Annotated in this window: 108 protein-coding genes and 1 pseudogene (2 of these 109 running past the window's edge); 62 read left to right on the top strand and 47 right to left on the bottom strand. The window is 60.5% G+C overall.

All coding sequences use genetic code 11. The features are described from left to right. The 15 genes from rpsH to bfr form a co-directional block, all read left to right on the top strand. A protein-coding gene (rpsH, locus tag K5R88_RS17745) for a 30S ribosomal protein S8 (RefSeq protein ID WP_003186040.1) crosses the window boundary here: on the top strand, positions 1 to 267 show its 3' portion. It extends 126 nt beyond the left edge of the window; only the last 267 of its 393 coding nucleotides appear in the window; its start codon lies off the left edge, out of view; its stop codon occupies positions 265 to 267. 12 nt (positions 268 to 279) lie between these two features. Beyond that, complete coding sequence (rplF, locus tag K5R88_RS17740) at positions 280 to 813, top strand: 50S ribosomal protein L6 (protein ID WP_003176412.1); 534 nt, start codon at positions 280 to 282, stop codon at positions 811 to 813. Positions 814 to 823: 10 nt separating this feature from the next. Continuing rightward, the gene (gene rplR / locus K5R88_RS17735) at positions 824 to 1,174 is read left to right on the top strand and encodes a 50S ribosomal protein L18 (protein WP_003186037.1); all 351 of its coding nucleotides are present in this window, start codon (positions 824 to 826) and stop codon (positions 1,172 to 1,174) included. A gap of 3 nt (positions 1,175 to 1,177) precedes the next feature. Continuing rightward, positions 1,178 to 1,678: a 30S ribosomal protein S5 gene (gene rpsE / locus K5R88_RS17730; protein ID WP_007943782.1), complete on the top strand. Its 501-nt coding sequence runs from the start codon at positions 1,178 to 1,180 to the stop codon at positions 1,676 to 1,678. Between the two features lie 2 nt (positions 1,679 to 1,680). Then, entirely contained in the window at positions 1,681 to 1,857 is a 177-nt protein-coding gene (gene rpmD / locus K5R88_RS17725) for a 50S ribosomal protein L30 (protein WP_003186033.1), read from the top strand. Between the two features lie 3 nt (positions 1,858 to 1,860). Continuing rightward, positions 1,861 to 2,298 carry a 50S ribosomal protein L15 gene (rplO, locus tag K5R88_RS17720; protein ID WP_007896782.1) on the top strand — a complete coding sequence of 146 codons (438 nt, stop codon included), beginning with the start codon at positions 1,861 to 1,863 and terminating at the stop codon, positions 2,296 to 2,298. Continuing rightward, complete coding sequence (gene secY / locus K5R88_RS17715) at positions 2,299 to 3,627, top strand: preprotein translocase subunit SecY (RefSeq protein WP_003228718.1); 1,329 nt, start codon at positions 2,299 to 2,301, stop codon at positions 3,625 to 3,627. A 27-nt stretch (positions 3,628 to 3,654) separates the two neighbouring features. Then, positions 3,655 to 3,771 carry a 50S ribosomal protein L36 gene (gene rpmJ / locus K5R88_RS17710; protein ID WP_002555468.1) on the top strand — a complete coding sequence of 39 codons (117 nt, stop codon included), beginning with the start codon at positions 3,655 to 3,657 and terminating at the stop codon, positions 3,769 to 3,771. A 130-nt stretch (positions 3,772 to 3,901) separates the two neighbouring features. Next, positions 3,902 to 4,258, top strand: coding sequence for a 30S ribosomal protein S13 (gene rpsM / locus K5R88_RS17705; RefSeq protein ID WP_003186020.1), 357 nt, complete (start codon positions 3,902 to 3,904; stop codon positions 4,256 to 4,258). A gap of 30 nt (positions 4,259 to 4,288) precedes the next feature. Then, on the top strand, positions 4,289 to 4,678 hold the full coding sequence (gene rpsK / locus K5R88_RS17700; RefSeq protein ID WP_002555466.1) for a 30S ribosomal protein S11: 390 nt from the start codon (positions 4,289 to 4,291) through the stop codon (positions 4,676 to 4,678). 18 nt (positions 4,679 to 4,696) lie between these two features. Beyond that, on the top strand, positions 4,697 to 5,317 hold the full coding sequence (rpsD, locus tag K5R88_RS17695; protein ID WP_003210056.1) for a 30S ribosomal protein S4: 621 nt from the start codon (positions 4,697 to 4,699) through the stop codon (positions 5,315 to 5,317). 22 nt (positions 5,318 to 5,339) lie between these two features. Beyond that, entirely contained in the window at positions 5,340 to 6,341 is a 1,002-nt protein-coding gene (locus K5R88_RS17690) for a DNA-directed RNA polymerase subunit alpha (protein ID WP_003186012.1), read from the top strand. 42 nt (positions 6,342 to 6,383) lie between these two features. Then, positions 6,384 to 6,770: a 50S ribosomal protein L17 gene (gene rplQ / locus K5R88_RS17685; protein WP_007943777.1), complete on the top strand. Its 387-nt coding sequence runs from the start codon at positions 6,384 to 6,386 to the stop codon at positions 6,768 to 6,770. Between the two features lie 189 nt (positions 6,771 to 6,959). Continuing rightward, a complete protein-coding gene (locus K5R88_RS17680) occupies positions 6,960 to 8,414 on the top strand; it encodes a catalase (RefSeq protein WP_192420659.1) in 1,455 nt (484 codons plus the stop codon). Between the two features lie 149 nt (positions 8,415 to 8,563). Continuing rightward, positions 8,564 to 9,028, top strand: a complete 465-nt coding sequence (gene bfr, locus K5R88_RS17675) for a bacterioferritin (RefSeq protein ID WP_008030905.1) — start codon at positions 8,564 to 8,566, stop codon at positions 9,026 to 9,028. A 136-nt stretch (positions 9,029 to 9,164) separates the two neighbouring features. Here bfr and uvrA read toward each other — a convergent pair whose 3' ends face one another. Beyond that, positions 9,165 to 11,999 (bottom strand): excinuclease ABC subunit UvrA, encoded by a 2,835-nt coding sequence (uvrA, locus tag K5R88_RS17670; RefSeq protein WP_008041305.1) that lies wholly within the window; start codon positions 11,997 to 11,999, stop codon positions 9,165 to 9,167. A gap of 191 nt (positions 12,000 to 12,190) precedes the next feature. Between uvrA and K5R88_RS17665 the strand changes: the two genes are divergently transcribed. Both K5R88_RS17665 and K5R88_RS17660 read left to right on the top strand, forming a co-directional pair. Next, the gene (locus tag K5R88_RS17665; protein WP_008030907.1) at positions 12,191 to 13,588 is read left to right on the top strand and encodes an MFS transporter; all 1,398 of its coding nucleotides are present in this window, start codon (positions 12,191 to 12,193) and stop codon (positions 13,586 to 13,588) included. Positions 13,589 to 13,597: 9 nt separating this feature from the next. Next, positions 13,598 to 14,122, top strand: coding sequence for a single-stranded DNA-binding protein (locus tag K5R88_RS17660; protein WP_008041307.1), 525 nt, complete (start codon positions 13,598 to 13,600; stop codon positions 14,120 to 14,122). Between the two features lie 186 nt (positions 14,123 to 14,308). On the opposite strand, the gene K5R88_RS17655 is transcribed toward K5R88_RS17660, so the two are convergent. From K5R88_RS17655 to K5R88_RS17610, 10 genes are all read right to left on the bottom strand, one after another. Then, positions 14,309 to 16,513, bottom strand: a complete 2,205-nt coding sequence (locus K5R88_RS17655) for an OsmC domain/YcaO domain-containing protein (RefSeq protein ID WP_226298133.1) — start codon at positions 16,511 to 16,513, stop codon at positions 14,309 to 14,311. 156 nt (positions 16,514 to 16,669) lie between these two features. After that, positions 16,670 to 17,827 carry a glutathionylspermidine synthase family protein gene (locus K5R88_RS17650; RefSeq protein WP_226298132.1) on the bottom strand — a complete coding sequence of 386 codons (1,158 nt, stop codon included), beginning with the start codon at positions 17,825 to 17,827 and terminating at the stop codon, positions 16,670 to 16,672. A 12-nt stretch (positions 17,828 to 17,839) separates the two neighbouring features. Continuing rightward, positions 17,840 to 18,553, bottom strand: a complete 714-nt coding sequence (locus K5R88_RS17645; protein ID WP_192228087.1) for a DUF1190 domain-containing protein — start codon at positions 18,551 to 18,553, stop codon at positions 17,840 to 17,842. An 18-nt stretch (positions 18,554 to 18,571) separates the two neighbouring features. Next, on the bottom strand, positions 18,572 to 19,000 hold the full coding sequence (locus K5R88_RS17640; protein ID WP_008030949.1) for a DUF350 domain-containing protein: 429 nt from the start codon (positions 18,998 to 19,000) through the stop codon (positions 18,572 to 18,574). Positions 19,001 to 19,015: 15 nt separating this feature from the next. Beyond that, complete coding sequence (locus tag K5R88_RS17635) at positions 19,016 to 19,690, bottom strand: DUF2491 family protein (protein ID WP_226298131.1); 675 nt, start codon at positions 19,688 to 19,690, stop codon at positions 19,016 to 19,018. Continuing rightward, a complete protein-coding gene (locus K5R88_RS17630; RefSeq protein ID WP_226298130.1) occupies positions 19,677 to 20,711 on the bottom strand; it encodes an ion channel in 1,035 nt (344 codons plus the stop codon). Before K5R88_RS17630 ends, K5R88_RS17635 begins: the two co-directional genes overlap by 14 nt. Positions 20,712 to 20,782: 71 nt before the next feature. Beyond that, complete coding sequence (locus K5R88_RS17625; RefSeq protein ID WP_226298129.1) at positions 20,783 to 21,346, bottom strand: rhomboid family intramembrane serine protease; 564 nt, start codon at positions 21,344 to 21,346, stop codon at positions 20,783 to 20,785. 156 nt (positions 21,347 to 21,502) lie between these two features. Next, positions 21,503 to 22,201 (bottom strand): PspA/IM30 family protein, encoded by a 699-nt coding sequence (locus tag K5R88_RS17620; protein WP_008041320.1) that lies wholly within the window; start codon positions 22,199 to 22,201, stop codon positions 21,503 to 21,505. 25 nt (positions 22,202 to 22,226) lie between these two features. Beyond that, positions 22,227 to 22,808, bottom strand: a complete 582-nt coding sequence (locus tag K5R88_RS17615; protein WP_085988408.1) for a YjfI family protein — start codon at positions 22,806 to 22,808, stop codon at positions 22,227 to 22,229. Positions 22,809 to 23,967: 1,159 nt separating this feature from the next. Next, a complete protein-coding gene (locus tag K5R88_RS17610) occupies positions 23,968 to 24,516 on the bottom strand; it encodes a cysteine hydrolase family protein (RefSeq protein WP_008044039.1) in 549 nt (182 codons plus the stop codon). A gap of 99 nt (positions 24,517 to 24,615) precedes the next feature. Here K5R88_RS17610 and K5R88_RS17605 point away from each other — a divergent pair, with 99 nt between their 5' ends. The 3 genes from K5R88_RS17605 (at position 24,616) to K5R88_RS17595 (ending at position 27,769) form a co-directional block, all read left to right on the top strand. Next, positions 24,616 to 25,608 carry a GlxA family transcriptional regulator gene (locus K5R88_RS17605; RefSeq protein ID WP_226298128.1) on the top strand — a complete coding sequence of 331 codons (993 nt, stop codon included), beginning with the start codon at positions 24,616 to 24,618 and terminating at the stop codon, positions 25,606 to 25,608. A 303-nt stretch (positions 25,609 to 25,911) separates the two neighbouring features. Continuing rightward, positions 25,912 to 27,021, top strand: a complete 1,110-nt coding sequence (locus K5R88_RS17600) for a DUF3182 family protein (protein ID WP_226298127.1) — start codon at positions 25,912 to 25,914, stop codon at positions 27,019 to 27,021. Next, positions 27,011 to 27,769 carry an alpha/beta hydrolase family protein gene (locus K5R88_RS17595; protein ID WP_008044043.1) on the top strand — a complete coding sequence of 253 codons (759 nt, stop codon included), beginning with the start codon at positions 27,011 to 27,013 and terminating at the stop codon, positions 27,767 to 27,769. Before K5R88_RS17600 ends, K5R88_RS17595 begins: the two co-directional genes overlap by 11 nt. 103 nt (positions 27,770 to 27,872) lie before the next feature. On the opposite strand, the gene K5R88_RS17590 is transcribed toward K5R88_RS17595, so the two are convergent. The 5 genes from K5R88_RS17590 to K5R88_RS17570 form a co-directional block, all read right to left on the bottom strand. Further along, positions 27,873 to 28,859, bottom strand: a complete 987-nt coding sequence (locus K5R88_RS17590; protein ID WP_226298126.1) for a lysylphosphatidylglycerol synthase domain-containing protein — start codon at positions 28,857 to 28,859, stop codon at positions 27,873 to 27,875. Then, on the bottom strand, positions 28,846 to 30,141 hold the full coding sequence (gene clsB / locus K5R88_RS17585) for a cardiolipin synthase ClsB (RefSeq protein ID WP_226298125.1): 1,296 nt from the start codon (positions 30,139 to 30,141) through the stop codon (positions 28,846 to 28,848). The genes K5R88_RS17590 and clsB overlap by 14 nt, the downstream gene beginning before the upstream one ends. After that, positions 30,138 to 30,935 carry an endonuclease/exonuclease/phosphatase family protein gene (locus K5R88_RS17580; protein ID WP_207286592.1) on the bottom strand — a complete coding sequence of 266 codons (798 nt, stop codon included), beginning with the start codon at positions 30,933 to 30,935 and terminating at the stop codon, positions 30,138 to 30,140. Before K5R88_RS17580 ends, clsB begins: the two co-directional genes overlap by 4 nt. A 287-nt stretch (positions 30,936 to 31,222) precedes the next feature. Further along, positions 31,223 to 32,425, bottom strand: a complete 1,203-nt coding sequence (locus K5R88_RS17575; protein ID WP_008034454.1) for an MFS transporter — start codon at positions 32,423 to 32,425, stop codon at positions 31,223 to 31,225. A 214-nt stretch (positions 32,426 to 32,639) separates the two neighbouring features. Next, positions 32,640 to 36,947: a DEAD/DEAH box helicase gene (locus tag K5R88_RS17570; protein WP_226298124.1), complete on the bottom strand. Its 4,308-nt coding sequence runs from the start codon at positions 36,945 to 36,947 to the stop codon at positions 32,640 to 32,642. A 301-nt stretch (positions 36,948 to 37,248) separates the two neighbouring features. Between K5R88_RS17570 and K5R88_RS17565 the strand changes: the two genes are divergently transcribed. Next, positions 37,249 to 38,133, top strand: a complete 885-nt coding sequence (locus tag K5R88_RS17565) for a sugar nucleotide-binding protein (RefSeq protein ID WP_032829110.1) — start codon at positions 37,249 to 37,251, stop codon at positions 38,131 to 38,133. After that, entirely contained in the window at positions 38,126 to 39,055 is a 930-nt protein-coding gene (locus K5R88_RS17560) for an NAD-dependent epimerase/dehydratase family protein (RefSeq protein WP_226298123.1), read from the top strand. Before K5R88_RS17565 ends, K5R88_RS17560 begins: the two co-directional genes overlap by 8 nt. A gap of 74 nt (positions 39,056 to 39,129) precedes the next feature. On the opposite strand, the gene K5R88_RS17555 is transcribed toward K5R88_RS17560, so the two are convergent. The 5 genes from K5R88_RS17555 to K5R88_RS17535 all read right to left on the bottom strand — a co-directional run bounded on the left by K5R88_RS17555 (position 39,130) and on the right by K5R88_RS17535 (position 43,275). Further along, a complete protein-coding gene (locus K5R88_RS17555; RefSeq protein WP_008042936.1) occupies positions 39,130 to 39,828 on the bottom strand; it encodes an OmpW/AlkL family protein in 699 nt (232 codons plus the stop codon). Between the two features lie 222 nt (positions 39,829 to 40,050). Further along, positions 40,051 to 40,569: a DUF3299 domain-containing protein gene (locus tag K5R88_RS17550; RefSeq protein ID WP_032829112.1), complete on the bottom strand. Its 519-nt coding sequence runs from the start codon at positions 40,567 to 40,569 to the stop codon at positions 40,051 to 40,053. An 11-nt stretch (positions 40,570 to 40,580) separates the two neighbouring features. Further along, complete coding sequence (locus K5R88_RS17545; protein WP_008033758.1) at positions 40,581 to 41,846, bottom strand: ABC transporter permease; 1,266 nt, start codon at positions 41,844 to 41,846, stop codon at positions 40,581 to 40,583. A gap of 1 nt (position 41,847) precedes the next feature. Continuing rightward, positions 41,848 to 42,558, bottom strand: coding sequence for an ABC transporter ATP-binding protein (locus tag K5R88_RS17540; RefSeq protein WP_223453249.1), 711 nt, complete (start codon positions 42,556 to 42,558; stop codon positions 41,848 to 41,850). A 132-nt stretch (positions 42,559 to 42,690) separates the two neighbouring features. Beyond that, complete coding sequence (locus K5R88_RS17535) at positions 42,691 to 43,275, bottom strand: DUF2796 domain-containing protein (RefSeq protein WP_226298122.1); 585 nt, start codon at positions 43,273 to 43,275, stop codon at positions 42,691 to 42,693. Between the two features lie 135 nt (positions 43,276 to 43,410). Between K5R88_RS17535 and K5R88_RS17530 the strand changes: the two genes are divergently transcribed. Then, positions 43,411 to 43,749 carry a hypothetical protein gene (locus K5R88_RS17530; RefSeq protein WP_192228076.1) on the top strand — a complete coding sequence of 113 codons (339 nt, stop codon included), beginning with the start codon at positions 43,411 to 43,413 and terminating at the stop codon, positions 43,747 to 43,749. 128 nt (positions 43,750 to 43,877) lie between these two features. Here the strand turns inward: K5R88_RS17530 and trxA are convergent, their stop codons facing one another. From trxA to K5R88_RS17515, 3 genes are all read right to left on the bottom strand, one after another. Beyond that, positions 43,878 to 44,750, bottom strand: coding sequence for a thioredoxin (gene trxA, locus K5R88_RS17525; RefSeq protein WP_192228075.1), 873 nt, complete (start codon positions 44,748 to 44,750; stop codon positions 43,878 to 43,880). A gap of 171 nt (positions 44,751 to 44,921) precedes the next feature. Continuing rightward, entirely contained in the window at positions 44,922 to 45,578 is a 657-nt protein-coding gene (locus tag K5R88_RS17520; RefSeq protein ID WP_226298121.1) for a class I SAM-dependent methyltransferase, read from the bottom strand. Beyond that, positions 45,575 to 46,039 carry a YbaY family lipoprotein gene (locus K5R88_RS17515; protein ID WP_032832770.1) on the bottom strand — a complete coding sequence of 155 codons (465 nt, stop codon included), beginning with the start codon at positions 46,037 to 46,039 and terminating at the stop codon, positions 45,575 to 45,577. Before K5R88_RS17515 ends, K5R88_RS17520 begins: the two co-directional genes overlap by 4 nt. Positions 46,040 to 46,167: 128 nt before the next feature. Between K5R88_RS17515 and nrdR the strand changes: the two genes are divergently transcribed. The 12 genes from nrdR (at position 46,168) to K5R88_RS17455 (ending at position 54,973) form a co-directional block, all read left to right on the top strand. Further along, positions 46,168 to 46,632, top strand: a complete 465-nt coding sequence (gene nrdR, locus K5R88_RS17510; RefSeq protein ID WP_003228656.1) for a transcriptional regulator NrdR — start codon at positions 46,168 to 46,170, stop codon at positions 46,630 to 46,632. After that, complete coding sequence (ribD, locus tag K5R88_RS17505) at positions 46,629 to 47,762, top strand: bifunctional diaminohydroxyphosphoribosylaminopyrimidine deaminase/5-amino-6-(5-phosphoribosylamino)uracil reductase RibD (RefSeq protein WP_008033747.1); 1,134 nt, start codon at positions 46,629 to 46,631, stop codon at positions 47,760 to 47,762. Before nrdR ends, ribD begins: the two co-directional genes overlap by 4 nt. A 46-nt stretch (positions 47,763 to 47,808) precedes the next feature. Continuing rightward, on the top strand, positions 47,809 to 48,471 hold the full coding sequence (locus K5R88_RS17500) for a riboflavin synthase (RefSeq protein ID WP_008033746.1): 663 nt from the start codon (positions 47,809 to 47,811) through the stop codon (positions 48,469 to 48,471). A gap of 16 nt (positions 48,472 to 48,487) precedes the next feature. Next, complete coding sequence (gene ribBA / locus K5R88_RS17495) at positions 48,488 to 49,579, top strand: bifunctional 3,4-dihydroxy-2-butanone-4-phosphate synthase/GTP cyclohydrolase II (RefSeq protein ID WP_008033745.1); 1,092 nt, start codon at positions 48,488 to 48,490, stop codon at positions 49,577 to 49,579. Positions 49,580 to 49,670: 91 nt separating this feature from the next. Beyond that, positions 49,671 to 50,147 (top strand): 6,7-dimethyl-8-ribityllumazine synthase, encoded by a 477-nt coding sequence (ribH, locus tag K5R88_RS17490; protein ID WP_003228649.1) that lies wholly within the window; start codon positions 49,671 to 49,673, stop codon positions 50,145 to 50,147. Continuing rightward, positions 50,144 to 50,644 carry a transcription antitermination factor NusB gene (gene nusB, locus K5R88_RS17485; RefSeq protein WP_008042952.1) on the top strand — a complete coding sequence of 167 codons (501 nt, stop codon included), beginning with the start codon at positions 50,144 to 50,146 and terminating at the stop codon, positions 50,642 to 50,644. Before ribH ends, nusB begins: the two co-directional genes overlap by 4 nt. An 18-nt stretch (positions 50,645 to 50,662) precedes the next feature. Continuing rightward, entirely contained in the window at positions 50,663 to 51,628 is a 966-nt protein-coding gene (thiL, locus tag K5R88_RS17480) for a thiamine-phosphate kinase (protein ID WP_226298120.1), read from the top strand. After that, on the top strand, positions 51,625 to 52,128 hold the full coding sequence (locus K5R88_RS17475) for a phosphatidylglycerophosphatase A family protein (protein WP_207286587.1): 504 nt from the start codon (positions 51,625 to 51,627) through the stop codon (positions 52,126 to 52,128). Before thiL ends, K5R88_RS17475 begins: the two co-directional genes overlap by 4 nt. Positions 52,129 to 52,149: 21 nt before the next feature. Then, the gene (locus K5R88_RS17470; RefSeq protein WP_226298119.1) at positions 52,150 to 52,887 is read left to right on the top strand and encodes a substrate-binding periplasmic protein; all 738 of its coding nucleotides are present in this window, start codon (positions 52,150 to 52,152) and stop codon (positions 52,885 to 52,887) included. 252 nt (positions 52,888 to 53,139) lie between these two features. After that, positions 53,140 to 53,757, top strand: coding sequence for a GTP cyclohydrolase II (ribA, locus tag K5R88_RS17465; protein WP_008033730.1), 618 nt, complete (start codon positions 53,140 to 53,142; stop codon positions 53,755 to 53,757). Further along, complete coding sequence (locus tag K5R88_RS17460; RefSeq protein ID WP_226298118.1) at positions 53,754 to 54,173, top strand: MFS transporter; 420 nt, start codon at positions 53,754 to 53,756, stop codon at positions 54,171 to 54,173. Before ribA ends, K5R88_RS17460 begins: the two co-directional genes overlap by 4 nt. Then, positions 54,173 to 54,973, top strand: a complete 801-nt coding sequence (locus K5R88_RS17455; RefSeq protein WP_226298117.1) for a cobalamin-binding protein — start codon at positions 54,173 to 54,175, stop codon at positions 54,971 to 54,973. Before K5R88_RS17460 ends, K5R88_RS17455 begins: the two co-directional genes overlap by 1 nt. A gap of 110 nt (positions 54,974 to 55,083) precedes the next feature. Here K5R88_RS17455 and K5R88_RS17450 read toward each other — a convergent pair whose 3' ends face one another. The 4 genes from K5R88_RS17450 to K5R88_RS17435 all read right to left on the bottom strand — a co-directional run bounded on the left by K5R88_RS17450 (position 55,084) and on the right by K5R88_RS17435 (position 60,212). Further along, entirely contained in the window at positions 55,084 to 56,967 is a 1,884-nt protein-coding gene (locus K5R88_RS17450) for a TonB-dependent receptor domain-containing protein (protein ID WP_226298116.1), read from the bottom strand. Between the two features lie 128 nt (positions 56,968 to 57,095). Beyond that, the gene (gene dxs, locus K5R88_RS17445; RefSeq protein ID WP_226298115.1) at positions 57,096 to 58,994 is read right to left on the bottom strand and encodes a 1-deoxy-D-xylulose-5-phosphate synthase; all 1,899 of its coding nucleotides are present in this window, start codon (positions 58,992 to 58,994) and stop codon (positions 57,096 to 57,098) included. 91 nt (positions 58,995 to 59,085) lie between these two features. After that, on the bottom strand, positions 59,086 to 59,973 hold the full coding sequence (gene ispA, locus K5R88_RS17440) for a (2E,6E)-farnesyl diphosphate synthase (RefSeq protein ID WP_192228067.1): 888 nt from the start codon (positions 59,971 to 59,973) through the stop codon (positions 59,086 to 59,088). Continuing rightward, on the bottom strand, positions 59,970 to 60,212 hold the full coding sequence (locus tag K5R88_RS17435; RefSeq protein ID WP_007894317.1) for an exodeoxyribonuclease VII small subunit: 243 nt from the start codon (positions 60,210 to 60,212) through the stop codon (positions 59,970 to 59,972). Before K5R88_RS17435 ends, ispA begins: the two co-directional genes overlap by 4 nt. A 1,273-nt stretch (positions 60,213 to 61,485) precedes the next feature. Here K5R88_RS17435 and K5R88_RS17430 point away from each other — a divergent pair. Genes K5R88_RS17430 through K5R88_RS17405 form a run of 6 tightly spaced genes read left to right on the top strand, consistent with a single transcriptional unit; the run spans position 61,486 to position 71,663 of the window. Beyond that, complete coding sequence (locus tag K5R88_RS17430; RefSeq protein WP_008042997.1) at positions 61,486 to 62,277, top strand: YfaP family protein; 792 nt, start codon at positions 61,486 to 61,488, stop codon at positions 62,275 to 62,277. Between the two features lie 36 nt (positions 62,278 to 62,313). Next, positions 62,314 to 64,026: a DUF2138 domain-containing protein gene (locus K5R88_RS17425; RefSeq protein WP_223453257.1), complete on the top strand. Its 1,713-nt coding sequence runs from the start codon at positions 62,314 to 62,316 to the stop codon at positions 64,024 to 64,026. After that, positions 64,011 to 64,661 carry a DUF1175 domain-containing protein gene (locus K5R88_RS17420; RefSeq protein WP_008035794.1) on the top strand — a complete coding sequence of 217 codons (651 nt, stop codon included), beginning with the start codon at positions 64,011 to 64,013 and terminating at the stop codon, positions 64,659 to 64,661. Before K5R88_RS17425 ends, K5R88_RS17420 begins: the two co-directional genes overlap by 16 nt. Continuing rightward, a complete protein-coding gene (locus K5R88_RS17415) occupies positions 64,658 to 69,223 on the top strand; it encodes an alpha-2-macroglobulin family protein (protein ID WP_226298114.1) in 4,566 nt (1,521 codons plus the stop codon). Before K5R88_RS17420 ends, K5R88_RS17415 begins: the two co-directional genes overlap by 4 nt. 1 nt (position 69,224) lies before the next feature. After that, the gene (locus K5R88_RS17410) at positions 69,225 to 70,844 is read left to right on the top strand and encodes a DUF2300 domain-containing protein (protein WP_226298113.1); all 1,620 of its coding nucleotides are present in this window, start codon (positions 69,225 to 69,227) and stop codon (positions 70,842 to 70,844) included. A gap of 3 nt (positions 70,845 to 70,847) precedes the next feature. Next, positions 70,848 to 71,663, top strand: a complete 816-nt coding sequence (locus K5R88_RS17405; RefSeq protein WP_226298112.1) for a YfaP family protein — start codon at positions 70,848 to 70,850, stop codon at positions 71,661 to 71,663. 33 nt (positions 71,664 to 71,696) lie between these two features. Here K5R88_RS17405 and K5R88_RS17400 read toward each other — a convergent pair whose 3' ends face one another. From K5R88_RS17400 to exaC, 10 genes are all read right to left on the bottom strand, one after another. Continuing rightward, the gene (locus K5R88_RS17400) at positions 71,697 to 72,758 is read right to left on the bottom strand and encodes a PDDEXK nuclease domain-containing protein (protein ID WP_226298111.1); all 1,062 of its coding nucleotides are present in this window, start codon (positions 72,756 to 72,758) and stop codon (positions 71,697 to 71,699) included. Between the two features lie 618 nt (positions 72,759 to 73,376). After that, a complete protein-coding gene (locus tag K5R88_RS17395; protein WP_226298110.1) occupies positions 73,377 to 73,982 on the bottom strand; it encodes a S24 family peptidase in 606 nt (201 codons plus the stop codon). Positions 73,983 to 74,351: 369 nt separating this feature from the next. Next, positions 74,352 to 74,879 carry an inorganic diphosphatase gene (gene ppa / locus K5R88_RS17390; protein ID WP_007990564.1) on the bottom strand — a complete coding sequence of 176 codons (528 nt, stop codon included), beginning with the start codon at positions 74,877 to 74,879 and terminating at the stop codon, positions 74,352 to 74,354. A 113-nt stretch (positions 74,880 to 74,992) separates the two neighbouring features. Then, on the bottom strand, positions 74,993 to 75,805 hold the full coding sequence (locus K5R88_RS17385; protein ID WP_223453268.1) for a zinc-dependent peptidase: 813 nt from the start codon (positions 75,803 to 75,805) through the stop codon (positions 74,993 to 74,995). A 3-nt stretch (positions 75,806 to 75,808) separates the two neighbouring features. Then, a complete protein-coding gene (locus K5R88_RS17380) occupies positions 75,809 to 76,465 on the bottom strand; it encodes a DedA family protein (protein ID WP_008042985.1) in 657 nt (218 codons plus the stop codon). Between the two features lie 305 nt (positions 76,466 to 76,770). After that, positions 76,771 to 77,232 (bottom strand): GNAT family N-acetyltransferase, encoded by a 462-nt coding sequence (locus K5R88_RS17375; protein WP_008042983.1) that lies wholly within the window; start codon positions 77,230 to 77,232, stop codon positions 76,771 to 76,773. Between the two features lie 120 nt (positions 77,233 to 77,352). Further along, positions 77,353 to 78,177 (bottom strand): ethanolamine ammonia-lyase subunit EutC, encoded by an 825-nt coding sequence (gene eutC / locus K5R88_RS17370; protein ID WP_177318901.1) that lies wholly within the window; start codon positions 78,175 to 78,177, stop codon positions 77,353 to 77,355. A gap of 8 nt (positions 78,178 to 78,185) precedes the next feature. Further along, positions 78,186 to 79,580: an ethanolamine ammonia-lyase subunit EutB gene (locus tag K5R88_RS17365; RefSeq protein WP_226298109.1), complete on the bottom strand. Its 1,395-nt coding sequence runs from the start codon at positions 79,578 to 79,580 to the stop codon at positions 78,186 to 78,188. A gap of 198 nt (positions 79,581 to 79,778) precedes the next feature. Then, positions 79,779 to 81,149, bottom strand: a complete 1,371-nt coding sequence (gene eat, locus K5R88_RS17360; protein ID WP_008035770.1) for an ethanolamine permease — start codon at positions 81,147 to 81,149, stop codon at positions 79,779 to 79,781. A gap of 218 nt (positions 81,150 to 81,367) precedes the next feature. Next, positions 81,368 to 82,888, bottom strand: coding sequence for an acetaldehyde dehydrogenase ExaC (exaC, locus tag K5R88_RS17355; protein ID WP_008035766.1), 1,521 nt, complete (start codon positions 82,886 to 82,888; stop codon positions 81,368 to 81,370). A 386-nt stretch (positions 82,889 to 83,274) separates the two neighbouring features. Here exaC and K5R88_RS17350 point away from each other — a divergent pair, with 386 nt between their 5' ends. The 4 genes from K5R88_RS17350 (at position 83,275) to K5R88_RS17335 (ending at position 87,598) form a co-directional block, all read left to right on the top strand. After that, a complete protein-coding gene (locus K5R88_RS17350; RefSeq protein ID WP_226298108.1) occupies positions 83,275 to 85,188 on the top strand; it encodes a sigma-54-dependent Fis family transcriptional regulator in 1,914 nt (637 codons plus the stop codon). 154 nt (positions 85,189 to 85,342) lie between these two features. Then, the gene (gene mpl, locus K5R88_RS17345; RefSeq protein WP_226298107.1) at positions 85,343 to 86,692 is read left to right on the top strand and encodes a UDP-N-acetylmuramate:L-alanyl-gamma-D-glutamyl-meso-diaminopimelate ligase; all 1,350 of its coding nucleotides are present in this window, start codon (positions 85,343 to 85,345) and stop codon (positions 86,690 to 86,692) included. Further along, the gene (gene ubiX / locus K5R88_RS17340) at positions 86,689 to 87,321 is read left to right on the top strand and encodes a flavin prenyltransferase UbiX (RefSeq protein ID WP_008035761.1); all 633 of its coding nucleotides are present in this window, start codon (positions 86,689 to 86,691) and stop codon (positions 87,319 to 87,321) included. The genes mpl and ubiX overlap by 4 nt, the downstream gene beginning before the upstream one ends. Further along, the gene (locus tag K5R88_RS17335; RefSeq protein ID WP_008035760.1) at positions 87,314 to 87,598 is read left to right on the top strand and encodes a YceK/YidQ family lipoprotein; all 285 of its coding nucleotides are present in this window, start codon (positions 87,314 to 87,316) and stop codon (positions 87,596 to 87,598) included. Before ubiX ends, K5R88_RS17335 begins: the two co-directional genes overlap by 8 nt. A gap of 134 nt (positions 87,599 to 87,732) precedes the next feature. Here K5R88_RS17335 and K5R88_RS17330 read toward each other — a convergent pair whose 3' ends face one another. From K5R88_RS17330 to K5R88_RS17320, 3 genes are all read right to left on the bottom strand, one after another. Further along, entirely contained in the window at positions 87,733 to 88,374 is a 642-nt protein-coding gene (locus tag K5R88_RS17330) for an oxidoreductase (RefSeq protein WP_008042977.1), read from the bottom strand. Between the two features lie 27 nt (positions 88,375 to 88,401). Further along, positions 88,402 to 90,120 carry a C13 family peptidase gene (locus tag K5R88_RS17325; protein WP_226298106.1) on the bottom strand — a complete coding sequence of 573 codons (1,719 nt, stop codon included), beginning with the start codon at positions 90,118 to 90,120 and terminating at the stop codon, positions 88,402 to 88,404. A gap of 103 nt (positions 90,121 to 90,223) precedes the next feature. Further along, a complete protein-coding gene (locus K5R88_RS17320; protein WP_017341009.1) occupies positions 90,224 to 90,679 on the bottom strand; it encodes a MaoC family dehydratase in 456 nt (151 codons plus the stop codon). Between the two features lie 183 nt (positions 90,680 to 90,862). Between K5R88_RS17320 and K5R88_RS17315 the strand changes: the two genes are divergently transcribed. From K5R88_RS17315 to K5R88_RS17300, 4 genes are all read left to right on the top strand, one after another. After that, complete coding sequence (locus K5R88_RS17315; protein ID WP_008044533.1) at positions 90,863 to 91,225, top strand: CidA/LrgA family protein; 363 nt, start codon at positions 90,863 to 90,865, stop codon at positions 91,223 to 91,225. Beyond that, positions 91,222 to 91,938, top strand: a complete 717-nt coding sequence (locus K5R88_RS17310; RefSeq protein WP_226298105.1) for an LrgB family protein — start codon at positions 91,222 to 91,224, stop codon at positions 91,936 to 91,938. The genes K5R88_RS17315 and K5R88_RS17310 overlap by 4 nt, the downstream gene beginning before the upstream one ends. Positions 91,939 to 91,948: 10 nt before the next feature. Next, positions 91,949 to 92,539 (top strand): LON peptidase substrate-binding domain-containing protein, encoded by a 591-nt coding sequence (locus K5R88_RS17305; protein ID WP_008035081.1) that lies wholly within the window; start codon positions 91,949 to 91,951, stop codon positions 92,537 to 92,539. 129 nt (positions 92,540 to 92,668) lie between these two features. After that, the gene (locus K5R88_RS17300; protein ID WP_008035083.1) at positions 92,669 to 92,836 is read left to right on the top strand and encodes a hypothetical protein; all 168 of its coding nucleotides are present in this window, start codon (positions 92,669 to 92,671) and stop codon (positions 92,834 to 92,836) included. Positions 92,837 to 92,893: 57 nt separating this feature from the next. Here the strand turns inward: K5R88_RS17300 and K5R88_RS17295 are convergent, their stop codons facing one another. Further along, on the bottom strand, positions 92,894 to 94,210 hold the full coding sequence (locus tag K5R88_RS17295) for a bifunctional DedA family/phosphatase PAP2 family protein (protein WP_226298104.1): 1,317 nt from the start codon (positions 94,208 to 94,210) through the stop codon (positions 92,894 to 92,896). Positions 94,211 to 94,385: 175 nt separating this feature from the next. Beyond that, positions 94,386 to 95,084: a DNA-3-methyladenine glycosylase gene (locus K5R88_RS17290; RefSeq protein ID WP_226298103.1), complete on the bottom strand. Its 699-nt coding sequence runs from the start codon at positions 95,082 to 95,084 to the stop codon at positions 94,386 to 94,388. 177 nt (positions 95,085 to 95,261) lie between these two features. Here K5R88_RS17290 and K5R88_RS17285 point away from each other — a divergent pair, with 177 nt between their 5' ends. From K5R88_RS17285 to K5R88_RS17225, 13 genes and pseudogenes are all read left to right on the top strand, one after another. Beyond that, entirely contained in the window at positions 95,262 to 96,533 is a 1,272-nt protein-coding gene (locus tag K5R88_RS17285) for a glutamate-5-semialdehyde dehydrogenase (protein WP_008044543.1), read from the top strand. A 64-nt stretch (positions 96,534 to 96,597) separates the two neighbouring features. Beyond that, positions 96,598 to 97,224, top strand: a complete 627-nt coding sequence (gene nadD, locus K5R88_RS17280; RefSeq protein WP_008044544.1) for a nicotinate-nucleotide adenylyltransferase — start codon at positions 96,598 to 96,600, stop codon at positions 97,222 to 97,224. Positions 97,225 to 97,296: 72 nt separating this feature from the next. Next, positions 97,297 to 97,791, top strand: coding sequence for a ribosome silencing factor (gene rsfS, locus K5R88_RS17275; protein WP_008035092.1), 495 nt, complete (start codon positions 97,297 to 97,299; stop codon positions 97,789 to 97,791). 9 nt (positions 97,792 to 97,800) lie between these two features. Continuing rightward, positions 97,801 to 98,268, top strand: coding sequence for a 23S rRNA (pseudouridine(1915)-N(3))-methyltransferase RlmH (rlmH, locus tag K5R88_RS17270; RefSeq protein WP_007937439.1), 468 nt, complete (start codon positions 97,801 to 97,803; stop codon positions 98,266 to 98,268). Positions 98,269 to 98,277: 9 nt separating this feature from the next. Then, positions 98,278 to 100,173, top strand: coding sequence for a penicillin-binding protein 2 (gene mrdA, locus K5R88_RS17265; RefSeq protein ID WP_008035095.1), 1,896 nt, complete (start codon positions 98,278 to 98,280; stop codon positions 100,171 to 100,173). 31 nt (positions 100,174 to 100,204) lie between these two features. Continuing rightward, positions 100,205 to 101,308 carry a rod shape-determining protein RodA gene (rodA, locus tag K5R88_RS17260; RefSeq protein ID WP_050550375.1) on the top strand — a complete coding sequence of 368 codons (1,104 nt, stop codon included), beginning with the start codon at positions 100,205 to 100,207 and terminating at the stop codon, positions 101,306 to 101,308. Between the two features lie 17 nt (positions 101,309 to 101,325). Then, complete coding sequence (gene mltB / locus K5R88_RS17255) at positions 101,326 to 102,336, top strand: lytic murein transglycosylase B (protein ID WP_008035098.1); 1,011 nt, start codon at positions 101,326 to 101,328, stop codon at positions 102,334 to 102,336. Then, a pseudogene (locus K5R88_RS17250) lies at positions 102,336 to 103,344 on the top strand (septal ring lytic transglycosylase RlpA family protein). The gene mltB and the pseudogene K5R88_RS17250 overlap by 1 nt, the downstream one beginning before the upstream one ends. Before the next feature lie 182 nt (positions 103,345 to 103,526). Next, positions 103,527 to 104,684, top strand: a complete 1,158-nt coding sequence (locus K5R88_RS17245; RefSeq protein WP_008035100.1) for a D-alanyl-D-alanine carboxypeptidase family protein — start codon at positions 103,527 to 103,529, stop codon at positions 104,682 to 104,684. Between the two features lie 86 nt (positions 104,685 to 104,770). Continuing rightward, the gene (locus tag K5R88_RS17240; RefSeq protein WP_008022933.1) at positions 104,771 to 105,046 is read left to right on the top strand and encodes a DUF493 domain-containing protein; all 276 of its coding nucleotides are present in this window, start codon (positions 104,771 to 104,773) and stop codon (positions 105,044 to 105,046) included. Further along, on the top strand, positions 105,046 to 105,693 hold the full coding sequence (lipB, locus tag K5R88_RS17235; protein ID WP_008044547.1) for a lipoyl(octanoyl) transferase LipB: 648 nt from the start codon (positions 105,046 to 105,048) through the stop codon (positions 105,691 to 105,693). Before K5R88_RS17240 ends, lipB begins: the two co-directional genes overlap by 1 nt. A gap of 1 nt (position 105,694) precedes the next feature. After that, positions 105,695 to 106,720 carry a lipoyl synthase gene (gene lipA, locus K5R88_RS17230; protein ID WP_008035102.1) on the top strand — a complete coding sequence of 342 codons (1,026 nt, stop codon included), beginning with the start codon at positions 105,695 to 105,697 and terminating at the stop codon, positions 106,718 to 106,720. A gap of 161 nt (positions 106,721 to 106,881) precedes the next feature. Continuing rightward, entirely contained in the window at positions 106,882 to 107,832 is a 951-nt protein-coding gene (locus K5R88_RS17225) for a S66 peptidase family protein (protein WP_226298102.1), read from the top strand. Positions 107,833 to 107,926: 94 nt separating this feature from the next. Here the strand turns inward: K5R88_RS17225 and K5R88_RS17220 are convergent, their stop codons facing one another. The 4 genes from K5R88_RS17220 to K5R88_RS17205 form a co-directional block, all read right to left on the bottom strand. Then, entirely contained in the window at positions 107,927 to 109,249 is a 1,323-nt protein-coding gene (locus K5R88_RS17220) for a lytic murein transglycosylase (RefSeq protein WP_223453276.1), read from the bottom strand. A gap of 62 nt (positions 109,250 to 109,311) precedes the next feature. Further along, positions 109,312 to 109,476: an alternative ribosome rescue factor ArfA gene (gene arfA, locus K5R88_RS17215; protein WP_008035105.1), complete on the bottom strand. Its 165-nt coding sequence runs from the start codon at positions 109,474 to 109,476 to the stop codon at positions 109,312 to 109,314. A 195-nt stretch (positions 109,477 to 109,671) separates the two neighbouring features. After that, positions 109,672 to 110,709, bottom strand: a complete 1,038-nt coding sequence (gene holA, locus K5R88_RS17210) for a DNA polymerase III subunit delta (RefSeq protein WP_226298101.1) — start codon at positions 110,707 to 110,709, stop codon at positions 109,672 to 109,674. A 39-nt stretch (positions 110,710 to 110,748) separates the two neighbouring features. Further along, positions 110,749 to 111,300, bottom strand: partial view of an LPS-assembly lipoprotein LptE gene (locus K5R88_RS17205; protein WP_223453277.1) — the 3' portion only. 54 nt of this gene lie beyond the right edge of the window; 552 of the gene's 606 nt are visible here — the last part of the coding sequence; the start codon falls outside the window, past its right edge — the gene reads right to left on this strand; the stop codon is at positions 110,749 to 110,751.

The raw sequence follows: 111,300 nt of genomic DNA, 5'->3' as shown, positions 1-111,300 counted from the left end.
GAAGGTTACATTGCGGGTTATCAGATCAGCAGCGAAATCAAGCCACTGCTGTCCATCGAGCTGAAGTACTTCGAAGGCCGTCCGGTCATCGAGGAAGTGAAGCGCGTTAGCCGTCCAGGCCTGCGTCAGTACAAGTCCGTCGATGATCTGCCAAAAGTTCGTGGCGGTCTCGGTGTGTCTATCGTCTCCACCAACAAAGGTGTGATGACGGATCGTGCTGCGCGCGCTGCCGGTGTCGGCGGCGAAGTTCTTTGCACTGTGTTCTAAGGGGGGATAAGCATGTCACGCGTCGCTAAGAACCCCGTTAAGCTGCCAGCCGGCGTCGAAGTCAAATTCGCAGGCCAACAGCTTTCGGTGAAGGGTGCCAAGGGCACTCTCGAACTGAACATCCATTCGTCCGTTGAGATCGTTGAAGAAGCTGGTGAGCTGCGTTTCGCTGCTCGCAATGGCGATCAACAAACTCGCGCAATGGCTGGTACCACTCGTGCGTTGGTAAACAACATGGTCCAAGGCGTAAGCCAAGGCTTCGAGCGTAAGCTCCAGCTGGTCGGTGTTGGTTACAAAGCGCAAGCAAAAGGCACAGTGCTGAACCTGGCTCTTGGCTTCTCGCACCCAGTGGATTATGAACTGCCGGAAGGCATCACCGCTGAGACTCCTAGCCAGACCGATATCCTGATCAAGGGCATCGATAAGCAGCTGGTAGGTCAAGTGGCCGCCGAGATCCGCGACTTCCGTCCACCAGAGCCGTACAAAGGCAAAGGTGTGCGCTACGCGGACGAAGTCGTCCGTCGTAAAGAAGCCAAGAAGAAGTAGGGCATAGCAAATGACCGACAAAAAAGTTACTCGACTGCGTCGCGCTCGCAAAGCACGCCTGAAAATGCACGAACTCGAAGTCGTGCGTCTCTGCGTGTTCCGCTCGTCGCAGCACATCTACGCCCAGGTCATTTCGGCCGACGGCAACAAAGTCCTGGCATCTGCCTCGACTTTGGATAAAGAACTGCGTGATGGCGCCACTGGCAACATCGACGCGGCCACTAAGGTTGGCCAGCTGGTCGCTACGCGTGCTAAAGCCGCTGGCGTCTCGCAGGTGGCTTTCGACCGCTCTGGCTTCAAGTACCACGGCCGCGTCAAGGCGCTGGCTGATGCTGCTCGTGAAGCTGGGCTGGAGTTCTAAGTTATGTCAAATAACGACCAAAAGCGCGACGAAGGCTACATCGAGAAGCTGGTTCAAGTTAACCGCGTAGCCAAAACCGTTAAAGGCGGCCGTATCTTCACTTTCACCGCGTTGACCGTGGTTGGTGATGGTAAAGGGCGTGTTGGCTTCGGCCGTGGCAAGTCACGTGAAGTGCCTGCTGCGATCCAGAAGGCAATGGAAGCTGCTCGCCGCAACATGATCCAAGTTGACCTGAACGGCACCACTCTGCAGTACGCAATGAAGTCCGGTCACGGCGCTTCGAAGGTGTACATGCAGCCTGCTTCTGAAGGTACCGGTATCATCGCTGGCGGCGCTATGCGTGCTGTCCTCGAAGTTGCTGGCGTTCAGAACGTTCTGGCCAAGTGCTACGGCTCGACTAACCCGGTAAACGTGGTTCACGCCACTTTCAAAGGTTTGAAAGCTATGCAGTCTCCTGAATCCATTGCCGCCAAGCGTGGCAAAAGCGTCAAGGAGATCTTCTGATCATGGCTACCGTTAAAGTTACGCTGATCAAAAGCATGACCGGCCGCATCCCTAACCACAAACTGTGCGTTAAGGGTCTGGGTCTGCGTCGCATCGGTCACACTGTAGAAGTACTTGATACTCCCGAGAATCGCGGGATGATCAACAAGGCTTACTACATGCTGCGTGTCGAGGGTTAATCGATGAAACTCAATGATCTGAGTCCAGCGCCGGGTTCCCGTCGCGAAAAGCATCGTCCGGGCCGTGGTATCGGTAGTGGTTTGGGTAAGACCGGTGGCCGTGGCCACAAAGGTCAGTCCTCCCGCTCCGGTGGCACCATTGCTCCAGGCTTTGAAGGCGGTCAACAGCCGCTGCATCGTCGCCTGCCGAAGTTCGGTTTCGTTTCCCTGAAAGCCATGGATCGCGCAGAAGTGCGTTTGTCCGAGCTGGCTAAAGTGGAAGGCGACATCGTCACCGTGCAGTCCTTGAAAGATGCCAACGTGATCAACGTCAACGTACAGCGTGTGAAAATCATGCTGTCCGGTGAAGTGACTCGCGCTGTTACCATCGGAAAGGGAATCGGCGCCACCAAAGGTGCGCGTGCGGCTATCGAAGCAGCTGGCGGCAAGTTCGAGGAATAAATGGCTAAGCAAGGTGCTCTCTCTGCGCTCGGCAAAGGCGGTATGTCTGAACTCTGGGCTCGTCTGCGTTTTCTGTTCCTGGCGATTATCGTCTACCGAATAGGCGCACACATCCCGGTTCCAGGTATCAACCCGGACCGACTCGCGGACCTGTTTCGACAGAATGAGGGGACCATTCTTAGCTTGTTCAACATGTTTTCCGGCGGCGCGCTGGAACGGATGAGCATCTTTGCATTGGGGATCATGCCGTACATTTCGGCATCGATCATCATGCAGCTGATGACCGCCGTCAGCCCGCAGCTGGAGCAGTTGAAGAAGGAAGGTGAAGCTGGCCGTCGCAAGATCAGCCAGTACACCCGCTACGGCACTGTCGTCCTCGCTCTTGTTCAGGCAATTGGCATGTCCATTGGTCTGGCAGGGCAGGGCGTTGCGTTCACTGGTGACTTTGGCTTCCATTTCGTCGCGGTATCCACATTTGTGGCTGGTGCGATGTTCATGATGTGGCTGGGTGAGCAGATTACTGAGCGTGGTGTTGGCAACGGTATCTCGATGTTGATTTTTTCGGGTATCGTCGCCGGTCTTCCGAGAGCGATCGGGCAGTCTTTCGAGTCTGCACGTCAGGGTGATATCAACATCTTCGCCCTGGTTGCCATCGGTTTGCTGGCAGTAGCGATTATCGGTTTCGTGGTGTTCATTGAGCGTGGTCAGCGTCGTATTGCTGTTCACTACGCCAAGCGTCAGCAGGGCCGTAAGGTCTTCGCTGCGCAGACTAGCCACTTGCCGCTGAAGGTGAACATGGCCGGTGTTATTCCGGCCATTTTCGCGAGCAGCATTTTGCTGTTCCCGGCTTCGTTGGGTGCCTGGTTCGGCCAGTCTGAAGGTATGGGCTGGTTGCAGGACATCTCGCAGTCGATCGCTCCTGGTCAGCCGTTGAATATTCTGCTGTTTAGTGCAGGGATTATTTTCTTCTGCTTCTTCTATACGGCGTTGATGTTCAATCCGAAAGACGTAGCGGAAAACCTGAAGAAGTCCGGTGCCTTTATTCCGGGCATCCGTCCAGGTGAGCAGTCTGCGCGCTACATTGATGGCGTTCTGACTCGCTTGACCATGTTCGGTGCTCTTTACATGACGGCCGTGTGTCTGCTTCCCCAGTTCCTGGTGGTTGCGGCAAACGTACCGTTCTACCTTGGCGGGACCTCGTTGCTGATCGTCGTCGTGGTTGTGATGGACTTCATGTCCCAAGTACAATCGCACCTCGTTTCGCACCAGTACGAATCCCTGATGAAGAAAGCCAACCTGAAGGGTTACGGCAGCGGCATGTTGCGCTGAGTACCCATAAGGTTCGAGGAGTTGGTGATGAAAGTTCGTGCATCGGTGAAAAAGCTGTGCCGTAACTGCAAGATTATTCGCCGCGAAGGTGTTGTTCGAGTAATTTGCAGCGCGGAACCGCGTCACAAACAGCGCCAAGGCTGAGTGTGATTGTGCTTCAAGCCCGGTAGCTAGTGCGCTACCGGGTTGATTATTTGTTATTACAGCGATATTATCTCGCGCCCTATTTCTTGGCTTCCGGGGCGTAGGTAGCTGTCAATTGGAGTCCCACTGAATGGCCCGTATTGCAGGCGTTAACATTCCAGATAACAAGCATACTGTTATCTCGCTGACCTACATCTATGGTGTTGGTCGCACTACTGCACAGAAGATCTGTGCAGTGACTGGGGTAAACCCAGCCGCAAAGATCAAGGATCTGAGCGACGAGCAGATTGAACAGCTGCGTGGCGAAGTGGCGAAGTTCACCACTGAAGGTGACCTGCGTCGCGAAATCAACATGAAAATCAAGCGTTTGATGGACCTCGGTTGCTATCGCGGTCTGCGTCATCGTCGTGGTCTTCCAGTACGCGGTCAGCGTACCAAGACTAACGCGCGTACCCGTAAAGGTCCGCGTAAGCCGATCCGCAAGTAATCGCCCCAGCGAATCGACAGGAAATTAATCATGGCTAAACCTGCTGCTCGTCCTCGTAAAAAAGTTAAAAAGACAGTGGTTGATGGCATCGCCCACATCCATGCTTCTTTTAACAACACAATCGTGACCATCACCGACCGTCAAGGCAACGCTCTTTCCTGGGCTACCTCCGGTGGTTCGGGTTTCCGCGGTTCCCGCAAGTCCACCCCGTTTGCTGCTCAAGTAGCTGCTGAACGTGCTGGTCAAGCTGCGCTGGAATACGGTCTGAAAAACCTCGACGTTAACGTCAAAGGTCCAGGCCCAGGTCGTGAATCTGCAGTCCGCGCTTTGAACGGCTGTGGCTACAAGATCGCCAGCATCACCGACGTGACGCCAATCCCGCACAACGGGTGCCGTCCGCCGAAGAAGCGCCGCGTGTAATCCAGGAGATTGTAAAGAATGGCTCGTTACATTGGTCCAAAATGCAAACTCGCTCGTCGCGAAGGCACCGATCTCTTTCTGAAGAGCGGCGTGCGCGCGATCGAATCGAAGTGCAACATTGAAGCAGCACCTGGTATCCACGGCCAACGCCGCGGTCGCCAGTCCGATTACGGCACCCAACTGCGTGAAAAGCAGAAGGTCCGTCGTATCTACGGCGTTCTCGAGCGTCAATTCAGCGGCTACTACAAAGAAGCTGCTGGCAAGAAAGGTGCAACCGGTGAAAACCTGCTGCAACTGCTCGAATGCCGTCTGGACAACGTTGTATACCGTATGGGTTTTGGCTCTACTCGTGCCGAATCCCGTCAGCTGGTATCGCACAAATCCGTCAGCGTTAACGGCCAGACCGTAAACGTACCGTCTTACCAGGTTCGTGCTGGTGACGTGGTCGCGATTCGCGAGAAAGCAAAGAACCAACTTCGCATTGTCCAAGCTCTCGATCTGTGTGCCCAACGTGGCCGCGTAGAATGGGTAGAAGTAGACACTGAGAAGAAGTCGGGCGTTTTCAAGAACGTTCCAGCTCGCAGTGATCTGTCCGCCGACATCAACGAAAGCCTGATTGTCGAGCTCTACTCCAAGTAAGGGCTAGAAAATAGGTGCATCCATGCAGATTTCGGTAAATGAGTTCCTGACACCCCGCCATATTGATGTGCAGGTTGTCAGTCCAACCCGCGCCAAGATCACTCTCGAGCCTCTCGAGCGTGGTTTCGGCCACACCCTGGGCAACGCGCTGCGCCGCATCCTGTTGTCCTCAATGCCCGGCTGTGCAGTAGTCGAGGCCGAGATTGACGGTGTACTCCATGAGTACAGCGCAATCGAAGGCGTACAGGAAGACGTAATTGAAATCCTGTTGAACCTTAAAGGTCTGGCTATCAAGCTGCACGGTCGTGACGAAGTTACGCTGACCTTGTCGAAGAAGGGTTCGGGGGTGGTTACCGCTGCCGATATTCAGCTGGATCATGATGTCGAGATCGTTAACCCCGATCACGTAATCGCTAACCTGGCGTCTAACGGCGCCCTGAACATGAAGCTCACCGTAGCTCGTGGTCGTGGTTATGAACCGGCAGACTCGCGTCAGAGCGATGAAGACGAAAGCCGCAGCATCGGTCGCTTGCAGCTTGACTCTTCGTTCAGCCCGGTTCGCCGTATCGCATACGTGGTGGAAAACGCCCGTGTCGAGCAGCGTACTAACCTGGACAAGCTGGTTATTGATCTGGAAACCAACGGTACTCTGGATCCTGAAGAGGCTATCCGTCGCGCTGCAACCATTCTGCAACAGCAGTTGGCTGCGTTCGTCGACCTCAAAGGTGACAGTGAGCCAGTGGTTGTCGAGCAGGAAGACGAGATCGATCCGATCCTGCTTCGCCCGGTTGACGATCTGGAACTGACTGTACGTTCGGCTAACTGCCTTAAGGCGGAAAACATCTACTACATCGGTGACCTGATTCAGCGTACCGAAGTAGAGCTGTTGAAGACTCCGAACCTTGGCAAGAAATCCTTGACTGAAATCAAGGACGTTCTGGCCTCCCGCGGTCTGTCCCTCGGCATGCGCCTCGACAACTGGCCGCCTGCAAGTCTTAAGAAGGACGACAAGGCGACTGCCTGATCGTCGTAATCACCGAACGTCGTGTTTGGTAAGGAATGAACCATGCGTCATCGTAAAAGTGGTCGTCACCTGAGCCGCACTAGCTCGCACCGCAAGGCCATGTTTCAAAACATGGCAGTGTCGCTGTTCGAGCACGAGCTGATCAAAACTACACTGCCGAAAGCTAAAGAACTGCGTCGCGTTGCTGAGCCGCTGATCACTTTGGCCAAGACAGACAGCCTGGCTAACCGCCGTCTGGCTTTCGACCGTACTCGTTCGAAAGCTATCGTTGGTAAGCTCTTCAACGACCTGGGCAAGCGTTACGCTACCCGTGAGGGTGGCTACCTGCGCATCCTCAAGTGCGGCTTCCGCACTGGCGACAACGCGCCTATGGCGTACGTCGAGTTGGTTGATCGTGCTACCGGCGGTGAAGCTGTATCCGCTGAGTAAGACGTCAGTCTGAAACGAAGAACCGGGCCTAGTGCCCGGTTTTTTGTGGGCGTCTGAAAAGTAGGCTCTTCGTTAGTAATTTTCTATCGACACTTACAAGTTAATGAATTTGTAGGTGTAACGTTGGTGATCAATACTTCCTCTCAGCCGATTAGCCGGCAGTTCTAGACTGACAGAGGAAGAGATCGCATGAGCCAAAATAAAATACTTACCACCGCCAGTGGCGCTCCTGTCGCCGACAACCAGAATTCCCGCTCTGCCGGCCCTCGTGGCCCATTGCTGCTCGACGATTTCCACCTGATCGAGAAGCTTGCCCACTTCAACCGTGAAAACATTCCTGAGCGCCGCGTACACGCCAAGGGCTCGGGTGCTTACGGTACGTTCACCGTGACGCGCGACATCACTGAGTACACCAGCGCCAAGCTGTTCGAATCCGTCGGTAAGCAGACCCCAACCTTTCTGCGGTTTTCCACCGTGGGCGGTGAGCGCGGCTCGGCTGACACGGAGCGCGACCCACGTGGTTTTGCCCTGAAGTTCTATACCGAAGAAGGTAACTGGGACATCGTTGGCAACAACACGCCAGTGTTCTTCATTCGCGATCCGCTCAAGTTTCCGGACTTTATCCACACCCAAAAACGCCTGCCGCAAAGCAACCTGAAAAGTGCGCAGATGATGTGGGACTTCTGGTCGCACTCGCCTGAGGCGCTGCACCAGGTCACCATCCTGTTTTCGGACCGTGGCATCCCTGACGGCTACCGTCACATGCACGGCTTCGGCAGCCACACTTACAGCCTGATCAGTGCCAGCGGCGAGCGTCACTGGGTGAAGTGGCATTACAAGACCCAGCAAGGGATCAAGAACCTGGCGCCGGCAGAAGCTGCTCGCCTGGCGGGCACCGATCCGGATTACGCACAGCGCGACTTGTTCGAAGCGATTGAGCGCGGCGACTTCCCCAAATGGCGTGTGTGCATTCAGATCATGACCGAGGCCCAGGCTGCGGCGCATTACGAGAACCCTTTCGACGTGACCAAGACCTGGTCGCAGAAAGAGTTTCCACTGATCGAAGTGGGTGAGCTCGAGCTCAACCGCAATCCGCAGAACTACTTCGCGGAAGTTGAACAAGCGGCGTTCGGTCCGAGCAACATGGTTCCAGGTGTTGGCCTGTCGCCAGACCGCATGCTGCAAGGGCGAGTGTTCGCTTACGCCGATGCGCACCGCTACCGTGTTGGTACCAACCATCAGCAACTGCCGGTGAATGCGCCGCGCAGCCCGGTCAACAGCTACCAGCGTGATGGCTCCATGGCATTTGGCAGCAATGGCGGTGCAGCGCCGAACTACGAGCCGAACAGTTACGTAGAGTCGCCAAAACAGGCGCCTCGTTATGCTGAGCCTGCTTTGGCATTGAGCGGTGCGGCTGATCGTTACGATCATCGCGAAGACACGGACTACTACAGCCACGCAGGTGCGTTGTTCCGTTTGATGAGTGATGAGCAGAAAAACCTGCTGACCAACAATATTGCGGGCGCGATGGCAGGGGTCTCCGCTGATGTAGTGGATCGCCAATTGCAGCATTTCTTCAAGGCCGACCCGGCTTATGGAGACGCAATCGCAAAGGCGCTCAACGTACAGATTAACGAAGTCTAAACGAGAAGCAGAACCGCCCTCATTAGGGCGGTTTTTGCGCTATTTAAACTACTTTTCTCAGAATATCTTCGCTTTTATCGCGCAAACCAAGTGACCAAACAGTCGCTGTGGTTCAAACTACAGACTTTCAAGCAGGGAGATGTAGGGCGATGCAAGGCCACCCAGACGTAATCGATTACCTCAACACGTTGCTGACCGGCGAACTGGCCGCGCGTGATCAATATTTCGTTCACTCGCGGATGTATGAGGACTGGGGATTCACCAAGCTCTACGAACGAATCAACCACGAGATGGAAGAGGAAGCGGGGCACGCCGATGCGCTGATGCGCCGAATCCTGATGCTCGAAGGCACGCCACGCATGCGTCCGGACGATCTTGATGTCGGCACCACGGTTCCTGACATGCTCGCTGCCGACCTGCGACTGGAATACAAAGTCCGCGCCGCACTCTGCAAGGGCATCGAACTCTGCGAGCAGCACAAAGACTACGTCAGCCGCGAGATGCTGCGTATTCAACTGAACGATACCGAAGAAGACCACACCTACTGGCTCGAGAAGCAGTTGGGGCTGATCAAGTTGATCGGTCTGGAAAATTACCTGCAATCTCACACCTGACATTGAACCGTAGGAGCACAGCTTGCTGGCGAAGGCTTCCTTGATATCGCCATCGCCAGCAAGCTGTGCTCCTACAGTGTCAACGAAAAAGCCCCTGTCACCGACAAAGTGACAGGGGCTTTTTCATGGGCCTGATTCAGTCCCTGTCGCGAGCCAGCAACGGTTTGAGATAGAAACCGGTGTGAGACTGCTTCATCTCGGAGACTTCTTCCGGCGTACCGACGGCAATGATCTGCCCGCCTTTGGAACCACCTTCCGGCCCCAGATCCACCAACCAGTCAGCAGTCTTGATCACGTCCAGGTTGTGCTCGATCACCACCACGGTGTTGCCGTGGTCGCGCAGTCGATGCAGCACGTCGAGCAGTTGCTGAATATCCGCGAAGTGCAAACCAGTGGTTGGCTCATCGAGGATGTACAGCGTCTTGCCGGTATCGCGCTTGGACAGCTCGCGGGACAGCTTCACCCGCTGCGCTTCACCACCAGACAGGGTGGTCGCCGATTGCCCCAGCTTGATGTACGACAGGCCGACATCCATCAGCGTCTGAAGCTTGCGTGCCAGTGCCGGCACCGCGTCGAAGAACACCCGGGCTTCCTCGATGGTCATCTCGAGGGTTTCGTGGATGCTCTTGCCCTTGTACTTGATCTCCAGCGTTTCGCGGTTGTAGCGCTTGCTCTTGCAGACGTCGCACGGAACATAGATGTCCGGCAGGAAGTGCATTTCAACCTTGATCAGGCCGTCGCCCTGGCAGGCTTCGCAGCGTCCGCCCTTCACGTTGAAGGAGAAACGCCCCGGCCCGTAACCGCGGGAACGGGATTCCGGCACGCCGGCGAACAGTTCGCGAATCGGCGTGAACAGCCCGGTGTACGTCGCCGGGTTGGAGCGTGGCGTGCGGCCGATCGGGCTCTGGTCGATGTCGACGACCTTGTCCAGGTGCTCCAGCCCTTTGATGCTGTCGTGAGCCGCAGCCTCAAGCGTCGTCGCACCGTTGAGTGCCGTCGCGCTCAAAGGAAACAGCGTGTTGTTGATCAGCGTCGACTTGCCCGAACCGGACACGCCGGTAACGCAGGTCAGCAGGCCAATCGGAATCTCCAGATCGACGTTGCGCAAGTTGTTGCCGCGAGCGCCTTTGAGGGACAGCGACAATTTCTTGTTGCGCGGCGTGCGTTTGGCTGGAACGGCAATCTTCACCCGGCCAGACAAATACTTGCCGGTCAGCGAGTCAGGGTGAGCCATCACCTCCGCTGGCGTACCTTCGGCGACGATATGCCCCCCGTGCACGCCGGCACCCGGGCCGATATCCACGACATAGTCAGCCAGGCGAATGGCATCTTCATCGTGTTCGACCACGATCACCGTGTTGCCGATGTCGCGCAGGTGCTTGAGCGTGCCGAGCAAACGGTCGTTGTCGCGTTGGTGCAGACCAATCGACGGTTCATCGAGGATGTATAGAACGCCCACCAGGCCGGCACCAATCTGACTGGCCAGACGAATCCGCTGGGCCTCGCCACCGGACAGCGTGTCGGCACTGCGATCCAGCGACAGATAGTCGAGGCCGACGTTGACCAGGAACTGCAGGCGCTCGCGGATTTCCTTGAGGATCTTGTCGGCAATTTCACCGCGACGCCCGGTCAGCTTCAGCACGCCGAAGTATTCGCATGCATCGCCAATCGGCAGATTGGTTACCGCAGGCAGCGTCTTCTCTCCGACCCAGACATGCCGCGCCTCGCGACGCAGGCGGGTGCCACGGCAATCCGGGCAATGCTGGGTGCTGAGGAACTTGGCCAGCTCTTCACGCACCGAAGCCGACTCGGTTTCGCGGTAGCGACGCTCCAGGTTTGGCACGATGCCTTCGAACGGGTGCGAACGTTTAACGATGTCGCCACGGTCATTCAGGTATTTGAAATCGACGTTCTGGGAGCCGCTGCCGTGCAGGATGAATTTCTGCTGCTCGGCCGGCAGTTCGTTGAACGGCACTTCGAGGCTGAACTTGTAGTGCGCCGCCAGCGACCCGAGCATCTGGAAGTAATAGACGTTACGCCTGTCCCAGCCGCGAATCGCACCTTCGGCCAGGGTCAGTTCGCCATTGACCAGTCGCTTGATGTCGAAGAATTGCTTCACGCCCAGACCATCGCACGTCGGGCAGGCACCGGCCGGGTTGTTGAAGGAGAACAGCTTGGGTTCCAGCTCGCTGATCGCGTGACCGCAGATCGGGCAGGCGAAGCGCGCTGAGAAGATCATCTCTTCGCCGGGTTCGTCGTCCATCGGTGCGACCAGGGCAATGCCGTCCGCCAGTTTCAGCGCGGTTTCGAAGGATTCGGCCAGACGCTGTTGCAGATCGGCGCGGACCTTGAAGCGGTCGACGATGACGTCAATCGAATGCTTCTTCTGCTTGTCCAGCTTCGGCAGTTCGTCCAGTTCGCAGATCCTGCCGTTGACCCGGGCCCGGACAAAGCCCTGGGCGCGCAGTTCTTCGAAGACCGAAAGGTGTTCGCCTTTGCGCTCGCGGATCACCGGCGCCAGCAGCATCAGTTTGCTGCCCTCCGGTTGGGCGAGGACCAGGTCGACCATCTGGCTGACGGTCTGCGCTTCCAGCGGAATGTCGTGATCCGGGCAGCGCGGAATACCGACGCGAGCATAGAGCAGGCGCAGGTAGTCGTAGATTTCGGTGATGGTGCCGACCGTCGAACGCGGGTTGTGCGAGGTCGACTTCTGCTCAATGGAAATGGCTGGCGACAAACCTTCAATGGTGTCGACGTCAGGCTTTTCCATCATCGACAAAAACTGCCGGGCATAGGCCGACAGCGACTCGACATAGCGGCGCTGGCCTTCGGCGTACAGCGTGTCGAACGCCAGGGACGATTTGCCGGATCCGGACAAGCCGGTGATGACGATCAGTTTGTCCCGTGGCAGGGTCAGGTCGATGTTCTTCAGGTTGTGGGTTCGGGCCCCACGAATCAGGATCTTGTCCAAAGTGGCCTCGCTCGGCGGGCGTCGAAAACGTAGGAGTATACGGCCAAATACTGGATGGATGCACACTATCAAACGAGTGGTTTACTGTCGTACATGAAGAGTCTGTCAGCGGAACGCGTCAAAGCGTCGCGATATACCCTGTCAATCGATGGGACTGGTAGAATCGCCGCCGGTTCACATGAGGTTTTTCCATGCACGATCCCCACAGCGAACGCATGAGTGGCAGTGAGACCCGCGCAGCAAGCGGTCTGGCCCTCGTGTTCGCGTTCCGTATGCTTGGCATGTTCATGGTGTTGCCGGTACTGGCGACCTATGGGATGGATCTGGCAGGAGCGACCCCGGCCCTCATCGGGCTGGCGATTGGCGCTTACGGCCTGACCCAGGCGATATTTCAGATTCCGTTCGGCTTCATTTCCGACCGCATTGGGCGCCGCCCGGTGATTTACCTGGGGCTGATCGTGTTCGCCCTCGGCAGTGTGCTGGCGGCGAACGCCGATTCGATCTGGGGCGTTATCGCCGGACGAATCCTGCAAGGCGCCGGGGCGATTTCCGCAGCAGTGATGGCGTTGCTGTCAGACCTGACCCGCGAACAGCATCGGACCAAAGCCATGGCCATGATCGGCATGACGATTGGTCTGTCGTTCGCGGTCGCCATGGTGGTAGGGCCTTTGCTGACTCGTGCCTTTGGGCTGTCCGGGTTGTTCCTCGCCACCGGTGGCATGGCGCTGGTGGGTATCGTGATCGTGATGTTCATGGTGCCGCGCTCCACCGGGCCGTTGCAGCACCGTGAATCCGGTGTCGCGCGCCAGGCACTGATGCCGACGCTCAAGCACCCGGACCTGCTGCGTCTGGACCTGGGTATTTTTGTGTTGCACGCGATGTTGATGTCGAGCTTCGTTGCATTGCCGCTGGCCCTGGTCGAAAAAGCCGGGCTGCCCAAAGAGCAGCACTGGTGGGTCTACCTGACCGCGCTGCTGATTTCCTTCTTCGCCATGATCCCGTTCATTATCTACGGCGAGAAGAAACGCAAAATGAAACGAGTTTTATTGGGCGCAGTGCTGACGCTGATGCTCACTGAGCTATTCTTCTGGCAGTTCGGCGATAGCTTGCGGGCTCTGGTGATCGGGACGGTGGTGTTCTTTACCGCGTTCAACTTGCTGGAAGCTTCGTTGCCATCGCTGATCAGCAAGGTTTCACCGGCGGGCGGCAAGGGCACGGCGATGGGGGTTTATTCCACCAGTCAGTTCCTCGGATCGGCACTGGGCGGGATCCTCGGCGGCTGGATGTTCCAGCATGGCGGTCTGTCGGTTGTCTTCCTCGGATGCGCCGGCCTGGCTGCCCTCTGGCTGGCCTTTGCTGTTACCATGCGCGAACCACCTTATGTCACGAGCCTGCGCTTGCCGTTGTCGCCCGAGGCGATCCGCGAAGCGGGTCTGGTTGAGCGCCTGAAGGCCGTCGTAGGGGTAACAGATGCGGTAATCGTTGCTGATGAAGCAGCGATTTACATCAAATTGGACACAGAACTATTGGATCGCACTACCCTCGAGCGTCTGGTGAACAACCCGCCCGAGGCAGCGTGCGTAGCCTAGGAGAACGTTATGGCCCGTGGGGTTAACAAAGTCATATTGGTCGGCACTTGCGGCCAGGATCCCGAAGTTCGCTACTTGCCTAACGGTAACGCCGTGACCAACCTGAGTCTGGCGACCAGCGAACAGTGGACCGACAAGCAGACCGGTCAGAAGGTCGAGAAGACCGAATGGCACCGTGTGTCGATGTTCGGCAAAGTGGCGGAAATCGCCGGCGAATACCTGCGTAAAGGTTCGCAGGTCTACATCGAAGGCAAGCTGCAGACCCGCGAGTGGGAAAAAGACGGTATCAAGCGTTACACCACTGAAATCGTGGTCGACATGCAAGGCACCATGCAACTGCTGGGCGGCCGTCCACAGCAGGGCGACCAACAAGGCGGGGGCAACAACTACCAGCAGTCCGCTCCGGCTCCACGCCAGCAGCAGGCGCCGCGTCCGCAGCAGTCGGCACCGCAACAGTCGCGTCCGGCTCCACAGCAGGCCGCTCCTCAGCCGGCTCCGGATTTCGACAGCTTTGATGACGATATCCCGTTCTAGGATATGGCTTAGGCCTTTGTAAGGTTTAGCCTCGAAACCCCCGATCGGTCCTCTGGACTGGTCGGGGGTTTTCTTTTGCACGCTATTTGTAGGAGCCGGCTTGCTGGCGATGGCGGAGTGTCAGCCAACCAGTGTATTGACTGAATGGACGCCATCGCCAGCAAGCCGGCTCCTACAGATTTGCGCTCAACGGGGGGAAATGATCACGTTGGCCCGCGCCGTGTGCAGTTTTTTGTAGCTGTCGATCAGGCGCAGGTGCCTGTCGAGCCCCTCCAGTTTCATGCTGGTCGGCGTCAAGCCATGGAAGCGTACGGTCCCGTCCACCGAGCCGATTGCTGCGTCCGTCCGCTCGCTGCCAAACATCCGGCGGAAATTGGCCTCGTAGTCTTCCAGTTCCAAGTCTTCGTCCAGTTTCATCTCCAGCACCACATTGACAGCCTGGTAGAACAAGCCGCGCTCAACCGTGTTGTCGTTGTACTGCAGGAACATTTCCACTGCTTCTTTCGCCTCTTCAAATTGTTGCAGGGCGAGGTAAATCAGCAGCTTCAACTCCAGGATCGTCAACTGACCCCAAGCGGTATTGTCGTCAAATTCGATGCCGATCAAGCTGGTGATGTCGGTGTAGTCGTCCAGCTCACTTTCCACCAGGCGCTCGACCAGCGCTCGCAGTTCGTCTTCGTCCAGGCGATGCAGGTTCAGGATGTCTTCGCGGAAGAACAGCGCTTTGTTGGTGTTATCCCAGATCAGATCGTCTACCGGATAAATTTCCGAATAGTCCGGCACCAGGATGCGGCAGGCCGTCGCGCCGATATGCTCGTAGACCGCCATGTACACTTCCTTGCCCATGCCTTCGAGAATGCCGAACAAGGTCGCGGCTTCCTCGGTATTCGAGTTTTCACCCTGGCCGGAGAAGTCCCACTCCACGAATTCGTAATCCGACTTCGAACTGAAGAAGCGCCACGACACAACGCCGCTCGAGTCGATGAAGTGCTCGACGAAGTTGTTCGGCTCGGTCACCGCATGACCTTCAAACGTCGGCTGGGGCAGGTCGTTGAGGCCTTCGAAGCTGCGGCCTTGCAGCAACTCGGTGAGGCTGCGTTCCAGTGCCACTTCAAGGCTTGGGTGCGCGCCGAACGAGGCGAACACACCGCCGGTACGCGGGTTCATCAACGTAACGCACATCACCGGGAATTCACCGCCCAGAGACGCATCCTTCACCAACACCGGGAAACCCTGTTCTTCCAGCGCCTGAATGCCGGCGAGGATCCCAGGGTACTTTGCCAGCACGTGGGCCGGCACATCCGGCAGTGCAAATTCACCTTCGATGATTTCGCGTTTTACCGCGCGCTCGAAGATCTCCGACAGGCACTGCACCTGCGCTTCGGCCAGCGTGTTGCCGGCACTCATGCCGTTGCTCAGGTACAGGTTTTCAATCAGGTTGGACGGGAAATACACCACCTCGCCGTCCGACTGGCGCACGTACGGCAGCGAGCAGATACCGCGCTCTTCATTGCCCGAGTTGGTGTCGATCAGATGGGAACCGCGCAGCTCGCCGTCGCGGTTGTAAATCTTCAGGCAGTACTCGTCGAGAATCTCGGTCGGCAGCGCGTCTTTGCGGCCAGGCTTGAACCAGCGCTCGTCCGGATAATGCACAAATTCCGCGTTGGCGATGTCTTCGCCCCAGAACTGGTCGTTGTAGAAGAAGTTGCAGTTGAGCCGCTCGATAAACTCGCCCAACGCCGACGCCAGTGCGCCTTCCTTGGTCGCACCCTTGCCGTTGGTGAAGCACATCGGTGAGTGCGCATCGCGGATATGCAGCGACCACACATTGGGCACGATATTGCGCCACGAGGCGATTTCAATCTTCATGCCCAGGTCCGCCAGGATGGCCGACATGTTGGCGATGGTTTGTTCCAGCGGCAGATCCTTGCCGGCAATGTAAGTGCTCGCCTCTGAGCTGGAAGCAGGCATCAACAGCGCCTGGGCATCGGCGTCGAGGTTTTCCACTTCTTCGATCACAAACTCAGGCCCGGCCTGCACCACTTTTTTCACGGTGCAACGGTCGATGGAACGCAGGATGCCCTGGCGGTCCTTGTCGGAGATGTCTGCGGGCAACTCGACCTGGATCTTGAAAATCTGGTTGTAGCGGTTTTCCGGGTCAACAATGTTGTTCTGCGACAGGCGGATGTTATCCGTGGGGATATTGCGTGTGCTGCAGTACAACTTCACGAAATACGCCGCACACAACGCCGACGAAGCCAGGAAGTAGTCGAACGGACCGGGTGCCGAGCCATCGCCCTTGTAGCGGATTGGTTGGTCGGCCACCACCGTGAAGTCGTCGAACTTGGCTTCAAGCCGAAGGTTGTCGAGAAAGTTGACCTTGATTTCCATGGGGGGGTACCAGAATAACGGGCTAGACGATTTGGCCGCCATTATCCGGCTTTTCAGCGGTAAGTCTTGTGGTTGTCGGGTTCCTGATCGGGTTTACACCTGTTTCACCCCGACGCCCGATGCATGGCAACGGGCTTTTTCACTGACGGTAATTGTTCAGTCGAGTATCAGGTGCGGCAAGAATCGGCTGGAATCCTTGGTAATCAGGCTGTTGTCCTCGCGCACACCGATGCCCGCCGCTTGATCGCCGATCACCCAGGAACCGATCAGCGTGTAGCTATCGCCAAACTGCGGCAACGGCGCGAACTCCTGAAGGATAAACGGCGCGTCCGTGTAGGGCCCATCCTCTTTCACGATCAGACCGTCCGCTGTTTGCAGCTCGATGTTGGCGCCTTCCCGCGAGAAGAATGGCTTGCGCACCCAGCCCTTGGGCACCGCTTTGTTCGGGTCGGTATCCAGGTGGGCGGCGAGCAGGTTCGGATGGCCTTTGTTGAACTCCCACAGCAGCGGCAGGATGCCTTTGTTGGAGATGATGGATTTCCAGGCCGGTTCGAAAAACTGCGTATCGCTCTGGGCAATCGCTGCACCAAAGGGCTCGTGGAAGATGAACTCCCAGGCGTGCAGTTTGAACAGGTGAGGAATCCAGCGATCTTCAAGATCGACGAAACGTCCGTCACTGGTGAGGCCAATGTCTTCGATGTCGATGTGGCGGGATTCGATGCCGACTTTTTCCGCAACCAGCCGCAGGTAATCGGTGGTGCCCTTGTCCTCGACCGAGTCTTTCATCGAGGCGAAATAGAACGGTTGCGTGATTTGCAGTTGAGCAAAGGCCTGATGCAGCTTGGTGTCGATGCTGTTGAACTGGTCGGCGTTCTTGGGCAACAAACCGCGCTCAATGCACTGCTCCAGCCAGCCCCACTGGAACGCCGCCGCTTCGTAGAGGCTGGTCGGCGTGTCGTAGTTGAGCTCCAGCAGTTTGGCCGGGCCGTTGCCGTTGTAGGAAAAGTCCATGCGCCCGTACAGATGCGGATGACCTTCGAGCCATGACGTGCGAACCAGGTCGTAGAACGGTGCCGGAATGCTCAGGCGTTCCAGCAACTCCTCGCTCTGCACCACGCGAGCCACCAGGTCCATGCACATCTCATGGATCTCGGTGGTCGGGTCTTCGAGATCGTTCTCGATCTGCTTGAGCGTGAACTGGTAGTACGCGCTCTCGTCCCAATAGGGTTCGTCGTCGATGGTGTGGAACAGAAAGCCGAGGTTTTCGGCGGTCTGTTTCCAGTCATGACGCTCTGCGCAGAGGATTTTCTTCATGGCCCTGTTTCCTTAACTGCTCGACCCGCCGCCACCCCAGCCGCTGCGCGCACTGGCTTTGCTGCCGAAGCCGCCACGGGAAGTAGACGAGGCAACGGACACCGGTTTGCTGGCGGAACGAATCGAGTCGGCGTAGTTGCTGCTGCCGTATCGCGCCTGATTGGATTTGGTAAAGGTCGAACCTTTCGAAATCCGCTGGCCGAGTGTCGAAGACGAATAGCTGCCACGGTCATCGCGGTAGCGGTACACCGGCTCGGAATAGTAGCTGTTGCGGTTGTTGCTCAGCATGTTGCCGATCAGCAGGCCGGTCAGCAGGCTGGTGCCGGAGAATCCCGAACCGCCACTGTTCGCTTCCGAGGCAGGCAATTGCGCTTTGGCGGCGTCCACCTGGGATTGCGTCACCTCGCCATTGGCGGTCAGCTCGAAGCCGCCGAGTTTGGGGATGAACTTGCCGGCGGAGTCCTGCTGGCACCAGTCTGCGACGAAGTCGGCTTCGCAATCGGCCTGGTTGTCGTACACCGGTGCAATGCGTCGATGTTCGGCCATGGCGGTCATGAAGGCGTCCGAGCAGACGTCCACCGGAAGCTTCTCATCGGCGCATTGTTGCACGGACTGGAAGTTGTACTTTTTCTGCATCGAGTAGGTTTTTTCCGTCGGCCCGCAGCCCGAAATCGCCATCGCGACCGAGGCTGCCAGCGACAGCTGAACGTACTTGCTTCGTTTCATCGGGAGCTCCGTGCGCGATCAGTTCGAGGAAGGGGTCATGCAGGCGGCGTTCAACATGCCGACGCTGATGGCCACGGCTGCCACGTAGATACCGGCGGCGATTTCACCTTTCTTGATGCGCTCGGAGGTGCCCTTGAGCACCAGGCTGGTCATCAGGAACGCCAACAATTGCACGAACGCGGCGATGACTGCCCAGACCACGAAGTCGAGGAGGCTGACCGAGTAGGCGATCACGTTGCTGGCCGGAATCGCGAAACCGATGACCGCACCGCCCAGGGCGATTGCAGCCGCGACGTTGCCCGAACGGATCAGTTCGAATTCCTTGTGCGGGGTGATGCGGGTGTAGATGAACTGGAACAGCGCGAACAGCACGGCGGCGCCGAGGATGTACGCAACAAACCCAAGCACGGCGGCTTTGTTCAGGGAGACGGAGAGCGCTTCTAGCATGGGGTTTCTTCCTTTTTAAAAAGTGTTCAGGTCGGTGGTGTACAGCGAAATGCCCAGCGAAGTGCTCAAGCTGATCGTACCTTCGGCGTCTTCTTCGACAGAAAACAGCAGGAATTCACGGCGGTCGGTCAGGCCGGTTTCGCGGGCGTACAGCATCGAACGGTGCTCGACGCTGTAGGACTCATCCGGGTTTTTCAGCTGTTCGCTCAACGCCACCAGTTCAGTCTGGCCATTCTCGGTGCCCCATTCACGGGTGTATTCGACGCCGTTGTGGGTGTAGGTCGGCAGCCCGATCAGGCTATTCGGGCCGGCCAGACGGCGCAGCTCCGCTTCGCTGCTGATGGTGATGTAGCTGAGGTAGTTGAACAGGATCACCGACTCGACCTGGCCGGCGATGTCGCCGGTGGTGTGCACTTGCAGCCAGTAGTCTTCGTCGTTCATGTAGTAGCGCGACAGCCAGGTCGACTGCCCGAGGTCAATGGTGCCGTTGCTCCAGATCTGCTGCGAGCCGGGGATGGCCACGGCGGTTTTTTCGTCGAGCAACAATTGCAGCGTGCTGTCGAACATCACGCCTTTGCCCAGTGCCAGACCCAGCGGGCCGGCGGTTGGCTGGGTTTCGCTGGCGGTCCATTTCGAATCTGAATTCGCGTTCGGGGCCTCAAGCCCCAACAACTGTTTAAACCATCCCATTGGAGATTTCCTTGAGGCGAGTGGAGGCGATGTAGAAGAGCTCGCCGCCCTCGACGCGTGTGGCGCCAGGCGGGTTGATCGATGGTTGTCGGGCGCCCTTGGCGCGGTAGCCGATGAGGGTGGCGTTGTGACGTTCTTTCATCTGCGTGTACAGATCGCCGAAGGTCGCGTTAAACGTATCGGGCAGTTTCATCAGGTATTGGGTCGCGCCCTGGCCCACGCACAGCAATTCGTTGATGACCACGGACGAGCCGGGGTCCTGGGACGCGCGCACAAGCATCTCGATGGCCATGCTTGATGTGCATTCCAGGCTGGGGGCGTAGGCGCTGGCGAGCGAGGCGATTTCACTGTCATTGAAGTGGGCGACCACATGCCCGACAGGCTTCAGTTGATTGACCGCCAGCACGGTGGCCAGGGTCAGGTCGTCTGAATGGGTTCGCACCAGAACGCGTTCGGCACCGGGAACGCCGGCGCGCAGTAGCAGCGCCACCGAGGACAGGCTTTCGCCCTTGATGAAGGACGCCTGGCCAGGCATGGGGTTTTCTTCAAGGGTGCAATCGCAAATGACGATCAGGTTGTCGTTGGAGGTTTCATCCTGAAGCAACAACTCAACGACCCGTTCGCTGGATGCACCTTCCCAGCCGATGAGCACCGTATGCCCGACATTGCCGGTGTAGTCACCTTTGCCCTTCATGCTTTTTCTCCATACATCGATAACGCTGCTGGTGGTTTTGCCGATGGCTGCCGTCAGCAGCGCAATGCCGCCGAGCATGACCCAGGTGGCCACGAAAATGCGCCCCGCCGATGTCTGTGGCGCGAGATCGCCATAGCCTACGGTAAGCGTGGTGGTGAGATAGAAGTAGGTAAATGTGGCGGGGGCGGTGAGGTGCTGTTCGCCCAGCAACACCAGGCCCAGATACGCCGTGGTCAGGTGCACGGCCAAGGCGATGACCAGTCCCACCCAACCGAATCGGTGGAAGAGGGACGAGGCATACATGCGCAATAAAAGGAAAATCGACATTTCGTCCCTGACTCCGTGGGTACTCATTCCTGGCGACGTTATCGCCTCGGCGTCTGAATGCTCAAGTGCGGTTAACCGGCGGCATTAAACCTGCTGCGCGGCGCAGAGAAAAGTACCTTGGCTGCAATAAATCCGGCGAGCGCCCCAAAGAGATGTCCTTCGAAGGACACACCCTGACGCGGAAGAAAGCCAAAGACCAGGCCGCCATAGAGCAACGCCACGACACTGGCCGTGATCAGGTTGCCCCAGCTGCGGTGAAACCAGGCGCGGGACAGGAGGTAGGCCCACAGCCCGAATACCCAGCCGCTGGCGCCAATGTGCACGCCGGAAAACCCGAACAGCCAGACCAGTGCGCCGCCCAGCAGAATGATGATCGCGCTGACGGCCAGGAACCGGTTGAGCCCGTCGACAATGACCAGGGTGCCCAGAATCAGGAAGGGAATCAGGTTGGCGCTGAGGTGCGCAAAGGACGCGTGCAAAAAAGGCGAGGTGATGATGCCGACCAGTCCGTGGGCTGTTCTCGGCACCAGGCCGAATGCCACAAGGCTGTAGCCGGTCGCGACGTTGAGCAGTTGCAGCACCACCATGAAAATGGCGAGGCTGGCGATTGTCTTGAAACCCTTCAGGGCATCCATCCTTGACCTCGATTCAACGAAAAACTGAAACGCATATCCATTGTGGGAGCGAGCCTGCTCGCGAAGAGGGAGTGTCAGTCAACATTAATGTCGCCTGACAAACCGTAATCGCTAGCAGGCTAGCTCCCACAGGTTATGCATCTGCGACTGAGTGGGTTACTCAGCCGATTTCTGCTTCAGGCGCTCCAGGATCGCGTTGGCGCTGCCCGCGTCCGGCGTGATGCCGGCTTCGCGCAGTTTGCGCTCCAGGTCGGTGCCGGTCGAGGCATCGGCCAGTTGGTCCTGGGCTTCCAGTTCAGCGGCGCGTTGCTGCTGCTTGGCTTGCAAGCGGTTCAGCGTGCCGACTGCGGTTTCCAGTTTGCCGTTGGCGCCGCCGCTGGCGATGGACGCGCTGACCTGGGCTTTCTGCACGCTTTCACGGGCCTTGGCCATGTCCACTTGCTGGCGCAGGCTCTTGATGCGGCTTTCAGCCTTGGTGATGTCTTTGCGCATGTTGTCCGCATAACCGCCGAATTCGGTGGCCTGCTTCTGCTCGACATCCAGCTCGTTGGTCAGGGTCGAAATGGCTTCGGCCACTTCCAGTGCCAGGTCTTCGCGGTTGGCCTGAATGGCGGCCAGCGCCTTGGATTCCAGGTCCTTGATCTTGGCGTTGTACTCGCTGACGCGATCTGCGGACAGTTTGTGCTTGGCCATGATGGTGACCAGCTCACGCTTGGCGTTGGCCAGCGCGCTGTCGGCATCGCGGATTTCCTGGTCGAGGATGCGCAGGGCCTGTTGGTCGACGATCGATTCGCCGACTTCATTGGCACCGCCACGCAGTGCGGTGAACAATTTGCTCCAGATGGACTGAGTCATTGGATTTTCCCTGATTCCCGAATAATTAATTGAAAAAACGTTCGAAGGCTTCGCTGGCGCGCTGCACGTTGTCGACGAGGGTTTTGACCTCGGTCACGACGTTGGTCAGGCTCGAGTCGGAGCTGAGTGCGCCAAACATGTTGTAAACGACCTGCCCGTTGGGCATGGACTCGATGCCGATCGACGACAGCGGGAACATTTCCCGGCTGCGCAGCACGGCATCATTGAAGGCCGGCACGTCCTTGATCGACTCGACGTCGACCAGCACGGTATCGACGATGATCTGGTCGCCCACTACCGCGATGTAAATCGGCAAGCCACCGAAGTCGTTCATTTCCAGCTTGATGCTGGATTCGGAGCCTTGGACGAGGGAGAGGGTGATGTCGTTCGAGACCACTTCGTCCAGGGCTTGAAGGGCGCTGTAGAGGCGATCGATGTTCCAGTTGTTACCTGCGCTCATGTAATTCTCCGACATGAATGAGCCAGCCAGGATCGGTTGGCGTAGCTGTTTCTCCATCTGCTTGAGCAGGCTTCGGTTTTCGGGAAGCACCCAAGTCTCGTGTTTTACATAACCGGCGGCACCCAGGCCCGCGCGCATCTGCTTCATGTAGAAGCTCGACGGTTTTTTCGCGGACGGTTTCGAGCGCTCTCCCTTGCGGCTTGCTGAATCGTTCACAGACCCGGAAGGCGGATCTGATGGAGAGCTGCTGTTCATGGTGCTGACCTCGTTGTGAAAAAACTCACGCGTGAGAAACACTACAGGCAATTTTCGCTGTGCTCAATAGCTCACGCGTGAGATTTTTTTATGGGGGTGGGGGCGGGGATTGGGGGTATATCCGTTTTTTGGGTGATGGCGGATATTGGTTTCGCCCTTACGGCGAGTCACTTGGAAAAGCCCCAAGTAACCAAGGGCTCTTGCCCCTTTCGTTCGGTGGCTCGCTAAGGCTCGCCATGCCCTCGCTCCGGTCCTGCTCCGTGGGCCCGCCGCCATCGGCCATCCCTGGCCGGGGGCGGCTAACCCGGCATCCATGCCGGGTTGCCCACTGCGCAGAACCTGCGCTCGGCCTCTCGAGGGGGGCGGTGCGTCCAGATCAAAAGCTGAAGGCGAGCTAACGCTCGGCCTGATGAGTGGTGAGAAGCAAAAGCGCACGCAGGCCTCCTGTAGGAGCCGGCTTGCCGGCGATGGCGGTGGGTCAGTCAACGTATGTATTGGCAGGACAGACGCTATCGCCAGCAAGCTGGCTCCTACAGGGGAAATGCGTATGTATTCGGAACGCACACGATCAATTGTAGGAGCCGGCTTGCTGGCGATCGCAGAGGGGCAGCCGGCACATTTATTGACTGGACGGACGCCATCGCCAGCAAGCCGGCTCCTACAGGGGAGTGGTGCACATGTCCGGAATGAGTGAACGCATCAAAGAAGGACAACGCGGACAACTGAAGAGCCAGGTCGGCTTTCAGGCCGCCTCGGCGGCTGTGGCGGTAGTCGCCCCCTCGAGAGGCCGAGTGGCGGTTCTGCGTAGTGGGCAACCCGGCATGGATGCCGGGTTAGCCGCCCCCGGCCATGGATGGCCGATGGCGGCGGGCCCACGGAGCAGGACCGGAGCGAGGGTATGCCGAGCCTTAGCGAGGCACCGAACGAAAGGGGCAGAAGCGCTTTGGTTACTTTCGCGCTTTTCGAAAGTGACTCGCTGTAAGAGCGAAACCAATAGCAGCCGTTACCGCACCAACGGATATGTACTCAGCTCAGCTCAGCTCACCTCACCTCAACCAGCCAGAAACTCGCCAGTAGACACCACACGAGCATAGGCAAAACCCAACGCCGACATGAACGCAGCATGAACATGGGCAGCCGGAACCGTAAGTCCGTTGAACTCCAAATCCCGCGAGGCACAGGCGTCATGAATGACAGTGACGGCATAACCCATGTCGGCGGCCGCACGGGTAATGCCATCGACGCACATGTGACTCATGCTGCCAACCACCACCAACTCCTTGATACCCTGCTCGTCGAGAATTGACTGCAATTCAGTTTCGCGGAACGAGTTGACGAAGTGCTTGAGCACCACCGGCTCGTCGGCGCGGTTCAGGACTTTGGGATGCAGCTTCGCGCCCTCGGAGCCCGGGGTGAAGAAGGGCGCTTCGTCGGAAGTGAACTCGTGGCGAATGTGCACCACCGAATCACCGGCATCACGAAAGGCTTTGAGCAGACGTACGGCGTTATCCGCTGCAGCGTCCGCGCCAACCAGCGGCCACTTGCCCTGGGGGAAGTAGTCGTTTTGGATATCAACTACGATGAGTGCTTGCTTGGCCATGACTGTTTCCTCGAAGTGTGTGGGTGTGGAATGAAGTATTGGCTCTGGCGGACCGTCCGAGGATTGGCCGCACCGACAATAGAAGGGGGAAAACTGACAATGGACGCACAAAGGCCAATCGCCGAGCTGGGTGTGCTGATTTATCCCGGCGCGCAGATGGCGGCGGTGCACGGGCTGACCGACTTGTTCGGCGTGGCGAACCGGATTGCCGCCGACTATCAGGCGGCGCAGTTGCCGTTGTTGCGGGTCAGCCATTGGCAGGTCGATGGCGATCAACCACCCCAGCGCATCTACGACAGCCATCCCGCGCCAGACGGCGCATTGGTGGCGGTGTTGATCCCGCCGTCGATTGCCGGTTTCTCCGAAGGCCAGGCGCCGCAAGGCTTGCTGCGCTGGATTCGTCAGCAACACGCACAAGGCGCAACCCTCGGCGGCGTTTGCGTGGGCTCGATTCTATTGGCTGAAAGCGGCCTGCTTGACGGCCGTAGCGCCACCACCCACTGGACGTCGGCCAAGGCGTTCGCCGAGCGCTATCCGGCGATCAAGCTCAAGGCCGATACACCGATCGTCGATGACGGCGACTTGATCACCACCGCCGGGTTGATGGCCTGGTCCGAGCTGGGTTTGCGTCTGGTCGACCGATTGCTGGGGCCGAGCATCGCCACCGGCACTGCGCGGTTTCTGGTGGTGGAACACAGCGACAGTGCGAGTGAATGTGGCAGCAACTTTTCACCGATTCTCAGCCACGGCGACGCCTCGATTCTCAAGGTGCAGCATTGGCTGCAAAGCACCGGCGCGACCGATGTGTCGCTGGCGACCATGGCTGAACGGGCAGGGCTGGAAGAACGTACTTTCCTGCGCAGATTTCGTGCTGCAACCGGGCTGAAACCCACCGAGTACTGCCAGCACCTGCGGGTCGGCAAGGCCCGGGAAATGTTGGAGTTCACCAACGGCACCATCGACCACATTGCCTGGACCGTCGGTTATCAGGACCCGAGTGCCTTCCGTGCGACGTTCAAGAAAATTACCGGGCTGGCGCCGAGTGATTATCGGACGCGGTTTGGGGTTTCGCCGACCGCCGCAGCCCGATAGTCGCAACGCCAGAAATCCCCTGTGGGAGCGAGCCTGCTCGCGAAGAGGCCGTGACGGTCAGCATCTATGTCGCCTGAAAGGTCGCTTTCGCGAGCAGGCTCGCTCCCACAGTTTGATCTTTGCAAGGCTTGGGTCGTGCAAAATGCCGGGAGCGAAATGGCCGTCGTGCAGAATGAGACAGGCCCAGTGCTATCACCGATTCGGCAACTGATTGAATTGCCGATTATTTCAAATCAGCCGCCGTTGGCCTGATCCCTGCACCCCTACAACTACACTCATCAAGCGCCGATTGAAGGGGGACGCATGACCCCAACAAACCGCAAGAAACTGGTGGTCGCCCATTCGGTGCGGCCCGACGCACCACAGCACGAAGTCGAAACCAATCACGCATTGGCCCGTTGGCTGGCGCAGGTTCTCGGGTTTAAATTCGGCGGCAGCTACGACCCCGAACACCACAGCGGTCGCGATCTTTATCTGTTGCCGACACAAACCATTGTCGGCGCTGCTGCCGCGCGGCAATTGGGCGTCAAGGGCCCGGAGGATTTGTGGGGCGGCTATGTCGAGCATGATTTCATCTGCACCAAAGCCATCAGCCACGGCTTGCGCAACAAAAACGCTTTTGCTCCGCACGGCTGGTCGCCGTTGTTTTGCGAACGGGTGCGCAACGTGGTGCTCAAGGGTCTCAGCGTGTTCTCCCTCGACGATGCTCGGCCTGCGGCGGAGCATTTGCTCGATAGCGGCCCGATTCGCCTGAAACCGATCCATGCCTGCGCCGGGCGCGGTCAGGAGGTGATCCAGAGCCTCGACCAATTTGATGCGATCCTCGGCAGACCCGATGCCAAGGCGCTATTCACCGAAGGCGTGGTGTTGGAGCAAGACCTGACCGAGGTGGTGACCCACAGCGTCGGCCAAAGCTTCATCGGCGACACAGTGCTGAGTTACTGCGGTGATCAGTACCTGACCGCAGACGGTCATGGCGAGCAGGTTTATGGTGGTTCCAATCTGCTCGTGGTGCAGGGCGGTTACGACGAACTGCTCGAACTGCAACTGCCCGACGACGTGCGGCTGGCCATCCGGCAAGCGCAGGTGTTCGACCGTGCGGCGGACGAGGCCTATCCCGGTTTCTATGCCTCGCGGCGCAACTATGACATCGCGCAAGGCCTGGACAGTAACGGCACACAGCGCAGCGGCGTGCTTGAACAGTCCTGGCGCATGGGCGGTGCCAGCAGCGCCGAAGTGGCGGCGTTGCAGAGCTTCGTCAACGACCCGCAGATGAGCGCGATTCGTGTGTCCTCGGTAGAAACCTACATCGATCAAGCGCTCCCGGCGGACGCCATCGAGGTGTACCGCGGGCCGGCGCACAACAGTGAATTTCTCCTCAAGTACGTAACGGTCAAATCCTATGACGGCTAGAAGCGAAACCATTCAGATCGACATCGACGATGAACAGATGAGCGGGACTTTTCTCAGCCCCAAATCGAAGGTCCCCGGCGTGCTCTTCGTGCACGGTTGGGGCGGCAGTCAGGAGCGTGATCTTGAACGGGCCAAAGGCATCGCAGGTCTGGGCTGCGTGTGCCTGACGTTCGACTTGCGCGGGCACACCGGCGGCACCGGCATTCCACTGACGCGGGTTTCCCGCGAAGACAACCTGCGAGACCTGCTGGCGGCGTACGATCGATTGCTCGCGCATCCGGCGCTCGACACCTCGGCGATCGCCGTGGTCGGCACCAGTTATGGCGGTTATCTGGCTGCGATTCTGACCTCATTGCGCCCCGTGCGCTGGCTGGCGCTGCGGGTGCCGGCGTTGTATCGCGATGAGCAATGGCACGCGCCCAAGCGCGAACTGGACAAGCTCGATTTGCGTGATTACCGCAGCACGCTGGTGCGCGCCGACAGCAATCGCGCGTTGCATGCCTGTTCGCAATTTACCGGGGATGTGCTGCTGGTGGAGTCCGAGACTGACGACTATGTGCCCCACGCGACCATCATGAGTTACCGGGCGGCGTGTCAGCAGACGCACTCGCTGACCCACCGCATCATCGACGGCGCCGATCACGCGTTGAGCGAGCCGGTTTCACAGCAGGCGTATACGTCGATCCTGGTGGACTGGATTACCGAGATGGTGGTGGGTGAGCGGTTGAGCATTATCCAGTCGACGTAAGATCGGCGGGGATGCCTTCGCGGGCAAGCCTCGCTCCTACAGGAAGCGCGCGAACCCCGTAGGAGCGAGGCTTGCCCGCGAAGGCGTCTTTGCAAGCGCCAAACTACTTGGGTTTCTTCGCAATCCGCAACGACTTGGCCTTGGCCTCGACAATCAAATACATCACCAACGTAATCAACAACGGCAAGATGAAATAAATCGCCCGATACGCCAGCAACCCCGCCACCAGGCTCCCCCGCGAAGCCTCATGCTGCAGCAACGCGACAAACACCGCCTCCAACACCCCGAGCCCCGCTGGAATGTGCGTGATCACCCCGGCAATCGCGCTGATCAACAACACGCCAAGCACCAGCGGATAATCCAGCTTGCTCGGCAGAAGGGTGAAGATCACCGCCGCCATCAGCGACCAGTTCAGCGCCCCGAGCGCCAGTTGCAGCACCGCCATGCGCAGGGACGGCAGGTTGATTTCGACGCCGCGAATCGCCCACTCCCGCCGCTTGGAATACTGACAGGCCGCCAGGTATCCCGCGCTCACCAACAGCAACAAAACCCCCACGCCCTGCAACGCACCACTGCTGAGTTTCCAGCCCGGTGGCATGCGCACCAGCCCACTGCTGAACATCGCGCCGGCAATCACCATGTAGCCGAACCAGTTGGTCGCCAGGCTCAGGCCGAGGATTTTTGCGATGTTGCTTTTGCTCACGCCGAGCCGCGAGTAAAGCCGATAGCGCATGGCAATGCCGCCGACCCAGGCACTCAGGTTGAGGTTGAAGGCGTAGCTGATGATCCCCACTGGCAGGATCTGTTTCCAGGTCAGGTCCTGACGAATATAGGTGCGGCCAATCAGGTCGAAACAGGCGTACACCAGAAAACTCACCAGCGTCAGCCCGGAAGCGATGACCAGCGTGCGCACCTTGAAATCGGCGAGGGTGTCGAACACCTCGTTCCATTCGATGCGTTGGGCCAGCATCGTGAACAGGACGATCAGCGCCAGGAAAAAAAGCATCGTCAGCGGTTTTTTCCAGCGACTCCAATGCGACTTGTGCGGGCTGTCGGCGTGAGGCGCCGAATGGGTTTCAGCGCGGTTCATGGTGATCGCCCCCGGCGAGGTGGGTGAAGGGCTTCAGGCGTGGCTTGTGTGCCGGCAGCCAACCGGCCCATGCCGGGAAGTGCCGCAGGAAGTGGAACACCAGAAAACCGACGGTCATGTGCCAGACCCGTCCGCGTGGGGATTTGTTTGCACACATGGCTTTGCAGTGGTTGTCGCTCAGCCTCTCGAGGCGTTCGAACAAATCGCGGTTGAAGGCGCGATCGCGGATCAGCACATTGGCTTCCAGGTTCATCGCCAGGCTCAGCGGGTCGAGGTTGCTCGAGCCGACGGTGCTCCAGTCTTCGTCCACCAGCGCGACTTTGCCGTGCAGCGGGCGCTCGCAATATTCGTGAATCTGCACCCCGGATTTGAGCAGGTAGTCATAGGTCATGCGCGCGGCCAGTTTGGCCACCCTCATGTCCGGCTGGCCTTGCAGGATCAGTCGCACCTCGACGCCTCGCCGCGCGGCGTTGCGTATCTCGCGCAGCAAGCGATAACCGGGAAAGAAATAGGCGTTGGCAATCACCACGCGACGCTGGGCGCTGCGCAGGACATGTCGATAAACCTCTTCGATATCGGATTGATGATCTCCGTTGTCGCGGTACACCAAACGGACCTGGCCATCGTGATCGTTGAACGCCAGTTCCGAGCGCCGCTGCCGCCGGCGTTGCCACCAGTATTTGGCGCGGGCCGGGCGACCGCTTTGCAGCAGGGCGAAATGATGAATGTCGGTCACCGCCGGGCCTTGCACTTCAACCGAGTAATCCTGTTTGGCCTCGGGGCCGAAGTCGGCCAGATGGTCGGCGGAAAAGTTGATCCCGCCGATGAACGCAATCGTGCCGTCGACCACCACGATTTTGCGGTGCAGGCGCCGGAACCAATTGGTGCGGATACCCAGACGCTTCGGTGCCGGGTCAAATATTTGCAGGTGCACGCCGGCCTCGCTCAACGCGGTGAGGTAATCGGTGCTCAACTCGCCACAACCAAACCCGTCGAGACTGGCCGTGACGCGTACGTCGCGTTGAGCCGCGTCGATCAGCACTTGCTGCAGCTCTTCGCCGACCTTGTCCTCGAAAACGATGAAGGTTTCCAGGAGGATTTCAGTCTTGGCCTGGCGCATGGCTTCGAACACCCGAGGGAAATATTCTTCGCCGTTTTCCAGCAGTTCCACCCGGTTGTTGCCCTGCCAGCCATATTGAACGTCGACCACGCCGGGTTCGCGCACCGGCGGGTTGGTGGGCACGTGATCCACGGTGGTTTTTTCCATCGGTGCGCTGCTCATAGCTCGATCTCCACCGATAGTGGTGCGTGGTCGGAAAGGTGGGACCAGGGCCGCGCCGCCAGGACTTGCGGATGGCTGGCCTTGAGGTTGCGCACGTAGATGCGGTCCAGGCGCAAGGCCGGCAAGCGCGCCGGAAAACTGCGCGCCGGTTTGCCGTGGAGTTCGGCAAACACCTCGCGCAAACCACAGGGCTTGAGCATTGCGTCGGCGCGCTGACGCCAGTCGTTGAAGTCACCGGCGACAATCACCGGCGCGTCGCTCGGCAATTCTGCGAGGCGTTGGGTCAGCAGCTTCAGCTGTTCATTGCGATGGGTTTCACGCAGCCCCAGATGGATGCAAATCGCGTGCACCTCCGGGCCATCGACGGGCAAGCGCAATACGCAATGCAGGATGCCGCGGTTTTCGTGTCCGCTGATGGACACGTCGAGGTTGTCGTGGCGAATGATCTGGAATTTCGACAACAGTGCATTGCCGTGATCGCCTGCCGGGTACACCGCGTTGCGTCCGTAGGCGAATTGCGGCCACAGCGTGTCGGCGAGGAATTCGTACTGCGGCATCGTCGGCCAGTTGCTGTAACGCTGGGGATGGTGCTCGTGGGTGCCGTGGACTTCCTGCAAAAACACCACGTCGGCGGACACGCTGCGCACGGCTTCGCGCAATTCCGGCAGGATGAAACGCCGGTTGAGCGCGGTGAAACCCTTGTGCGTGTTGACCGTCAGCACGGTGAAGCGGCGTACGGCGTTCACGGTTCCTGACGAGTCATCGTCGGGGTTGAACTGCTCGGCGCGGTTCATGGCGACACGCCTTGTGCTGCAGGCTCGCCGGAGGCGAAGAAGCGCCAAGCTGAAATACCGCTGTGAATCGCCGCCATGTCGCCTCCCGTCCGAGGGTCCCCGGTTGCCCCTGTCTTTTGATGACTGCGGGGCAAGCGAGAAAGTTTCGACGGGACTACGGACGGTACAAACCTTGAATGGACACACGGACCTGTAGGAGCCGGCTTGCTGGCGATAGCGGTGTGTCAGTCACATCCATGTTGAATGTGCCACCGCGATCGCCAGCAAGCCGGCTCCTACAAGGGTAATCAGTGGCCGGCGACTATGCGGGTTGAGCCCGCGGCATAGACCGGGCCGAGGCGATCGAGGCGACCGCTCCATGCAGTCAGCGCCAGCGCCACCAACACCACCAGACCACCGATCCACGCGGTATGGATCAGGCCCATGTGGGCGACGATCAAACCACCGCCCCACGCGCCACCGGCAATGCCGAGGTTGAACGCCGCGATGTTCAGGCCGGAAGCCACGTCCACCGCATTCGGCGTGTGATGTTCGGCCTGACGCACCACATACACCTGCAAGCCCGGCACGTTGCCGAAAGCGACCGCGCCCCAGACCAGCACGGTGGCCAGCGCGAGCCACGGGTTGCCGGCGGTGAAGGTCAGCACGAACAACACGGCGGCGAGCAGGGCGAAGATGATTTTCAGGGCTTTGATCGGGCCGCGTTTGTCGGCCAGTTTGCCGCCCCAGATGTTACCGACGGCCACCGAGATGCCGTACACCAGCAACACCAGGCTGACGGTGCCGGCGCTGAAACCAGAGATGTCTTGAAGAATCGGCGCAAGGAACGTGAAGGCGATGAACGAACCGCCGTAACCGACCGCCGTCATGGCATACACCAACAGCAAGCGCGGTTGTTTGAGGACCTGCAACTGCTCCAGCAGCGAAGCCGGTTTGCTGTGGGTGATGTTTTTCGGCACATAGAGCAGGCTGCCGATGAACGCAATCACACCCAAAGCAGAGACAGCGAGGAAGGTTTCACGCCAGCCGAAATGCTGACCGATGAACGTCCCCAACGGTACGCCGGTGACCAGCGCCACCGTCAGGCCGGTGAACATGATCGCAATCGCGCTGGCGGCTTTTTCCTTCGGCACGAGGCTGGTGGCGATGGTCGAGCCAATCGAGAAAAACACCCCGTGGGCCAGGCCGGTGACGATTCGCGCAATGATCAGCGATTCGTAGCTCGGTGCTTTCCACGCCAGCAGGTTGCCAAGGGTGAACAGCACCATCAGCGACAACAGCAGCATTTTGCGCGGGACTTTGCCGGTGAGGGCGGTCAGCACCGGGGCACCGATGGCAACGCCCAGGGCATAGAGGCTGACCAGCAGGCCGGCGGACGGCAGGCTGACGCCGAGGTCGGCGCCGATAGTGGGTAACAGGCCAACGATGACGAACTCGGTCGTCCCGATGGCGAAGGCGCTGAGGGTCAGCGCGAGCAAGGCAATGGGCATGGCTGCAACTCCGGTGGGTTGATTGATGGAGCGCAGTGTCGGGGATTGGGTTGTGCGGAAAAATAGAGGTATTGGCATTTGATATTTGTCCTGAACGCAAATATCACTTTGACGGGTACACCAGATCCCTGTAGGAGCGAGGCTTGCCCGCGAAGGACGCGCCGCGGTGTATCAAGGAGGCCGCGTCATCGTTATTCGCGGGCAAGCCTCGCTCCTACAGGAAATTGCGGTGATTCAGCTTGTTGCGTATTTCACTCGTCGATTCCACCCAGAAAACCTGCTGGCCAGCGATCTCGGCAGCCACCGGCAAACCATCGCGGTACACCAACCGATTACTCGTCAGCGCCGGTACTTTCGCACCGGGTAGCAGCGTACCGGCGAGGTTCAGCGGATCAACCCCGCACACGGCAATCAGGCTCCCGTCATGCGCCCGCCGCCGCACTTCGCGCAGCAACGGAATCGCCTCGGGCAAGGCGAACTGTTCACCGGCCAAACCACTGACAAACCGCCCGCCGCGAATCTCGCCGCGAGCCTCCAGCCGATGGAACGTGCGCAGCAATTCGCGCCAGCTCGGCAACCAGTCTGCTTCGCGTTCCAGCAGGCGCCAGAACACCACGCCGTAGCGGCGCAGCAAGGTCATGGCGATGTGTTCCAGGGTGTCGCTCGGCGTTGAATGTTTGTTATCCATCACCGGCGCTGGCGCCCCGCGTCGAAGCAAGGCCCAGCGTCCGGCGTCATCCATGCCTCCGATAAACGCCCCGCGCCCGCGTCGGCTGCTGCGATTCTGCCGTTTACTGGCCGGGGTGATCAGCGCCCGCAAACCGGCAAAACTGTCGGCGTTCACCAGCCCGGCCCCGACCAGTTCCTGCAAGGCGATTTCCAGCTCCGAGCGCAGCAGATGAGCCTCGTGAATCAACTCATCGAAAAACAGCGCGCCGTGTTGGCTGAGAGCTTGGTAAACCTTTTGGGGTTTGGGCGACAGTTCGCTGACCGGTGTCTGTTCAGTCAGACCGCTCCACAACCCGACCTGGCTGCGCGGCAGCAACACAATCGGCGTGCTGCGCAGCGCCGTGCTGGCGCTTTTGTTGTGCGCGGTCAGGCGGGTCCAGACCAGTTTGCCGCTACGGCACAGGTCATCCAGCCAACTCGCCGAATAGTCTTTGATCCGTGCCGCAAGAATGTCGCTGTCCCAGGCTGAAGCGGCGGCGGGATAGCCTTCGAACTGAGCGACGATGGCGGGCAGCACTGCATTGCCCTGGCCTTGAGTCGAGGCAGAAAGATGCTGCCAGTCGAACAGGAATCGCATGAAATCCTGCAACGCCACCGGCTCGATTTCTCGCCGCAGACGCTTGACCGTGTAGCGATGAATTCGCGCCAGCAGATGCCGCTCGCACCATTCTTCCTGACCAGTGCCGGGGGTGAAGTGGCCGCGCAGCACATACCCTTCGCGTTCCAGTTGCGCGAGTGCCTGGGTGACGTGAGTCGCAGGTATTCCCAGAGGCACGGCAATCGCGCTCAGCGGTAACGGACCAAAAGCGCTGAGTCGTGCGCGGATAACTTCCAGCACCGCTTCGTCTGCTTCCCAGACGTCATCGAACCCCGGCAGCGCCGCCAGCGGTGGCGACAAATTTGCCTGTGGATAAATGGCGCGCAGGCACGTCAGCCGTTCCACCGCCAGCCACAGCGATTGCCCGGCATCGATCTGCAAACGACTGGCGCGACCGCTCTCGGCAAGGGCACTCAACCAATCAATCCACTGCGCATTCGCCTGCGCCTCGGCATCGGCAATGTACGCGAGGCTCATCAACGTCTCGTGCATTTCATCGGCATTGGTCGGCGTTGGCCAGGCCTCATCGCGCACCGCTTGAATCGCCTCGGCATCCAGCGCGCCGAGGTCGTCGGTGGACTGCGGATCGGTCCAGCGCCGGTTGAGCACGGCTTGGGTGCGGCGCTCTTCCAGCGGCGCATCGTCGAGAAAGGTGTAAGGCCGGGCGCTGAGAATTTCGGCGGCCAGCGGTGAAGGCGCCGGCAGGTCGCGACTGATCAGGCGAACGTCGCCGCGTTCCATGCGCCGCAACAACGTCAGCCAGCCTTCGCAGTCCATGGCTTCGTGGAGGCAATCGTCGAGGGTCTGTTCCACCAGTGGATGATCGGGTATCTCCCGTTCGCCGGCGAGGTTTTCCACGCAGGCGATCTGGTCGGGAAACACGCTGGCGATCAGGTCTTCGCTTTTCATCCGCTGAATCTGCGGGGGGACTTTGCGCCCGCCGCTGTAGCGCGGCAACGCCAATGCGACGCCGGCATTCCAGCGCCAGCGCACGCCGAACAGCGGCGCATCGAGCACCGCTTGAATCAGCAGGTGTTCGGCGCTGTTGCTGTGCAGGTAGCGCCAGACCTCATCGAGCTCAAAGCTGTGGCTGGTGGACAGCGACAGCACAATCGCATCTTCGCTGGCAGCGGCCTGCAATTCGAAGTTGAAGGTACGGCAGAAACGCTTGCGCAGGGCCAGGCCCCAGGCGCGGTTGATGCGGCTGCCGAAGGGCGTGTGGATGATCAGTTGCGTGCCGCCGGACTCATCGAAAAAGCGCTCCATCAGCAGCGTGTCCTGCGAGGGCAGGGCGCCCAGTGTCAGGCGCGCGCGGGCGAGGTAATCCACCAGTTGTCCGGCGCTGTCGAGGTTCAGGCCGAGGGTCTCGGTCAGCCAGTCGAGGGCCGGTTGCAAGTTGCCGGGCGTGGCGCCGAGCAGGTCGTCGAGTTGCGCTTGCAGGCGCGCCACGGCGAAGGACAACTCCGCGCTGCGCCCCGGCGCTTCGCCGAGCCAGAACGGAATGGTCGGCGACTGGCCGTGCGCATCTTCGACCCGGACCTTGCCGGTTTCGACCCGCAGGATTCGGTACGAGGTGTTGCCCAACTGAAAGACATCGCCGGCGATGCTTTCCACGGCGAAGTCTTCGTTGACGCTGCCGATGTTCAGCCCTTGCGGTTCCAGCAGCACGCTGTAGTCGGCGTTGTCCGGGATGGTGCCGCCGCTGGTCACGGCGGTCAGTTTGCTGCCGCGCCGACCGCGCAACGTACGCGTCACGGCGTCGCGGTGCAGGTACGCGCTGCGGATACCCTGGCGACCGTTGTAGCCTTCGGCGAGCATCTGCAGCAGCGCCTGATAATGTGTTTCGTCGAGCTCAGCGTAGGGCGAAGCATTGCGGAACATCTCCAGCAGCGCGTGCTCCGGCCATTCCTGGCAACTGACCTCGGCGATGATCTGCTGGGCCAACACGTCCAGCGGTGCTTGAGGAATCTGCAAGGTATCGAGTTCACCCCGGCGCACGCAGTCGAGCAGGGCGGTGCATTCGATCAAATCGTCGCGGGTGGTGGCGAACAATCGGCCCTTGGGCGTGCCGCCGACCTGGTGGCCGGAGCGGCCGACCCGTTGCAGAAACCCGGCAATCGAGCGCGGCGAGGCAATCTGGCAGACCAGGTCGACATCGCCAATATCGATCCCCAGTTCCAGCGACGCCGTGGCGATCAGTACTTGCAGGTCGCCGCACTTGAGGCGCTGTTCGGCATCGAGGCGAAACTCCTTGGCCAGGCTGCCGTGGTGGGCGGCGACTGCTTGCTTGCCGAGACGTTCGCTCAAATGCCGGCTCAAGCGTTCGGCCAAGCGTCGGGTGTTGACGAAAATCAGCGTGGTGCGGTGTTCGCGGGCGAGGACGGCGAGGCGGTCGTAGACCAATTCCCACACATCATTGGCCATCACCGCCGACAGCGGCACCGGCGGTACTTCGATGCCTAGATCCCGTGGACGGGCGTGGCCGATGTCGATGATTTCGCACTCGCGATCACGACCGACCAGAAAGCGTGAAACCGCTTCGATGGGTTTTTGCGTGGCCGACAGGCCGATGCGCATCAACGGTGCTGCGCATAACGCCTGCAAACGCTCCAGGCTCAGGGCCAGATGGCTGCCGCGTTTGCTGGCGGCGATGGCGTGGATCTCATCGACGATCACCGTGCGCGTGGTGCCGAGCATTTGCCGGCCGGAGTCGGAGCCGAGCAGCACGTAAAGGGATTCCGGGGTGGTCACCAGAATGTGCGGCGCGGTCTTGCGCATCGCCGAGCGTTCTTTTTGCGGCGTGTCGCCGGTGCGCACGGCGGTGTTGATCTGCAACTCGGGCAGGCCCAGCGCACGTAACTGTTCAGTGATGCCGGCCAGCGGGTTTTGCAGGTTGATCTGGATGTCGTTGGACAAGGCCTTGAGCGGCGAGACGTAGACCACCAGTGTTTCGTTGGGCAGCCCGTCTGCGGTTTCCAGGCCTCGGTGAACCAGATCGTCGATGACGGCGAGAAACGCGGTGAGGGTTTTGCCGGAGCCGGTGGGCGCGGCGATCAGGGTCGAACGGTGCTGACGGATCAGCGGCCACGCCCGGGCCTGGGCGGCGGTGACCGTCGGGAAGGTGCTGCTGAACCAGGCGCTGACGGCGGGGTGGAAGCCTGCCATGGCCGCGTCCGTGGGGATGGGCAGATTCATGGAGTAATTTATGCGGGCGGGGTGAGGAAGATGCAAGTACCACTCGGGATCTCTGCTGGCCTTCAGGGCCTCTTCGCGGGCAAGCCTCGCTCCTACAGAACTCGCGCACGCTCTTGTAGGAGCGAGGCTTGCCCGCGAAGAGGCCCGAAGCAGCACCACAAATCCCGGAGATCTACACTTTACGGATGACGGTTGCGCACTAAACCCGCAAAATGCAACGATTCCGGCAACTATCGACGGCACCGCCCGCGAGCGGTGCCGATAAAGCCATTGATCCAATCAGACTGGGCCTGCTGACTCTATGCGAATGCGCCTTATGTTACTGGGCGGCGGAAATGCCCTTGGGCAGGCGCTGATTCGCCTCGGTGCGGAGGAAGACATCGGTTTCCTCGCCCCCCGCCCACCGCAAGACGGCTGGGATGCCGCGAGCCTGACGCAACTGCTCGACGACACGCGCCCGGACGCGTTGATCAACCTCGCCTACTACTTCGACTGGTTCCAGGCGGAGACGGTCAGCGAATCGCGTCTGGCCGGGCAAGAGCGTGCAATCGAGCGTCTGGCCGAACTGTGCCAGCATCACAACATCGTTCTGCTGCAACCCTCGAGCTATCGGGTGTTCGACGGCTCGCGGGCGACCGCCTACAGCGAAAAAGACGAACCGGTGCCGCTGGGCCTGCGTGGTCAGGCCTTGTGGCGCATCGAGCAAAGCGTGCGCGCGACCTGCCCGCAGCATGTGCTGCTGCGGTTCGGCTGGCTGCTCGATGATAGCCCCGACGGCACCCTCGGGCGTTTCCTGTCCCGGGCCGAAAAGCCGGAAGAACTGTTGATGGCCGATGACCGTCGCGGCAACCCGACGCCGGTCGACGACGCGGCCCGGGTGATCATTTCGGTGCTCAAGCAACTCGATTGCGCGGCGCCACTGTGGGGCACCTACCACTACGCCGGGCACGAGGCGACCACGCCGCTGGCGCTGGGGCAGGCGATTCTCACCGAAGCCCGCGCATTGCATCCGCTGGCCATCGAAGCACCGACTGCCCAGGCTCACGCCGCACGCCCGGACGCTGCCGAAGAGCCACAACACGCGGTGCTGGCCTGCAAGAAAATCCTTCACACCTTCGGGATCAAGCCCCGCGCCTGGCGTGCGGCACTCCCTGGCTTACTGGACAGGTTCTATCGCCATGGCTGACGGCCCTGTTTTAATCACCGGCGGCGCGGGTTTCATTGGCTCGCACCTGACCGACGCCTTGCTCGCCAAGGGCCATTCGGTACGGATTCTCGACGACCTGTCCACCGGCAAACGCAGCAACCTGGCGCTGGATAATCCTCGCGTCGAGCTGATAGTCGGCGACGTCGCCGATGCCGCCCTGGTCGCTCGCGCAATGGCCGGTTGCAGTGCGGTCGCGCACCTGGCGGCCGTGGCGTCGGTGCAGGCTTCGGTGGATGATCCGGTGAAGACTCACCAGAGCAATTTCATCGGTTCGCTGAATGTCTGCGAAGCCATGCGCCAGAGCGGCGTCAAACGTGTGCTGTTTGCCTCCAGCGCAGCGGTCTACGGCAACAATGGCGAAGGCCAGTCGATCGACGAAGACACGCCCAAGGAACCGCTGACGCCGTATGCGTCAGACAAGTTGGCCAGTGAACATTACTTCGATTTCTACCGTCGCGAGCATGCGCTGGAACCGGTGATTTTCCGCTTCTTCAACATCTTCGGCCCGCGCCAGGATCCGTCCTCACCGTATTCCGGGGTGATCAGCATTTTCAGCGAGCGCGCGCAAAGCGGCCTGCCGATCACCGTGTTTGGCGATGGCGAGCAGACGCGGGATTTTGTTTACGTCGAAGATCTGGTCGACGTGCTGGTACAAGCCATCGAAAAACCGCAGGTTGAAGTCGGCGCGGTCAATGTCGGCTGGAACCAGGCAACCACGCTCAAGCAAATGCTGGAAGCGTTGAAAGTGGCGGTCGGTGAACTGCCGCCAGTGAGCTACGGCCCGGCGCGTTCGGGTGATATCCGCCATTCGCGGGCGAACAATCAGCGACTGCTGGAGCGGTTTTCCTGCCCGGCTCAGACGCCGATGAGTGTCGGCCTGGCGCGGTTGTTGGGGCGCTGAGTTTTTCGCCAGCAAGAAAAAGGCGCCTGTGAAGGCGCCTTTTTTTGCAGCTCGTTCCCACCACGTGAACGATTTTAGAATTTGTAACCCAGGCCCACCATGTAGATGAACGGGTCCACGTCGACATCGACCTTGGCACGGGTGCCTTGTGCCACGGCGTTGTTTTCCACGGTGGCGGTGGTATCGATGTCGATGTAACGCACTTGGGCGTTGAGCATGATGTTGTCGGTGATCATGTAGTCGGCACCGACCTGAAACGCCATGCCCCAGGAGTTGTCCGCCTTGAAGTTGCTGAAGCCATTGGCGCTGGCCTCGCTGCCGACGTGCTCGTCGTAGATCCAGGTGTAGTTGATACCGGCGCCAACGTACGGTTGGAATGCAGACTTGCCGTCCAGTGGGTAGTAGACAACGCTCAAGGTTGGCGGCAGGTGTTTCAGGCTGCCGAGTTTGCCGTTGGCCGCACCCAGGACGGTGCCTTTGAGCTTCACGTCATGTTCGAATGGCGTGGCCGCGAGCAGCTCGATGCCCCAGTGGCTGTTGAGCATGTAAGCGAAGTTCAGACCCAGTTGGGTGTCGCTGCTCATGGTGGCCTTGCCACCCAGATTGGTGCCTGCCAGCGGGCCTTGATCGACTTTGACGTCGGAGCTGTCGGCTTTCGGGTTGACGGTGATTGCACCGGCACGAAGGAGGATGTCGCCGGCTTCATGGGCATGGGCGAGCGGGGCTGCGAGCGCGAGGGCAAACAGCGAGGCGCTGAGCAAGGACTTGTGCATGGAGGCTCCAGAGGACGTTGAAAATGTTCGATGTCCAATGGTACGGAGCGGTCTGGTCCGGTCTTTTGACTCAGCTCAATGAAACGGTGATGGCACTAATTTTTGCGGAACCTTTGAGGGCTCCTTCGCGGGCAAGCCTCGCTCCTACAGGTTAGCGCAGGACCTGTAGGAGCGAGGCTTGCCCGCGAAGGCGCCCTTCAAATCAACACGTGAACACCAGATTCACTCCGGCAATTCATAGATATAAATCTTGTCCGCCTCCATCTGATACCCGGCATCCGCCAACTCACTGGTCGACGCTTTAACCTGCAACGCCCCCTCAATCCAATAAGGCTGATACAGCTCGTCCAGCTTCACGCCGACTTCGCTTTTCACATGCACGATCTGGTTGGATGGTGGTGGCGGTACATGGATGCAGGCGCCGAAATACGGCACCAGCAGAAACTCCGTAGTGCGGCCTTCTTCGCTCACTTCCAGCGGCACGATGTAGCCCGGCAGGCGGATGCTCTGGCCGTCGAGGCTCTTCACCACCGGCGCATTGGGCATGTCCTGTTTCGCGGCTGGCGCCGACTCGGCGGACAGCGCGCTGCCCATCTGCGAGAGGTCGTGCAGGGGGGTCATGTTCGGCACTTCCGGCGCGGCGTCCGGGGGGATCATTTCCGACCAGGTCAGCTCTTTCGGCTCGGCGGCCCACAGCGGCAAGGCGACCAGCATCAACAGCGCAAGCAGAGCGCGGGGCATCATTAACGTCCTCATAGTCGGATCGACAGGCCATCGGCCAGGGATTGGCGATACGCGCGCCACGCCGGCACGCTGCCCATCAGCAGCGCGGCGATCAGGATGCCACCGAGCAGCGTCCATTCATATTCGCTGGGCCACGCCAGCGGCAGAAACAGACCGTAATTGGCCTGCACGTAGCCTTGAGCAGCGGCGATGCCCACATACAGCAGGGCCACGCCGGCGATCACGCCTGACAGCGCCAGGGCAAACGCCTCCAGCACCAGCAACGTCGCGATGTGCCACGGCCGCGCACCCACCGAACGCAGAATCGCCATCTCGCGCCGACGTTCATTGAGGCTGGTGAGAATCGCCGTGAGCATGCCGATCAACCCGGTCAGCACCACAAACAGCGAGACCACGAACAAGGCTTTTTCTGCGGTGCTCATCAAACTCCACAACTCTTGCAGCGCCACGCCCGGCAGGATCGCCAGCATCGGTTCGCCACGGAATTCGTTGATTTCGCGCTGCAGGGCAAAGGTCGAAATCTTGCTGTTGAGGCCCAGCATGAACGCGGTGATCGCTTGCGGCGTCAGGTCCATGTTGCGTGCCTGATCAGCACTGATCCGACCGTTGCCGCGCGCCGGCACGCCGTTGTGCCAGTCGATGTGAATCGCTTCCATGCCACCGAGGCTGATGTGCAGCGTGCGGTCCACCGGCGTGCCGGTGCGTTTGAGAATGCCGACCACGGTGAACGGTTTGTCATCGTGCTTGACCAGGCTGATCACCGCCACGCCGTGGGCCAGCACCAGTTTGTCGCCGAGTTTGTAGTGCAGTGCATCGGCCACTTCGGCGCCGAGCACCACTTCGAACGGATCGGTGGCGAAGGCGCGACCGTCAGCCAGTTCCAGGTGTTGTTGATGACCGTACTGGTAATGCTCGAAGTACGCCTCGGTGGTACCCATCACCCGATACCCGCGATGGGAATCGCCCAGCGACATCGGGATCGCCCACTTCACTTTCGGGTTGTTGGCGAAGTGCTCGAAGCTGTCCCAGCGGATGTTGTTGGTGGCATTGCCGATGCGGAACACCGAGTACAGCAGCAGGTTCACTGAACCGGAGCGGGCGCCGACGATCAGGTCGGTGCCGCTGATGGTGCTGGCAAAACTGGCCTTGGCTTCGGTGCGCACGCGTTCCACGGCCAACAGCAAGCAGACCGACAGGGCGATGGCGAACGCGGTCAGGATCGCGGTGAAGCGGCGGTTAGCCAGGCTGGCCATGGCTAGACGAAACAAATACATCTCAAACCTCGGACGGAGTGGCGGCGCGATTGAGTTCGGCCAGCGACAGGTTGCGATCGAACAGCGGCGCAAGGCTTTGGTCGTGGCTGACGAACAACAGGCTCGACCCGGCTTCGCGGCATTCGGCGAACAACAGGCGAATGAAGTTTTCGCGGGCGTCGTAATCCAGAGCAGAAGTCGGTTCGTCGGCGATCACCAGTTCCGGCTGACCGATCAACGCACGGGCGGCGGCGACGCGTTGCTGTTGGCCGATGGACAGCGAGTCGGCACGGCGACCGAGGATGCTTTCATCTTTCAAACCCAAATGAGCGAGCAAGGTTGCCGCCGCCTGATCGACGCTGCCATGGCGCTGGATCGCCCGTTCGGCGCGCAGCCTGGAGAAGTGGCAGGGCAGTTCGACGTTCTCGCGCACCGAGAGAAATGGCAGCAGGTTGAACTGCTGGAAGATGTAGCCGGTGTGATCGACTCGAAAGCGATCACGCGCGCCGGCACCGAGTTCGGTCAGCTCCTGGCCGAGCAGGCGAATGCTGCCGCGATCGGGCTTTTGCACGCCACCGAGCAGGCCGAGCAGGGTGGTCTTGCCGCTGCCGCTGGGGCCTTTGAGGAACAGGGTTTCACCCGGTTCCAGGCGAAAGGCCGGGATGTCCAGCAGCGGCGGGTGACCGGGCCAACTGAAGCCCAGGTCGGACAGTTCGATGAGTGCTTGGGTCATAACACCGGTTTCATGAATGCAGATGACCTGTAGGAGCCGGCTTGCTGGCGATTGCGTTTTATCATTCAACAAATGTGTTGGCTGATACACCGTAATCGCCAGCAAGCCGGCTCCTACAGGGGGGCGGTGGGTTCAGAATTTCAGGGCGGCCGCCTTGGCCGTCACTTCTACCCCTTGCTGCCCGCTCGGGCTGATCAGTTGTACCTGAATTTTCTGGGTCGCCGGGAACGTGTTGAAAAGGTTTGCCAGATCCAGGGTTTTCAGTGCGCCCGGCGTTGCGCAGGTGAACTGGTAGTGAGCGTGGATTTCGCTGTGGTCGTGGTGATGCTCGTCTTTGGCATCGTCGTCATGATCATCATCGGCATCCGGCTTGTCACCGAACAGCGGGCTTTCCAGCTCCTGAGTCGCGACCACGCAACCCGCCGCTTTCGGCAGGTTGAACAGGGCCAGCGGTTTTTCAAGTTGCGCACGGGCGGCGGCGACTTTGGTTTTGTCGGCGTCGCTGGCAGCCGCGTGTTCGAAACCCACCAGGTTCATCGCCGGGCTTTCCAGTTCCAGCTCCAGGGTCTGACCGTCCAGCGCTGCGTTCAGGCGACCGACACCATGCTCGTGGGCACCGAGGCTGCCGTGTTCATGGTCGTGATCATGCTCATCGGCGGCATGGGCGATGGCCAGCGGCAACAGGGCAAACGGCAAAGCGAGCAGCAGACGGCGCATGGCGGGTCTCCGAAAAGTAAAATGAAGAATTTGTTATGTAATCTTATAACGTAAGTGCGAGGAGTTTGACCGGCTACTTGGCGTTGCACAAGTCCCATGGGAGCATGCAGGTCAGAAATGTGCGGGAGCGAAACCATGTTGCGTATACGCGGAAGCATCGGCGACTGGCCGGTGGATTTGACCCTGGAGATGGACGACGCTGACTGGGCGCGGCTCGGCGCGCAGGTGCAGGTGGTCAAGCCAGAGGTCAGTGCGACGCCGGCCAAACCGGTGAATCAGGATGATGCGCAGTGGCAGGTCGCAAAGGACCTGCTGCGCAAGGCCGGGCAACTGAGCGGGCCGGATTTGCTGGAGCAACTGGAAGGTTTGACTGGCAGCGCAGCGTCGGGCAAGCGACTGCTGGTGCGGTTGCGGCATAGCGCGGAGGTGAAGGTGGAGAGTGGCGGTGATACGCCGCTGTATCGCTGGCTGTAGGAGAGGGCTTGAGGATTGCGTTGTTTTTTCGGCCGCCATCGCCAGCAAGCCGGCTCCTACAGGATTTGCACGAACCTGTAGGAGCCGGCTTGCTGGCGATGAACGATGACGCGGTGCGTCAGTGAAACTCAGTACAACGCGGCGAAGAGCTTGCGGCGATACGTGGTCACCAGCGGGTGATCATTGCCCAGCAATTCGAACACTTGCAGCAACGTCTTGTGCGGCAAGCCTTCGCTGTAGCTGCGGTTACGCACGAACAGCTTGAGCAATGCATCCAGCGCCGCATCGTACTGCTGACGGGCCAGTTGCTGGATCGCCAGTTGATACACCGCTTCATCGTCCTGGGGATTCTTTGCCAGGCGCGCCTTCAGGTCCGCGGCATCCGGCAAGTCCTTGGCCTGGCCGAGAAACTGGATCTGCGCTTTTGCACCAGCCAATGCAGCCTTGTGTTCATCGCTTTTCACCGCGTCGAGCACGGTTTGCGCTTCACCCAGCTCACCCCGTTCAGTCAGGCAACGGGCGTACAGAATCAGCGCTTTGGCGTTGGTGTTGTCTTCGCCCAGCAGCACTTTGAGAATGGCCTCTGCGTCAGCGAAACGGCTCTCGTCAAACAGCGCCTGAGCCTGTTCGAATGGATCAGCCGCCGCCGGTGGCGGCATTTGTACGTGAGGCTCGAGCATGGCGCGGACGGCGGATTCCGGCTGCGCACCGGCAAAACCGTCCACTGGCTGGCCATCCTTGAACAACACCACGGTCGGCAAGCTGCGGATGCCGAAGCGAGCGACGATGTCTTGTTCCAGATCGCAGTTGACCTTGGCCAGCAGCAACTCGCCCTGATAGCTCTCGGCGATGGTCTGCAGCATCGGCATCAGCACTTTGCAGGGCGCACACCATTCGGCCCAGAAATCCACCAGCACCGGTTTGTGGAAAGAGTTCTCGATCACCGACTGGTCGAAATCGGCAGTCGTGGCGTCGAAGATGTACGGCGTTTGCTGACTCATGGGGGATCTCGTAAAAGCGTGAATGGGGCAACTATACGGCTTGGTGGGGGGTGGCTGAAAGTGTGCGCAGTCTGACAGATGGCCTTCGCGGGCAAGCCTCGCTCCTACAGGTCCGCGTCGTTATTAAGAGCGGCACTAAACCTGTAGGAGCGAGGCTTGCCCGCGAAGCTTTTAAGCGCGCCGCGCGTGATACAGGCTCACATACCGAAACTCTTCAGGCTCGGCCAGATCCGGCAAGGTCATCGCTTCGAGCATTTCGATGCGTTGATACAACGGATGACGAAAATCCCTCACCCGCGAATCCGCCACCAGCGCTTCCCGGCCGCGACTCAAAAACTCATCGAGCAGCGGCAGATTCTCCCGGTCGTACAGCACGTCGGCCACCAGGATCAGATCAAAGCGATCCGCCTCGGCGAAAAAGTCCGTCGAGTAACTCAGCTCCACTTCATTGAGTTCGGCATTCGCCCGACAGGCGGCAATCGCCAGCGGGTCCAGGTCACACGCCACCACTTCCTGCGCCCCGGCCTTCACCGCGGCAATCCCCGCGACGCCGGAACCGGCACCAAAATCCAGCACGCGTTTGCCTTTGACCCACTCGGGGAATTCAGCGAGGTAGCGGGCCATCGACAACCCGCTGGCCCAGCAGAAACTCCAGTACGGCGGTTCATGCAGAATCCGCCGGGTTTCTTCCGGGCTGAAGGCGCGGTCCATGTTGTCGCCGTCGATCAGCCAGAGTTTCAGGGCGGTATCGGGCAAGGCGACCGGGACAAGTTGTGCATCGCCCAGCAACTCCCCCAACGCCTGTTGCAGGTCGAGCGGTGCAATCATGGCGCTTTGACGAATTGCAGTTGACCCAGGGCCTGGGTCGTCGGCTGGGTGATGACTTGCGACGGCAGGTGCAGAATCAGCTGGCCGGACTGGCTGGCGCGGCCCCGCAGTTCCACGCGGGCACCGGCCGGAAACGAATCCGGGTTGAAGCGCAGGTGAAACGGCAATACCTGATTGGTGCCGATCAGGCTGGAGCTGGCGAGCAATTGTTGCGGGCGATCCTTTTCATCGATCACCAGCAGCGCCAATTCGACTTCGGCACCGGCCGGCACGCCTTGCAACGTGCCGCTCAATTCACGCTGATAAGCGGGCAACGGACCGAGGTTGGCGGACTCGCGGGCTTTTTTCTGCGCCGCCTGTGGAGCGGGGCCGGGCGTTGGCGGCTGGGGCTTGGGTGCATCGCTGCTGCAGGCCACCAACAGGCTGAAAAGGCTGAGCAATACGAGCGGTCTGAGTGACATTTGCGGCTCCAGCAAGGTGAAATCCATGGATCATTCTCTATAGCCAGTCTGTATACCGCAAACCCTATGGCTTGTCTTGCCACCGGGATGCGCTACCATGGCCCTCCCTTTTTTTGTTGCCTGCCACCATGCACTGTCCCTTCTGCGGTGCCAACGACACCAAGGTCATCGACTCGCGTCTGGTCGCCGAGGGCGAACAGGTGCGCCGCCGGCGCGAATGCCTGGCCTGCGGCGAGCGTTTCACGACGTTCGAAACCGCTGAACTGGTGTTGCCGCGCCTGATCAAAACCGACGGCAGCCGCCAGCCGTTCGACGAAGAAAAACTCCGCGCCGGCATGCAGCGTGCGCTGGAGAAGCGCCCGGTGAGTGTCGAGCGCCTCGAATCGTCGCTGGTGCACATCAAACACAAGCTGCGCGCCACCGGCGAGCGCGAGGTCAAGTCCCTCGTGGTCGGTGAACTGGTGATGGCCGAGCTGCAAAAGCTCGATGAAGTCGCCTACATTCGTTTCGCCTCCGTGTATCGGCGCTTCCAGGACCTCAACGAGTTCCGCGAAGAGATCGATCGCCTGGCCCGTGAGCCGGTGAAAGAATGACCACCTCCACAGAGCTTGCCATCCTCGACGCCCATTACATGGCCCGCGCCCTGGAACTGGCGCGCAAAGGCCACTACACGACGCATCCCAACCCGCGTGTTGGCTGCGTGATCGTGAAGGACGGGCAGATTGTCGGCGAAGGCTGGCACGAGCGCACCGGCGAACCCCACGCCGAAGTCCACGCGCTGCGCGCTGCGGGCGACAAGGCCCGTGGGGCCACCGCTTACGTGACCCTCGAACCGTGCAGCCACCACGGCCGCACGCCGCCTTGCGCCGATGCGCTGGTGAATGCCGGCCTCGCACGCGTCGTCGCGGCGATGCAGGACCCGAACCCGTCGGTGGCCGGCCGTGGTATGCAGCGTCTGGCTCAGGCCGGCATTGCCATCGAAAGCGGTGTGCTGGAAGGTGAGGCACGCAAGCTCAATCAAGGCTTTCTTAAGCGCATGGAACACGGCTTGCCGTTCGTGCGGGTCAAGTTGGCCATGAGCCTCGACGGTCGCACGGCGATGGAAAGCGGCGAGAGCCAATGGATCACCGGCCCGGCCGCACGTTCGGCGGTTCAACGCCTGCGCGCCCAGGCCAGCGTGGTGTTGACCGGCGCCGACACGGTGCTGGCGGATAACGCCCGTTTGACCGTGCGCGCTGACGAGTTGGGGCTGGACGCCGAGCAAACCGCATTGGCAATGAGCCGTCCGCCGCTGCGCGTTTTAATCGATGGCCGCCTGCGCGTGCCGCTCGATGCGCCATTCTTCAAGGCCGGCCCGGCGCTGGTCGCCACCTGCATGGCGATTGAAGAACAATACGCCAACGGCCCGGAATGCCTGATCGTGGCCGGCGACGATGGCTTGGTTGACCTGCGCAAGTTGCTGGTTGAACTGGCCAATCGCGGCGTCAACGAAGTGCTGGTCGAGGCCGGTCCGCGTCTGGCCGGGGCCTTTGCCCAGCAAGGTCTGGTGGACGAATTCCAGATTTTCATCGCCGGCAAGTTCCTTGGCTCTTCGGCCCGACCATTGCTCGACTGGCCGCTGGCTCAGATGAAAGACGCGCCCGAGCTCAAAATCACTGAAATCCGCGCGGTTGGCGATGACTGGCGAGTCATTGCCATTCCTGCGCCATCGGCGAGCGTATAATTCCGGGCCAGCGCCACGCGACGGCCCTGTTCTCGAGGAGGACTTCATGTTTACCGGCATCATCGAATCCATCGGCAGTATTCGTGCATTGACCCCAAAAGGCGGAGATGTGCGGGTCCATGTAGAAACCGGCAAGCTCGATCTGAGCGACGTCAAACTGGGCGACAGCATTGCGGTCAACGGCGTGTGCCTGACGGCCGTTGAGCTGCCAGGCAACGGCTTTGCCGCGGACGTCAGTCGCGAAACCCTCGACTGCACCGCCATGAACGACCTGAAAAGCGGCAGCCCGGTCAATCTGGAAAAAGCCCTGACCCCGACTACTCGCCTCGGCGGGCACCTGGTCAGCGGTCATGTCGATGGCGTGGGCGAAGTGGTTGCCCGCACCGAGAACGCACGTGCCGTGGAATTCCGCATCCGTGCACCGAAAGAACTGGCCAAGTACATCGCCCACAAAGGCTCGATCACCGTCGACGGCACCAGCCTGACCGTGAACGCGGTCGATGGCGCCGAGTTCCTGCTGACGATCATTCCGCACACCCTGAGCGAAACCATCATGGCGTCGTACCAGCCGGGTCGCCGGGTGAATCTGGAAGTGGACTTGCTGGCCCGTTACCTGGAGCGCCTGTTGCTGGGTGACAAGGCCGCCGAGCCGACTTCCAGTAACATTACCGAAAGCTTTCTGGCCGCCAACGGCTACCTCAAATCCTGACCCAAGGGGGTGCCTTGTGGCGCTCAATAGCATCGAAGAACTGGTTGAAGACATCCGCCAAGGCAAGATGGTCATCCTCATGGATGACGAAGACCGCGAGAACGAAGGCGACCTGATCATGGCCGCCGAGTGCTGCCAGGCCGAACACATCAATTTCATGGCCAAGCACGCCCGTGGCCTGATCTGCATGCCGATGAGCCGCGAGCGCTGCGAAACGCTGAAGCTGCCGTTGATGGCGCCACGCAACGGTTCCGGTTTCGGCACCAAGTTCACCGTGTCCATCGAAGCCGCCACCGGCGTGACCACCGGCATCTCCGCAGCCGACCGTGCGCGCACCGTGCAGGCCGCTGCCGCGAAAGACGCCAAGGCTGAAGACATCGTCAGCCCCGGCCACATCTTCCCGCTGATGGCCCAGGCCGGTGGCACCCTGGCTCGCGCCGGCCACACTGAAGCTGCCTGCGACCTCGCGCGCATGGCCGGTTTTGAGCCGAGCGGCGTGATCTGCGAAGTGATGAACGACGACGGCACCATGTCCCGTCGCGCCGAACTGGAAGCTTTCGCCGCCGAACACAACATCAAGATCGGCACCATCGCCGACCTGATTCACTACCGGATGATCCACGAACGTACCGTTCAGCGGATTGCCGAGCAGCCACTGGACAGCGAACTGGGCCAATTCAACCTGGTGACCTATCGTGATTCCGTGGAAGGCGACGTGCACATGGCCCTGACCCTGGGCACCGTGTGCGCCGAAGAACCGACCCTGGTTCGCGTGCACAACATGGACCCGCTGCGCGACCTGTTGATGGTCAAGCAGCCTGGCCGCTGGAGCCTGCGCGCCGCCATGGCCGCGGTTGCCGAGGCTGGCAGCGGCGTGGTGCTGTTGCTCGGTCACCCGCTCGATGGCGACGTGTTGCTGGCGCACATCCGCGAAACGGCCGATCACGCCGCGGTGAAAAAACCGACCACCTACAGCATCGTCGGTGCCGGTTCGCAGATCCTTCGGGACCTGGGCGTGCGCAAAATGCGCCTGATGTCTGCGCCAATGAAATTTAATGCGATATCCGGTTTCGATCTGGAAGTTGTAGAATACGTGCCCTCCGAATAATGACCGGTTGTTCCCGGCCCTGTATTCGCGGTTCAAATATCACTGAGGGACGCGTAGAAGACGCGTCCCGGCTCTTTAAGAGAACTAACGAATGACCCTGAAGACCATCGAAGGTACCTTCATCGCCCCTAAAGGCCGCTACGCTTTGGTAGTGGGCCGTTTCAACAGCTTCGTTGTTGAAAGCCTGGTCAGCGGTGCAGTTGATGCCCTGGTTCGCCATGGCGTGAGCGAAAGCGACATCACCATCATCCGCGCACCTGGCGCCTTCGAAATCCCGCTGGTTGCGCAGAAAGTCGCTCAGAAGGGCGAGTTCGCAGCCATCATCGCTCTGGGCGCGGTCATTCGTGGCGGTACTCCGCACTTCGAATACGTGGCGGGCGAATGCACCAAGGGCCTGGCCCAGGTGTCCATGGAGTTCGGCGTTCCGGTTGCCTTCGGCGTCCTGACCGTTGATTCCATCGAGCAAGCCATCGAACGTTCCGGCACCAAGGCCGGTAACAAAGGTGCCGAAGCTGCCCTGTCCGCTCTGGAAATGGTCAGCCTGCTGGCGCAGTTGGAGGCCAAGTGATTAGCGACGAAAGCGATCGTTTCAACCCGCGCGATCCAAAGCCTGCGGATGCCGGCAAGCCATCGAAAAGCGTCAAGCGTCGCGAAGCCCGTCAGCTCGCGACTCAGGCGCTGTACCAATGGCACATGGCCAGGCAATCGCTGAACGAGATCGAAGCGCAGTTCCGGGTCGATAACGATTTCAGCGATGTCGACGGCGCCTACTTCCGTGAAATCCTGCATGGGGTTCCCGCGCAGAAAGACCGTATCGACGCCGCACTGACACCTTGCCTGGACCTGACCATCGAAGAGCTGGATCCGGTTGAACTGGCGGTATTGCGCCTGTCCACCTGGGAACTGCTCGAGCGCGTCGATGTGCCTTACCGCGTTGTGATCAACGAAGGTATCGAACTGGCGAAAGTCTTCGGTTCCACCGACGGCCACAAGTTCGTCAACGGTGTACTCGACAAGCTGGCCCCGCGTCTGCGTGAAGCTGAAGTGAAGGCGTTCAAGCGCTGATCCGCGCTTGTAACTGCTATGGGCGAGTTTGAGCTGATCCGCAATTTCTTCGCCGCCGCGCCTTGTGCGCAGGGCGGCGAAGGCGTTGCCCTCGGGATCGGCGATGACTGCGCCTTGCTCGCTGTTCCCCCCGGGGAGCAGCTGGCGATTTCCACCGACACGCTCGTGGCCGGTGTGCATTTCGCAGACCCCTGCGACCCGTTTCTGCTCGGTCAACGTTCGCTGGCCGTGGCCGTCAGCGATCTGGCGGCCATGGGCGCCACCCCCGTTGCCTTTACCCTTGCCCTGACCTTGCCGACGGTAACCGCCGATTGGCTGGACGCCTATGCCCGTGGTTTGAACCGCATGGCGCAGAACTGCGGCGTTGCGCTGGTGGGGGGCGACACTACCCGTGGGCCGCTGAGCCTGACCATGACCGTGTTCGGGCGTGTGCCAAGTGGTTTGGCGTTGACCCGCAGCGGTGCGCAACCAGGCGACCTGCTGTGTGTCGGCGGTGAGCTGGGCAACGCCGCCGGTGCCTTGCCGCTGGTGCTCGGTCAGCGCACGGCTGAAGCCGCCATCGCCGATCCGCTGCTGGCACATTACTGGTCGCCGCAACCGCAACTCGCGCTGGGCCAGGCGTTACGCGGTAAAGCCACCTCGGCGCTGGACATCTCCGATGGCTTGCTCGCCGACTGCGGGCACATCGCGCTCGCGTCGAGGGTCGGCATTCAGGTTGAGCGGGACCGCTTGCCGCTGTCGAAGGCCTTAGTGGCCTTCCTCGGTCAATCGGGCGCCGAACACGCCGCCCAGAGCGGTGGTGACGATTACGTACTGGCCTTCACCTTACCGTCCGTCGAGTTGCCGGGGTTGCTGGCAGATGGCTGGCCAATCCATGTGATCGGGCGCGTGGTCACGGGGCAGGGCGTTGTGCTGCTGGATGCCGCCGGACAAGACATCACCCCGCAAACCCGGGGTTATCAACATTTTCGGGAGTCACCGTGACAGATCACCCCAAACAGGTCCCGGCGGAAAACGTACCGCCGTCGGTCTGGCGCAATCCCTGGCATTTCCTGGCGTTCGGCTTCGGTTCGGGCACCTTGCCAAAGGCACCGGGCACCTGGGGTTCGTTAGTTGCGCTACCCTTTATTCCGTTGTGGCAGATGCTGCCCGACTGGGGTTACTGGCTGATGCTGGGCATCACCATGCTGTTCGGCTTCTGGCTGTGCGGCAAAGTGGCCGACGATCTGCGGGTGCACGACCACGAAGGCATCGTCTGGGACGAAATGGTCGGGATGTGGATCACCCTGTGGCTGGTGCCGGAAGGCTGGTACTGGTTGCTCGCGGGTTTTCTGGTGTTCCGCTTCTTCGACATCCTCAAGCCGTGGCCGATTCACTGGATTGACCGGCATGTGCACGGCGGTGTCGGGATCATGCTTGATGACGTATTGGCCGGGGTGTTCGCGTGGTTGGCGATGCAGGGGCTGGTATGGATTTTCGCCTGAGTGGCGGAACAGGGAACTAGGATGGCTCGACGCTGGTTGGCTGTGATGGGTTTCGCACTGTTTGCTTCGCTCGCCCAGGCGGGGGAGGCAGTGACAACGCCATCGGTGATTCATCTGGCCAGCGAAGACTGGGAAGACTACACCGCCGCCGATGGTCATGGCCTGGGTTGGGACGTGTTGCGCGAAGTCTTCGAACCGGTCGGCGTCAAACTGGACATCAGGACCGAACCCTACATTCGCGCCATCGGCCTGGCGCAGCGTGGCGAAGTGGACGCCTGTGTCGGTGGTTATCGGGATGACGTCAGCGACTTGCTGTATCCGCGCTGGAATTACGACACCGATCACATTTACGCCCTGGGGCTGGCCAGCAATCCGGTGCCGACGCCGCAGACGCTGGGCAACTACCGGCTGGCCTGGGTCCGGGGTTACAGCTTCCAGAACTACCTGCCCAACGTACGTCGCTATAACGAGGTGATGCGGCGCACCGGCATTCTGTCGATGCTGACCCACAACCGTGCCGACTACTACATCGACGCGCTGACCGAGGTGGATTACGTGCTCCGCTGGACCAAGGATCCGTCCCAGTTCCGGCGCACGCACATCGCGGAATTGCCGCTGTACCTGTGCTTTGCCAATACGCCCAAGGCGCGGAAACTGATGGCGCTGTTCGACGAGCGAATGGACGTGCTGGTCAAAAACGGCCAGTTGAAACCGATTTTCGAACGCTGGAAACAGCCGTATCCGTTCGACCTGAATTGAACACAAGTTCCGCGGCACACCGCGAACTTTGTAGGAGCCGGCTTGCTGGCGATGGCGTCCATTCAGGCGATAAATATGCAGGCTGAACCTCCGCTATCGCCAGCAAGCCGGCTCCTACAGGTGTTGTTGCGCATTCGGTGATCAAACTTTTAGATCGTTATGCTCCATAATTCAGCCTAAGCGTCTGTAGGAACCTGCTGTTACAATGCCGCGTCTGCGAATCTCCAGTACTTATTGATCAGGAGCACACCGGTGCCTGTCGTTTTTGTCGCCGCTTCCAAGCTGCCAACGCCTTTTGCGCAATTCACCATGCATGGCTTTCTCGATGAAGAGAACGGGCGCGAGCACGTTGTACTGAGCCTCGGTGAGTTCGACGACGGTGCCCCGGTACTCGGCCGCTTGCACTCTGAATGCCTGACCGGCGATGCCTTGTTCAGCCAGCGCTGCGACTGCGGCTCGCAACTCGAGGCTGCCTTGCAGGCCATCGCCCGCGAAGGCCGTGGCGTGTTGCTGTATTTGCGTCAGGAAGGCCGTGGCATTGGCCTGCTGAACAAAATCCGCGCCTATGAATTGCAGGACGGCGGCGCCGACACCGTTGAAGCCAACGAGCGTCTGGGCTTCGCCGCCGATCAGCGCGACTACGCCATGTGCCTGCCGATGCTTGAGCACCTGGGCGTGAAATCCCTGCGCCTGATGACCAACAACCCGCGCAAGGTCAAAGCCTTGACCGACATGGGTATCGTCGTCGCCGAGCGCGTGCCGCTGCACACTGGCCACAATCCGCACAACAAACTCTACCTGGCCACCAAGGCCAGCAAGCTCGACCACATGATGGGCAACGAGCATCAGGGTGAGGTAGACCGGGCGTGACCCGCGGTCAAGTGCGGCGCCGACTGTCCGTCAGCTGGTGGCAATACCTGGCGCTGGCCCTGCTGCCGCTGTTCGTGATCAACGGCGTGTTTGGCCAGGGCGAGGCGCTCCTGCCGGTGCTGGCGATGCCGCTGTTCATCGCCGGTGTGGCCTCGATGTTTGTCAGCCTGAAGTTTTTCGGTGGCTATAAACACGCACTGATCGCCACCCAGAAAGCCCTCGATACCCCTGAAGAGCCCGCCGCGTGGATTGTCCTGGCTGCCAAGCGCCGTACTGCGTTTCTGGCCGCCGGTTTACCGGCCTGGATCGGTGCGTTGGCCGTATTCGTCGGTCTTGAAGCGGTGCCGTTGGTGCTGTTGGCGCTGTCGACCACGGTGCTGTTCTACCTCTACCGTATCCCGCGTCAACTCGGCTGATGCGCCGCATCGGGCTGGCGGTTTTGCTGCTGGCCGTCAGCAGCCTGACCTCTGCGGTCGAGCGCGTCGTCAGCCTCGCGCCGTCTCTCTCTGAAATCGTGGTTGAGCTGGGTTCGGCTGATCTTCTGGTCGGCGTACTGGATGCCGGCGATCGTCCAGCTGAACTCAAAGACCTGCCTTCCGTTGGTCGCTACGGCCAGTTGGACATGGAGCGGTTGCTCAGCCTCCAACCCGATTTGTTGCTGCTCTGGCCCGGCAGCGTCGGCTCGGCCCAGCGTGAACAACTCAAGCACCTGAACATCCCCACGTACGTCGCCGACCCCCACACTCTTGACCAACTGACCGCGCAAATCGAGGCGATTGCCACGCAGCTTGGCCGGCCCGAGCGAGGCGTGTCATTGGCCAGCGACCTGCGTCAGCGCCTCGATGCACTGCGCCAGCGCTATCGACGGGATGAACCGCTGCGGGTGTTTTATCAGGTCTGGGATCGTCCGCTGTACACCGTCGGTGGCGGGCAGATCATCAGCGATGCGCTGGACGTGTGCGGCGCGCGCAATGTGTTTGCCGACCTGGCATTGCCAGCGCCGCAGGTCAGCGTGGAGGCGGTGTTGCAGCGCAATCCCGAGGTGATTCTGGCCGGTGATCAGGCGCAGCTGGAGGCGTGGAAGGCGTGGCCGCAAGTGGCGGCGGTGGCGCAGGGGCGATTGCGGTTGGTGACGGATAAAGGGCTGGAGCGGCCGAGTGGGCAGATGATCGAGGCGACGGCCAAGCTCTGCCAATTGATAGCGCCCGATCGTTAAACCGCGGCGCGGCCTTCGCGGGCAAGCCTCGCTCCTACAGAGGATCACAGTGCTTTGTAGGAGCGAGGCTTGCCCGCGAAGAGGCCCGCCCGAACACCGCAAATGTCAGATCAGATCTCCGGCGTCCAGGTCACCCCAAACATCCACGCCCGACCTTCCTCGCGATACCCATACTGACTGCCGTCATGGCTGTACAACGCCCGGCTGTAACCCTTGTCCAGCAGGTTATCGACCTTCAGCTCAAGCTTGATCTCACGATTCAGCTCCCAACTGCTGCGCAGCCCCAGCAGCGCATACCCGCCTAACGGCTGCCGATTGTCCTCATCGTCAAAGCTGCTGCTCACAGCTTGCCAACTGGCGCCGAGACCCAGTCGATCAAACTGTCGATCCAGATCCAGGCTCAACGTCCGCCGTGCACGACGCGCCAGGGTGTGCCCACTGTCGCGATCCCGCGGGTCGATGAACGCCACGCCAAGGTTGCTCTGCCAACCGAACAGCTCCTGCTTCAACGCCGCTTCAAACCCGTTGATCCGTGCCGAGGCGACGTTCTGCGGGCGGTCGTTGCTGCCGAAGATAATCGCGTCCTTGAGATCGGTGCGATACACCGAGGCTTCGAGGCGGCTGTTTTCGGTCAGTTGACTGCGCCATTGCAGCTCGTAGCTTTTCGAGGTTTCAGGCTTCAGGTCCGGATTGCTGAAATCCGGGTAATACAAGTCATTGAACGTCGGTGCGCGAAAGCCTTCGCTGTAGGTCAGCAGTACATCGTTATCCGGGTTCAACGGCAGGGTGAAGGTGCCGCTCCAGCTGTTCTGGCTGCCGAACTGCTGGTTCTGGTCGCGGCGCAGGCCCAGTTCCGTGGAAAAGCTGTCGGCCTGATAGCGATGCTGGATAAATGCCGCGCGGTTCCAGCGGCTGTCCTCGTCAAATGCGGTGCTGCTGTTGATGCGGTCTTCGTACCAATCACCGCCGAGGATCAGGCTGTTGCGCGCGTCGAGCGTCAGGTCGTTCTGCCAGTTCACCGAGTCTCGGTAGGTGTTGAACACGCTGCGTTCATCGCTGAGCTTGTCGAAGGTCTGCTCGCGGTTTTCGCTGTGGCCGAACTCAACGCGGGTTTTCCACCGGTCGTTGATGCGCGCATCGAGGTAACTGCTGAGGCTGCTCACCGTGAATTCGTTGTAAGGCTGCTGCTGGACCGACTCGAAGGTGGTGGTATCGAAGCGGCCGAACGGGTTGTCGAACGCGCTTTTGCCACGGTTATCCAGCAGGTTGGCACCGATTTCGAGGTCATCGGTGAGGGCGTGACTCAGGCTCAGGCTCACCGACTTGTTGCGATACTCATCGTGATCACCATCGCTGGGGTACGACGCGTGAGTGCGATTGATCCCGGCCGTCTCATCGAGACTGGCACCCAGGTTGAAGCGGGTTTGCTCATCGCCACCAGACACGCCGAGGCTGCGCTCCCATGTCTGGTTGCTGCCAAACCCCATGTGCAGGCGCGGTTGCAGGCCTTGTTCGGCGCCACGACGGGTGAAAATCTGGATCACCCCGCCAATCGCATCGCTGCCATAAATCACCGAACGGGAGCCACGCAGCACTTCCACGCGCTCGACTTGCTCGATGTTGATGTGTTGCAGGTTGCTGTCGCCGGAAGTCGAGTTGCCGATGCGTTGACCGTCCACCAGCACCAGGCTCTGAGCGGATTTGGTGCCGCGAATGTAAACCCCCGGCAAACTGCCGCGCCCACCGGTTTGCCCGACTTGCACGCCCGGCACGCGACGCAGCAGGTCGGTGATGCTGCCCGGTTGCAGGCGGTCGATGTCGTCGCGGGTGAACACGGTGTTGGCGGCGCTGCTGTCGTTGCGCGCTTCGACCTGGCGGTTGGCGCTGATCAGCACGTCGGGCAGTTTCAGGGCTTGATCGCGTTCGAAGGTGTCGGCCAGGAGCGGGCCGGACGGCAGAAGGGTCAGCGTCAGGGCGAGGCGGGAGAGTTTCATGGGTAATCCGTAGCAAACACGGGACTTGTAGGAGCGAGGCTTGCCCGCGAAGAGGCCATAACATTCAACATTTATGTTGACCGTTAGATCGTCTTCGCGGGCAAGCCTCGCTCCTACAGGGGGAGGGGTTACTGAGCTAGCAGTTGCAGGCGTTCGCGGATCGAGGCCTCGATCCCGGCCTCGTCCAGTCCACATTCGGCCAGCATTTGCGCGGGCTTGGCGTGTTCGACGTAAAGGTCCGGCAAGCCCAGGTGCAGCACCGACTTGAGGATGTTCTCGCGGGCGAGGAATTCGCTGACCGCGCCACCGGCACCGCCCATGATCGCGTTCTCTTCGATGGTCACCAGCAACTCATGGTTGCCGGCGATTTCGCGAACCAGCTCTTCATCCAGCGGTTTGACGAAACGCATGTCGACCACGGTGGCATCCAGCGTCTCGGCGACTTTCAGCGCCTCGGCCAATTGCACGCCGAACACCAGCAGGGCGACTTTGTTGCCCTGACGGCGAACCACGCCTTTGCCGATTTCGATCGGTTGCAGGTCTTTCTCGATCGTTGCGTTCGGGCCGTTGCCGCGCGGGTAGCGCACCGCCGCCGGGCCGTTGTACAGATGGCCCGTGGTGAGCATTTTGCGCAGTTCGTTTTCGTCGCTCGGGGTCATCACCAGCATGCCGGGGATGCAGCGCAGGAACGACAGGTCGAAACTGCCGGCGTGCGTCGGGCCGTCTTCGCCAACCAGGCCGGCGCGGTCGATGGCGAACAGGACGTCGAGGTTTTGCACCGCCACATCGTGAACAAGCTGATCGTAGCCGCGTTGCAGGAACGTCGAGTAGATCGCCACCACCGGTTTCGCGCCTTCACAGGCCATACCCGCCGCGAAGGTGACGGCGTGCTGTTCGGCAATCGCCACGTCGAAATAGCGCAGCGGGAAACGCTCGCTGAAGGCCACCAGGTCGGAGCCTTCTTTCATCGCCGGGGTGATGCCCACCAAGCGTGGATCGGTCGCGGCCATGTCGCACAGCCATTCGCCGAATACGCCGGAATACTTCGGACCGCTGGCTTTTTTCGGCGCAGCGGCCGGAGCGTCCAGCGGTTCGAGTTTGGTGATGGCGTGGTAACCGATCGGGTCGACTTCCGCCGGGGCGAAGCCTTTGCCTTTCTTGGTGACGATGTGCAGGAACTGCGGGCCTTTGAGATCGCGCATGTTGCGCAGAGTGGCGATCAGGGTCGGCAGGTCGTGGCCATCGATCGGGCCGATGTAGTTCCAGCCCAGCTCTTCGAACAGCGTGCCGGGAACCAGCATGCCTTTGGCGTATTCTTCGGTGCGACGGGCGATTTCCCAGGCGCCGGGCAGGCGCGACAGGACCTTTTTGCTGCCTTCACGCATGCTCGCGTAGGTGCGGCTGGAAAGGATTTTCGCCAGGTAATTCGACAAGCCGCCGACGTTGCGCGAGATCGACATGTCGTTGTCGTTGAGGATCACCAGCATGTTGGCGTCCACTTCCGGCGCGTGGTTCAGCGCTTCGAACGCCATGCCGGCGGTCAACGCGCCGTCGCCGATCACTGCAATGGCCTTGCGATCACTGTTCTGCAGGCGGGCGGCAATGGCCATGCCCAGCGCTGCGCTGATCGAGGTGCTGGAGTGGCCGACGCCAAAGGTGTCGTACTCGCTCTCGGAGCGGCGCGGGAAGGCGGCGACGCCGTCCTTCTGGCGCAGGGTGCCCATGCGCTCGCGACGGCCGGTGAGGATCTTGTGCGGATAGGCCTGATGACCCACGTCCCACACCAGCCGGTCGTCCGGGGTGTCGAAGACGTAATGCAACGCGATGGTCAGCTCGATGACGCCCAGGCCGGCACCGAAATGCCCGCCGGTCTGACCGACCGTGTAGAGCAATTCCAGGCGCAACTCATCGGCCAGGGTTTCCAGCTCGGCTTCGCCTAACCGGCGCAGGCCGTCCGGCGTGTTGGCACGGTCGAGCAGGGGCGTGGTCGGGCGCTTGCGGGGAATCTCATGAAACGTCGTGGGCATCAGGCGAATCGTTATAGGTATAGAAGAGGCGGCAGTTTACCTGATGCATCGGCCCCTGCCCACGCGTTGCTCTTTTTTGGCGGATACGCTGTCAGCTGCGCCGTTCGACGATATACCGGGCCAAATCGCGCAATGGCTCGGCGGCCGCGTCAAACGGTCGCAGCGCATGCAGGGCCTGATCGCGCAGTTCCAGCGCGTAGGCTTTGGCCGCATCAAGGCCGAGCAGGGCCGGGTAGGTCGGTTTGTCGCGCGCGATGTCGGCGCCCTGGCGTTTGCCGAGGGTTTCGGTATCGCTTTCGACGTCGAGAATGTCGTCCTGCACCTGGAAGGCCAGGCCGATGGCCTGTGCATAGGTCTGCAAGGACTTCAGTTCGTCTTTCTCGGCCCGGCCGCTGGCGAGGGCGCCGAGTTTGACGCTGGCCTCAATCAGCGCGCCGGTCTTGTGCCGGTGCATGTATTCGAGGGCTTTCTGATCGAGCTTCAAGCCGACCGAACCGAGGTCGATGGCTTGACCGCCGACCATGCCGGCCGGCCCTGCTGCCAATGCCAATGCGCTGACCATTTGCAGGCGGATCTCAGCATCGGACGTGCTCAGGCGCGGGTCGAGCAGGGCGCTGAAGGCCAGGCTCTGCAAGCCGTCACCGGCGAGAATCGCGCAGGCTTCATCGAATTTTTTGTGGGTGGTCGGCTGGCCGCGACGCAGATCGTCGTCGTCCATCGCCGGCAAATCGTCGTGCACCAGCGAATAAGCGTGGATCAGCTCCACCGCGCAGGCAGCGCCGTTGGCTTGCTCGGGCTTGCCGCCCAGCGCTTCGCACGCTGCGTAGGCCAGCAGCGGACGCACGCGTTTACCGCCGTTCATCACGCTGTAGCGCATGGCTTCGTAGAGCCGCGCGAGTTCCGGGCTTGGTGCGTTGAACAGGGTTTCCAGTGCCGCGTTGACGCGGGCCTGGCTCGTCGCCGAATACGCTGCAATCATTCTGGTTGATCCGCGTCGAAGGGTTCCTCGGCGAGTTCGCCATCACGTTCGAGCAGCACTTGAACCTTTTGCTCGGCCTGGGCCAGCGCTGCCTGGCAATCACGGGTCAGACCGATGCCTTGCTCGAAAGCCGTCAGCGAGTCTTCCAGCGACAGTTCGCCGTTCTCCAGTCGCTCTACCAGCGTTTGCAGGTCGGCGAGGGATTGTTCGAAATCCAGTGCAGCTTTTTTGCGGGCCATGGCGGCGATTTCCGGTTGACGTTAAACCGGCGCGACACTAGCAGACATGGGGGTTATGGGCAAATTAGGGCATTGTTTGTTGTGCGGTTGGTTGGGGGGATATCCGTTTTTGTGGTAACGGCTTCTATTGGTTCCGCCCTTACGGCGGGTCACTTGGAAGAGCCCCAAGTAACCAAGGGCTTTTGCCCCTTTCGTTCGGTGCCTCGCTGTGGCTCGGCATACCCTCGCTCCGGTCCTGCTCCGTGGGCCCGCCGCGATCGGCCATCCCTGGCCGTGCGCGGCTAACCCGGCATCCATGCCGGGTTGCCCACTGCGCAGAACCTGCGCTCGGCCTCTCGAGGGGGCGTGTACCTCAAGATCAAAAGCGGAAGGCGAGCTAACGCTCGGCCTGATGAGTGGTGAGAATCAAAAGCGTACACAAATCCCTGTAGGAGCCGGCTTGCTGGCGATGGCGGAGGGTCAGTCAACGTGTGTATTGACTGGACGGACGCTATCGCCAGCAAGCCGGCTCCTACAGTTGATCGTATTTATCCAAACGCATGTGCATTTCCCTTGTAGGAGCCAGCTTGCTGGCGATAGCGGTAGGGCAGGACGCTATCGCCAGCAAGCCGGCTCCTACAGGGGGATGCGTACGAACAAAGAGCCAGGTCGGCTGGCAGGCCGCCTCGCTTTGGCTTTTGCTTGGCTTTTGATCTTGATCTGCCCCGTCGGAAGGCCGAGTGGAGGTTCTGCGCAGTGGGCAACCCGGCATGGATGCCGGGTTAGCCGCCCCCGGCCATGGATGGCCGATGGCGGCGGGCCCACGGAGCAGGACCGGAGCGAGGGTATGCCGAGCATTAGCGAGGCACCGTACGTCAGGGGCGCGGGCGCTTGGTTACTTGGCGCTTTTCCAAGTAACCCGCCGTAAGGGCGGAACCAATAGCCGCCGTTACCCCAGCAATGGATATGTACACCATCAAAAACTCGTCGCCAGACACACAGCCTTCGCGAGCAAGCCCGCTCCCACAAGGGCACCGGGTACATCCGCAGGACTGCGTTCTCAGGTAACAGCACTACTGCAATGACGAGGATTATTCAGCCCACACCCAACAATCATCGTGATCCCCCCCGCAATTCAAGATGTATCCGATTGTTAAAAACCCGCCAAATGGCTAACCTTCGCGCCTTCTACGACCCAATAGTCACGGGTCTTTCTGACGAAACGCAGTATTTGGATCTGTAACGCGCCGAGGATCAGGCGCAAGGTTTCGTTATGCATGGCAGGAGGCATCACATGCGTTCATTTCTTCTATTGCTGATGGGGTGGGTCTGCGCGACCGCAGCCTGTGCCGAACCGACGGCCGAGCTGTCGGAACCGGTGGGCGGCTGGCGCTACAACGGCCTGCTCGATCGCAGCGAAAACCCGCAAGTCGCCTACCCAACGCCGCCCATCGACCGGGGCGTACAGCGCAATCGCACGATGATCGAAGGCCAGCTCAAGGCCATCGGCACTCAACGCGGGCCGCACACGCTGGCGGTCAACGGCAATCCTCTGAACCTGTACACCGACGACCAGGGGCGTTTCGCCCGGCCCTACGCGTTTGGCGCAGGCTCCAACAGCGTCGAAGTGCGCAGCGTCGAAGGCCAGTCCCTCAAGCGCGTCCAATTCTATGAAGCCAACAACCTGCGTACCCCGGCGCGGATTCGCGTGGTGCTGGGTTGGGACGATCCGAAAGCCGAGCTCGACCTGCACATCATTACCCCCGACGGCCAACATGCGTTCTGGGCTCGCCCGGCGATGAGCAACGGCGGCGGCCTCGACCCGGACGGCGTCGACGGCCCCGGCCCGGAAATGTTCACCATGACCGCGCCGCTGCATGGCACCTATCTGGTTTACGTGAACTATTGGGGCAACTTCGGCAGCGGCGGCTATAACTTCGATGAGACCAGCAACCAGAACGAGGTGATCACCTCGCAGATCAACCTGGTGCTGAACGAAAACACCGTCGACGAAAAACGCGAGACCTTCATCGTGCCCCTGCGCGCGATCGGTGACCTGCTGCTGGTCAAGACTTTCAACTATTAAGCATCCCGCACCACGGATGAACTGGGCGTTGTGAACATGAGCGATAACACTGTTACCCCGGCTGCTGACGCACCTGCTGCCAAACCTTCCCGGCGCTGGCCGTTGCTGTTGGGCGGGCTGATCCTGGTGGCTGGCGTGGCGGCCGGACTTGGCTGGTTCATGCACAAACCCAAGGCGCCGGCGGCGCAATTGGCCAGTGACAAACTGGGCATGAGCCGCCCGGACGGTCTGCTTGAAACCCGCTCCTTGAGCCAATTGCCCAAGGACTTGCTGGCGGTGCCGTTCCTCAAGGAAACCCTGACCGAAGATTTCGTCTTCTATTACGAAGCCCATGCCGATCGCCTCGGCTTGATCGGCAGTCTGCGGCGGATCATCTACGAACATGACCTGAAGCTGCAGGACAGCCTGATCGAGCAGCTTTTCGATCAACCGGCGGATGTCGCGTTGTGGCGCGGGGCGGATGGTCGCCTGAAAGACTTTTTGTTGGTGATGGATCGCGGTGGTCTGGCCAAGGTGCTGGAGCCGCTGGCCAAAGTGGCGATGGATGATTCGCAGCTGACGCAACTCGGTGACATCAAGGTCGCCGGCGATACGGTGCCGCTGTATCAGCTCACCTACAACAACAGCAAGGCGCTGCTGTTTGCCTCTCATGGCGACAAGCTGGTGGTGCTGTCCAATCCTTCGAAACTGTACGACAACAGTAATGGCCCGATCGATGAGCCTGGGATGGTTTCGACTCAATCGCTGGAAGCGTTGCTCGGCGGTCAGAAACTCTTCCCCGAAGCCTTCGGCCTGCCGCTGCGCGCGCCGGAAGTGAAACAACGCCTGTCGGTCAATTCCAGCGTACTGGCCATGGGTTACCAGCGGTTCATCCCGAACTTCGCCGGCCTGCGTTTCGACATGGACGACAAGGGCTGGCACAGCTTCCTCGCCATGGACGAACTGGAAAACCAGCCGGACTTCGATTTCAAACCGATCTGGCAAGCCATGCCGATGGGCGCCAGTGCTTGCGTGGCCTTGCCGCTCGCCGCCGAACAACAGAAGCCGTTGCTGGTGAAACTCGGTGCCGAAGAAACCGTGGCCCAGGCACTGACCGAACACATGGCCGGTGCCGCCGGCCTGTGCTGGTACGCCGATTCGCGGCTGTACACGCCGCTGCTGGTGGCCAGTCTGAATGACGACGACAGCGCCAAACTCGACGGTGACCTGGGCAATTTGTTCAGCTCGATGGTCGGCGCCTACGAAGGCAACGTCGAAGAACACGCGTTCCCGGTGGTCGAGAAGCAGGAAGGTGAAAACCACCAGTGGCAGCGTCAGGTCAGTTCCAATTTCGGTCCTTACAAAGCCAAGGACGCCGAGAACCCGGACGCAATCACCGGCAAGGCGTTCATGCGCGTGAGCCTGGCGCGCCACGGTTCGACGCTGCTGTTCTCCCTCGACGACAAGCTCGTGGACAAAGCCCTCGGCACCCTCGACAAACGCTTCCCGCCGATGGCCGACGTGGTGCCGAAAGACTTGCTGATGCCGGTCTACTTCGGCCCGGATTCCATGGCGCAGCTGATGCAACAGGAAACCCTCGACAGCCTGCCGCAGGACATGGAACCGGTGTTCTACAACGCCGCGCAAACCTACCTGATCCCGAAACTGCGCAAGCTCGGCGGCTACGGCAAATACGCGCTGACGTTGCCGGAAGGCAGCGAGCCCGACGGCCATTGGCAATGGCTGCCGTTGGAATGGAAAGCGCTGTGACCGCACTTATCCGAGGCCTCGGCCTGCTGGCGATGTTGCTGGGCAGTCGGGTATTTGCCAGTGACGCCGCGCCGCTCGACGTGCAGCAATCCCAGGTGTTCCGCGCCTGGTTCGTGCGCATCGCCCAAGAGCAACTGACCCAGGGCCCGAGCCCGCGCTGGTATCAGCAGGACTGCGCGGGGCTGGTGCGTTTTGCCGCCAACGAAGCGCTGAAAGTCCATGACGACAAATGGCTGCGCAGCAATGGCCTGTCCAACCGCTACCTGCCGCCGGAGCTGCAATTGAGCGAGGCGCAACGCGGCCTCGCCCAGCAATGGCAGCAGGGCGGCGGCAAGGTCGGGCCGTACGTCAACGCGATCAAACTGATTCAGTTCAACAGCCATCTGGTTGGCCGCGACCTGGCGCAAGCCCGGCCCGGCGACCTGATGTTTTTCGATCAGGGCGACGACCAGCACCTGATGATCTGGATGGGCCGCTACATCGCCTATCACACCGGCACCACCACCCCCACTGACAACGGCATGCGTTCCGCGAGCCTGCAGCAACTCATGACATGGAAGGACACCCGATGGATACCCGACGCAGCCAACCCCAACTTCATCGGCGTCTATCGACTGAACTTTCTCTCCCAATGACCGGTGCCCGCATGCTGCGTTTTCTGTCTCTACTGTTGGTATTGGTCCTGCCTTTTTCGGCAGTGAATGCCGAAGATACCGTCGAACCGAGCGGCTACACGCCGGTGGCCGGTGAAAGCTTTTTCCTGCTGGCGGACAGCAGTTTCGCCAGCGACGAACAGGCGATGGTGCGCCTCGAAGCGCCGGGCCGCGACTATCGTCGTTTCCGCATGGAGCCTTACGGCGGCGCGGACATTCGTGTGTACCGCATCGACAAACCGCTGGATTTCCTCAAGCGCCAGAAGAACCTGCACCGCGTGGTCAGCGACGGTCAGTTCAAGGGTGAAGGCCTGTCGAACACCCTCGCGTACCTGTGGGACAACTGGTACCGCAAATCCCGTCGCGTGATGCAGCGGGCGTTTTCCTACGAGTCGCGTAAACAAGTCACCGAGGAAGTGCCTGAGCTGAAGATGGGCACTGCGATTGCCGCGCCAACGCCTTACGACGCGCAGCCGCAATTCGCACTGATCCCAGGCCTGCCGGTGGTCAGTCAGTTCCGTTATCCACTGTGGCAAGCCAAACCGATCCAGCCGCCTGAGGGCGTGAACCTCGCCGGTTCGTCCAGCGAGTTCGTCACTGTCGCGCCGGGCAATGTGTACGTCCCGTTGGGCAACCTGAAGCCGGGCCTGTACCTGGTGGAAGCGCTGATCGGCAAGTACCGCGCGACCACCATGGTCTTCGTTTCCAACACCGTGGCCGTGAGCAAGATTGCCGGTGATGAACTGCTGGTCTGGGCGGCACGCAAACACGAAGGCAGTTCGGTGCCGAAGGTTAATGTGTTGTGGACCGATGGCCTTGGCGTGATGAGCAGCGGCGCCACCGATGCCGATGGTTTGCTGCGCCTGAAGCACGTCAGCCCGGAGCGTTCGTTCGTGATCGGCGAGGACGAAGAGGGCGGGGTATTTGTCTCCGAGAACTTCTATTACGACAGCGAAATCTACGACACCAAACTCTATGCGTTTACGGACCGGCCGCTGTATCGGCCGGGGGATTGGGTTTCGCTGAAAATCGTCGGTCGCGAGTTCAAGAACGCCCGTGACTCGGTGTTGCCGACGGCGGCGGATGTGAATGTCACGGTGCTCGATGCCACCGGCACCGCGCTGCAAACGCTGGCGTTGAAACTCGATTCCAAGGCCGGCACTCAAGGTCGTTTCCAGCTGCCGGACAACGCGGTCGCGGGCGGTTATGAACTGCGTTTCAGCTACAAGGATCAGGCCTACAGCAGCGCCTTCCGCGTGGCTGAATACATCAAGCCGCACTTCGAGATTTCGCTGAACCTGGCCAAGCAGGATTACCGCACCGGCGAACCGGTGAAAGGCAGCTTGGTGCTGTTGTACCCGGACGGCAAACCCGTCGCGAATGCCAAGTTGAGCCTGAGCCTGCGTGCCCAGCAACTGTCGATGGTCGATAACGAGCTGCAATACCTCGGGCAGTTCCCGGTGGAACTGACCAGCACCGAACTGACCACCGACTCTAAAGGCAATGCGACTCTCGACCTGCCCGCCGCCGAGAAACCGAGCCGTTACATGCTCACCGTTTTCGCCAGCGATGGCGCGGCGTATCGGGTCAAGACCACCAAGGAAATCCTCATCGACCGTGGCGCCGCGAGTTTCCGCTTGAACGCGCCGCAGCGCTTCAGTGCGGTGGGCGACAAGGTTGCGTTCAGCTACCTGAATGAAGGCGGCAGCGAGCAGAGCAAGGCGGTCACGCCGAGCGGCTACAGCTGGGTGCGTCTGGAAGATCAGACCACGGGCGAAGGCAAACTGGCGGCAAGCGATAAAGGCTTCACATTGGCCTTCGAACGTCCGGGGACTTACAACCTGACGTTGAAGGATGACCATGGTCGCGTGGTCGGTGCCACGGGGCATTCGGTCACTGGCGATGGCGTCAAAGCCGTGCCCGGCACCGTGGAAATCGTCCTCGATAAACCCGAGTACAAGGCGGGCGACGAAGCCCTCGCGCTGATCACTTTTCCCGAGCCTGTCAGCGATGCCTTGCTGTCGCTGGAACGCGACAAGGTCGAGGCCACCGCGCTGATGTCGAAGGGCGGCGACTGGCTGAAAATGGAAAAACTCAGCGACACCCAATACCGCGCGCGCATTCCGGTGAAGGATAATTTCGCGCCGAACCTGACCTTCTCCGTGCTCTACACCAAGGGTGGCCAATACAGCTTCCAGAACGCCGGTATCAAGGTGGTTGCGCCGCAAATCGACGTCGCCATCGTCATCGATAAAGAGGTGTATCAGCCGGGTGATACGGTGTCTGTGGACCTGACAACGCAGTTCGCCGGCAAGCCGATTCCGGCGCACCTGACGGTCAGCGTTGTCGACGAAATGGTCTACGCGCTGCAACCGGAAGTTGCGCCGACCATCGACCAGTTCTTCTACCACCCGCGCCGCAACAACGTGCGCACCAGCGCCAGTCTGTCGTTCATCAGCTATGACGTCGCGTTGCCGGGCAGCCCCGGTGCACCGGGCAAAGCCAATCGCAGCGAACGCGGTGTGAAAGTGCTGGAGCGGCCGCGTCGTGAAGACGTCGACACCGCCGCGTGGCTGCCGGAATTGATCACTGACGCCAACGGCAAAACCCGCTTCACCTTCAAGATGCCGGACTCGCTGACCCGCTGGCGCATCACCGCGCGAGCCATCGCCGATGACGGTCAGGTCGGGCAGAAAAAGCAATTCCTGCGCTCGGAAAAGCCGCTGTACCTGAAGTGGAGCGGCCCGACCAAATTCCGCACTGGCGACAAACCGGATCTCGGCGTGTTCGCCTTCAGCCAGGCGGAAAAACCGGTCAAGGCTGAGCTGGTGATTCATTTCGCCGGCGCCGAACAACGGGTGCCGGTGACGCTGAACAACGGCATCAACTACATCGCGTTGCCGGCATTCGCCTTGGCCACTGGCGAGTGGACCGCCGAGCTGGTGCAGGACGGCAAAACCGCTGACACCCTGGCCGTGCGTCTGACCGCGACCGGCGAAGGTTGGCTCGTTACGCAGAGTCAAAGCCTGGATGTGGCCAGCGGTGATACGCCGCTGACCTTGCCGGCAGATGCGACGGACATTCGCCTGCGTCTGGATGACAGCCCGCAAGCGCTGTTCCGTTCGGCGCTGGATGATTTGCTCAGCTATCCGTACGGCGGCGTCGAGCAGACGGCCAGTCGTTTGTTGCCGTTGAGCATTGCCTACCCGACTTTGTCGTCGAACCCACAGATCCGCGATCGCTTGCGCCTGATCATGCAGAACAGCCGTCTGCGCCTGGTGCAAATGGCCGGGCCGTCGGCGAGTTTCACCTGGTGGGGCATGGACGGTGAGCCGGACGCGTTCCTCACCGCGTACGCCTATTACGCCGACTGGCACGCCAGCAAAGCGCTGGAACTGAGCCTGCCGCCGGAGCATTGGCAGCGGGTGCTGGAGGTGTATTCGAAGCAGGCGAAAAACACGCCGCTGTTGCAGCGTGCGTTGATCCTGTCGTTCGCCAAACAGATGCAATTGCCGGTCAACACGTTGCTCAGTGGTTTGATGGATGACCTAGCGAAAGCGGGCGAGGGCAATGCCGCGACGCTGATGGAGGATGGCGAAGACAGCATTGTCATGAGCGATCCGGATTCGGCGTTGGGCCTGGCGGCGGCGCGTGCGTTGACCGCTTCTTTGGCGAAGCAGTCGAAGGTCAATCTGCCGGATGCTTTCAATCGGCAACTGGCGGATGCGCAACAGCGTCTGGCCGTCAGTTCGCAGCCGTTTGCCGAAGCCTTGAACCTGTCGCTGCAAAGCTTCGATCAGGCTCATGCGCAAGCGTTGTTGCAACGTTTGTTGCCACAGCAATCGACCCTGGAGCGCGCATTGGCGCTGACCTGGTTGCAACGCAGCATCGAGCAGGCCTCGCCCACCATCGCACTGGCACCGGGTGAAGGCTGGAAGAAAAACTACGGTGATACCGGTGAGATGTATTGGACGTGGCAGGGTGCTTCGTCGGTGCCGGCAGTGTTGTCGCTGAGCGGGACGCAAGAGCGTCCGTTGCGTGCTGTGTTGAGTTTCCAGACGAAACAACCGCCGGTTGATCCGATGGCTGTGACCATCACGCGTCGCTTGTCGCGTCTGGTGCCGGGTGACGAAGCCTTCACCTTCAAACTGGAAGCGGTGGGCACCAAACCGTTGTCCAGCGACAGCCTGTATCTGGACGAAGTGATCATCACCAGCAAAGCCGCGAAACCGCTGCGCTACGGCATGATCGAAGTGCCGCTTCCGCCGGGCGCGGATGTCGAGCGCACCACGTGGGGCATCAAGTTGATGGGCAAGGCGGGCACTGAACCGACAGCGTTGGAGAAGGCGCGCTTCGAGCCGGGGCAGATGGCTTACGCGATTCCGGTGGATGCCTTGAGCGGCGAGTTGCGTTTGCGTCACTTGGTGCGCTTCTCGCAGAAAGGCCAGTTCAACCTGCCACCAGTGCGTTTCACTCAGGTTTACGCGCCGCAGCATCAGGCCCAGGAACAGAAACCGGCCCTTGGTCAGGTCACGGTCAACTGACATGACCCGGCGTTGGTTCTGGTGGCTGCTGTGTTTGATCCCTGCGCTGGCGACGGCGCAGGACGAGCCGCTGCGTCTGGGCTTCAAGGGTGAATTGCTGTCGCTGAGCCGGACGCAGGTGATTGCTCGCGAGCCGTTGCCTTCGGATTTGCAAACGCCATTGGGCAGTCTGTGGAAGTTGTTTGTGTACGGCTGGCTGGTGGATACCAGCGCCCGTGAGCCAGCGTATGAGTGTCGCGGGCAGTCGAAAGAAGAAGTCTATTGCTGCACCGCAGGCGGCAAGATCGAGCGTGATCAGGCGCTGGTGAAGTCCTGCGGCTTGTACTTCGAACCTGCGCGGTTGGGCATTGCTGGCGCTGATTGGCGCACGTATTGGCAGGCACGGCAGGCACCGGAGTGGTTGCTGGACTTGCCTTCATTGCAGCCATCCACGCGAGTGTCGGTGGTTGAATTGCTTAAAGTGCTGGCCGTGATGCCCGCGCAGGATCAGGCTCGGCGAGTGTTGCTGGACGTGGTGTTGAATGCCGCCGACGGCAATGTCGTGGGTGAACTCGGAGGCCGGTTGCGGGTGAAAACCTGGAGCTGGTTGGGCGACCAGGATCCATCGTCGCGCCAAGGTGGGTTTGCCGGTTGGCTGGCCGATGGCACACCGATCTGGGCGGGTGGACGCGGGACCAGTCAAATGGTGCTGCGTAATTATGGTGAGGCGTTGGCTTCGGTGCTGCCGGTTGATTGGCCTCTGGATGCGGGGCGCTGCGTCGAAGTCGGCCTGTTTTCTCGTTATCCGATCGGGCGGATTCTGGCGGGGGATCGTGTTGTTTCTTCCGGACCACTGCAGGGCGATTTTCGCGTCGAGTTTTCTAATGGCAACCAACTCGATATCCACAGCGACGGAGAACTGTTTTTGGTGGGCGATAAATTGATCGCCCGTCTGGACCGCGAAGAATATGTCGCTCGCGTCCTGCAACGAGAAGCCAAACCCGAACCTGCTGAAGCCGCCAAAGCGTTGGCCATCGCCATCCGCACCTACCTGCTGCAAAACGCCACCCGCAACGGCGACTGCCTGAGCATCGACGACAGCAGCAGCCGCCAACGCGTCGCCCCGCGCCCGGCCACCGCTGAATCACGCAACATCGCCGCATGGACCAGCGACCTGGTACTCGCCGGCAGCACCGTCACCTATCACTCCGACCAACCCGGCCCGGACAAACTCTCCTGGCAGCACGCCGTCGAACAAGCCAACGCAGGCCAGCGCTACGACGCCATCCTGCTGCACGCCTACCCGCGCGCGAGCCTCAGCCGCTGGGACAACCCCGTCGCCTCCTGCGAAGCATTGCCCGCCGCCCAAGACTGGCTGCAAACCCAACGACGCGGCTGGCGCCAACGCCTCGAAAGCGAAACCGGCTACAACGAAGTCAGCACCTTCGCCGTCTGCCGCCTGGCCTTCGGCCGCCCTTTTGTGGACCGCGAGCGTCAGCGCATTTACGTGCGCGGCGTGCTGTCGCTGCAAGACCGCCTCGACCTGACCCACGAATACCTGCACCTGGCCTTCGAAGCACACCCCAACGGCCAGGATGAAACCTACATCGAAGGGCTCGCCCGCCACCTCTTGCTGGAATAGGCCATGAAACTCCGTTATCCACAGGTCTTCCTGTTCCTTTGTTCTGTTTGCGTATTGCCGACGGTTTTTGCGGCTGAAAGCGCCGTCAAACTCGACACCCCCGTCGGCGGCTGGCGCACGGGCGCGGCCGAGGGCGAAGGCGAAAACTTCCGCCAGACCGTCAACTACCCGGCCTCCTCAGTGAACACGCCAGTGGGCCAGGCCAACACCGCACGCATCACCGGCCAGATCAAAGCCACCCCCAAGTCCACTGAACCGGGCCGGTTGATCGTCAACGGCGTCAGCATGCCGCTGAAGATCGATCCCGCTGGCCGCTTTGACCGACCGTTCTCCTTCCCCAACGGCAGCAACAGCGTTGAAGTGCGCAGCCCCGATGGCCAACAACGCCATCGCACACAGTTCCTCAACGCCAGCGGCGGTGCGACACCGGCGAAATTGCGGGTGTTGCTGGCCTGGGACAGCGACGGCACGGATCTGGACTTGCACCTCATCACGCCCGATGGTGCGCATATCTGGTATGGCGATCGTGTTGCGCCTAATGGCGCGGCGCTGGATGTGGACGTGACGACGGGGTATGGGCCGGAAATCTTCGCCATGCCGGCGCCGATCAAAGGGCAGTATCTCGTTTACGTGAACTATTTTGGGGGCGGGTATCGGAGTGATGAAGACGGGCAGGAGGATGCGGTTCAGCCGCTGACTACGGCGCAGGTGACCGTAATTACGGAAGAGGGGACGCCGAACGAGAAGATGGAGACTTTTCTGGTGCCGATGCGGGCGGTGGGGGAGTTGACGTTGGTTAAGGGGTTTAGTTATCCGTGAGGCTCAAACACCGCATTCGCAGTATTTGTTCCCTCATTGCGCATCGTCCTCGAAGGATGAGCCTTCAGTTGCTAGTACGCGCTCAATTTGTTCAATGCTGGGCAGGCTGGTTTTCAACTCTGCTGGCAAGGACTCCACTAACAGGTACTCGGCCACGCCGATGGGACGGGCGTTATCACGCAGGGCGTATTCGGCCACTACCTTATTCTTGCTCTTGCATAGTAGAAGGCCGATGGTTGGGCCGTCCTGCGGGTGCTTGAGTTGAGCATCCACTGCGGTGAGGTAAAATCCAAGCTGACCCAGATGTTCGGGCTTGAACTTGCCAGCCTTGAGTTCAATGACGACATAGCAACGTAGCTTGAGGTGATAAAACAGCAAGTCGACGAAAAATTCGTCACCACCTACATCCAGCAGCACTTGCTTGCCGACGAAGGCAAAGCCTGCACCCAGTTCCAGCAAGAAGTCGGTGACATGCTTAACCAGAGCGTTTTCGATCTCGCGCTCTTGGGCATCAAGAGTCAGGCCGAGGAAATCGAAACGGTAAGGGTCTTTCAGTGATTCGCGCGCAAGGTCGGATTGCGGTTTGGGCAACTGGCACTCGAAATTACTGACTGCCTTGCCGCTGCGCTCCAGCAGACACGTCTCGATCTGCATCACCAGAATATTGCGCGACCAGTTGTGCTCGATGGCCTGCACGGCATACCAGTAGCGGCTTTCCTGGCTAGACAGTTTTTCCAGCAGCGCTAACTGGTGATACCAAGGCAATTGTGCAAGCACCTCTTGCACAAATTTTTCGTCCGGCCACGCTTCTGCAAAGGCGCGCATGTATTTGAGGTTGCGTGGAGAAAACCCCTTCATATCAGGAAAGGCTGCGCGCAAATCCTGAGCCAGTTGGTCGATCACCTTGGCCCCCCAACCCTGCTGTGCTTGCCGGGACAAAATTTCGTGACCGAGCTGCCAGTAGAGCAGCACCAGTTCGCGGTTCACCGCTAGAGTGGCGCGCTGTTGGGCGTAATGGATTCGGACTTTGAGGTCGGCCAGCCAATCGCCATAACCTTCGGGTGGCGTGCTCAGGCTGACAGGGGTGTCGCTCATGCTTTTGTCCCTGGTAATTTTTTCGGAGCGGCCTTCGCCGCGTGTGCCGCTATGTCGGTTTAGAGGTCAGTAGTGACGGTCGAAGATTAGTCAGCCCATTTGTCAGGCACAAGCAGGTTGGGCTTCCAAGGATCTTTCCTTCAAAAGAAAGCGAAGCTGCTTACTTTTAGGCCGTTATTGCTCAATGAGCGGAAAAAAAGGCTGGCAAAAGCAGAGAGATTAAGAAGTGCGAGTGACTTCCAGCAGGCATTAAAAAGCCGGCTTGTGGCCGGCTTCTCGGGGACTGGCTTGGTTCATTTTTGGTAAACCGCGCCAGCCTTCAAAACGTACACCCGGATCTTGCGTCCGGCTGTGGGACTCGGCGAGAAAATCATCTGCCTTGTCGGTGCGATCGGAGCCGCGGGGCGGGTCGATGCGCAAATGTGGGGCGCAGCATACTGATTTTTTTGGGGAATTCCCAGTGTGGTGTGCGGGGTAGAGCTGTTAGTTGCTTGGGATCGGGTTGCTGATCCGGGTTTTGAGGTGAATGTTCCACCGCCTTCGCGGGCAAGCCCGCTCCCACAGGTTCTACGTAATCCCTGTGGGAGCGGGCTTGCTCGCGAAGGGCGCGGCGCGGTGTTACAGGAACGGAATGGGCGGTCGACGCTTGTTCAGCGTCGACCACCAAAACACCCAACCCAACACCCGGATGTTCTGCTCTTCTATTTGCGCGGCCCTGAAAGTTTCATCCGGGTACTCGGCGCTGTTGTGGCTGCGCATTCGCAATCCATTGCCCGGCATTCGGTGCAGGTACTTGATGCGCAGCATCCCGTCGTGTTCGATCGCATAAATTTCTCCATCGACAATCTGGGTCAGGCCGCGATCGATGGCGATGGTTGAGCCGTCTTCAATTTTCTCGGCCATGCTGTTGCCGATCATGTAGGCGCAGATGGCATCCGCATGGTTGATTTCCAGGGAGTCGAGGTGGCTGCGGGGTAGGCGGATGGGGTGGCTGGTGTCCTCGATCACGTGGGTTTTGCTGGAGCCGGGAGCGATGGGCGCTTCTTTGTAAAAGTGCAATTCGACATCAGTGGGTTCGATGACGGTGTAGATGCCGCGGAGGGCCTGGGCGTCGAAGGTGTTGCCGGTGTCGCTGACCAGACGCAGGTGTTTGGCGTCTTTCGGGCCTTCGAGATATTTGAGCCACTCGCTGTTGACCGAGAGTTTTCTGGCGACGGCTTCCATGCAGTGATCGGGCACACCGCGGGTGTACCAGTTGTGGACGTTTTGCGGCGCCGTGCCGAGGTATTCGGCGAATCCGGTCGTCGTGATGTTCGCTACTTTGAGGAGCGCTTTAAACCGTGGACCGCTAGTGTTTTTTTCTTCATGGGCACGAGTTTACGGGCGTATGGCGAGGCTTTGAATAAACGAACCGTTCAAAATACGAGGGAAATTTAAGACCGGATGTAAGACGTATCGAGTAAAAATTAAACAAGAAAAAACCGATTCGCCGAATGGTTAAACGGCACGTTTAAAAGCTTTTCTGCGCGCACAAAAAACCCCGGATAAACCGGGGTTTTTTCAAGTCGTCAGTGGCGCAAGGCCAGTGGCGTCTCAGCCTTTATAGGCAGCAACCGACTTGGTGATCGCTTCGCGGGCGGCGTCTGCACCGGCCCAGCCTTCGATTTTCACCCATTTGCCTTTTTCGAGATCTTTGTAGTTCGCGAAGAAGTGCTCGATCTGCTGAATCAGCAGGGCTGGCAGGTCGGTGTATTCCTTCACGTCGACGTACAGCTGGGACAGCTTGTCGTGTGGGACTGCGATGACTTTGGCATCGCCGCCGCCGTCGTCGGTCATGTTCAGGATGCCGACCGGACGAGCGCGGATCACGGAGCCTGGAGCAACCGGGTAAGGGGTCACGACCAGCACGTCGAGGGGATCACCGTCGTCAGCCAGGGTGTTCGGGATGTAACCGTAGTTGGCCGGGTAGAACATCGGGGTGGCCATGAAACGGTCAACGAACAGGCAATCGCTGTCTTTGTCGATTTCGTATTTGATCGGCGCGTGGTTGGCCGGAATCTCGATAGCGACGTAGATGTCGTTCGGCAGGTCTTTGCCAGCCGGAATCTTGCTGTAGCTCATTGGGCGGTGCCCCCGTTAGTTGACCAAAAACACTTGGCCGGATTGACCAAAAAGTGGCGGCGATTATAGGCATATTCCGCCGATCACGCTACGGATCAGAGGTCGTGTAGACCTTAGTCGTGTGCCTGATAGACAGGGTTCTCGGCCAGAAGTTGCCGCAGACGCGCCAGTGGATCCTGCCGGTAAAACAGCCTCAACTGCTCATACACCTGTGGATAAGCCTCATGCAGCAAATCCGGGGCGCTGAAGAAGTATTCGCTGGTGACGGCGAAGAACTCGGCGGGATTTTCCGCGGCGTAGGGGTCGATGGCAGTTTCGGCGTCCGGGTTACGCTCCAGTTGCCCGTCGAGGTCGTCGTAGGCCTCTTGCATGACCTTGGCCCAGTCGCTGACGCGCATGTCGGCGTGCAGCGGCGGCAGGCCGTTGGCGTCGCCGTTGAGCATGTCGAGCTTGTGCGCGAGTTCGTGGATCACCAGGTTGTAGCCTTCCCAGCCACCACTGGCCATCACGCCGGGCCAGGCCAGGATGATGGGGCCTTGCTGCCAGGCTTCGCCGCTGTGTTCGCCGTCCCACTCGTGTTCAACGCCACTGGCGTCGCGATGGCGCTGCGGGCTGAGGAAGTCGTCGGGGTAGAGGACGATTTCGTGAAAACCCTGATACCAGTTCAGATCGCCCAGCTTCAGCAACGGTAATTGCGCCTGGGCGGCGAGCAGCAAACGCTGCTCCTGATGGAGTTCGACGCCGGGCAGGGCGGTCAGGTGTTTGTCGTCGAGAAACAGTACGCAGGCTTCGCGCAACCACTGGTCTTCAGCCGCGCTGATGCCGTCGAGAAAGCTCAGGTGATGGCGCACCCGCTGCCACATATCGTCGGCAATCGGGTGCCTGGCCAGGATGCGCCGGCGACGCCAGGCGCTGAGCGACCACATCGTTCAGTGTGGTTCGGCTTTGGACGCGGCGCTGCCGAAGCGGCTGCGAATCACGCCGATGATCATCGGCACCAGTGACAGCAGAATGATGCCCACTACCAGCAGCGAGAGGTTTTTCTTGATGAACGGCACGTTGCCGAAGAAGTAACCGAGGGTCACCAAACCGCCAACCCAGAGGATGGTGCCGAGGACGCTGAAAAAGAAGAAACGCGGGTAAGGCATTTTCGCCACGCCGGCGACGAACGGTGCAAAGGTGCGAATGATCGGCAGGAAGCGCGCCAGGGTCACGGTTTTGCCGCCGTGCTTGTCATAGAAGTCGTGGGTTTGTTGCAGGTAATCGCGGCGGAAAATTTTCGAGTTCGGGTTGCTGAACAGTCGCTCGCCCACCGTTCGTCCGATGATGTAGTTGGTGCTGTCCCCGAGGATCGCCGCCAGCATCAGCAGGCCACCGAGCAATACCGGGTCCATGCCGCCACCGGCCGCCACGGCACCGGCGATGAAAAGAAGGGAATCGCCCGGCAGGAAAGGCATCACCACCAGGCCGGTCTCGCAGAAGATCACCAGAAACAGGATGGCGTAGATCCATGGCCCGTAGTTGTTTACCAGCAAGTCGAGGTAAACATCGAGATGCAGGATAAGGTCGAGCGGGTTGAAATCCATGGGGGCACCTGTGGTGACGGCCCGACTCGGCAGGCCTGTGCGGATGACTTCGCGTAAGGCTACAGACGGGTGTAGTTTTTCTTACAAGCCGGAAAGGTCGGCATTATACGGGCTGAGAAGTGAAAAGCGCGTCGAGTTTGTAGCGAGGAGTGTCGCGCAAGACCGGCGGCGCGGTCTGCTTTTTTTTGTAGGAGCAGCCGGTCGACGCTCGATTGCTCGCGAAAGCGGTCGAGCATCCGGCGGATATGCTGAATGACATACCGCTTTCGCGAGCAAGCTTCGCTCCTACGAGGGCACGGTGCGGATCAAAGCTCGTCGCTGATCGGCAACACGTAGTTTTTGAACTCTGTGTCTTCCTTGAATCCGATGGATTCGTAGGTTTTCTGTGCGATTTTGTTGTCGCTGCTGGTGGAAACGCGCATGCGCACGGCATTGGTTTCCTTGGCCATTTTTTTCGCGGTGCGCATCAGGTTGTCAGCCACTAACTGCCGGCGGGCGTCTTCGGCGACATAAATGTCGTTGAGGATCCACACGCGTTTAAGTGAAAGCGACGAAAAGCTCGGGTACAGCTGACAGAAACCCATCAGCTTCTTGTCGTCGTCATCGGCCAGGGCCAGGTAGATCACCGATTCCTTGCGACGCAGGCGTTTCTCGAGGAACGCCCGGGACGAGTCCGGATACGGCAGGGAACCATAAAACTCGCGATATTTGACGAACAACGGGGTCAGCAGGTCCAGGTGTTCAAGGGTCGCTTGAATAATCCGCATCGATAGGTCTCGTCTTCAAGTGGCTGTCTTCACATGCTCTGACGGCGAACGGTTCTTCACTCGGGCAGCCGTGTTTCGATCCTGCCTGAAATTGAATCAGAAACGCAATGCGGAAACGGTTCAGGCATCCGGCAGGCTCAGTAGGAAATTACCTTTCATGTCTGCACCTGCGTCCGACTCCAGCGTCTGAAGCTGCGCTTCGTCCTTCAGGTTGACCCCCGACAACTGTCGCCGACAGGCTTCGCGCATCAAATACAGCAATCGGTGTGCCGCCATGCCATAACTCAAGCCTTCCAGTCGCACATTGGAGATGCAGTTGCGGTAAGCATCCGTCAGGCCGACCTTTGGATTGTAGGTGAAATATAATCCCAGACTGTCTGGCGAGCTGAGGCCAGGGCGTTCGCCAATCAGAATCACCACCATTTTTGCGCCCAGCAACTCGCCGATTTCGTCGCTTATCGCGACCCGGCCTTGTTCGACCAGAATCACCGGTGAAACCGTCCAGCCATCGACTTCGATCTGCTCTCGCATGCGCGAAAGGAAGGGCACGGTGTGGCGGTGCACAGCCAGTGCCGACAAACCATCGGCCACGACAATCACCAGATCGACGCCGCCGGGATAGGCTGAAGCATGGTTGCGCAGGATTTGCGCGGACTCATCGCTCAATTTCCGCCCCAAGTCAGGGCGCTGCAAATAACTGTCGCGGTTGGTGGCGGCGCTGTGCAGGAGCACACTTTCGTATCCGCATTCAGCCAATTGCGCGCTGAGCCCGGCATGGTCGAAGGGCAGGTGCACCGCGTCCCGAGCCTGGGCGTGGGCGTACTGAAAATCAAGCTGTGCGCTGGTCGGCATGCTGGTGCCGGTGCGGCCCAGGGCAATCCGTGCCGGGGTCAGGCGCCGCAGTTCCAGCAACGGATTTTCTGAATCAACAGGCGGTTTATCCATCTCGACACTCATCCCAGTTGCCCCATCGCCTGGCGGAAGGCTGTCGGCAGGCGCTCGCCGAAATGAATCTTGCCATCGGCCTGAGTGAAAATGCCCATCTTGGCCAGCCACTGTTCGAACTCCGGCGCCGGTTTCAAGCCCAGGGTTTGTCGGGCGTAGAGCGCGTCGTGGAACGAAGTGGTCTGGTAGTTGAGCATGATGTCGTCGGAACCGGGGATGCCCATGATGAAGTTGATCCCGGCCACGCCGAGCAGGGTCAGCAGGGTGTCCATGTCGTCCTGGTCGGCTTCGGCGTGGTTGGTGTAACAGATGTCGCAGCCCATCGGCACGCCCAGCAATTTGCCGCAGAAGTGGTCTTCCAGGCCTGCACGGATGATCTGTTTGCCGTTGTAGAGGTATTCCGGGCCGATAAATCCTACGACGGTGTTCACCAAAAACGGTTTGAAATGTCGGGCAACCGCGTAGGCGCGGGTTTCGCAGGTTTGTTGATCGATGCCGTGGTGGGCGTTGGCCGACAGGGCGCTGCCCTGGCCGGTCTCGAAATACATCAGGTTTTGCCCAAGCGTGCCGCGATTCAGGCTCAAACCGGCGTCGTAACCTTCCTGCAACACGTTCAGGTTGATGCCGAAGCTGGCATTGGCCGCTTCGGTGCCGGCGATCGACTGGAACACCAGGTCCAGCGGAACGCCGCGATTGATCGCTTCGATGGACGTGGTGACGTGGGTCAGCACGCAGGCTTGTGTAGGAATTTCGTAGCGCTGGATGATCGCGTCGAGCATTTCCAGCATCGCGCAAATCGAGGCAATGCTGTCGGTGGCCGGGTTGATGCCGATCATCGCGTCGCCGTTGCCGTACAGCAGGCCGTCGAGAATGCTCGCGGCGATACCGGCCGGTTCGTCGGTGGGGTGGTTGGGTTGCAGGCGGGTGGATAAGCGTCCCCGCAGGCCCATGGTGCCGCGAAAGTGCGTGATCACGCGGATTTTCTGCGCGACCAGCACCAGGTCCTGCACGCGCATGATTTTTGACACGGCCGCGGCCATTTCCGGCGTCAGGCCCGGGGCGAGGGCGCGCAGGCTCTGTTCGTCGGCGGCATCGCTGAGCAGCCAGTCGCGAAACCCGCCAACGGTGAGATGGCTGACCACGGCGAAGGCTTGTTTGTCGTGAGTGTCGATGATCAGTCGGGTGACTTCATCGGCCTCGTAAGGAATCAGCACTTCCTGCAGGAAGTGAGTCAACGGGATATCAGCCAGGGCCATTTGCGCGGCGACGCGCTCGCCATCGTTAAGGGCGGCGACGCCGGCCAGGAAATCCCCGGAACGCGCCGGGCTGGCCTTGGCCATGACCTCTTTGAGGCTGGCAAAGCGGTAGGTCTGGGCGCCGATGGAATGGGCAAATGTGGCCACGGTGTCCTCCTGATGTGTAGAAGTCTTGATTACCCTGACATTCCCTTGTGGGAGCCAGCCTGCTGGCGATTGCAGTGTGTCATTCAAAATCTATGCTGACTGTCAGACCGCAATCGCCAGCAGGCTGGCTCCCACAGGGGGAGCGGTGTGCACTTCAATAATGCAGGCGCCGGGCATACGGCCCGGCGCCGGTGCAACTCAGGCGCCTTCGAGCATCGCATCCGCCGGCGCATCGAAGCGCTGCTTGGCGGTCAGTTGGAAATACAAATACCCGGCCGCCATGAAACCGAGGAACACACAGCCGATCAGCGGGTTGAACCACGCCATCGCCACCAGGCACACCACGGCCAGAAACAGCGCAATCCCCGGCACGATCGGGTAACCCGGCGCGCGGAAGCTGCGTTCCAGGTTCGGCTCGGTCTTACGCAGCTTGAACAGGCTCAGCATACTGATGATGTACATCACGATGGCACCGAATACCGACATGGTGATCATCGCTGCCGTCAGCGTCATGCCTTGCAGGTTGACCAGGCCGTCGCTGTAGATTGCCGCGATGCCGATCACGCCGCCGGCCAGAATGGCTCGGTGCGGGGTCTGGAAACGTGACAGTTTGGCCAGCGAACGTGGCAGGTAGCCGGCCCGGGCCAGGGCGAAGAACTGACGCGAGTAACCGAGAATGATCCCGTGGAAACTCGCCACCAGCCCGAACAGGCCGATCCAGACCAGCATGTGCATCCAGGTCGAATTGTTGCCGACCACGGCTTTCATCGCCTGAGGCAGCGGGTCGTTGATGTTCGACAATTGACGCCAGTCGCCCACGCCGCCGGCCATCACCATCACGCCGATCGCGAGGAACACCAACGTCAGAATGCCGCTGACGTACGCCTTGGGAATCGTGCGTTTCGGGTCCTTGGCTTCTTCAGCCGCCATCGCCGCACCTTCAATCGCGAGGAAAAACCAGATCGCGAACGGGATCGCCGCAAAGATGCCGGGGATTGAGGCAATGGTGAACTCGTTCGAACCCGACCAGCCGTTGAGCACGAAATTGCTGAAACTGAAGCCCGGCGCGACCACGCCCATGAACACCAGCAACTCGGCGACGGCCAGCACGGTCACCACCAGTTCAAACGTGGCGGCGATGCTGACGCCGAGGATGTTGAGCGTCATGAACACGAAATAGGCGCCAACGGCGGCAATCTTGGGGTCAAGTTCCGGGTATTGAACGTTCAGATAAGCGCCAATGGCCATGGCAATGGCCGGCGGCGCAAAGACGAATTCAATCAGCGTGGCAATGCCGGCAATCAAGCCGCCTTTCTCGCCGAAGGCCCGTCGGCTGTAGGCAAAGGGCCCGCCAGCGTGGGGAATGGCGGTAGTCAGTTCGGTGAAACTGAAGATGAAACAGGTGTACATCGTCGCCACCATCAGGGCGGTGACGAGGAAACCCAGAGTGCCTGCGGTGCCCCAGCCGTAACTCCAGCCGAAGTACTCGCCGGAAATCACTAGGCCGACGGCAATGCCCCATAAGTGCAGGGTGCCGAGTGTGGGTTTGAGCTGTGTGGAAGAAGTCATAAGTCCTCGCTGTCTTTTTTATTGTTTGATCTGTTGGACTTTCGGAAACTGATTTTTGGTGTGGAGCGGGCACGCAAAGCCCGTGCCAGAGCGGCAGGGCAGTGATTTGTGGTGTGTTTGAGGATGCCTTCGCGGGCAAGCCTCGCTCCTACAGGTACGGCGTGATCCTGTAGGAGCGAAGCTTGCTCGCGAAGGCCGTTACGCGGTTTCGCGCCGGGTTAGAAGAAGCCCAACGGATTGATGTCGTAGCTCACCAGCAGGTTTTTGGTCTGCTGATAGTGATCGAGCATCATTTTGTGGGTTTCACGACCGACGCCGGACTTTTTGTAGCCACCGAACGCGGCGTGCGCCGGGTACAGGTGATAGCAGTTGGTCCACACGCGACCGGCCTTGATGGCGCGGCCCATGCGATAGGCGCGGTTGATGTCGCGGGTCCAGAGGCCGGCGCCGAGACCGAACTCGGTGTCGTTGGCGATGGCCAGGGCTTCGGCTTCGTCCTTGAACGTGGTGATGCTCACCACCGGGCCAAAGATTTCTTCCTGGAACACACGCATTTTGTTGGTGCCCTTGAGCAGGGTTGGCTGGATGTAATAACCCGTCGCCAGACTGCCCTCGAGTTTTTCCACCTTGCCGCCGGTCAGCAGCTCGGCGCCTTCGCCCTTGGCGATTTCCAGGTACGAAAGGATTTTGTCGAATTGCTGCTCGGACGCCTGGGCGCCGACCATGGTGTCGGTGTCCAGCGGGTCACCGCGTTTGATCGACAGGACTTTTTTCATCACCTCTTTCATGAAGTCGTCGTAGATCGATTCCTGAACCAGCGCGCGGGACGGGCAGGTGCAGACTTCGCCCTGGTTGAAGAACGCCAGCACCAGGCCTTCAGCGGCTTTCTCGATGAAGGACGGTTCGGCTTTCATGATGTCTTCGAAGAAGATGTTCGGCGATTTGCCACCCAGCTCCACGGTGGACGGGATGATGTTTTCGGCGGCGCACTTCATGATGTGCGAGCCGACCGGGGTCGAGCCAGTGAAGGCGATCTTGGCGATGCGTTTGCTGGTGGCGAGCGCTTCGCCGGCTTCTTTGCCGAAGCCTTGCACAATGTTGAGCACGCCCGGTGGCAGCAGGTCGCCGATCAGCTCGACCAGCACGGTAATGCCCAGCGGCGTTTGTTCTGCTGGCTTGAGCACCACGCAGTTGCCCGCCGCCAGCGCCGGGGCGAGTTTCCACGCGGCCATCAGGATCGGGAAGTTCCACGGGATGATCTGCCCGACCACGCCCAGCGGTTCATGGATGTGATAGGCCACGGTGTTGCCGTCGATCTCGGCAGCGCTGCCTTCCTGCGCACGGATGCAACCGGCGAAGTAACGGAAGTGGTCGGCGGCCAGCGGGATGTCGGCGTTGAGGGTTTCGCGAACGGCTTTGCCGTTGTCCCAGGATTCGGTGATCGCCAGCAGTTCCAGGTTCTGCTCGATGCGGTCGGCGATTTTCAGCAGCACCAGCGAGCGCGCCTGGGCGGACGTGGCGCCCCAGGCATCGGCAGCGGCGTGGGCAGCGTCCAGGGCTTTGTCGATGTCTTCGGCCGTGGAGCGCGGGAATTCGGCAATCGGTTGGCCATTCACTGGCGAGGTATTGGTGAAGTACTGACCTTTGACAGGCGCGACGAACTCGCCGCCGATGTAGTTACCGTATTTGGCTTTGAACGAAACGATAGCGCCTTCAGTACCGGGGTGAGCGTAACGCATGGTGTTTTCTCCTTGGCTTTTGTACTTATTAGAGAGGCGCATGTGCGCTTGCTATAAGCGTAGAGCAAAGGTCGGGCCACTGCCCTGTGAGCTAGGCAAATCAAGGCCTTGCGCGTTTTTTGTCGGACGGATGGATGGCGGCTGTGACGCTTTCGGTACAGCCCCCGTGACAGTTTGTACCGCTTGTGGCACAAGCTGTGACTGACCGGTCTTGCCAGCATTGCAATGCGGGCTAGGCTGGAGGATGCTCGAACCTCCCTGTAGGAGCGAGGCTTGCCCGCGAAGAACGATAACGCGGTGCATCAGGCAAACCGCGTCATCGTTTTTCGCGGGCAAGCCTCGCTCCTACAGGGTCGGCGTAAATCGCATGGGGAGAATAATAAGAAATGCACGACAACCATTTGAGTCGCCATGCCCAGCAAGTGCTGACCGTGACCCAGGGGAAATCCCACCTGCACGGTCCCGGCAGCGATCCGTCCATTGCCCGTTCCTGGCTGCGTTGTCTTGAGGACTATCACCTCGATCCGGCCCTGACCATGGCGCCGACGGTGCTGGAGCACGGTCGTGTCCTCGAAAGCCGCGAACGCTTGCAGCAAGTGCTGCACATCGCCGGCAATGAAATGAGCAGTCTTCATCAGCAGCTGTCCGGCGCCGGTCATGCGGTGCTGCTGACGGATGCGCGCGGGGTGATCCTCAATTGTGTGACGGCACCCGCCGAGCGGAAGATTTTTGAGCGCGCCGGCCTTTGGCTCGGTGCCGACTGGAGCGAAGCCTGCGAAGGCACCAACGGCATCGGCACCTGCCTGGTGGAGCGTCAGTCGCTGACCATTCACCAGGACGAACATTTTCGTGGTCGTCACACTGGCCTGACCTGCTCGGCGAGCCCGGTGTTCGATCCGCATGGCGAACTGCTGGCGGTGCTCGACGTGTCCTCGGCGCGGCACGAGGTGTCGCGGCAAAGTCAGTTCCACACCATGGCCCTGGTCAATCTGTCGGCGAAGATGATCGAGAGCTGCTATTTCCTGCGTTACTTCGACAATCAATGGTTGCTGCGTTTTCACCTGCAGGCGGAATCCGTCGGGCTGTTCAGCGAAGGGCTGCTGGCGTTCGACGGCGAAGGTCGGATCAGCGCGGTCAACCAGAGCGCGCTGAACCTGCTGGGGCATGTTCGCGGCGGGCTGCTGGGCAAGCCGGTCGAGGCGTTTTTCGATTGTTCGCTGGATGAGTTGCTGGGCCGTGCGAGTGTGAATGCCAGCGCCAGTTGGCCGTTGCGCGCACGTGACGGGCGTGCCCTGTTTGCCGTGTTGCGCGGTCAGCCGCGCAGCATTCCGGTGCCGGTAGTGACCAGTCGGGTCGTTGCCGAACCTGCGCGCCTGTCGGGCATTTGTCTGGGCGATGCGGGTTTGCAGGAAGACTTCCGCAAATCCCTGCGCGTGTTCGAACGGGATGTGCCGCTGTTGATCAACGGCGAAACCGGGTCCGGCAAGGAGGCCTTCGCCAAAGCGGTGCATCAGGCCAGTCAGCGGGCCGAAAAAGCCTTCGTCGCGCTCAACTGCGCGGCCATCCCGGAAAGCCTGATCGAGAGCGAGTTGTTCGGCTATCGCGGCGGCAGCTTTACCGGCGCACGCAAGGAAGGCATGCGCGGCAAGTTGCAGCAGGCGGATGGCGGGACCTTGTTTCTCGATGAAATCGGCGACATGCCGCTGGCGTTGCAGACCCGGCTATTAAGAGTGCTGGAAGATCGGCAAGTGGTGCCGATTGGCGGCGAGCCGGAGGCGGTCAACGTGCGGATCATCAGCGCGACTCACCGTAATCTTCTGGAGCGGGTGCAGGACGGAAGCTTCCGCGAGGATTTGTATTACCGGCTCAATGGGTTGGAGATTGCGTTGCCGGCGTTGCGTGACCGCAGTGACAAATCGCAGTTGCTCGACTTTCTGCTGGCGGAAGAGGCGGGCGGGGAAACGGTGCTGATTGATGAGCCCGCCCGCCAGGCGTTGCTGGGTTTCGCCTGGCCCGGGAACGTGCGGCAGTTGCGTAACGTGCTGCGCACCTTGGCCGCGTTGTGTGATGGCGGGCGGATCGGGCTGGAGGATTTGCCGGCGATGATTCGACAAGCCAGGCCGGTGCCGGTTGTTGCCGTCGAACCGCCTTGCGAACATCCGCTGGATGATGCCGAGCGCCTGGCGTTGCTGAATGCGCTTGAGCAAACCCGTTGGCACATGACCCATACCGCCGAGCAGTTGGGTGTCAGCCGTAACACCCTCTATAGAAAGCTGCGTAAACACGGCATCGCCCGATAGGCGTAGGAGCGAGGCTTGCCCGCGAAGAACGATAACGCGGTGCATCAGGTGAACCGTGTGATGGCATTCGCGGGCAAGCCTCGCTCCTACAAACACAAGGTGCGATTTTCGCCTCCCTACGCTAACCTGCGGCCATGTTTTACGAGGTCGACTAATGCACATTCATATTCTTGGTATCTGCGGCACTTTCATGGGTTCGATGGCGGTTCTGGCCAAAGAGCTGGGCCATCACGTGACCGGCTCCGATGCCAACGTCTATCCGCCGATGAGCACTCAGCTCCAGGCGCAGGGCATTGAACTGACCCAAGGTTATGACCCCGCGCAGCTCGATCCGGCGCCGGATCTGGTGGTCATCGGCAACGCCATGTCCCGCGGCAACCCGGCTGTTGAATACGTACTGAACAAAGGCCTGCCTTACGTCTCCGGTCCGCAATGGCTGGCCGATCACGTGTTGCAAGGCCGCTGGGTACTGGCCGTCGCCGGTACGCACGGCAAAACCACCACCAGCAGCATGCTGGCCTGGGTGCTGGAACACGCGGGCATGAGCCCCGGTTTCCTGATCGGCGGCGTGCCGCAGAATTTCTCGGTGTCGGCGCGTCTGGGCGGCACACCGTTCTTCGTGATCGAAGCCGACGAGTACGACAGTGCGTTCTTCGACAAGCGCTCCAAGTTCGTTCACTACCGCCCGCGCACGGCGATCCTGAACAACCTGGAGTTCGATCACGCTGACATCTTCCCCGATCTGCCGGCCATCGAGCGGCAGTTCCACCATTTGGTGCGGACCATCCCGAGCGAAGGCCTGGTGATCCATCCGACCACCGAGCCGGCATTGCAGCGCGTGATCGAGATGGGCTGCTGGACCCCGGTGCAAACCACCGGCGCCGGTGGTCAGTGGCAGGTCAAACTGCTGAGCGAAGACGGTTCGAAATTCGAAGTGATGTTCGAAGGCGTCGCTCAAGGCGTGGTCGAGTGGGACATGACCGGCCAGCATAACGTTGCCAACGCACTGGCCACCCTGGCAGCCGCGCGGCATGTCGGTGTTGTGCCGTCGATGGGTATTGCCGCGTTGAGCGCGTTCAAAAGCGTGAAGCGCCGGATGGAAAAGGTCGCCGAGGTTCGCGGCATTACCATCTATGACGACTTTGCTCATCACCCGACGGCCATCGCCACGACCCTCGACGGTCTGCGCAAACGCATCGGCGACGCGCCGCTGATCGCCATCATCGAGCCGCGTTCCAACTCCATGAAACTTGGTGCGCACCGCGACGGTTTGCCGGAAAGCGTGGTCGATGCCGATCAGGTGATCTGGTACGCACCGGCCAACCTCGGTTGGGATCTGGGCGCGACCGCCGCGCTGTGCAGTGTGCCGTCGATTGTCAGCGAATCGCTGGAAGGCATCATCGAGCGCGTGAAGAGCCAGGCACAGCCCGGCACTCACGTGGTGATCATGAGCAACGGCGGCTTCGGCGGCCTGCACGGCAAACTCGCCGAGGCGCTGCAATGAACAACGGCCCGGAACGCATCACGCTGGCGATGACCGGCGCTTCGGGCGCCCAGTACGGTTTGCGCCTGCTGGACTGCCTGATCCGCGAAGACCGCGAGGTGCACTTCCTGATTTCCAAGGCTGCGCAACTGGTGATGGCCACCGAGACTGACGTCACGCTGCCGCCGAAAACCCAAATGATGCAGGCCTTCCTCACCGAGTACACCGGCGCTGCCGCCGGGCAGATTCGGGTGTACGGCAAGGAAGACTGGATGTCACCGGTGGCCTCGGGCTCCGGTGCGCCGTCGGCGATGGTGGTCGTGCCGTGTTCGACCGGTACGCTGTCGGCCATTGCCACCGGTGCCTGCAACAACCTGATCGAGCGCGCCGCCGATGTCACGCTGAAGGAGCGTCGCCAGCTGATTCTGGTGCCACGTGAAGCGCCATATTCGAGCATTCATCTGGAGCACATGCTCAAGTTGTCGAACATGGGCGTGACCATTTTGCCTGCGTCGCCGGGCTTCTATCATCAGCCGCAGACCATCGATGACCTGATCGATTTTGTGGTGGCGCGGATTCTCAACCTGCTGAACATTCCACAAGACATGCTGCCGCGTTGGGGCGAACACCATCTGACCAGCGATGAATAAGCTGCTGACGATTGTGCTGGCGCTGCAACTGGCGGGGTGCGCCACGGCACGCACGCTGGATGCTGCCAAACCGGGGGCGCCGGTGGTGTATGCGGGCACGCGCCTGGACTTGTACGCCCTGAATGGCGGTTGCTGTGCGATGGATCGTTTTGGGGCAGAGGCGCCGAGTTATCCGGGTGTCGATCTGCCGGCCAGCGCGTTGCTTGATACGCTGCTGTTGCCGTTGTCGGTGTTGACGGTGATCGGCGTGAGTTTTCAGGCGACGGGTGGGTTGTAGTTTTTCTGCTGCGAATCGGCGGCGCTCCCTTCGCGGGCAAGTCGGACCGCCGCACCGCTCGCTCCTACAGGTTCACCATTGACCCTGTAGGAGCGAGGCTTGCCCGCGAAGGCGTCCGCTCAAACGACAAAGAATTATTTGCCTAGCTTCCTCAACTCATCCGACTCGACAATCCGTATCCCATCCTGTTCTTCCAGCGCCAGTCGCCACATCGCCCTGGCCAGTTGGCACGCTTCGATGCCGCGGTATTTGCCGGGGATCAAGCGGGACAACGGACCGGCGACCTGCTCGGCCAGACGCGGTTCGAGGCGCTCACCCAGCAACACCGAAGGTCGACAAATGGTCAGCTGTGGCCAGTTTTGTGCGCGCAATGCGTACTCCATCTCGCCTTTGACCCGGTTGTAGAAAACCGAGGATCTGCGATCAGCCCCCAGAGCGCTGATCACAATCAAGTGTCGCGCACCCATTTCCCGCGCCCGTTTGGCGAAGGCCACTACCATGTCGAGGTCGACCGCGCGGAACGCCGCTTCCGAGCCGGCCTGTTTGATCGTGGTGCCGAGGCAGCAGTAGGCGATGTCGACGCGACCGCTGAGTTGCGGCAGGAACATCGCCGGGTCGCCGACCGGGTTTTCCAGATGCGGATGCTCGGCCAGCGGCCGGCGTGAGGGGGCCAATACGCGCGTGATCGTGGGCTCGTTGAGCAGGCGATCAAGCAAGTGTTCACCGGTTAACCCGGTAGCTCCGGCAAGCAATACGTGCTGAGGCGTCAAGTACATAATATGTCCCCCTTGATACTGATCAGCTTAGTTGCTCTTTGCGTCCTTGCTGTCGATAGAGACACTTTGTAGCGCTTTTCGTGTCTGCTGTTTGCGTAATAGCTGCCAATGGGAGAGAACGGTTTTCGGCGCCCAGATTTGCGGTTCAGAGGCTTCGAAGCTGTCCGCCAGTTCACGCTCGGCCACGGAGGCCTTGGCCAGCTTGAAGGCTTGTTCCAGATCGTCGGTCTGGTTCAGGGCCTGGGCGAACAGCGCGTCGCCGAAGTAGGTGAAGTTTGCTTCTTCCGAGCACCCGAAGGACACGCGGTCGGCGCGCGACGCGGTCATGATCAGGGTGCGTTCGTCCTTCAGGGCGGGGATGAAACCACCGGAGTAGCAAGACGAAATCACGATGATCTTGTCGCGGTTTTTCAGCGGGGCGAGCACGGCGCCGAGTTCGTTGGCCGGCAGGTCGGACAGCTCCATGCGTGGCTGGTCGAGCACCAGTTCGTGCTCGCTGGTGCCGTGGCTGGTCAGGTAGATGAAGATCAGGTCTTCCGGGCCGCTGCGCTCGGCCAGCGTCAGCGCCGCACGGCGCAGGTTTTCCCGGGTGGCCATCGGCCGGTCGACGAGGTGGTCGCGATGGTTCACCAGGCGGATCTGGCCAAACGCACCGAAACGGCTGGTGAGCATGTTGCTGACGTAATCGGATTCACGCAGGAACACGCTCTGCTTGCCGTCACCGCCGACGGTCAAGGTGTACAACTCGATCGCCGGGGTCGAAGCCGGCACATTGGCCAGCGCGTCTTCGAGCAAGCGGCCCTGGGCCAGCAAACCGAGTTCAAGGCTGTCGGGCAACAGCTTGCCGTCGGCATCGCGTACCCGCTGGCCATTGGCCCAGGTGCCGCTCTGCACGGTGCCATCGGTCAGCACCAGTGTGCCGCGCCCCTGATAACTGTCGCCTTCGAACTGGCCGATGTAGAAGCTGCCATCTGAAAGGTTCAGTCGGCCCTGACCGGTGAAGCGCCAGTCGCTGAACTGGCCGATGTAGTGGCTGCCGTCGGCGCCGATCAACTCGCCTTTGCCATTCAGCGAGCCTTCCTTGAACTGGCCGAGCCAGACATCACCGTCGGCGTTTTCGTAGCGGCCCTTGCCGTGCAGTTGGTTGTTCTTGAAGCTGCCGACGTAAATGTCGCCTTCAGCGCTGTTGAATGTCCCGTTGCCTTCCAGCTGACCGTCCTTGAAATGCCCGGTGAACTGATTGCCGCTGGCGTCGCCACGCTGGCCTTCGCCGTTGGGTTTGCCATGGGCGAACTGGCCTTGATACGAGCTGCCGTCTTCGAGCTCCAGACGGCCGAGCCCCGAATATTGATCGGCCTTGAATTCGCCGCGGTAGGTCATGCCGTTTTCTTTGAGGGTGCCTTCACCTTCGCGCCGACCCGCCTTGAAACCGCCGGTGTAGCTGCTGCCGCTGGTGGTCAGCGTGCCCTGGCCGTCGAACAGCCCCAGGTTGAAATTGCCGCGATACAGCTCGCCGTTGCTGCCGTGCCATTCGCCCTGGCCGTGCCACTGGCCCTTGTCGAAACTGCCGGCGTACCAGCTGCCGTTCGGATAATCGACGCGACCCTGGCCTTGCAGCAATCCGTTGACCAGGTCACCGCGATAGCGGCCGCCGTCCGGCAGGCGCGCATCGGGCGGCAACAGCGATTCGCTGTCGCCGCAAGCGGTGAGCATCAGGGTCAAGGCAATGAGTGCAAGTGAGCGCATAGCGGGATCCGGGCAATTAGGCGACCGAGTATGCCGCAGCTCTATGACTGAGATATAGAGAGAGGTCGCGAAACAGCGTGAGCTGCTTCGCATCCGGGAGGGTTTACACGAAGCAGAGCGACAGTGGCTCGGCGATATAGGCCGGTTTTTCCGAACCTTCGATCTCGAGCGTGGCGGTGGCCTTGAGCAGCCATTGGCCGGGCTTCTTCTCGGTGACTTCGGTCAGATCGACCTTGAGGCGCACTTTCGAATTGACCTTGACCGGCTGAATGAACCGCACGCTGTCGAGGCCGTAATTGACCACCATCTTCAAGCCTTCAGGCAGGATGAGGATGTCTTCCATCAGTTTCGGGATCAGCGACAGCGACAGGAAACCGTGGGCAATGGTGCTGCCAAATGGCGTTTGCGCGGCTTTGACCGGGTCGACGTGGATGAACTGATAGTCTCCAGTGGCTTCGGCGAACAGGTTGATGCGCTCCTGATCGATAGTTAGCCATTCGGAACGTCCAAGTTCCTTGCCGACATAATCTTTGAGCTCTGCAACTGGAACATAGGGCATTGAGACTCTCCTTGGGTTCATCGGTTTTATAGTTTTGAGGTGGGGGGATTTGACCTCCCGGATTACCACTTTAGATCAACATGGCAAATTGCTCCGGTCAACTGACCATGCTTTTGGCGAATGCCGGTCTATAGCGTTGGCATGCTTATAATGCCGGGCGCGATTTTTCGGGGGAGAGGACGGATGTTGTTACGTGGCCTGACCTGGCTGGTGTTGTTCCAATTGCTGGGCACCGCCATCAACCATTTGTTTTTGCCGGTGCTGCCGGGGCCGATCATTGGCCTGCTGCTTCTGCTGGTGTTCCTGATCAGCCGTGGCCAGGTCGGCGAGCCGTTGAGCCTGGCGGCCGGCAGTCTGCTGCGTTACCTGCCATTGCTGCTGGTGCCGCCGGCCGTGGGCGTGATGGTTTACGCCAAGGACATTGCCGCGGACTTCTGGGCCATCGTCGGCGCACTGGTGTTGTCGCTGCTGCTGTCCATGGCGTTCGCCGGTGTGCTGATGCAGCGCATGGTCAAACGCCACGCGCACCGCGAGGACTCGCAATGATCTTCGACTGGCAGGGCGCCTGGTTGTCGGTGATTCATCATCCGTTGTTCGGCATCGGCATCACCCTCGGCGCCTATCAGCTGGTGTTGGCGGCGTTCGAGAAAACCCGCTGGATTTTTCTGCAGCCGGTGCTGGTCTCCATGCTGTTGGTCATTGGCGTGCTGGTCGGCTGCGGCCTGACCTACGCCGAATATCGCAAGAGCACCGAGATTCTCAGTATTTTGCTCGGCCCGGCCACCGTTGCGCTGGCCGTGCCGCTTTACCTCAACCTGCGGCGGATTCGGCAGTTGTTCTGGCCGATATTTACTACGCTGGTGATAGGTGGCGTGATTGCCACCGGCATGGGCGTGTTGCTGGGGTGGTCGTTTGGTGCAGAGCACATGATCCTGATGACCATGGCGCCGAAGTCGGTGACCTCGCCGATCGCCATGCTGGTGGCCGAACAGATCGGCGGCGTCGCGGCGCTGGCGGCGGTTTTTGTGTTGATCACCGGCGTGATCGGGGCGATCTTTGGGCCGAGCCTGCTGAACCGGCTCGGCGTCCACAGCCCCGAGGCGCGCGGCATGGCGCTGGGCATGACCGCCCATGCGGTGGGCACGGCCGTGGCGATGCAGGAAAGTGAAGAGTGCGGCGCCTTCGCGGCGCTGGCGATGAGTCTGATGGGCGTGGCCACGGCGGTGTTCCTGCCGTTGGCGGTGTCGATGGTGGTGTAAGGAAATGTCTATGAGCCTGCCGCTTTTCCCGCTGAATACGGTGCTGTTTCCGGGCTGCATCCTCGACTTGCAGATCTTCGAGGCGCGTTACCTGGACATGATTGGTCGCTGCATGAAACAGGGCGGCGGCTTCGGCGTGGTGTGCATTCTTGAGGGTGAAGAGGTCGGCATCGCCCCGTCAGGTTATGCGCTGGTCGGGTGTGAGGCGCTGATCACCGATTTCAAGCAGCAGGACAATGGCCTGCTGGGCATTCGGGTGCAGGGCGGGCGGCGTTTTCACGTGTTGCGCACCGAGGTTCAGCGCGATCAGTTGACTGTCGCCGAGGTCGAGTGGCTGGAAGACGAACCGGAGCAACCCTTGCAGGATGAGGATGCCGACCTCGTCGCACTGCTCAAGGCCCTGGCCGAACACCCGATGGTCGAAGCGCTGAACATGGGCACTGAAGCGACCGGGCAACAGTCGCTGGCCAATCAGTTGGCGTACCTGCTGCCATTCGCCGAGGTGGACAAGATCGACCTGCTGCAACTCGACGATCCGCAGCAACGACTGGATGCGATCCAGGCGCTGCTCGATGAGTTGCAGGGTGAGTTGTTCGCTTGAAAGCGAAGGGCTGATGAACGCATTTGGTAGCAGTTTGGGCCTCAGGCCAGCATTGTCGGAAGCAACGGATGCGCATAGTTTCAAGTCTGCCCACAGGAAGTGGGTTCACACTTGAAAAGGAAGATGTAGATGGATTCCGACGCAACACAAAAACAGGCTATCTGGGATCAATGCGCCGTTGAGGTCATGCTGGTAGTGCTGAAGAGTCAACAGCGATTCAACTATGAAGTCGCTGCTCAGGCTGCCGTCGATGCCGCGGATGCACTGATCGAAAAACGCGAAGCTCGACGTACTTGAACCATTTCGCTGGATAAAAAAAGCCCGAGCATCGAGCTCGGGTTTTTTTGTGTTCGATCAATAGGCATACCGCAACATTGCGTGCGGTAAATGCCGCAACGCAAAGAAGCCAAATAACACCACCATCGCCGGCAACACCAGCCACCAGACTTTGGGTGGCATGGCGTTGAGCGGTGTCTGACGCTGACTCAACCCCAGGCTCGCCGCACACACGCACGCCGCCAGCATGGCGCCGGCCAGCACATCCGTTGGCCAGTGCGCGCCCAGGTACACGCGTGACAAGGCAATCGCCAGCGCCGGCAGGCAACCCAGCAGCAACCAGGTCAGGCGCATCCTTGGCGGTTGTCCGCGACCGGCCAGCACGGCGAGCGTCAGAAACAGCGCGAAAGAGCCCGAGGCATGGCCGCTGGGCATGCTGTAGCTGGTAAGCGGGTCGCTCAGGACTTCCGGGCGCAACCGGGCGAAAAAGTGTTTGGTGAGCGTATTGCCGAGTGCGGTGACGAGCAGCGTGCTGCCGGCGAAAATCGCCTGGCGCCATTGCCGGGTCAGCAGCAGCAAAACGGTGAGCAGGGCGCTGAACAGCAGCATGTTGCGGAACTCGCCGATCAGGGTGAAAGTCACGGCGACTTCATCGAGCATCGGGCTGCGGTGTTCCTGCACCAGCGTCATCAAGCCTTGGTCGAGAGCGGTGAGGTGCGGGTAGCCGATAAACAATCCGGCCAGAATCAACAAGCTCATGCTGGCGATCAGTATCGTGGCCTTGCGATGACGGCGCAGGCTGCTGGTCGCGCTCAGGCCGATCATCACGGCGATACTGCCGGCGACGATCCCGGCCTCAGGCCAGAAACCTTCCGGTAATGGCAAGCGAATCGCCGCGCCCGTGGCCCAGCCGGGCAGCAGGTAGGCGACGCTCCAGCCGGCAGTGGCCAGCAGGCTGACGGCGACGAAGCGCGGGAACGGCATGTCGAACATCCCGGCGACCATCGGCAGCATCGGCCTTAGTGGCCCGATGAATCGTCCGACCAGCAGGCTGGCGATGCCATAGCGCTGGAAGTAAGCCTCGGCACCGGCGATCCACTCCGGGTGATGGCGCAGGCCGGGCAGGCGCCGGATGTTCTGATGGAAATGTCGCCCAACAAAGTAGGAAACGATATCGCCCAGCACGCCGGCGGCGAATCCCAGCAGCAAGGTTTCGCTCAACGACAGTGCACCGCTGCCGGCCAGCACGGCGACGGCAAACAGCAACACCGTGCCGGGTACGATCAGTCCGGCAATCGCCAGGCATTCCACGAAGGCCACGATGAACACCGCCGCAGCCAGCCATTGCGGGTTGACCGTCAGCCATCCGGTCACGCTATCGAGCCATGGGCCCATAAAAACAACTCCATTGAATTTTTATAATCGCCCGCGACGGACGAACACAGCCTGCAAAACACCACCGAACCCTGTGGGAGCGAGCCTGCTCGCGAAGGCGCCGTGTCAGGCTCCAGCAATATGCCTGGAAGGACGCCTTCGCGAGCAGGCTCGCTCCCACAAGGGATTTTCGTGTTCATGACAGCAAAAAATAATCGCGACCTTCGACCTGCCCCCGTCGCAGCGGGTTTCGCGTGCAATACGGCGCGTAAGCTGCATCGACGAAGCGGTACATCAAATGCTCATCGCGCCCATGGGGAATGCCCAGGCGTGTGGTTTGAATAATGTGGCCCGGCGCCGGGCCGACATCTTCCACCAGCAGCGCCTCATGATCGAAACGCTTGGCGTCCCAGACCGGCACCTTCAAACCCAGCGCCTTGCACAACAGCGTTTGCCCGGCACAGAGTTTTTGCGACGGGCGAGGGCGGCCCTGGGCGTCGGGATTGTTCAGCAGCATCTGCGCCAGGCTTGCCGGGCCGCTCAACTCATCGACCCACGGATAAGCTGATTTGATCAAAACCGCATTGCCCGGACCTTGAGCGCTGAAATTCAGGGAGTCGCCGCCCCGGGCGTAATACATATAGATGTGGCCGCCATCCAGAAACAAAGCCTTACGCTTTTCTGTGTAGCCGAGAGAGGCATGGCTGCCTTTTTCTTCGAAGTAATAGGCTTCGGTCTCGATGATCCGGGCGCTGAGCCACAGTTCACCGACCCGATGCCGGATGACTTTGCCAAGTAAATCCCGGGCCAGCGTTTGCGCATCCCGGTCGAAAAATGCGTCCGGGAGCCCGGTGGGCAGGCCCGCAGCGGTCGCACGAACAGTCAGGTTGGACATGATGAGCGGCATTTATCAAAGCTGATTGAGTCGTGATGATAACAATTTGCAGCTTAATCACGGCTGAACGTCGGCAAATTGCCCTCCATTTCGACCATCCGCCCGTCACCGCTGTTAGTCAGGGGACGCGACAGCTATAATCTGCCGCTTTCATCTTTGCCAAGATCACAGCAGACAATGACTGAGTCCGTTCTCGACTACATGACCCGCCTGGGTCGCGCCGCCCGTGAAGCGTCGCGCATCATCGGCCGTGCCAGCACCGCGCAGAAAAACCGCGCCTTGCAGGCGGCTGCCAATGCGCTGGATGCTGCGCGTGCCGAGCTGACGGCCGCCAACGAGCTGGATCTGGCGGCTGGTCGAGCCAATGGCCTGGAACCTGCGCTGCTGGAACGTCTGGCGCTGACCCCGGAGCGTATCGACGGCATGATCGTCGGTTTGCGCCAGGTTGCAGCGTTGCCGGACCCGGTCGGCGCCATTCGCGACATGAGCTTCCGTCCGTCGGGGATTCAGGTCGGCAAGATGCGTGTGCCGCTGGGCGTAATCGGGATCATTTACGAATCCCGGCCCAACGTGACCATCGACGCCGCCAGCCTGTGCCTGAAGTCCGGCAACGCGACCATCCTGCGCGGCGGTTCCGAAGCGATTCATTCCAACCGTGCCATCGCCGCCTGCATTCAACGCGGCCTGGCCGAAGCCGATCTGCCGGCCGCCGTGGTGCAAGTGGTCGAAACCACCGACCGTGCCGCCGTTGGCGCGCTGATCACCATGCCTGAATACGTCGACGTCATCGTGCCCCGTGGCGGCCGTGGCCTGATCGAGCGCGTCAGCCGTGATGCGCGCGTGCCGGTGATCAAGCATCTGGACGGTATCTGCCACGTTTACGTCAGTGCCCACGCCGATCTGCCGAAGGCCCAGCGTATTGCCTTCAATGCCAAGACTTACCGTTATGGCATTTGCGGTGCGATGGAGACGCTGTTGGTGGATCAAACCGTTGCCAAAGATTTCCTGCCGTCAATGGCTGCCCAGTTCCGCGAAAAAGGCGTTGAACTGCGGGGGTGCGAGCGCACTCGGGCGATCATTGAGGCTGCAGTGGCCACTGAAGAAGACTGGCACACCGAATACCTGGCACCGATCCTCTCGATCCGCGTGGTCGACGGGCTGGACCAGGCCATCGAGCACATTAATAAGTACGGCTCCCATCACACCGATTCAATCGTCAGCGAAAACCTTGCGGACACCCGGCGTTTCGTCGCGGAAGTCGATTCGTCGTCGGTGATGATCAACACCCCGACCTGCTTCGCTGATGGCTTCGAATACGGATTGGGTGCCGAGATTGGCATTTCTACTGATAAGCTGCACGCCCGCGGCCCGGTGGGTCTCGAAGGTCTGACCTGCGAGAAGTACATCGTGGTCGGTGATGGCCAGTTGCGCGGCCAGGCGTCGGTCTGACTTGGGCGACCTTAATCCGTCGGCCCCGGTAACCACCAGCGAACCTGCGCCTCGACGTATCGGCATGCTGGGCGGGACGTTCGACCCGGTGCACATCGGCCATTTGCGCGGTGCGCTGGAAGTCGCCGAAGCGCTGGCGCTCGACGAGTTGCGCCTGACACCCAGTGCCAGGCCGCCGCATCGCGGTACGCCGCAGGTGTCGGCGAAGGACCGTCTGGCGATGGTCGAGTGCGCGGTGGCCGGTGTGGCGCCGTTGGTGGTGGACGCCCGCGAATTGCAGCGGGACAAGCCGTCCTACACCATCGACACCCTGGAACTGATGCGTGCCGAACTGGCCGCTGAAGACCAGGTTTTTCTACTTTTGGGCTGGGACGCATTTTGCGGCCTGCCCACTTGGCACCGCTGGGAAGAGTTGCTCCAGCATTGCCACATCCTGGTGCTGCAACGCCCGGATGCCGACAGCGAACCGCCGGATGCCTTGCGCAACCTGCTGGCAGCGCGCTCGGTGAGCGACCCGCTGGCCCTTAAAGGGCCGAGCGGACAGATTGCATTCGTCTGGCAGACGCCGCTCGCGGTATCCGCCACCCAGATCCGTCAACTGCTGGCCAGCGGTAAGTCGGTACGTTTCCTGGTGCCCGACGCGGTCCTGGCCTACATCGATGCGCACGGACTTTACCGTGCGTCGAACTGAAAAAGGGTGCGCTTCAAGGCACGTGAATGCGTGTAGCGAAGCGCCCGAACATACGAGCAAAACGAGTTTTATATGACTGACAAAGACGTAGCTAAAGTAAAGCGCAAAGGCACATTCAAGAGCGCCCCGCTGCCAGTAGAAGCGCCAACCGGCCCTGAGCTGGCTGGCGAAGCGCTGGTCAAGGTTGCCGTGGCAGCCCTGGAAGACGTGAAGGCCCAGGACATCCAGGTCATCGACGTTCGTGAAAAGCAGAGCATCACTGACTTCATGATCATCGCTACCGGTACGTCCAACCGCCAGATCGGCGCCATGCTGGACAAGGTCCGCGAAGCCGTCAAAGCCCAGGGCGTCAAGCCTTTGGGTGAAGAAGGCAAGGGCGACAGCGACTGGGTCCTGCTGGATATGGACGATGTCATCGTGCACATGATGACCGCCTCGGCTCGCCAGTTCTACGACCTGGAGCGCCTGTGGGCCGGTGCAGAGCAGAGCCGTTCGGCCAGCGCTGCGCATCACAGCCCGGAAAACACCCACGAGCATTTCACCAAGCTCAACAAAGACCAGCTGTAAGGGATTGCTGTGCGACTGCGACTGATCGCCGTCGGTTCACGCATGCCCAAGTGGGTGGAAGAAGGCTGGCATGAATATGCCAAGCGTCTTCCGTCCGAGCTGGCGCTGGAACTGGTGGAAATACCGCTCAACACCCGTGGCAAGAACGCCGACGTGGCACGCTTCATCCGTCAGGAAGGCGAAGCCATGCTGGCCAAGGTCGGGCCGAACGAGCGCGTTGTCACCCTCGAAGTCCACGGCAAGCCCTGGAGTACCGAGCAGTTGGCGGTCGAGCTCGATCGCTGGCGGCTGGACTCGCGCACGGTGAATTTCATGGTCGGCGGCCCCGAAGGGCTGGCGCCGGAAGTGTGTGCGCGGGCCGATCAGCGCTGGTCGTTGTCACCGTTGACGTTGCCGCACCCACTGGTGCGGATTCTGATCGGCGAACAGCTGTACCGTGCCTGGACAGTTCTGTCCGGTCACCCTTACCACAAGTAGTTCTGCCTCATGTCCCAGCCGATCCGCATCAAGGACCACGAAAAAGACGCCCGTCTGGTGCGTGGCCGCGTCGTGTTCGGGGCCATTGCAGTGGTGGTGCTGATCGGCGTGCTGATCGCTCGCCTGTATTTCCTCCAGGTGATCCAGTACGAGTACCACTCGACCCTGTCGGAAAACAACCGCGTCCATGTGCAGCCGATTCCGCCGACCCGCGGATTGATCTTCGACCGCAATGGCGTGGTGGTGGCCGACAACCGGCCCAGCTTCAGCCTGAGCATGACCCGCGAGCGTTCCGGCGACTGGCAGCAAGTGCTCGACGTGATCGTCGAAGTGCTGGAACTGACGCCCGAGGATCGGGTGATCTTCGAGAAACGCATGCGCCAGGGGCGTCGGCCATTCGAGCCGGTGCCGATCCTGTTCGAGCTGACCGAAGAGCAGATCGCCCGCATCGCCGTGAACCAGTTCCGCCTCCCGGGTGTGGAAGTGGTTGCGCAGCTGGTGCGGCATTACCCGCAGGGCGCGCACTTTGCGCACTCGGTGGGTTACATGGGGCGGATCAACGAGAAAGAGCTGAAGTCTCTCGATCCGGTCAATTACAGCGGCACCCACCACATCGGCAAGACCGGCATCGAGCGTTTCTACGAGCCCGAACTGCATGGCCAGGTGGGTTACGAAGAAGTCGAAACCAACGCACGAGGCCGCGTTCTGCGGGTGCTCAAGCGTACCGATCCGATTCCCGGCAAGGACATCGTCCTGAGCCTGGACATCAAGTTGCAGGAAGCGGCCGAAGCGGCACTCGGCGGTCGCCGTGGTGCGGTGGTCGCGCTGGACCCGAAAACCGGCGAAGTGCTGGCAATGGTCAGTCAGCCGAGTTTCGACCCGAACCTGTTTGTGACCGGCATCAGCTTCAAGGCTTATTCCGAACTGCGTGATTCCATCGACCGGCCGTTGTTCAACCGCGTGCTGCGTGGCCTTTACCCACCGGGTTCGACCATCAAGCCAGCGGTGGCCATTGCGGGCCTGGACTCGGGCGTTGTCACCGCGTCGACCAGGGTCTTCGACCCCGGCTACTACATGCTGCCCAATTACGATCACAAGTATCGCAACTGGAACCGTACCGGTGACGGCTACGTCGATCTGGACACGGCGATCATGCGGTCCAACGACACCTACTTCTATGACCTGGCCCACAAGCTGGGGATTGATCGCTTGTCGGCCTACATGGGCAAGTTCGGCATCGGCCAAAAGGTCTCGCTGGACATGTTCGAAGAGTCGCCGGGGCTGATGCCGTCCCGTGAGTGGAAGCGTGCGACCCGGCGCCAGGCCTGGTTCCCGGGTGAAACGCTGATTCTCGGGATCGGTCAGGGCTACATGCAATCCACGCCGCTGCAACTGGCCCAGGCCACGGCGCTGGTGGCCAACAAAGGTGTGTGGAACCGTCCGCACCTGGCCAAGACTGTCGAAGGCGAGCGGCCGAAGGATGACAATCCGATGCCGGACATCATCCTGCGCGATCCGTCCGACTGGACCCGGGTCAACCACGGCATGCAGCAAGTGATGCACGGTGCGCGCGGTACGGCGCGCAAGGCTTCGATCGGCGCGCAATACCGGATCGCCGGCAAAAGTGGTACCGCCCAGGTGGTCGCGATCAAGCAGGGCGAGAAGTACGACCGCTCGAAGGTTCAGGAGCGTCATCGCGACCACGCCTTGTTTGTCGGCTTTGCGCCGGCCGACGACCCGAAAATCGTGGTGTCGGTGATGGTCGAGAACGGCGAGTCCGGTTCAGGCGTCGCCGCGCCTGTGGTGCGTCAAGTCATGGACGCCTGGCTCCTCGACCAGGACGGCCGACTGAAAGCCGAATACGCCAGCCCTATCAGTGCGGAGGCTACGGCCCGTGAAGAGTAATTTCGATCGCATCCTCTCCAGCGAGGATGTGATGCGTCGCCGTGCGACGCTGTTGCAACGCATGCACATTGACGGACCGCTGCTGATCCTGCTGCTGACCCTCGCCGCCGGCAGCCTGTTCGTGCTGTATTCGGCCAGCGGCAAGAGCTGGGACCTGCTGGCCAAGCAAGCTACTTCTTTCGGCATCGGCCTGGTGTCAATGATCGTCATCGCCCAGTTCGAGCCGCGCTTCATGGCCCGTTGGGTGCCGGTCGCTTATGTCGTCGGCGTGCTGTTGCTGGTGGTGGTGGACGTCATGGGCCACAACGCCATGGGCGCCACGCGCTGGATCAACATTCCGGGGGTGATCCGCTTCCAGCCTTCGGAGTTCATGAAGATCCTGATGCCGGCGACCATCGCCTGGTACTTGTCCAAGCGCACCTTGCCGCCGCAGCTCAAGCATGTGGGCGTCAGTCTGTTCCTGATCGGTTTGCCGTTCATTCTGATCGTGCGTCAGCCCGACCTCGGCACTTCGCTGTTGATCCTGGCGGGTGGGGCATTCGTTTTGTTCATGGGCGGGTTGCGCTGGCGCTGGATCATCAGCGTACTGGCCGCCGCCGTGCCGGTGGCCGTGGGGATGTGGTTTTTCATCATGCACGACTACCAGAAGCAACGAATCCTGACGTTCCTCGACCCGGAAAGCGATCCGCTGGGCACCGGCTGGAACATCATTCAGTCGAAAGCCGCCATCGGTTCCGGCGGCGTGTTCGGCAAGGGTTGGCTGCTGGGCACGCAATCGCACCTCGACTTTCTGCCGGAAAGCCACACCGACTTCATTATTGCGGTGATGGGTGAAGAGTTCGGCCTGGTGGGCATCTGCGCACTGCTGCTGATTTACCTGTTGTTGATCGGTCGCGGGCTGGTGATTACCGCCCAGGCCCAGACATTGTTCGGCAAACTGCTCGCGGGCGCCCTGACCATGACGTTTTTTGTTTACGTTTTCGTCAACATCGGTATGGTCAGTGGCCTGTTGCCGGTTGTAGGGGTGCCGTTGCCGTTCATTAGCTACGGAGGAACTTCGCTGGTAACGCTGCTGTCAGCGTTTGGGGTTTTGATGTCGATCCATACCCATCGCAAGTGGATCGCACAGGTTTGAATAAGGTGAAGATTTCAATGCAAGTAATGCGTGGCTGGGCGACTCGATACGCGCCATGGGTCGGCCTGGTAAGCATCCTTGGCACAGCGCAGGACGCGTTGGCCGGCGATTACGAAGGCTCACCCCAGGTGGCCGGCTTCGTCGGTGAAATGACCCGCGACTACGGTTTCGCCGGTGAACAGCTGATGGGCGTGTTCCGCGAAGCCGAGCGCAAGCAGTCGATTCTGGACGCGATCTCCAAGCCCGCCGAGCGGGTCAAGCAGTGGAAAGAATATCGCCCAATGTTCATCACCGACGCGCGCATCGCACGCGGCGTGGATTTCTGGCGGCAGCACGAGGCGGTACTCGCCCGTGCCGAGCAGGAATATGGCGTACCGGCCCAGGTGATTGTCTCGATCATCGGCGTTGAGACGTTTTTCGGTCGAAATACCGGCAATTACCGGGTAATCGACGCCTTGTCGACCCTGGGTTTCGACTATCCTCCCCGTGCCGAATTCTTCCGCAAGGAATTGCGTGAATTCCTGTTGTTGGCCCGGGAAGAGCAGGTCGATCCATTGACCCTCAAAGGTTCCTACGCCGGGGCGATGGGCTTGCCGCAGTTCATGCCGAGCAGCTTTCGCGCCTATGCGGTGGATTTCGACGGTGACGGCCACATTAATATCTGGACCAATCCGGACGATGCCATCGGCAGCGTCGCCAGTTATTTCAAGCGTCACGGCTGGGTGGCCGGCGAACCGGTGGTCAGCCGCGCCGATGTGCGTGGCGATCAGGTCGACGAAGGTTTGACCACCGGCATCGAACCGACTAAAACCGTCGGGGAGTTGCGGGCTCTAGGGTGGTCAAGTCATGATGCGCTGCGCGATGATATGCCGGTCACGGCATTCCGCCTGGAAGGTGACAATGGCCCTGAATACTGGATGGGCCTGACGAATTTTTACGCAATCACGCGTTATAACCGCAGCGTGATGTACGCCATGGCCGTACATCAACTGTCTGAACAGCTGGTCCAAGCACGGGGCGTCAAGTAATGCGGGCATTGCCTATGAATAAACCCCTGAAGCTGATGGCATTCGCCGCGTTGGCAGTGCTGGTCGCCAGTTGTTCGACCAGCCGCGCACCGTCACAGAAATCATCCACCGCCGTGCGCTCGGCGCCGGGGCTGGACATCAACCGCGCCCACAAAGATGGCGCACCGTGGTGGGACGTCGACGTATCGCGCATCCCGGATGCCACGCCGACCCTGCACACCGGCCCTTACAAGGCCAACCCGTACACCGTGCTGGGCAAGACTTACTTCCCGCTGCAAGAATCCAAGACCTACGTCGCCTCGGGCACGGCGTCCTGGTACGGCACCAAGTTCCACGGCCAGAACACCGCCAATGGCGAGGTTTACGACCTGTATGGCATGAGCGCCGCTCACAAGACCTTGCCACTGCCGAGTTACGTTCGGGTGACCAACCTGGACAACAACAAGTCAGTGATTTTGCGGGTCAACGATCGCGGGCCGTTTTACTCGGACCGCATCATCGACTTGTCCTACGCTGCCGCGAAGAAACTCGGCTACGCCGAAACCGGCACCGCACGGGTCAAGGTCGAAGGCATCGACCCGCAGCAATGGTGGGCGGCCAAAGGCCGTCCGGCGCCTTTGATGCTCAACGAGCCGCAAGTAGCGCAAAATGCCGCGCCGACGATTACCGCATCGGCCGGCACGGTCGAGCAATGGACGCCGCCGCCGCAGCAACACGCCGCGGCCGTTGTGCCCGTGCAGATCGATGCAAAAAAACGCTTCTGTACCAGCCTCTGGCCAGTATCTGCAGGTGGGCGCGTTCGCCAACCCGGACGCTGCAGAACTCCTGAGATCGAAGCTCAGCGGGATGGTGAGCGCTCCGGTGTTCATCAGCTCGATCGTGCGTAATCAACAGACACTGCATCGGGTGCGCCTGGGGCCGATCGGCTCGCCGGGTGAAATCCAGCAAGTGCAGAACAGCGTGCGCCTGGCCAATCTCGGTTCGCCGAGCGTGGTCACCGCCGAGTAATACGTAGTACTTGATTGACGGTTCACTTGCGGTTTTGAGGGGTGGACCTGGTTGTTGGCTCGTTGAAGAACAAAAGCCCGGCAAGGGTACTGAGTGAACGACTGAACACGCGACAGCTCGTTAGAAGGCTGTCTGATTAGTTTTGCCTTCGGGCAGTTTCCATTAGCGATTTCGAGAGACGGATGAACATCACCACCTTTGCCAAACGCCTGTGCCTTCTAGTCCCGCTGCTCCTCTCGCCTGCCGCTTTCGCGGTCGAGATGATGCCGTCGCCGCCACAACTGGCCGCCAAAGCCTATGTGCTCATGGATGCCAGCAGCGGCAACGTGCTGGTCGAGAACAACGGTGACCAGCGTCTGCCACCAGCCAGCCTGACCAAGCTGATGACCGCGTACATCGCGACCCTGGAAATCCGTCGCGGCCAGATCGGCGAAAACGACCCGGTGACCGTGAGCGAAAACGCCTGGCGCACCGGCGGTTCGCGGATGTTCATCAAGGTCGGTTCGCAAGTGACCGTCAGCGACCTGCTGCACGGCATCATCATTCAGTCGGGTAACGACGCCAGTGTTGCGCTCTCCGAGCACATCGCCGGCAGCGAAGACGCTTTCGCCGACATGATGAACAAAACCGTGGCCGACCTGGGCATGACCAATAGCCACTTCATGAACCCGACCGGTCTGCCGAACCCTGAGCACTACTCGTCGGCTCACGACATGGCCGTGCTGGCTCGCGCGATCATCCACGAAGACCCGGCTCACTATGCGATCTACTCGCAGAAAGAGTTCTTCTGGAACGGCATCAAGCAACCTAACCGTAACCTGCTGCTGTGGCGCGACAAGACTGTCGACGGTCTGAAAACCGGCCACACCGACGAAGCCGGCTACTGCATGGTGTCTTCGGCCGTACGTGATGGCATGCGCCTGATCGCCGTGGTGTTCGGCACCAACAGCGAAGTGGCACGTGCGTCGGAAACCCAGAAGCTGCTGACCTACGGTTTCCGTTTCTTCGAAACCCAGACCTTCTATCAGAAAGGTGCCGAGCTGGCTCAGGCCCCTGTCTGGAAGGGCTCCACCAATCAAGTCAAGGCCGGCCTGGCTGAAGACCTGACCATGACCCTGCCAAAAGGCCAGCTGAAAAAGCTCGCTGCCAGCATGACCATGAACCCGCAACTGGTTGCGCCAATCGCCAAGGGCGACGTGATCGGTAAAGTCGAAGTCAAACTGGACGACAAGGTGGTGCACAGCGCTGACCTGATCGCTCTGGATGGCGTCGAAGAGGGTGGTATCTTCCGTCGCATGTGGGATAGCATCCGTCTATTCTTCTACGGCTTGTTCAACTGAATTAGTGTGCACCTGCATGGTCCCGCGCTCATCCGGCGCGGGGTCATGCCCGTCGCCACGGCTTACGCTTACGAGGCCGTTACGCCATGACCGATACTGAAGTAAAGGCGCCCAAGATCGAATTCCCCAACGTTGATTACCCGGTTAAGGTGATCAGCGATACCGGTGTTGGCAACAAAGACAGGATCATCGAGATCGTCAAGAAACACGCGACGATCAACCATGACCGTGTGGATGAACGCCAAAGCACCAACGGCAAATACACCACGATTCAATTGCACATCGTCGCCACCGACCAGGACCAGCTGTACAACATCAACAGCGAACTGCGGGCTACCGGCTTCGTGCACATGGTGCTGTGATGTCTGGCACGCTGGGCTTTCGCGAGCTCGGCCAGATGGCGTACGAGCCGGTCTGGCATGCCATGCAACGCTTCACCAACGAACGCGGCAGCGATGCCGCGGACGAAATCTGGCTGGTTGAGCACCCACCGGTGTTCACCCAGGGCCAGGCCGGCAAGGCCGAGCACTTGTTGCTGCCGGGAGATATTCCGGTGGTGCAGGTCGATCGCGGTGGTCAGGTGACTTATCACGGTCCCGGCCAGTTGGTCGCCTATCTGTTGCTCGATGTGCGCAAGCTGGGTTTTGGCGTGCGTGACCTGGTCACCCGCATGGAACTCTGCCTGATCGAGCTGCTGGCCAGCTACGGCGTGACGGCTGCGGCCAAGCCGGATGCACCGGGTGTCTACGTCGATGGGGCGAAAATCGCTTCCCTGGGTCTGCGGATCCGCCACGGTTGTTCCTTTCATGGCCTGGCCCTGAACGTGGACATGAACCTGGAACCGTTTCGACGGATTAATCCCTGCGGCTACGCCGGGCTGGCGATGACCCAGCTGAGCGATCACGCAGGATCGATTGAATTTGCCGAGGTAAGTGCCCGGCTGCGCGCGCAGCTCGTCAAACACCTCGACTATGCTGAGCAGACGACCCTAACGGGCGGAATCGACTGATATGACTACTGATGCAGTGCAAACCATGATCCCGACGCTGGATGTCACCGAGCGTCCGGCCCCGCGTGCCAAGGTTGAAGCCGGCGTCAAGCTGCGCGGCGCCGAGAAGGTTGCACGCATCCCGGTAAAGATCATTCCTACCACCGAATTGCCGAAGAAACCTGACTGGATCCGCGTGCGCATCCCGGTTTCCCCGGAAGTCGACCGCATCAAGGCGTTGCTGCGCAAGCACAAGCTGCACAGTGTGTGCGAAGAAGCGTCCTGCCCGAACCTGGGCGAGTGCTTCTCCGGCGGCACCGCGACCTTCATGATCATGGGCGACATCTGCACCCGTCGCTGCCCGTTCTGCGACGTTGGCCACGGTCGTCCGAAACCACTGGACGTGAATGAGCCGGAAAGCCTGGCCATTGCCATCGCCGACCTGAAACTGAAATACGTAGTGATCACTTCGGTTGACCGCGATGACCTGCGTGACGGCGGTGCCCAGCACTTTGCCGACTGCATCCGCGAAATCCGCAAGCTGTCGCCGAACGTGCAGCTCGAAACCCTGGTCCCGGATTACCGTGGGCGCATGGACGTGGCGCTGGAAATCACCGCCGCCGAGCCACCGGATGTGTTCAACCACAACCTGGAAACCGTGCCGCGCCTGTACAAGGCTGCGCGTCCGGGTTCGGACTACCAGTGGTCGCTGACCTTGCTGCAACGCTTCAAGCAGATGATGCCGCACATTCCGACCAAGTCCGGCCTGATGCTGGGTCTGGGCGAGACCGACGAAGAAGTCATCGAAGTCATGAAGCGCATGCGCGAGCACGACATCGACATGCTGACCCTCGGCCAGTACCTGCAACCGTCCCGCAGCCACTTGCCGGTGCAGCGTTTCGTGCACCCGGACACCTTCGCCTGGTTCGCCGAGGAAGGTTACAAGATGGGCTTCAAGAACGTCGCTTCCGGTCCGCTGGTACGTTCCTCGTACCACGCCGACGAGCAGGCGAAGCTGGTTAAAGCTGAACTGATCTCGTCGTTGTAACAAAACGCCCGCAAGGCTTTTCAGCCTTGCGGGCATTTTTTTTGGCCGTGCCTACGGCAACTACAGTCTTTTCCTGCACGCTGTGGGGCGACTGTCCCTCTTCTGTTTATTCCCGTTCCTGACTACTGTGTGCAGAAGCTTTCGCGCAGGGAGATTCATGGATGACCGTTCGACCGACCCACACTCTTTTTCCCCACAAACCCGTTCCGGCCTTGCCCGCGCAAGGGCTGATCGGCGTCATTGCGCCCGCAGGCCCCGCTGCACTGGACACCGATAAGGCCATCAGCTGGATGCGCGCGCGCGGATACGCGTTGCGGATTTTCCCTGGTGTGTATGAGCAGGACGGCTACCTGGCCGGCAGCGACGATGTGCGGCTCAATGACCTGCACGCCGCGTTCGCGGACAGCGAGGTCGATGCGATCATTTGCCTGCGCGGTGGTTACGGCACGCCGCGTTTGCTCGATCGCATTGATTTCGAACTATTGCAGAACAACGCTAAGCCGTTCATCGGCTACAGCGATATCACGGCGCTGCACCTGGCGATCAGCCGTTATGCCGGGTTCGTGACTTTTCATGGCCCGCTGCTCAACGCTGATTTGTTGGGGGACAAGCAAAAGCCTACCGAGTCCTCGTTTTTCAACATGCTCAGGGGGCAGGTGAAGGCGGGCAGTGTGTTGACGCACCCGGTGGCTTACCCGTTGACCACAATCGAGCCTGGCATCGCTCACGGGCGCTTGCTGGGCGGTAACTTGTCGATGATTGCCGCGACCATGGGCACGCCTTATGAAATCGAGGCCGAGGGCGTCATCCTGTTTATCGAGGACATCAACGAGCCGTTGTACCGCATTGATCGGCTGCTGACTCATCTGCGGCTCGCAGGCACGCTGGGCAAGTTGCGCGGGGTTCTGGTGGGGGATGTGGCGGGGGTTGATTCGATTGCGCTGGAGCGGTTGCTCAAGCAGACGTTCGAGCCGTTGCGGATTCCGGTGTTGTCGGGGTGGCGCAGCGGGCATTGCGATCCGAACCTGACGTTGCCGATGGGGGCGCTGGTCCGGTTGGATGCGGGCAATAAGGAATTGGTGTTGGAGCAGGATGTAGTCATCAAGCGATAGTTCTACAGCGCCTGATAGTCAGTCTTCGCGGGCAAGCCTCGCTCCTACAGGTTATGCGCGAACCCTGTAGGAGCGAGGCTTGCCCGCGAAGCTTTTAGCGGTTTCGAAGGCCTTCGAGCAACTTGTGCGTCGGATACCCGTCCGCCGGCCAGCCAAACGACTGCTGGGCGCTGCGGATCGCTTTGCGGGTGTTGGCGCCGATGATGCCGTCGGCGGTGCCCGCGTCATACTTCTGCGCGCTCAACAGGTTTTGCAGCTCGATCCGTTCGGTACGGCTCAGCGGCAAATCATCCTTGGGCCAGGTGCCATTGATGAATCCCGCGCCGTTGAAGCGCCCGGCCAACAAACTGACGGCCAGCGCATAGGACGACGAGTTGTTGTACTTGAGGATCGCACGGAAGTTGTCGAGCACCAGGAATGCCGGGCCACGATAGCCCGCCGGCAGCAGCAGGGCCGCCGACAGGTGTTCCGCACCGGCCGGAACCTGGCCGCCGTTAGGCAGCGTGACGCCCAATTGCTGCCATTCGGCGACGCTCTTGCGAATCGAGCCATCGGCCAGCACGTAGTTGAAGCTGCCCGGCAGCTGCACTTCAAAACCCCATGGCTGGCCTTTCTGCCAGCCAGAGCTTTGCAGGTAGTGCGCGGTCGACGCCAGGGCGTCGGCAGAGCTGCCCCAGATGTCGCGACGGCCGTCGCCATCAAAGTCCACGGCGTGGGTGTTGTAGGTGGTCGGGATGAACTGGGTCTGGCCCATGGCGCCGGCCCAGGAGCCGAGCATTTTCTCCGGCGCGATGTCGCCCTGTTGCAGGATCTGCAGGGCCGCGATCAATTGCGCGTGGGCGAAACCAGGGCGCCGGCCTTCGTAGGCCAGGGTCGCCAGGGAGTTGATCACCGACTTGCTGCCCTGAAACTGGCCGAAGTTACTTTCCATGCCCCACACCGCAACCAGTGCCTGACGATCGACGCCGTAGCGTTGTTCGATACTTTGCAGGATGTCGGCGTACTGGCTGACCAGTGCCTGACCTTTGCGCACGCGCAGCGGCGACAGGGCGCCATCGAGGTATTCCCACACCGGGCGGGAAAACTCCGGTTGGCTGCGGTCGGCACGGATCACGCTGGTGTCCAGGCTGACATTGGCGAAGGCGCGGTCGAACAGGTCGGCGCGGATGCCGGCGGCCAGCGCATCCTTGCGGAAACCCGCCTGCCATTCGGCGAAGGTCTGGGTTGGCTGGATGTCGAGATTTTCACCGGTCGGCACCACGGGCGGGATCACCGCTGGGGCTGTCGCGACGGGAAGGGTCTGAAGCGGTTGGGCGTCGGCGGCGGTCGGTTTTTCCGCGCAGGCGACAAGCAGAACGAGGCTGGAGGCAGCAATCAATTGGCGCAAATGCCAACGACGGGAAATACAAAGGGGCATGCACGGGTCCAGGGAATACGGATCAGGTGCAGACCTTAACATGTTGAGCGATGGCTTGCCTTTCAGGCCGCCAGAAAGTAAGAAGCCTCCCAGTTGTCAGACTGGAAGGCTTCGCGGCGGTAGCTGCCTTTGCCCTTGCCGGCTCGTTCCTGACGGCTGCGGAACAGTGGCTGGGCGATGATGGATTTGGCCTTGTTGGGGCCATGCTTAGATGGCTTTTTGCTCATGATCGGATCTCTCGATTGAGTGGGGTTTTGCGGGGGGAAATAATCTGCCGAAGTTGGGGTTCTGTCTAGACCCCGCATTGCGTAGGACCTTTCGGACGCCATTCGCGGGCAAGCCTCGCTCCTACAGGGTCATCGATTGACTGTAGGAACGAGCGGTGCGGCGGTCCGACTTGCCCGCGAACGGCCGTTATGCGATTACTCTGCGGGCAACGACAATCTCTGCCCAGCCATCAACAACGACAACCTACTCAAACTCATCCACGGCGAACCCGCCGCCTGACCTTTGATCTGTGCGTCGATGCGCTGTGCTTCCAACAACAACTGTGCCCAGCGTTGCGCCGAGTAACGTTGCAAGGCTTTGCTCATCAGCGGTTTGCGTTTGTCCCAGACCGGCGGTCGGGCAGAGCTGAAGGCCTTGTCCAGCGGCACGCCCTGGCTGTATTGCAGCGAGAGGTTGGCCAGCAAGCGCAGTTCCCGGGCCAGCGCCCAGAGAATCACGGGCGGTTCGACGCCTTCACCGCGCAGCCCTTCGAGCATGCGCAGGGCGTGAGCGGCCTCGCCGTTGAGAATCGCATCGGTCAGGCCGAAGACATCGAAGCGCGCGCTGTCGGCCACTGCGGCTTGCACGGTTTCGACGGTAATCTGCCCGCCTTCGGCCATCAGCTTGAGCTTTTCGATCTCTTGCGCGGCCGCCAGCAAGTTGCCCTCGACTCGCGCGGCGATCAGTTCCACGGCGTCCTGGCTGGCGGACAGGCCGGCCTGGGACAAGCGCTGCCGGATCCAGCCCGGCAACTGGCTGGCGTCCACCGGCCAGATCTGCACGAACTGAGTGTGCTGACCTTCGACCAGCGCCTTGCCCCACTTGGTTTTCTGCGCGCTGCCATCGAGCTTCGGCAGGCTGATCAGCAGCACGGTGTCTTCGGCGGGTCGCGAGCAGTATTCGATGAATGCGGCTGCGCCTTTGTCACCGGGTTTGCCGGACGGCAGACGCAGTTCCAGCAGGCGTTTTTCAGCGAACAACGACATGCTTGCGCCGGCTTGCAGCAGCGTTCCCCAGTCGAAACTGGCTTCGGCGGCGAACACCTGGCGTTCATCGAAGCCCTGTTGACGGGCGGCTGCGCGAATGGCGTCGGCGGCTTCCTGACACAGCAGCGGATCGTCGCCACTGATGATGTAGACCGGCGCGAGCGCACCTTGCAGGTGTTTGGCGAGTTGGGCGGGGGCGAGTTTCATAGGCGAGGGCAAACGGGGCGCCTGAGCGCCCCGTAAGTCTTATTGCTGCGGGATTTCGACAGGCGACTGACGCGGCGTTTCCGCTTCAGCCTTTTGCGTTGCTTCCAGTGCCGCGGCTTCAGCCTTGACCCTGGCTTCGGCGGTCTGTTGCAACTGATCCAACTGAGCTGGCGTGAGCTGTTGCAGGCGGATCATCATGCGTTGAACCATTTCACGACGCGTGTCCTTGCGGGCATCAGCGGCTTCCTGGTCGGAGCCCACCAGGTTGTTGCCGTCGTGAATGAAGACTCGCTGCATTTCAATCTTGTCGCTCACCAGCAGCAGGTTGCCCTGACCCAGGATGACGTAGTCGACCACGGTAGTCAGCTCATACTCGCCAGTACGGCCGGCGCCTGCGTAGCTGAGAATGCGCTGGGATTCTTTTTCATCGGCCAGCACCAGTTTGTAAGGTGCGCCGCTGTGGACATTGATGCCGCTGTTTTTCAGCACCTGACGCATGAGCGTCACAGTTTCGCCGTAGGAATTGCGTGCGCTCAGGTCGATTTCCTTGATCGCCATTTCATAGGTGCCGGTGCCGCGCAGCTGGAAACC

Source organism: Pseudomonas sp. MM213 (genome assembly GCF_020423045.1).
GTDB lineage: Bacteria > Pseudomonadota > Gammaproteobacteria > Pseudomonadales > Pseudomonadaceae > Aquipseudomonas > Aquipseudomonas migulae.
The sequence above is the reverse complement of the archived record's forward strand: the minus strand, read 5'-3'. Positions and strand labels throughout refer to the sequence as shown.

What these genes read in the sequence shown, in the direction of transcription:
- K5R88_RS17530 (WP_192228076.1), top strand. Translation starts at nt 43,411, where the DNA reads ATGTTGCGTATACGCGGAAGCATCGGCGACTGGCCGGTGGATTTGACC.
- K5R88_RS17535 (WP_226298122.1), bottom strand. Translation starts at nt 43,275, where the DNA reads ATGCGCCGTCTGCTGCTCGCTTTGCCGTTTGCCCTGTTGCCGCTGGCC.
- rplO (WP_007896782.1), top strand. Translation starts at nt 1,861, where the DNA reads ATGAAACTCAATGATCTGAGTCCAGCGCCGGGTTCCCGTCGCGAAAAG.
- K5R88_RS17220 (WP_223453276.1), bottom strand. Translation starts at nt 109,249, where the DNA reads ATGCCCCTTTGTATTTCCCGTCGTTGGCATTTGCGCCAATTGATTGCT.
- dxs (WP_226298115.1), bottom strand. Translation starts at nt 58,994, where the DNA reads ATGCCCACGACGTTTCATGAGATTCCCCGCAAGCGCCCGACCACGCCC.
- rpsD (WP_003210056.1), top strand. Translation starts at nt 4,697, where the DNA reads ATGGCTCGTTACATTGGTCCAAAATGCAAACTCGCTCGTCGCGAAGGC.
- K5R88_RS17590 (WP_226298126.1), bottom strand. Translation starts at nt 28,859, where the DNA reads ATGAACCGCGCTGAAACCCATTCGGCGCCTCACGCCGACAGCCCGCAC.
- K5R88_RS17225 (WP_226298102.1), top strand. Translation starts at nt 106,882, where the DNA reads ATGACCGTTCGACCGACCCACACTCTTTTTCCCCACAAACCCGTTCCG.
- secY (WP_003228718.1), top strand. Translation starts at nt 2,299, where the DNA reads ATGGCTAAGCAAGGTGCTCTCTCTGCGCTCGGCAAAGGCGGTATGTCT.
- K5R88_RS17315 (WP_008044533.1), top strand. Translation starts at nt 90,863, where the DNA reads ATGTTGTTACGTGGCCTGACCTGGCTGGTGTTGTTCCAATTGCTGGGC.
- ispA (WP_192228067.1), bottom strand. Translation starts at nt 59,973, where the DNA reads ATGATTGCAGCGTATTCGGCGACGAGCCAGGCCCGCGTCAACGCGGCA.
- K5R88_RS17605 (WP_226298128.1), top strand. Translation starts at nt 24,616, where the DNA reads ATGGACGCACAAAGGCCAATCGCCGAGCTGGGTGTGCTGATTTATCCC.
- rpmJ (WP_002555468.1), top strand. Translation starts at nt 3,655, where the DNA reads ATGAAAGTTCGTGCATCGGTGAAAAAGCTGTGCCGTAACTGCAAGATT.
- K5R88_RS17570 (WP_226298124.1), bottom strand. Translation starts at nt 36,947, where the DNA reads ATGAATCTGCCCATCCCCACGGACGCGGCCATGGCAGGCTTCCACCCC.
- rplQ (WP_007943777.1), top strand. Translation starts at nt 6,384, where the DNA reads ATGCGTCATCGTAAAAGTGGTCGTCACCTGAGCCGCACTAGCTCGCAC.
- K5R88_RS17335 (WP_008035760.1), top strand. Translation starts at nt 87,314, where the DNA reads ATGAATAAGCTGCTGACGATTGTGCTGGCGCTGCAACTGGCGGGGTGC.
- K5R88_RS17645 (WP_192228087.1), bottom strand. Translation starts at nt 18,553, where the DNA reads ATGAAACGAAGCAAGTACGTTCAGCTGTCGCTGGCAGCCTCGGTCGCG.
- K5R88_RS17615 (WP_085988408.1), bottom strand. Translation starts at nt 22,808, where the DNA reads ATGAAGCAGATGCGCGCGGGCCTGGGTGCCGCCGGTTATGTAAAACAC.
- K5R88_RS17575 (WP_008034454.1), bottom strand. Translation starts at nt 32,425, where the DNA reads ATGCCCATTGCCTTGCTCGCGCTGACCCTCAGCGCCTTCGCCATCGGG.
- mrdA (WP_008035095.1), top strand. Translation starts at nt 98,278, where the DNA reads ATGTCCCAGCCGATCCGCATCAAGGACCACGAAAAAGACGCCCGTCTG.
- K5R88_RS17385 (WP_223453268.1), bottom strand. Translation starts at nt 75,805, where the DNA reads ATGTGGTCGCTCAGCGCCTGGCGTCGCCGGCGCATCCTGGCCAGGCAC.
- rpsK (WP_002555466.1), top strand. Translation starts at nt 4,289, where the DNA reads ATGGCTAAACCTGCTGCTCGTCCTCGTAAAAAAGTTAAAAAGACAGTG.
- K5R88_RS17330 (WP_008042977.1), bottom strand. Translation starts at nt 88,374, where the DNA reads ATGTACTTGACGCCTCAGCACGTATTGCTTGCCGGAGCTACCGGGTTA.
- K5R88_RS17320 (WP_017341009.1), bottom strand. Translation starts at nt 90,679, where the DNA reads ATGCCCTATGTTCCAGTTGCAGAGCTCAAAGATTATGTCGGCAAGGAA.
- K5R88_RS17580 (WP_207286592.1), bottom strand. Translation starts at nt 30,935, where the DNA reads ATGAACCGCGCCGAGCAGTTCAACCCCGACGATGACTCGTCAGGAACC.
- eutC (WP_177318901.1), bottom strand. Translation starts at nt 78,177, where the DNA reads ATGGATAAACCGCCTGTTGATTCAGAAAATCCGTTGCTGGAACTGCGG.
- holA (WP_226298101.1), bottom strand. Translation starts at nt 110,709, where the DNA reads ATGAAACTCGCCCCCGCCCAACTCGCCAAACACCTGCAAGGTGCGCTC.
- K5R88_RS17325 (WP_226298106.1), bottom strand. Translation starts at nt 90,120, where the DNA reads ATGCGCTCACTTGCACTCATTGCCTTGACCCTGATGCTCACCGCTTGC.
- rplF (WP_003176412.1), top strand. Translation starts at nt 280, where the DNA reads ATGTCACGCGTCGCTAAGAACCCCGTTAAGCTGCCAGCCGGCGTCGAA.
- nrdR (WP_003228656.1), top strand. Translation starts at nt 46,168, where the DNA reads ATGCACTGTCCCTTCTGCGGTGCCAACGACACCAAGGTCATCGACTCG.
- K5R88_RS17415 (WP_226298114.1), top strand. Translation starts at nt 64,658, where the DNA reads ATGACCGGTGCCCGCATGCTGCGTTTTCTGTCTCTACTGTTGGTATTG.
- K5R88_RS17395 (WP_226298110.1), bottom strand. Translation starts at nt 73,982, where the DNA reads ATGGAAGCCGTCGCCAGAAAACTCTCGGTCAACAGCGAGTGGCTCAAA.
- K5R88_RS17680 (WP_192420659.1), top strand. Translation starts at nt 6,960, where the DNA reads ATGAGCCAAAATAAAATACTTACCACCGCCAGTGGCGCTCCTGTCGCC.
- K5R88_RS17515 (WP_032832770.1), bottom strand. Translation starts at nt 46,039, where the DNA reads ATGTCACTCAGACCGCTCGTATTGCTCAGCCTTTTCAGCCTGTTGGTG.
- K5R88_RS17545 (WP_008033758.1), bottom strand. Translation starts at nt 41,846, where the DNA reads ATGTATTTGTTTCGTCTAGCCATGGCCAGCCTGGCTAACCGCCGCTTC.
- K5R88_RS17600 (WP_226298127.1), top strand. Translation starts at nt 25,912, where the DNA reads ATGACCCCAACAAACCGCAAGAAACTGGTGGTCGCCCATTCGGTGCGG.
- K5R88_RS17560 (WP_226298123.1), top strand. Translation starts at nt 38,126, where the DNA reads ATGGCTGACGGCCCTGTTTTAATCACCGGCGGCGCGGGTTTCATTGGC.
- mpl (WP_226298107.1), top strand. Translation starts at nt 85,343, where the DNA reads ATGCACATTCATATTCTTGGTATCTGCGGCACTTTCATGGGTTCGATG.
- K5R88_RS17565 (WP_032829110.1), top strand. Translation starts at nt 37,249, where the DNA reads ATGCGAATGCGCCTTATGTTACTGGGCGGCGGAAATGCCCTTGGGCAG.
- K5R88_RS17665 (WP_008030907.1), top strand. Translation starts at nt 12,191, where the DNA reads ATGCACGATCCCCACAGCGAACGCATGAGTGGCAGTGAGACCCGCGCA.
- mltB (WP_008035098.1), top strand. Translation starts at nt 101,326, where the DNA reads ATGCAAGTAATGCGTGGCTGGGCGACTCGATACGCGCCATGGGTCGGC.
- K5R88_RS17240 (WP_008022933.1), top strand. Translation starts at nt 104,771, where the DNA reads ATGACCGATACTGAAGTAAAGGCGCCCAAGATCGAATTCCCCAACGTT.
- K5R88_RS17455 (WP_226298117.1), top strand. Translation starts at nt 54,173, where the DNA reads ATGCGCCGCATCGGGCTGGCGGTTTTGCTGCTGGCCGTCAGCAGCCTG.
- K5R88_RS17660 (WP_008041307.1), top strand. Translation starts at nt 13,598, where the DNA reads ATGGCCCGTGGGGTTAACAAAGTCATATTGGTCGGCACTTGCGGCCAG.
- trxA (WP_192228075.1), bottom strand. Translation starts at nt 44,750, where the DNA reads ATGAGTCAGCAAACGCCGTACATCTTCGACGCCACGACTGCCGATTTC.
- bfr (WP_008030905.1), top strand. Translation starts at nt 8,564, where the DNA reads ATGCAAGGCCACCCAGACGTAATCGATTACCTCAACACGTTGCTGACC.
- K5R88_RS17285 (WP_008044543.1), top strand. Translation starts at nt 95,262, where the DNA reads ATGACTGAGTCCGTTCTCGACTACATGACCCGCCTGGGTCGCGCCGCC.
- K5R88_RS17430 (WP_008042997.1), top strand. Translation starts at nt 61,486, where the DNA reads ATGCGTTCATTTCTTCTATTGCTGATGGGGTGGGTCTGCGCGACCGCA.
- rpsM (WP_003186020.1), top strand. Translation starts at nt 3,902, where the DNA reads ATGGCCCGTATTGCAGGCGTTAACATTCCAGATAACAAGCATACTGTT.
- lipB (WP_008044547.1), top strand. Translation starts at nt 105,046, where the DNA reads ATGTCTGGCACGCTGGGCTTTCGCGAGCTCGGCCAGATGGCGTACGAG.
- K5R88_RS17640 (WP_008030949.1), bottom strand. Translation starts at nt 19,000, where the DNA reads ATGCTAGAAGCGCTCTCCGTCTCCCTGAACAAAGCCGCCGTGCTTGGG.
- rpmD (WP_003186033.1), top strand. Translation starts at nt 1,681, where the DNA reads ATGGCTACCGTTAAAGTTACGCTGATCAAAAGCATGACCGGCCGCATC.
- thiL (WP_226298120.1), top strand. Translation starts at nt 50,663, where the DNA reads ATGGGCGAGTTTGAGCTGATCCGCAATTTCTTCGCCGCCGCGCCTTGT.
- lipA (WP_008035102.1), top strand. Translation starts at nt 105,695, where the DNA reads ATGACTACTGATGCAGTGCAAACCATGATCCCGACGCTGGATGTCACC.
- arfA (WP_008035105.1), bottom strand. Translation starts at nt 109,476, where the DNA reads ATGAGCAAAAAGCCATCTAAGCATGGCCCCAACAAGGCCAAATCCATC.
- rpsE (WP_007943782.1), top strand. Translation starts at nt 1,178, where the DNA reads ATGTCAAATAACGACCAAAAGCGCGACGAAGGCTACATCGAGAAGCTG.
- ppa (WP_007990564.1), bottom strand. Translation starts at nt 74,879, where the DNA reads ATGAGCTACAGCAAGATTCCGGCTGGCAAAGACCTGCCGAACGACATC.
- K5R88_RS17420 (WP_008035794.1), top strand. Translation starts at nt 64,011, where the DNA reads ATGGAAAGCGCTGTGACCGCACTTATCCGAGGCCTCGGCCTGCTGGCG.
- K5R88_RS17595 (WP_008044043.1), top strand. Translation starts at nt 27,011, where the DNA reads ATGACGGCTAGAAGCGAAACCATTCAGATCGACATCGACGATGAACAG.
- K5R88_RS17305 (WP_008035081.1), top strand. Translation starts at nt 91,949, where the DNA reads ATGAGCCTGCCGCTTTTCCCGCTGAATACGGTGCTGTTTCCGGGCTGC.
- rplR (WP_003186037.1), top strand. Translation starts at nt 824, where the DNA reads ATGACCGACAAAAAAGTTACTCGACTGCGTCGCGCTCGCAAAGCACGC.
- clsB (WP_226298125.1), bottom strand. Translation starts at nt 30,141, where the DNA reads ATGAGCAGCGCACCGATGGAAAAAACCACCGTGGATCACGTGCCCACC.
- K5R88_RS17245 (WP_008035100.1), top strand. Translation starts at nt 103,527, where the DNA reads ATGAACATCACCACCTTTGCCAAACGCCTGTGCCTTCTAGTCCCGCTG.
- K5R88_RS17630 (WP_226298130.1), bottom strand. Translation starts at nt 20,711, where the DNA reads ATGTCGATTTTCCTTTTATTGCGCATGTATGCCTCGTCCCTCTTCCAC.
- K5R88_RS17610 (WP_008044039.1), bottom strand. Translation starts at nt 24,516, where the DNA reads ATGGCCAAGCAAGCACTCATCGTAGTTGATATCCAAAACGACTACTTC.
- ubiX (WP_008035761.1), top strand. Translation starts at nt 86,689, where the DNA reads ATGAACAACGGCCCGGAACGCATCACGCTGGCGATGACCGGCGCTTCG.
- K5R88_RS17620 (WP_008041320.1), bottom strand. Translation starts at nt 22,201, where the DNA reads ATGACTCAGTCCATCTGGAGCAAATTGTTCACCGCACTGCGTGGCGGT.
- K5R88_RS17635 (WP_226298131.1), bottom strand. Translation starts at nt 19,690, where the DNA reads ATGGGATGGTTTAAACAGTTGTTGGGGCTTGAGGCCCCGAACGCGAAT.
- K5R88_RS17410 (WP_226298113.1), top strand. Translation starts at nt 69,225, where the DNA reads ATGACCCGGCGTTGGTTCTGGTGGCTGCTGTGTTTGATCCCTGCGCTG.
- K5R88_RS17625 (WP_226298129.1), bottom strand. Translation starts at nt 21,346, where the DNA reads ATGGATGCCCTGAAGGGTTTCAAGACAATCGCCAGCCTCGCCATTTTC.
- K5R88_RS17375 (WP_008042983.1), bottom strand. Translation starts at nt 77,232, where the DNA reads ATGCGGATTATTCAAGCGACCCTTGAACACCTGGACCTGCTGACCCCG.
- K5R88_RS17380 (WP_008042985.1), bottom strand. Translation starts at nt 76,465, where the DNA reads ATGGATTTCAACCCGCTCGACCTTATCCTGCATCTCGATGTTTACCTC.
- K5R88_RS17690 (WP_003186012.1), top strand. Translation starts at nt 5,340, where the DNA reads ATGCAGATTTCGGTAAATGAGTTCCTGACACCCCGCCATATTGATGTG.
- K5R88_RS17295 (WP_226298104.1), bottom strand. Translation starts at nt 94,210, where the DNA reads ATGGGCCCATGGCTCGATAGCGTGACCGGATGGCTGACGGTCAACCCG.
- K5R88_RS17540 (WP_223453249.1), bottom strand. Translation starts at nt 42,558, where the DNA reads ATGACCCAAGCACTCATCGAACTGTCCGACCTGGGCTTCAGTTGGCCC.
- K5R88_RS17555 (WP_008042936.1), bottom strand. Translation starts at nt 39,828, where the DNA reads ATGCACAAGTCCTTGCTCAGCGCCTCGCTGTTTGCCCTCGCGCTCGCA.
- K5R88_RS17350 (WP_226298108.1), top strand. Translation starts at nt 83,275, where the DNA reads ATGCACGACAACCATTTGAGTCGCCATGCCCAGCAAGTGCTGACCGTG.
- K5R88_RS17470 (WP_226298119.1), top strand. Translation starts at nt 52,150, where the DNA reads ATGGCTCGACGCTGGTTGGCTGTGATGGGTTTCGCACTGTTTGCTTCG.
- K5R88_RS17310 (WP_226298105.1), top strand. Translation starts at nt 91,222, where the DNA reads ATGATCTTCGACTGGCAGGGCGCCTGGTTGTCGGTGATTCATCATCCG.
- K5R88_RS17650 (WP_226298132.1), bottom strand. Translation starts at nt 17,827, where the DNA reads ATGAAGAAAATCCTCTGCGCAGAGCGTCATGACTGGAAACAGACCGCC.
- K5R88_RS17405 (WP_226298112.1), top strand. Translation starts at nt 70,848, where the DNA reads ATGAAACTCCGTTATCCACAGGTCTTCCTGTTCCTTTGTTCTGTTTGC.
- K5R88_RS17500 (WP_008033746.1), top strand. Translation starts at nt 47,809, where the DNA reads ATGTTTACCGGCATCATCGAATCCATCGGCAGTATTCGTGCATTGACC.
- K5R88_RS17290 (WP_226298103.1), bottom strand. Translation starts at nt 95,084, where the DNA reads ATGTCCAACCTGACTGTTCGTGCGACCGCTGCGGGCCTGCCCACCGGG.
- K5R88_RS17435 (WP_007894317.1), bottom strand. Translation starts at nt 60,212, where the DNA reads ATGGCCCGCAAAAAAGCTGCACTGGATTTCGAACAATCCCTCGCCGAC.
- K5R88_RS17400 (WP_226298111.1), bottom strand. Translation starts at nt 72,758, where the DNA reads ATGAGCGACACCCCTGTCAGCCTGAGCACGCCACCCGAAGGTTATGGC.
- K5R88_RS17550 (WP_032829112.1), bottom strand. Translation starts at nt 40,569, where the DNA reads ATGCCCCGCGCTCTGCTTGCGCTGTTGATGCTGGTCGCCTTGCCGCTG.
- eat (WP_008035770.1), bottom strand. Translation starts at nt 81,149, where the DNA reads ATGACTTCTTCCACACAGCTCAAACCCACACTCGGCACCCTGCACTTA.
- K5R88_RS17520 (WP_226298121.1), bottom strand. Translation starts at nt 45,578, where the DNA reads ATGATTGCACCGCTCGACCTGCAACAGGCGTTGGGGGAGTTGCTGGGC.
- K5R88_RS17425 (WP_223453257.1), top strand. Translation starts at nt 62,314, where the DNA reads ATGAGCGATAACACTGTTACCCCGGCTGCTGACGCACCTGCTGCCAAA.
- K5R88_RS17655 (WP_226298133.1), bottom strand. Translation starts at nt 16,513, where the DNA reads ATGGAAATCAAGGTCAACTTTCTCGACAACCTTCGGCTTGAAGCCAAG.
- K5R88_RS17300 (WP_008035083.1), top strand. Translation starts at nt 92,669, where the DNA reads ATGGATTCCGACGCAACACAAAAACAGGCTATCTGGGATCAATGCGCC.
- rodA (WP_050550375.1), top strand. Translation starts at nt 100,205, where the DNA reads ATGCGTCGCCGTGCGACGCTGTTGCAACGCATGCACATTGACGGACCG.
- nadD (WP_008044544.1), top strand. Translation starts at nt 96,598, where the DNA reads ATGCTGGGCGGGACGTTCGACCCGGTGCACATCGGCCATTTGCGCGGT.
- exaC (WP_008035766.1), bottom strand. Translation starts at nt 82,888, where the DNA reads ATGCGTTACGCTCACCCCGGTACTGAAGGCGCTATCGTTTCGTTCAAA.
- rsfS (WP_008035092.1), top strand. Translation starts at nt 97,297, where the DNA reads ATGACTGACAAAGACGTAGCTAAAGTAAAGCGCAAAGGCACATTCAAG.
- ribD (WP_008033747.1), top strand. Translation starts at nt 46,629, where the DNA reads ATGACCACCTCCACAGAGCTTGCCATCCTCGACGCCCATTACATGGCC.
- ribH (WP_003228649.1), top strand. Translation starts at nt 49,671, where the DNA reads ATGACCCTGAAGACCATCGAAGGTACCTTCATCGCCCCTAAAGGCCGC.
- K5R88_RS17450 (WP_226298116.1), bottom strand. Translation starts at nt 56,967, where the DNA reads ATGAAACTCTCCCGCCTCGCCCTGACGCTGACCCTTCTGCCGTCCGGC.